This window comes from Allobosea sp. 47.2.35, from assembly GCF_024655635.1.
Lineage (GTDB): Bacteria > Pseudomonadota > Alphaproteobacteria > Rhizobiales > Beijerinckiaceae > Allobosea.
The window spans coordinates 166,246-279,659 of record NZ_JANLGI010000002.1 but is presented as its reverse complement, the minus strand read 5'-3'; the positions used below and the strand labels follow the sequence as shown (position 1 = coordinate 279,659).

100 protein-coding genes and 1 pseudogene (2 of these 101 only partly in view) are annotated in these 113,414 nt (G+C 66.4%); 48 read left to right on the top strand and 53 right to left on the bottom strand.

The features are described 5' to 3' along the window. A protein-coding gene (locus NUV79_RS03960) for a multicopper oxidase family protein (protein WP_257731780.1) crosses the window boundary here: on the top strand, nucleotides 1-652 show its final stretch. It extends 785 nt beyond the left edge of the window; 652 of the gene's 1,437 nt are visible here — the last part of the coding sequence; its start codon lies beyond the left edge, outside the window; it ends in the stop codon at nucleotides 650-652. Nucleotides 653-661: 9 nt separating this feature from the next. Here NUV79_RS03960 and NUV79_RS03955 read toward each other — a convergent pair whose 3' ends face one another. The 3 genes from NUV79_RS03955 to NUV79_RS03945 form a co-directional block, all read right to left on the bottom strand. Further along, nucleotides 662-1,186 (bottom strand): gluconokinase, encoded by a 525-nt coding sequence (locus NUV79_RS03955; protein WP_257731779.1) that lies wholly within the window; start codon nucleotides 1,184-1,186, stop codon nucleotides 662-664. A gap of 4 nt (nucleotides 1,187-1,190) precedes the next feature. Beyond that, entirely contained in the window at nucleotides 1,191-2,177 is a 987-nt protein-coding gene (gene gnd, locus NUV79_RS03950) for a phosphogluconate dehydrogenase (NAD(+)-dependent, decarboxylating) (protein ID WP_257731778.1), read from the bottom strand. Between the two features lie 79 nt (nucleotides 2,178-2,256). Further along, complete coding sequence (locus NUV79_RS03945; protein ID WP_257731777.1) at nucleotides 2,257-3,126, bottom strand: helix-turn-helix domain-containing protein; 870 nt, start codon at nucleotides 3,124-3,126, stop codon at nucleotides 2,257-2,259. On the opposite strand from NUV79_RS03945, the gene NUV79_RS03940 reads away from it, so the two are divergent. From NUV79_RS03940 to rpmG, 5 genes are all read left to right on the top strand, one after another. Next, a complete protein-coding gene (locus tag NUV79_RS03940) occupies nucleotides 3,125-3,535 on the top strand; it encodes a DUF2000 family protein (protein WP_257731776.1) in 411 nt (136 codons plus the stop codon). The two genes, NUV79_RS03945 and NUV79_RS03940, sit on opposite strands and share 2 nt — an antisense overlap. A gap of 372 nt (nucleotides 3,536-3,907) precedes the next feature. Further along, the gene (gene rnr / locus NUV79_RS03935; protein WP_257731775.1) at nucleotides 3,908-6,325 is read left to right on the top strand and encodes a ribonuclease R; all 2,418 of its coding nucleotides are present in this window, start codon (nucleotides 3,908-3,910) and stop codon (nucleotides 6,323-6,325) included. After that, nucleotides 6,325-6,771: a DUF983 domain-containing protein gene (locus tag NUV79_RS03930; RefSeq protein WP_257731774.1), complete on the top strand. Its 447-nt coding sequence runs from the start codon at nucleotides 6,325-6,327 to the stop codon at nucleotides 6,769-6,771. The genes rnr and NUV79_RS03930 overlap by 1 nt, the downstream gene beginning before the upstream one ends. Next, nucleotides 6,768-7,502 (top strand): NUDIX hydrolase, encoded by a 735-nt coding sequence (locus NUV79_RS03925; protein WP_257731773.1) that lies wholly within the window; start codon nucleotides 6,768-6,770, stop codon nucleotides 7,500-7,502. Before NUV79_RS03930 ends, NUV79_RS03925 begins: the two co-directional genes overlap by 4 nt. A gap of 140 nt (nucleotides 7,503-7,642) precedes the next feature. Beyond that, entirely contained in the window at nucleotides 7,643-7,810 is a 168-nt protein-coding gene (gene rpmG / locus NUV79_RS03920; protein ID WP_038367996.1) for a 50S ribosomal protein L33, read from the top strand. A gap of 129 nt (nucleotides 7,811-7,939) precedes the next feature. Here rpmG and NUV79_RS03915 read toward each other — a convergent pair whose 3' ends face one another. The 4 genes from NUV79_RS03915 to NUV79_RS03900 all read right to left on the bottom strand — a co-directional run bounded on the left by NUV79_RS03915 (nucleotide 7,940) and on the right by NUV79_RS03900 (nucleotide 12,141). Next, the gene (locus tag NUV79_RS03915) at nucleotides 7,940-8,254 is read right to left on the bottom strand and encodes an I78 family peptidase inhibitor (RefSeq protein WP_257731772.1); all 315 of its coding nucleotides are present in this window, start codon (nucleotides 8,252-8,254) and stop codon (nucleotides 7,940-7,942) included. A gap of 85 nt (nucleotides 8,255-8,339) precedes the next feature. Beyond that, nucleotides 8,340-9,026 carry a DUF2161 domain-containing phosphodiesterase gene (locus NUV79_RS03910; RefSeq protein WP_257731771.1) on the bottom strand — a complete coding sequence of 229 codons (687 nt, stop codon included), beginning with the start codon at nucleotides 9,024-9,026 and terminating at the stop codon, nucleotides 8,340-8,342. A gap of 198 nt (nucleotides 9,027-9,224) precedes the next feature. Continuing rightward, a complete protein-coding gene (gene guaA / locus NUV79_RS03905; protein WP_257731770.1) occupies nucleotides 9,225-10,793 on the bottom strand; it encodes a glutamine-hydrolyzing GMP synthase in 1,569 nt (522 codons plus the stop codon). A 49-nt stretch (nucleotides 10,794-10,842) separates the two neighbouring features. Continuing rightward, nucleotides 10,843-12,141 (bottom strand): RsmB/NOP family class I SAM-dependent RNA methyltransferase, encoded by a 1,299-nt coding sequence (locus NUV79_RS03900; RefSeq protein ID WP_257731769.1) that lies wholly within the window; start codon nucleotides 12,139-12,141, stop codon nucleotides 10,843-10,845. A 180-nt stretch (nucleotides 12,142-12,321) separates the two neighbouring features. On the opposite strand from NUV79_RS03900, the gene NUV79_RS03895 reads away from it, so the two are divergent. Next, nucleotides 12,322-12,459, top strand: a complete 138-nt coding sequence (locus NUV79_RS03895) for a lipoprotein (RefSeq protein ID WP_173046700.1) — start codon at nucleotides 12,322-12,324, stop codon at nucleotides 12,457-12,459. A gap of 128 nt (nucleotides 12,460-12,587) precedes the next feature. On the opposite strand, the gene mbfA is transcribed toward NUV79_RS03895, so the two are convergent. Then, nucleotides 12,588-13,577 (bottom strand): iron exporter MbfA, encoded by a 990-nt coding sequence (gene mbfA / locus NUV79_RS03890; RefSeq protein WP_257731768.1) that lies wholly within the window; start codon nucleotides 13,575-13,577, stop codon nucleotides 12,588-12,590. Nucleotides 13,578-13,817: 240 nt separating this feature from the next. Between mbfA and NUV79_RS03885 the strand changes: the two genes are divergently transcribed. Next, a complete protein-coding gene (locus NUV79_RS03885) occupies nucleotides 13,818-14,978 on the top strand; it encodes a glycerophosphodiester phosphodiesterase (protein WP_257731767.1) in 1,161 nt (386 codons plus the stop codon). A gap of 73 nt (nucleotides 14,979-15,051) precedes the next feature. Here NUV79_RS03885 and NUV79_RS03880 read toward each other — a convergent pair whose 3' ends face one another. From NUV79_RS03880 to NUV79_RS03855, 6 genes are all read right to left on the bottom strand, one after another. Next, complete coding sequence (locus tag NUV79_RS03880) at nucleotides 15,052-15,339, bottom strand: hypothetical protein (protein ID WP_257731766.1); 288 nt, start codon at nucleotides 15,337-15,339, stop codon at nucleotides 15,052-15,054. Nucleotides 15,340-15,460: 121 nt separating this feature from the next. Continuing rightward, the gene (locus NUV79_RS03875; protein WP_374678830.1) at nucleotides 15,461-16,255 is read right to left on the bottom strand and encodes an amino acid ABC transporter ATP-binding protein; all 795 of its coding nucleotides are present in this window, start codon (nucleotides 16,253-16,255) and stop codon (nucleotides 15,461-15,463) included. Nucleotides 16,256-16,275: 20 nt separating this feature from the next. Then, on the bottom strand, nucleotides 16,276-17,655 hold the full coding sequence (locus tag NUV79_RS03870) for an amino acid ABC transporter permease (RefSeq protein WP_257731765.1): 1,380 nt from the start codon (nucleotides 17,653-17,655) through the stop codon (nucleotides 16,276-16,278). A gap of 10 nt (nucleotides 17,656-17,665) precedes the next feature. Further along, nucleotides 17,666-18,862 carry an amino acid ABC transporter permease gene (locus NUV79_RS03865; RefSeq protein WP_257731764.1) on the bottom strand — a complete coding sequence of 399 codons (1,197 nt, stop codon included), beginning with the start codon at nucleotides 18,860-18,862 and terminating at the stop codon, nucleotides 17,666-17,668. Nucleotides 18,863-19,232: 370 nt separating this feature from the next. Beyond that, entirely contained in the window at nucleotides 19,233-20,249 is a 1,017-nt protein-coding gene (locus NUV79_RS03860) for an amino acid ABC transporter substrate-binding protein (protein ID WP_374678829.1), read from the bottom strand. 170 nt (nucleotides 20,250-20,419) lie between these two features. Continuing rightward, nucleotides 20,420-21,442: an amino acid ABC transporter substrate-binding protein gene (locus NUV79_RS03855; RefSeq protein ID WP_257731763.1), complete on the bottom strand. Its 1,023-nt coding sequence runs from the start codon at nucleotides 21,440-21,442 to the stop codon at nucleotides 20,420-20,422. Nucleotides 21,443-21,707: 265 nt separating this feature from the next. Between NUV79_RS03855 and metC the strand changes: the two genes are divergently transcribed. Further along, on the top strand, nucleotides 21,708-22,898 hold the full coding sequence (metC, locus tag NUV79_RS03850) for a cystathionine beta-lyase (protein WP_257731762.1): 1,191 nt from the start codon (nucleotides 21,708-21,710) through the stop codon (nucleotides 22,896-22,898). 21 nt (nucleotides 22,899-22,919) lie between these two features. Here metC and ppx read toward each other — a convergent pair whose 3' ends face one another. From ppx to NUV79_RS03820, 6 genes are all read right to left on the bottom strand, one after another. Beyond that, nucleotides 22,920-24,494 carry an exopolyphosphatase gene (ppx, locus tag NUV79_RS03845; RefSeq protein WP_257731761.1) on the bottom strand — a complete coding sequence of 525 codons (1,575 nt, stop codon included), beginning with the start codon at nucleotides 24,492-24,494 and terminating at the stop codon, nucleotides 22,920-22,922. Next, on the bottom strand, nucleotides 24,430-26,625 hold the full coding sequence (locus NUV79_RS03840; protein WP_257731760.1) for an RNA degradosome polyphosphate kinase: 2,196 nt from the start codon (nucleotides 26,623-26,625) through the stop codon (nucleotides 24,430-24,432). The genes ppx and NUV79_RS03840 overlap by 65 nt, the downstream gene beginning before the upstream one ends. A gap of 106 nt (nucleotides 26,626-26,731) precedes the next feature. Then, nucleotides 26,732-27,091: a gamma-glutamylcyclotransferase family protein gene (locus NUV79_RS03835; RefSeq protein ID WP_257731759.1), complete on the bottom strand. Its 360-nt coding sequence runs from the start codon at nucleotides 27,089-27,091 to the stop codon at nucleotides 26,732-26,734. Between the two features lie 34 nt (nucleotides 27,092-27,125). After that, nucleotides 27,126-27,824, bottom strand: a complete 699-nt coding sequence (locus NUV79_RS03830) for a P-loop NTPase family protein (RefSeq protein ID WP_257731758.1) — start codon at nucleotides 27,822-27,824, stop codon at nucleotides 27,126-27,128. A 7-nt stretch (nucleotides 27,825-27,831) separates the two neighbouring features. Then, nucleotides 27,832-28,941, bottom strand: coding sequence for an AI-2E family transporter (locus NUV79_RS03825; protein WP_257731757.1), 1,110 nt, complete (start codon nucleotides 28,939-28,941; stop codon nucleotides 27,832-27,834). Between the two features lie 92 nt (nucleotides 28,942-29,033). Next, complete coding sequence (locus NUV79_RS03820; protein ID WP_257731756.1) at nucleotides 29,034-29,564, bottom strand: CDP-alcohol phosphatidyltransferase family protein; 531 nt, start codon at nucleotides 29,562-29,564, stop codon at nucleotides 29,034-29,036. 175 nt (nucleotides 29,565-29,739) lie between these two features. Between NUV79_RS03820 and purM the strand changes: the two genes are divergently transcribed. Together purM and purN are read left to right on the top strand one after the other, a co-directional pair. After that, nucleotides 29,740-30,813, top strand: coding sequence for a phosphoribosylformylglycinamidine cyclo-ligase (purM, locus tag NUV79_RS03815; protein WP_257731755.1), 1,074 nt, complete (start codon nucleotides 29,740-29,742; stop codon nucleotides 30,811-30,813). Next, nucleotides 30,810-31,433, top strand: coding sequence for a phosphoribosylglycinamide formyltransferase (gene purN, locus NUV79_RS03810; protein ID WP_257731754.1), 624 nt, complete (start codon nucleotides 30,810-30,812; stop codon nucleotides 31,431-31,433). Before purM ends, purN begins: the two co-directional genes overlap by 4 nt. A 98-nt stretch (nucleotides 31,434-31,531) precedes the next feature. Here the strand turns inward: purN and NUV79_RS03805 are convergent, their stop codons facing one another. Next, on the bottom strand, nucleotides 31,532-32,290 hold the full coding sequence (locus NUV79_RS03805) for a helix-turn-helix transcriptional regulator (protein ID WP_257731753.1): 759 nt from the start codon (nucleotides 32,288-32,290) through the stop codon (nucleotides 31,532-31,534). Nucleotides 32,291-32,478: 188 nt separating this feature from the next. Next, the gene (locus NUV79_RS03800) at nucleotides 32,479-32,841 is read right to left on the bottom strand and encodes a hypothetical protein (RefSeq protein WP_257731752.1); all 363 of its coding nucleotides are present in this window, start codon (nucleotides 32,839-32,841) and stop codon (nucleotides 32,479-32,481) included. A 372-nt stretch (nucleotides 32,842-33,213) separates the two neighbouring features. Between NUV79_RS03800 and NUV79_RS03795 the strand changes: the two genes are divergently transcribed. Next, nucleotides 33,214-33,351 (top strand): hypothetical protein, encoded by a 138-nt coding sequence (locus NUV79_RS03795; RefSeq protein ID WP_257731751.1) that lies wholly within the window; start codon nucleotides 33,214-33,216, stop codon nucleotides 33,349-33,351. A 155-nt stretch (nucleotides 33,352-33,506) separates the two neighbouring features. Further along, nucleotides 33,507-34,349: a MipA/OmpV family protein gene (locus tag NUV79_RS03790; RefSeq protein WP_257731750.1), complete on the top strand. Its 843-nt coding sequence runs from the start codon at nucleotides 33,507-33,509 to the stop codon at nucleotides 34,347-34,349. Between the two features lie 110 nt (nucleotides 34,350-34,459). On the opposite strand, the gene ndk is transcribed toward NUV79_RS03790, so the two are convergent. Both ndk and NUV79_RS03780 read right to left on the bottom strand, forming a co-directional pair. Beyond that, entirely contained in the window at nucleotides 34,460-34,882 is a 423-nt protein-coding gene (gene ndk, locus NUV79_RS03785) for a nucleoside-diphosphate kinase (protein ID WP_257731749.1), read from the bottom strand. 342 nt (nucleotides 34,883-35,224) lie between these two features. Beyond that, on the bottom strand, nucleotides 35,225-35,494 hold the full coding sequence (locus NUV79_RS03780) for a hypothetical protein (protein WP_248311519.1): 270 nt from the start codon (nucleotides 35,492-35,494) through the stop codon (nucleotides 35,225-35,227). 353 nt (nucleotides 35,495-35,847) lie between these two features. Here NUV79_RS03780 and NUV79_RS03775 point away from each other — a divergent pair, with 353 nt between their 5' ends. Next, nucleotides 35,848-36,234, top strand: a complete 387-nt coding sequence (locus tag NUV79_RS03775) for a DUF2147 domain-containing protein (RefSeq protein ID WP_257731748.1) — start codon at nucleotides 35,848-35,850, stop codon at nucleotides 36,232-36,234. 111 nt (nucleotides 36,235-36,345) lie between these two features. Here the strand turns inward: NUV79_RS03775 and NUV79_RS03770 are convergent, their stop codons facing one another. From NUV79_RS03770 to gatB, 4 genes are all read right to left on the bottom strand, one after another. Continuing rightward, the gene (locus NUV79_RS03770) at nucleotides 36,346-37,053 is read right to left on the bottom strand and encodes a glutathione S-transferase N-terminal domain-containing protein (RefSeq protein WP_257731747.1); all 708 of its coding nucleotides are present in this window, start codon (nucleotides 37,051-37,053) and stop codon (nucleotides 36,346-36,348) included. Nucleotides 37,054-37,172: 119 nt separating this feature from the next. After that, nucleotides 37,173-37,661, bottom strand: a complete 489-nt coding sequence (locus tag NUV79_RS03765) for a GNAT family N-acetyltransferase (protein WP_257731746.1) — start codon at nucleotides 37,659-37,661, stop codon at nucleotides 37,173-37,175. Between the two features lie 28 nt (nucleotides 37,662-37,689). Beyond that, nucleotides 37,690-38,196 (bottom strand): GNAT family N-acetyltransferase, encoded by a 507-nt coding sequence (locus tag NUV79_RS03760; protein ID WP_257731745.1) that lies wholly within the window; start codon nucleotides 38,194-38,196, stop codon nucleotides 37,690-37,692. Nucleotides 38,197-38,200: 4 nt separating this feature from the next. Continuing rightward, a complete protein-coding gene (gatB, locus tag NUV79_RS03755; RefSeq protein WP_257731744.1) occupies nucleotides 38,201-39,682 on the bottom strand; it encodes an Asp-tRNA(Asn)/Glu-tRNA(Gln) amidotransferase subunit GatB in 1,482 nt (493 codons plus the stop codon). A gap of 381 nt (nucleotides 39,683-40,063) precedes the next feature. Between gatB and NUV79_RS03750 the strand changes: the two genes are divergently transcribed. The 3 genes from NUV79_RS03750 (at nucleotide 40,064) to NUV79_RS03740 (ending at nucleotide 45,315) form a co-directional block, all read left to right on the top strand. Continuing rightward, nucleotides 40,064-41,218, top strand: a complete 1,155-nt coding sequence (locus NUV79_RS03750; protein WP_257731743.1) for an efflux RND transporter periplasmic adaptor subunit — start codon at nucleotides 40,064-40,066, stop codon at nucleotides 41,216-41,218. Nucleotides 41,219-41,339: 121 nt separating this feature from the next. Beyond that, nucleotides 41,340-44,528 (top strand): efflux RND transporter permease subunit, encoded by a 3,189-nt coding sequence (locus NUV79_RS03745; protein ID WP_257731742.1) that lies wholly within the window; start codon nucleotides 41,340-41,342, stop codon nucleotides 44,526-44,528. A gap of 166 nt (nucleotides 44,529-44,694) precedes the next feature. Next, nucleotides 44,695-45,315 (top strand): glycine-rich domain-containing protein, encoded by a 621-nt coding sequence (locus NUV79_RS03740; RefSeq protein WP_257731741.1) that lies wholly within the window; start codon nucleotides 44,695-44,697, stop codon nucleotides 45,313-45,315. A gap of 99 nt (nucleotides 45,316-45,414) precedes the next feature. On the opposite strand, the gene gatA is transcribed toward NUV79_RS03740, so the two are convergent. The 3 genes from gatA to NUV79_RS03725 form a co-directional block, all read right to left on the bottom strand. After that, the gene (gene gatA / locus NUV79_RS03735) at nucleotides 45,415-46,929 is read right to left on the bottom strand and encodes an Asp-tRNA(Asn)/Glu-tRNA(Gln) amidotransferase subunit GatA (protein WP_257731982.1); all 1,515 of its coding nucleotides are present in this window, start codon (nucleotides 46,927-46,929) and stop codon (nucleotides 45,415-45,417) included. A gap of 84 nt (nucleotides 46,930-47,013) precedes the next feature. Further along, the gene (gene gatC / locus NUV79_RS03730) at nucleotides 47,014-47,301 is read right to left on the bottom strand and encodes an Asp-tRNA(Asn)/Glu-tRNA(Gln) amidotransferase subunit GatC (RefSeq protein ID WP_257731740.1); all 288 of its coding nucleotides are present in this window, start codon (nucleotides 47,299-47,301) and stop codon (nucleotides 47,014-47,016) included. Between the two features lie 114 nt (nucleotides 47,302-47,415). After that, a complete protein-coding gene (locus NUV79_RS03725; protein ID WP_257731739.1) occupies nucleotides 47,416-48,114 on the bottom strand; it encodes a metal-dependent hydrolase in 699 nt (232 codons plus the stop codon). 122 nt (nucleotides 48,115-48,236) lie between these two features. Between NUV79_RS03725 and ade the strand changes: the two genes are divergently transcribed. Further along, entirely contained in the window at nucleotides 48,237-49,943 is a 1,707-nt protein-coding gene (gene ade, locus NUV79_RS03720) for an adenine deaminase (RefSeq protein ID WP_257731738.1), read from the top strand. A gap of 139 nt (nucleotides 49,944-50,082) precedes the next feature. Beyond that, nucleotides 50,083-50,397 carry a hypothetical protein gene (locus tag NUV79_RS03715; RefSeq protein WP_257731737.1) on the top strand — a complete coding sequence of 105 codons (315 nt, stop codon included), beginning with the start codon at nucleotides 50,083-50,085 and terminating at the stop codon, nucleotides 50,395-50,397. A 50-nt stretch (nucleotides 50,398-50,447) separates the two neighbouring features. On the opposite strand, the gene NUV79_RS03710 is transcribed toward NUV79_RS03715, so the two are convergent. From NUV79_RS03710 to NUV79_RS03700, 3 genes are read right to left on the bottom strand one after another with little or no spacing between them, the layout of a single operon-like run. Next, nucleotides 50,448-51,380, bottom strand: coding sequence for a hydroxyacid dehydrogenase (locus NUV79_RS03710; protein WP_257731736.1), 933 nt, complete (start codon nucleotides 51,378-51,380; stop codon nucleotides 50,448-50,450). Between the two features lie 29 nt (nucleotides 51,381-51,409). After that, nucleotides 51,410-52,462 (bottom strand): YeiH family protein, encoded by a 1,053-nt coding sequence (locus NUV79_RS03705; RefSeq protein WP_257731735.1) that lies wholly within the window; start codon nucleotides 52,460-52,462, stop codon nucleotides 51,410-51,412. Next, on the bottom strand, nucleotides 52,459-53,040 hold the full coding sequence (locus NUV79_RS03700) for a GNAT family N-acetyltransferase (RefSeq protein ID WP_257731734.1): 582 nt from the start codon (nucleotides 53,038-53,040) through the stop codon (nucleotides 52,459-52,461). Before NUV79_RS03700 ends, NUV79_RS03705 begins: the two co-directional genes overlap by 4 nt. A 171-nt stretch (nucleotides 53,041-53,211) precedes the next feature. Between NUV79_RS03700 and ruvX the strand changes: the two genes are divergently transcribed. Next, on the top strand, nucleotides 53,212-53,709 hold the full coding sequence (ruvX, locus tag NUV79_RS03695; protein ID WP_257731733.1) for a Holliday junction resolvase RuvX: 498 nt from the start codon (nucleotides 53,212-53,214) through the stop codon (nucleotides 53,707-53,709). A 61-nt stretch (nucleotides 53,710-53,770) separates the two neighbouring features. Here ruvX and NUV79_RS03690 read toward each other — a convergent pair whose 3' ends face one another. Next, the gene (locus tag NUV79_RS03690) at nucleotides 53,771-54,145 is read right to left on the bottom strand and encodes a synembryn (protein WP_257731732.1); all 375 of its coding nucleotides are present in this window, start codon (nucleotides 54,143-54,145) and stop codon (nucleotides 53,771-53,773) included. A 121-nt stretch (nucleotides 54,146-54,266) separates the two neighbouring features. Beyond that, nucleotides 54,267-54,656 carry a hypothetical protein gene (locus NUV79_RS03685; RefSeq protein WP_257731731.1) on the bottom strand — a complete coding sequence of 130 codons (390 nt, stop codon included), beginning with the start codon at nucleotides 54,654-54,656 and terminating at the stop codon, nucleotides 54,267-54,269. Between the two features lie 237 nt (nucleotides 54,657-54,893). On the opposite strand from NUV79_RS03685, the gene NUV79_RS03680 reads away from it, so the two are divergent. Both NUV79_RS03680 and NUV79_RS03675 read left to right on the top strand, forming a co-directional pair. Further along, nucleotides 54,894-55,808: an AEC family transporter gene (locus tag NUV79_RS03680; RefSeq protein ID WP_257731730.1), complete on the top strand. Its 915-nt coding sequence runs from the start codon at nucleotides 54,894-54,896 to the stop codon at nucleotides 55,806-55,808. Nucleotides 55,809-55,920: 112 nt separating this feature from the next. Further along, nucleotides 55,921-56,169, top strand: a complete 249-nt coding sequence (locus NUV79_RS03675) for a hypothetical protein (RefSeq protein ID WP_257731729.1) — start codon at nucleotides 55,921-55,923, stop codon at nucleotides 56,167-56,169. A 15-nt stretch (nucleotides 56,170-56,184) separates the two neighbouring features. Here the strand turns inward: NUV79_RS03675 and dprA are convergent, their stop codons facing one another. From dprA to NUV79_RS03655, 4 genes are read right to left on the bottom strand one after another with little or no spacing between them, the layout of a single operon-like run. Continuing rightward, nucleotides 56,185-57,396: a DNA-processing protein DprA gene (dprA, locus tag NUV79_RS03670; RefSeq protein ID WP_257731981.1), complete on the bottom strand. Its 1,212-nt coding sequence runs from the start codon at nucleotides 57,394-57,396 to the stop codon at nucleotides 56,185-56,187. A gap of 16 nt (nucleotides 57,397-57,412) precedes the next feature. After that, the gene (gene plsY, locus NUV79_RS03665; RefSeq protein ID WP_257731728.1) at nucleotides 57,413-58,036 is read right to left on the bottom strand and encodes a glycerol-3-phosphate 1-O-acyltransferase PlsY; all 624 of its coding nucleotides are present in this window, start codon (nucleotides 58,034-58,036) and stop codon (nucleotides 57,413-57,415) included. Between the two features lie 33 nt (nucleotides 58,037-58,069). Then, nucleotides 58,070-59,371 carry a dihydroorotase gene (pyrC, locus tag NUV79_RS03660; protein ID WP_257731727.1) on the bottom strand — a complete coding sequence of 434 codons (1,302 nt, stop codon included), beginning with the start codon at nucleotides 59,369-59,371 and terminating at the stop codon, nucleotides 58,070-58,072. A 17-nt stretch (nucleotides 59,372-59,388) separates the two neighbouring features. Further along, the gene (locus NUV79_RS03655) at nucleotides 59,389-60,333 is read right to left on the bottom strand and encodes an aspartate carbamoyltransferase catalytic subunit (protein WP_257731726.1); all 945 of its coding nucleotides are present in this window, start codon (nucleotides 60,331-60,333) and stop codon (nucleotides 59,389-59,391) included. A gap of 138 nt (nucleotides 60,334-60,471) precedes the next feature. Here NUV79_RS03655 and NUV79_RS03650 point away from each other — a divergent pair, with 138 nt between their 5' ends. Further along, on the top strand, nucleotides 60,472-61,599 hold the full coding sequence (locus NUV79_RS03650) for a serine hydrolase domain-containing protein (RefSeq protein ID WP_257731725.1): 1,128 nt from the start codon (nucleotides 60,472-60,474) through the stop codon (nucleotides 61,597-61,599). A gap of 4 nt (nucleotides 61,600-61,603) precedes the next feature. Here NUV79_RS03650 and panB read toward each other — a convergent pair whose 3' ends face one another. Beyond that, nucleotides 61,604-62,422 carry a 3-methyl-2-oxobutanoate hydroxymethyltransferase gene (gene panB, locus NUV79_RS03645; protein ID WP_257731724.1) on the bottom strand — a complete coding sequence of 273 codons (819 nt, stop codon included), beginning with the start codon at nucleotides 62,420-62,422 and terminating at the stop codon, nucleotides 61,604-61,606. Nucleotides 62,423-62,631: 209 nt separating this feature from the next. Here panB and topA point away from each other — a divergent pair, with 209 nt between their 5' ends. After that, the gene (gene topA, locus NUV79_RS03640) at nucleotides 62,632-65,298 is read left to right on the top strand and encodes a type I DNA topoisomerase (RefSeq protein WP_257731723.1); all 2,667 of its coding nucleotides are present in this window, start codon (nucleotides 62,632-62,634) and stop codon (nucleotides 65,296-65,298) included. A gap of 28 nt (nucleotides 65,299-65,326) precedes the next feature. Next, the gene (locus NUV79_RS03635) at nucleotides 65,327-65,575 is read left to right on the top strand and encodes a hypothetical protein (protein WP_257731722.1); all 249 of its coding nucleotides are present in this window, start codon (nucleotides 65,327-65,329) and stop codon (nucleotides 65,573-65,575) included. Between the two features lie 6 nt (nucleotides 65,576-65,581). Here NUV79_RS03635 and NUV79_RS03630 read toward each other — a convergent pair whose 3' ends face one another. Next, nucleotides 65,582-66,652: a DUF2778 domain-containing protein gene (locus tag NUV79_RS03630; RefSeq protein WP_257731721.1), complete on the bottom strand. Its 1,071-nt coding sequence runs from the start codon at nucleotides 66,650-66,652 to the stop codon at nucleotides 65,582-65,584. 461 nt (nucleotides 66,653-67,113) lie between these two features. Between NUV79_RS03630 and NUV79_RS03625 the strand changes: the two genes are divergently transcribed. Continuing rightward, complete coding sequence (locus NUV79_RS03625; RefSeq protein WP_257731720.1) at nucleotides 67,114-68,376, top strand: MFS transporter; 1,263 nt, start codon at nucleotides 67,114-67,116, stop codon at nucleotides 68,374-68,376. A gap of 8 nt (nucleotides 68,377-68,384) precedes the next feature. Here NUV79_RS03625 and NUV79_RS03620 read toward each other — a convergent pair whose 3' ends face one another. Next, nucleotides 68,385-70,709, bottom strand: coding sequence for a bifunctional salicylyl-CoA 5-hydroxylase/oxidoreductase (locus tag NUV79_RS03620; RefSeq protein WP_257731719.1), 2,325 nt, complete (start codon nucleotides 70,707-70,709; stop codon nucleotides 68,385-68,387). Between the two features lie 238 nt (nucleotides 70,710-70,947). Here NUV79_RS03620 and NUV79_RS03615 point away from each other — a divergent pair, with 238 nt between their 5' ends. From NUV79_RS03615 to NUV79_RS03585, 7 genes are all read left to right on the top strand, one after another. After that, on the top strand, nucleotides 70,948-71,703 hold the full coding sequence (locus NUV79_RS03615; protein WP_257731718.1) for an SDR family NAD(P)-dependent oxidoreductase: 756 nt from the start codon (nucleotides 70,948-70,950) through the stop codon (nucleotides 71,701-71,703). A gap of 1 nt (nucleotide 71,704) precedes the next feature. Beyond that, the gene (locus NUV79_RS03610; RefSeq protein ID WP_257731717.1) at nucleotides 71,705-72,241 is read left to right on the top strand and encodes a MarR family winged helix-turn-helix transcriptional regulator; all 537 of its coding nucleotides are present in this window, start codon (nucleotides 71,705-71,707) and stop codon (nucleotides 72,239-72,241) included. After that, complete coding sequence (locus NUV79_RS03605; protein ID WP_257731716.1) at nucleotides 72,241-73,077, top strand: enoyl-CoA hydratase family protein; 837 nt, start codon at nucleotides 72,241-72,243, stop codon at nucleotides 73,075-73,077. Before NUV79_RS03610 ends, NUV79_RS03605 begins: the two co-directional genes overlap by 1 nt. 1 nt (nucleotide 73,078) lies before the next feature. Next, the gene (locus NUV79_RS03600; RefSeq protein WP_257731715.1) at nucleotides 73,079-74,287 is read left to right on the top strand and encodes an acyl-CoA dehydrogenase family protein; all 1,209 of its coding nucleotides are present in this window, start codon (nucleotides 73,079-73,081) and stop codon (nucleotides 74,285-74,287) included. Between the two features lie 62 nt (nucleotides 74,288-74,349). Then, nucleotides 74,350-75,990, top strand: a complete 1,641-nt coding sequence (locus NUV79_RS03595; protein WP_257731714.1) for a benzoate-CoA ligase family protein — start codon at nucleotides 74,350-74,352, stop codon at nucleotides 75,988-75,990. A 47-nt stretch (nucleotides 75,991-76,037) separates the two neighbouring features. Then, complete coding sequence (locus NUV79_RS03590; RefSeq protein WP_257731713.1) at nucleotides 76,038-76,445, top strand: RidA family protein; 408 nt, start codon at nucleotides 76,038-76,040, stop codon at nucleotides 76,443-76,445. Nucleotides 76,446-76,580: 135 nt separating this feature from the next. Then, the gene (locus tag NUV79_RS03585) at nucleotides 76,581-77,222 is read left to right on the top strand and encodes an EF-hand domain-containing protein (RefSeq protein WP_257731712.1); all 642 of its coding nucleotides are present in this window, start codon (nucleotides 76,581-76,583) and stop codon (nucleotides 77,220-77,222) included. 82 nt (nucleotides 77,223-77,304) lie between these two features. Here the strand turns inward: NUV79_RS03585 and NUV79_RS03580 are convergent, their stop codons facing one another. From NUV79_RS03580 to NUV79_RS03550, 7 genes are all read right to left on the bottom strand, one after another. After that, a complete protein-coding gene (locus tag NUV79_RS03580) occupies nucleotides 77,305-78,939 on the bottom strand; it encodes a sulfate adenylyltransferase subunit 1 (protein ID WP_257731711.1) in 1,635 nt (544 codons plus the stop codon). Then, nucleotides 78,939-79,841, bottom strand: coding sequence for a sulfate adenylyltransferase subunit CysD (cysD, locus tag NUV79_RS03575; RefSeq protein ID WP_257731710.1), 903 nt, complete (start codon nucleotides 79,839-79,841; stop codon nucleotides 78,939-78,941). The genes NUV79_RS03580 and cysD overlap by 1 nt, the downstream gene beginning before the upstream one ends. Then, nucleotides 79,838-80,647, bottom strand: a complete 810-nt coding sequence (locus tag NUV79_RS03570; protein ID WP_257731709.1) for a phosphoadenylyl-sulfate reductase — start codon at nucleotides 80,645-80,647, stop codon at nucleotides 79,838-79,840. Before NUV79_RS03570 ends, cysD begins: the two co-directional genes overlap by 4 nt. A 155-nt stretch (nucleotides 80,648-80,802) precedes the next feature. Beyond that, complete coding sequence (locus NUV79_RS03565) at nucleotides 80,803-84,216, bottom strand: error-prone DNA polymerase (RefSeq protein ID WP_257731708.1); 3,414 nt, start codon at nucleotides 84,214-84,216, stop codon at nucleotides 80,803-80,805. Further along, complete coding sequence (locus NUV79_RS03560) at nucleotides 84,213-85,757, bottom strand: Y-family DNA polymerase (protein ID WP_257731707.1); 1,545 nt, start codon at nucleotides 85,755-85,757, stop codon at nucleotides 84,213-84,215. Before NUV79_RS03560 ends, NUV79_RS03565 begins: the two co-directional genes overlap by 4 nt. Further along, nucleotides 85,663-86,511, bottom strand: a complete 849-nt coding sequence (locus NUV79_RS03555) for an ImuA family protein (protein ID WP_257731706.1) — start codon at nucleotides 86,509-86,511, stop codon at nucleotides 85,663-85,665. Before NUV79_RS03555 ends, NUV79_RS03560 begins: the two co-directional genes overlap by 95 nt. 108 nt (nucleotides 86,512-86,619) lie before the next feature. Next, nucleotides 86,620-87,645 carry a helix-turn-helix domain-containing protein gene (locus NUV79_RS03550; protein ID WP_257731705.1) on the bottom strand — a complete coding sequence of 342 codons (1,026 nt, stop codon included), beginning with the start codon at nucleotides 87,643-87,645 and terminating at the stop codon, nucleotides 86,620-86,622. Nucleotides 87,646-87,892: 247 nt separating this feature from the next. On the opposite strand from NUV79_RS03550, the gene NUV79_RS03545 reads away from it, so the two are divergent. The 10 genes and pseudogenes from NUV79_RS03545 to NUV79_RS03500 all read left to right on the top strand — a co-directional run bounded on the left by NUV79_RS03545 (nucleotide 87,893) and on the right by NUV79_RS03500 (nucleotide 102,404). After that, entirely contained in the window at nucleotides 87,893-90,160 is a 2,268-nt protein-coding gene (locus NUV79_RS03545) for a TonB-dependent receptor (protein WP_257731704.1), read from the top strand. 15 nt (nucleotides 90,161-90,175) lie between these two features. Next, nucleotides 90,176-90,553 (top strand): hypothetical protein, encoded by a 378-nt coding sequence (locus tag NUV79_RS03540; protein ID WP_257731703.1) that lies wholly within the window; start codon nucleotides 90,176-90,178, stop codon nucleotides 90,551-90,553. Further along, a complete protein-coding gene (locus NUV79_RS03535) occupies nucleotides 90,550-91,821 on the top strand; it encodes an MFS transporter (protein WP_257731702.1) in 1,272 nt (423 codons plus the stop codon). Before NUV79_RS03540 ends, NUV79_RS03535 begins: the two co-directional genes overlap by 4 nt. 39 nt (nucleotides 91,822-91,860) lie before the next feature. Beyond that, a complete protein-coding gene (locus NUV79_RS03530) occupies nucleotides 91,861-93,306 on the top strand; it encodes a phospholipase D-like domain-containing protein (protein WP_257731701.1) in 1,446 nt (481 codons plus the stop codon). A gap of 88 nt (nucleotides 93,307-93,394) precedes the next feature. Continuing rightward, nucleotides 93,395-94,192, top strand: a pseudogene (locus NUV79_RS03525) (endonuclease/exonuclease/phosphatase family protein); the annotation flags it as partial. Nucleotides 94,193-94,787: 595 nt separating this feature from the next. After that, the gene (locus NUV79_RS03520; RefSeq protein ID WP_257731700.1) at nucleotides 94,788-97,046 is read left to right on the top strand and encodes a TonB-dependent hemoglobin/transferrin/lactoferrin family receptor; all 2,259 of its coding nucleotides are present in this window, start codon (nucleotides 94,788-94,790) and stop codon (nucleotides 97,044-97,046) included. Nucleotides 97,047-97,137: 91 nt separating this feature from the next. After that, complete coding sequence (locus NUV79_RS03515) at nucleotides 97,138-97,890, top strand: ChuX/HutX family heme-like substrate-binding protein (protein WP_257731699.1); 753 nt, start codon at nucleotides 97,138-97,140, stop codon at nucleotides 97,888-97,890. Then, entirely contained in the window at nucleotides 97,874-98,767 is an 894-nt protein-coding gene (locus NUV79_RS03510) for a ChaN family lipoprotein (RefSeq protein WP_257731698.1), read from the top strand. The genes NUV79_RS03515 and NUV79_RS03510 overlap by 17 nt, the downstream gene beginning before the upstream one ends. A gap of 5 nt (nucleotides 98,768-98,772) precedes the next feature. Beyond that, nucleotides 98,773-100,506 (top strand): ABC transporter ATP-binding protein/permease, encoded by a 1,734-nt coding sequence (locus tag NUV79_RS03505; RefSeq protein WP_257731697.1) that lies wholly within the window; start codon nucleotides 98,773-98,775, stop codon nucleotides 100,504-100,506. Between the two features lie 38 nt (nucleotides 100,507-100,544). Next, a complete protein-coding gene (locus tag NUV79_RS03500; protein ID WP_257731696.1) occupies nucleotides 100,545-102,404 on the top strand; it encodes an ABC transporter ATP-binding protein in 1,860 nt (619 codons plus the stop codon). A 24-nt stretch (nucleotides 102,405-102,428) separates the two neighbouring features. Here NUV79_RS03500 and NUV79_RS03495 read toward each other — a convergent pair whose 3' ends face one another. The 3 genes from NUV79_RS03495 to NUV79_RS03485 all read right to left on the bottom strand — a co-directional run bounded on the left by NUV79_RS03495 (nucleotide 102,429) and on the right by NUV79_RS03485 (nucleotide 107,343). Continuing rightward, nucleotides 102,429-103,706 carry an NAD(P)/FAD-dependent oxidoreductase gene (locus NUV79_RS03495; protein WP_257731695.1) on the bottom strand — a complete coding sequence of 426 codons (1,278 nt, stop codon included), beginning with the start codon at nucleotides 103,704-103,706 and terminating at the stop codon, nucleotides 102,429-102,431. 93 nt (nucleotides 103,707-103,799) lie between these two features. Next, complete coding sequence (locus NUV79_RS03490) at nucleotides 103,800-106,148, bottom strand: molybdopterin guanine dinucleotide-containing S/N-oxide reductase (protein WP_257731694.1); 2,349 nt, start codon at nucleotides 106,146-106,148, stop codon at nucleotides 103,800-103,802. A 181-nt stretch (nucleotides 106,149-106,329) separates the two neighbouring features. After that, nucleotides 106,330-107,343 carry an amino acid ABC transporter substrate-binding protein gene (locus NUV79_RS03485; RefSeq protein ID WP_257731693.1) on the bottom strand — a complete coding sequence of 338 codons (1,014 nt, stop codon included), beginning with the start codon at nucleotides 107,341-107,343 and terminating at the stop codon, nucleotides 106,330-106,332. A gap of 565 nt (nucleotides 107,344-107,908) precedes the next feature. Between NUV79_RS03485 and NUV79_RS03480 the strand changes: the two genes are divergently transcribed. From NUV79_RS03480 to NUV79_RS03460, 5 genes are all read left to right on the top strand, one after another. Then, the gene (locus NUV79_RS03480; protein WP_257731692.1) at nucleotides 107,909-109,762 is read left to right on the top strand and encodes an ABC transporter permease; all 1,854 of its coding nucleotides are present in this window, start codon (nucleotides 107,909-107,911) and stop codon (nucleotides 109,760-109,762) included. A 3-nt stretch (nucleotides 109,763-109,765) separates the two neighbouring features. Next, nucleotides 109,766-110,890 carry an ABC transporter ATP-binding protein gene (locus NUV79_RS03475; protein WP_257731691.1) on the top strand — a complete coding sequence of 375 codons (1,125 nt, stop codon included), beginning with the start codon at nucleotides 109,766-109,768 and terminating at the stop codon, nucleotides 110,888-110,890. A gap of 21 nt (nucleotides 110,891-110,911) precedes the next feature. Beyond that, entirely contained in the window at nucleotides 110,912-112,045 is a 1,134-nt protein-coding gene (locus NUV79_RS03470; RefSeq protein ID WP_374678753.1) for an ABC transporter substrate-binding protein, read from the top strand. Nucleotides 112,046-112,092: 47 nt separating this feature from the next. After that, complete coding sequence (locus NUV79_RS03465) at nucleotides 112,093-113,235, top strand: ABC transporter substrate-binding protein (protein ID WP_257731690.1); 1,143 nt, start codon at nucleotides 112,093-112,095, stop codon at nucleotides 113,233-113,235. Between the two features lie 65 nt (nucleotides 113,236-113,300). Further along, nucleotides 113,301-113,414, top strand: the start of a protein-coding gene (locus tag NUV79_RS03460) for an HAD family hydrolase (protein ID WP_257731689.1). Its footprint extends 693 nt past the window's final position; only the first 114 of its 807 coding nucleotides appear in the window; its start codon is at nucleotides 113,301-113,303; the stop codon falls past the right edge of the window.

Genomic DNA, 113,414 nt, shown 5'->3' with positions numbered 1-113,414 from the left:
CGACAGCCAGCCGACCGAGAGCTTCGAGCCCGTACGCTCGCAACTGCCCTTCGCGCCGGGCACGCGCTACGACGTGATCCTCGACCTGCCGATCGAGGTCGGGGCCGCCGTCAATGTCAGCGCCCTGATCGGCGGCGGGCTGCCTTTGGTGCGGATTGTGACGGCGGGACAGCCACAGGTGCCGCCGGCCGCCGCGCCCGCCCTGAAACTCAACCCGGCCCTGCCGCTCGGCGTGCGGATGCAGGACGCGCTTCGCCCCGAACTTGTCATCGAGGGCGGCGCCAAGCTGACCGAAGACCAGAAGCTCGACTTCACCGGGCTCGACCTCGCCAGTCCCTGGCGGATCAATGGCGGGACGGGCTCCTTCGAGGGCAAGCCGCTGTTCAGCGTCAAGCGCGGCACGCCGATCGTGATGGCGATCGACAACCGGACCGCCTTCATCCAGCCGTTCCATGTCCACGGCCATAGCTTCCGGCTGCTGCACCCGCTCGACGACGGCTGGGAGAACTATTTCCTCGATACCGTGCAGATTCCCGAGCGCAAGAAGCTGCACATCGCCTTCATCGCCGACAATCCCGGCCGCTGGCTGATCTCGTCAACGGTGCTGGAGCGCTTCGATCTCGGGCTGTGGAGCTGGTTCGAGGTGACGTGAGGCAGATGGTCAGAGGCCGAGCCGCTCGACCACGTCCTGCACGATCGCGTCCTTGCTGTCCTCGACCGAGACGACCAGCGGCTTCTCGTCGTCGCCCGGCTCCTCCAGCGCGGCGAACTGGCTGTCGAGCAGGGCCGGCGGCATGAAATGGTGCTGGCGGGCGGCCATCCGCCGGCCGATCAATTCGCGCGAGCCCTTGAGATAGACCAGAGCGACATCCGGCCGGTCGCCGACGATCACCTGCCGATAGGCGCGCTTCAGCGCCGAGCAGGTGACGATGCCGTGTTCGCCCTTGGCCCGGAGATCGTCGATCCAGGCGGCGATGGCCGCAAGCCAGGGCTTGCGGTCGTCATCGTTGAGCGGCGTGCCGCCGGCCATCTTGGCGACGTTCTCGGTCGGGTGGAAGGAATCGGCGTCGCGGAACGGCCAGCCGAGGCGCTCCGCCAGCCGCTCGCCGAGCGAGGTCTTGCCCGAGCTCGCGACGCCCATGACGACGATGACGGCCGGGCGCTCGCCGCTTGCTGCCTCTGCCACCGCTTCAGCCCTGCTTCTTGGCTTCGACATGGCCGCCGAAGCCGGCACGCATGGCGGAGAGGATCTTCTCGCCGAAGGTGTGGTCGACGCGCGAGCGGAAGCGGGCGAACAGGGCCGAGGTCAGCACCTCTGCCGGGGTCGCGGTCTCGACGGCGGCATCGACCGTCCAGCGGCCCTCGCCGGAATCCGAGACATTGCCGGTATAGGAGGAGAGCTCCTCGTCGGCGGCCAGCGCCTCGGCCGTCAAGTCGAGCAGCCAGGAGGTGACGACCGAACCGCGGCGCCAGACCTCGGCGATCTCGGCCACGTCGAAATCGAAGCCGTACTCGGCCGGCAGGCCTTCCTTGGCCGAGGCATTGCGCAGCAGGTCGAAGCCTTCCGCGAAAGCCTGCATCATGCCGTATTCGATGCCATTATGGATCATCTTGACGAAATGGCCGGAGCCGGTTGGGCCGCAATGAAGATAGCCCTGCTCGCTCGTCGGGTTGCGGCCCTCGCGATGCTTGGTCGGCTCGATCTCGCCCTTGCCGGGCGCCAGCGTCGCGAAGATCGGCTCAAGCCGGTCGAAGGCTGCCTTGTCGCCGCCGATCATCAGGCAATAGCCACGATCGAGCCCGTGGACGCCGCCGGAGGTGCCGATATCCATATAGTGGATACCCTTGGCCCCAAGCTCCTTGCCGCGGCGGACATCGTCCTTCCAGAAGGCATTGCCGCCGTCGATCAGCGTGTCGCCAGCGTCGACGAGACCGGCGAGTTCGGCCAGCGTCGCCTCGGTGATCTTGCCGGCCGGGAGCATCACCCAGATGGCGCGGGGCGCCTTGAGCTTGGCGACCATGTCCTTAAGGTCGGCGGCAACAACCGCCCCGTCGGCGGCGAGCGCCTCGCCCGGCTTCGGATCGCGATCATAGACCACGCATTCATGGCCGGCGCGCATCAGCCGGCGCACGATGTTGCCTCCCATACGGCCGAGGCCGATCACTCCAAGCTGCATCTCAGACACTCCGCAAAGCCGGCTTTCGCTGCTTCAAGCATGGAGGCGGCGGGCGGGGCAAGCGGGCTGGGCGCAGGTCTCAGGCCCGGATTTGCCGTTGCAGAGCCCGCCAGCGCCCCGGCGTAACGCCATAGGCGCGACGGAACTGGCGGGTGAGATGGCTTTGATCGGCGAAGCCACAGGCGAAGGCCGCATCGGCCAGAGAGATGTGTTGCGTCAGCATCCGGCGGGCGCGATCGAGGCGGCGCATCACGAGGTAGTTATAAGGGCTGGTACCGAAAGCGGCGCGGAACTGGCGCGCCAGGGCGAAGCGGTCGAGCCCGGTCATGGCTTCCAGCCGGCTGGAATCGACGGCCTCCGTCGCGTGGGCATCGAGATAATCGCGCGCCTGCTCCAGTGCGAAGACGTCGAGCCGGGAGGGGCGAGCGTTTCCGGCGGAAGGATCGAGCGCGAACAAGGCCTGCGCCAGCCTTTCGACCAGATCGTCTGCCGCCAATGGATCGAGCGGCTGGTCGAGATCGCGCAGCGCATGGGCGATCGCGGAGACGAGCCGAGGCTCCTGCGAAACGGCTGTGGATACGAACGGCAAAGCCCGGCCGCACTCGCCCATCGCCCGCCGGATCAGGTGCGGCTCGACATAGAGCATGCGGTAGCGGAAGCCGCCCTCGATGCCGGAGCGGCCGTTATGGACCTCGTCGGGATGCAGGACGATGGCGTGGCCACCGAGGCTGTCGCGCCGCGCGCCGCGATAGTCGAAGGACTGCACGCCGGACAGCGTCAGCCCGAAGGCATAGGTGTCGTGGCGGTGTGGATCATAGGCATAGCCTCGGAAGAACGCCTCCATGCGCTCGATGCCGTCCGCGCCGGTGCCGAGCCGGACCCAATCCGGCTCAGGCCCGCACGATCGTTCAAGACTGGCCTTGCCGGCCTCGGTTAGCGATGCATCCATGCGTTACGATACCAAGATCGCCATCGTGGTTCGCGATGATCTCGCAACCTGGCAAAAACTCAATGTCGCAAGCTTCCTCGCCGGCGGGCTCGTCGGAACCGCCCCCGAACTCGCAGGCGAACCTTATCAGGATGCGTCCGGCCGCTTCTACGGGCCCCTGATCCGCCAGCCTGTCCTGATCTTCGCCGCGAGCGGTGCCGAGCTTACGAACGTGCTGCAACGGGCACAGGAGCGCGGTGTCCGGCCGCATCTCTATACCAAAGAACTGTTCGCAACCGGCAATGATAGCGACAACCGCGCCGCCGTCGCGGCGGTGGCGACGGATGCGCTCGATCTCGTCGGCCTTGGGCTCCATGCCGAGCGCAAGGAGATCGACAAGATCATCAAGGGGCTGAAGTTGCACGGCTAACGCCTCGCGACTCCTGCCTTTACGGTAGACTTCCCTGCCTCATTGCTGTGCAACGCAAGAGCCGGCTCATATTTTTACGGCCCAGAACGCGACTTGCGCTGTGCTCATCCAGCGCATTTTTTGGCATTTACGACGACTGCAGAATCGCCTTAGCCTCCTTCTTGTCGGTAACAACTGAAAGGAGGTGATCCAGTGTCTCATTGTCATCAACCGCTGGTGCAAGGCGGGCGGACCTGGACCTCTTCTTGCTGGGGTTTCTATTCCGCGTGAGTTTTCGCACCTTCAGATCCGGTTCGCCGGATCGCGGTTCGGCAATGGAAGGGCAGCTCGCAAGGGCTGCCCTTCTTGCTTTCAAGCGGCTAATGCTGGCGCATGGCCGCAAGCCGTGGCAGACAGGCGGCGTGTCACGCTTTTCCCTGCCCAACGCCCCGAGTACCGGCCGTGTCCGTTCCTGATCCGAGCCGCGAGGCCATTCTCGACTTCATCGAGGAGGAGCGCGCTGCCGGCCGCGAGGTCGGCCGGCGCGAGATCGCCAAGGCCTTCGGGCTCGATGGCGGCGGCAAGATCTGGCTGAAGCGCCTGCTCAAGGAGCTGGCGGAGGAAGGCGAGATCGGCGGCGACGGCAAGGAACGCCCGGTCCATCCGCGCGGCGCGCTGCCGCCCGTGCTGCTCTCCGAGATCAAGCGCCGCGACCGCGAGGGAGACCTCGTCGCCCAGCCACTGGAATGGGACGCGGACGAGAACGGCCCGCCGCCGCAGATCCTGATCGAGCGCACCCGCGAAGGGCGGCGCAAGGACAAGTCGGCAGCGCCGGCGCCCGGCGTCGGCGACCATGTCATTCTCAAGCTGACGCGGCTGCGCGGCGTCGAGGGCTTCGGGTATTCCGGCCGCGTGCTGAAGGTGATGGGCAAGGCCCGGGCCGCCGTGCTCGGCATCTTCCGCGCCCTGCCCGACGGCTCCGGCCGGTTGGTCCCGATCGACAAGAAGGCGCTGGGCCGCGAGGCCATCATTCCGAAGGGCCGCACGGCCGAGGCGCAGGACGGCGATCTCGTCTCGGTCAATCTGCGCCGCGAGAGCCGCTTCGGCCCGCCCGAGGCGCATGTGCGCGAGCGGCTGGGCTCGATCAAGTCGGAGCGTGCGGTCAGCCTGATCGCGATCCATGCCCATGGCATCCCGCATGAATTCCCGCCGGCAGCGCTTCAGGAAGCGGCGAATGCGCCGCTTGCCAGCCTGAAGGGCCGCGAGGACTGGCGCGCGCTGCCGCTCGTCACCATCGACCCGGCTGACGCCAAGGACCATGACGACGCGGTCCATGCCGTGCCGGACGAGGACCCAGCCAATCCCGGCGGCTTCATCGTCACCGTCGCCATCGCCGATGTCGCGGCCTATGTGACGCCCCATTCGGCACTCGACCGCGAGGCGCTTGAGCGCGGCAACTCGGTCTATTTCCCCGACCGCGTCGTGCCGATGCTGCCGGAGCGGATCTCGAACGATCTCTGTTCGCTGCGCGAGCACGAGGACCGCCCGGCACTTGCCGTCAGGCTCGTGCTCAAGGCCGACGGTTCGAAGAAGAGCCATTCCTTCCACCGCGTGCTGATGCGCTCGGCGGCGAAGCTCTCCTACCAGCAGGCCCAGGCCGCGATCGACGGCAGCCCCGACGAGAAGACCGCGCCGATCCGCGAGAGCGTGCTGATGCCGCTCTGGGCGGCCTATGGCGTGGCGGCGCGCGCCCGCGACCAGCGCCAGCCGCTCGAACTCGACCTGCCCGAGCGGAAGCTGATCCTGAAGCCCGACGGCGCGGTCGACCGCGTCATCGTGCCGGACCGGCTCGCGGCGCACCGGCTGATCGAGGAATTCATGATCCTCGCCAATGTCGCGGCGGCCGAGACGCTGGAGAAGGCCGGCAGCCTGCTGATCTATCGCTGCCATGACGAGCCCTCGCTGGAGAAGATGCGAGCACTCGGCGAAGTCCTCGCCTCGATCGGCATCAAGCTGCCGCAGGACGGGGCGCTGAGGCCCGTGCTGTTCAACCGTATCCTCGGCATGATCAAAGGCTCGGAGAACGAGACCCTGATCAACGAGGTCGTGCTGCGCACGCAGGCCCAGGCCGAGTACGTCGCCGAGAATTACGGGCATTTCGGCCTCAACCTGCGCCGCTACGCGCATTTCACCTCGCCGATCCGGCGCTATGCCGACCTGATCGTGCATCGCGCCCTGATCACGGCGCTGAAGCTCGGCGATGACGGCCTGCCGAAGAGCACCGCGCTCGCGGAGCTGCGCGAGGTCGCGACCCGCATCTCGGCGGCTGAGCGGCGCGCCATGGCGGCCGAGCGCGAGACCACCGACCGCCTGATCGCGCATTTCCTCGCCGACCAGATCGGCGCGAGCTTCGACGGGCGCATCGGTGGCGTCACCCGGGCCGGGCTCTTCGTGAAGCTCGACGGCACAGGCGCCGACGGCTTCGTCCCGGCCTCGACGCTCGGTGGCGACTACTATCGCTACGACGAGGCGGCCCATGCCCTGATCGGCGAGCGCACCGGCGAGAGCTGGCGCCTCGGCGACCGGGTCCATGTCAAGCTGGTCGAGGCCGCCCCTGTCGCGGGCGCCCTGCGCTTCGAAATCCTCTCGCCTGGGCGGAAAGTGCCCACGGGCGGCGGCAGGCGGCGCGGCGGTGCGGTCCCGTTCGGAACGAGCCGGCCGGCGGCGAGCTTCGGCAAGAAGGGCAAGCCCGGCGGGAACGGCTTCGGCAAAGGCAAGTCGGGCAAGAGCAAGCCCGGCAAGAGGCGGTGATGGGCGTCCAGATCCACAGCGCGGACGGGCATCTCGACGCGCGCGACTGGCGCCAGGCGGTTGCGCGCGGCCTGAGGGGGCGTTGCCCGCATTGCGGCAAAGGCCGGTTGTTCCGCGCCTTCCTGAAGCCTGTCGATCGATGCGAGGCCTGCGGCGAGGACCTGCATCACCAGCGCGCCGACGACCTGCCGCCCTATATCGTCATCACCATCGTCGGCCATATCATCGTCGGTGGCCTGCTGCTGGCCGAGAAATTCGCGGACTGGCCGATGTGGTTGCACATGACCGTCTGGCCGCTTCTCACCATCATCCTGTCCTTCGCGCTGATGCAGCCCGTGAAGGGCGGCGTCGTCGGCCTGCAATGGGCCGTGCGCATGCATGGCTTCGGCGGCGTGCCTGACCGGCCCGAGCGCCAGCCCCTGCCCCCTTCGGATTCACGTTCATGACCGACCACACCGTCACCCTGACCCAGGCCGAGCGGGCGCGCACCACAGCCAATCAGCGTCCCAAGGACGCCGCGACGATGATGATCCTGGATCGCAGTCTCGCGCGCCCCAAGGTCTTGATGGGCAAGCGCCACGCGAGCCACAAGTTCATGCCGGGCAAATATGTCTTCCCCGGCGGGCGCGTCGATGCCGGCGACCGGCAGATGGTCGCGACCGGTGCCGTGCCGCAGATCTGCGAGGACCGGCTCGGCAAGCGCTGCCTGCGCCCCAGCGCCGGCAAGGCGCGTGCGCTGGCGATGGCCGCGATCCGCGAGACCTTCGAGGAGACCGGCCTGCTCTTCGGCTCCGACGAGTTCGGCGCGCCGGATGCCCCGCCGCCCGGAAGCTGGACCGACTTCGCCGCGCAGGGCATCTATCCCGATCTCTCGGCGGTGACCTTCGTCGCGCGCGCGATCACGCCGCCGCGCCGGCCGAAGCGATTCGACACCCGCTTCTTCGCGATCGACGCCTCCGCCGTCGCCAAGCGGATCGACGGCATCATCGGCCCCGATTCGGAGCTGGTGGATCTGGTCTGGGTCGATTTCGACGAGGCCAAGGAGCTGGACCTGCCGACCATCACCAAGGTGATCATCCAGGAGGTCGAGGCCCGGATCGAGGGCGGTTTCGCGCCCTGGCTGTCCGTCCCGTTCTATTGGGAGAAGCGTGGCAGCTTCGTGCGCGAGGAGCTTTGAGGTGTCCTTCGCGCCGCGAAGCTATTCTTCCTTGACTTCGCCGGCCCTTTGCGGCATTCCCCGCGCTGACGGTTTGCCGGGCTCGCCCGGCCATTTTCTTTTCCGAGGGCCATCGGCCCGCATGGTTCGAGGATAGACCCATGGCCAAGGCCGTGACGATCAAGATCAAGCTGCTTTCGACCGCCGACACCGGCTTCTTCTACGTGACGAAGAAGAACTCGCGCACGATGACCGAGAAGATGTCGAAGAAGAAGTACGACCCCGTCGCGCGCAAGCACGTCGAGTTCAAGGAAACCAAGATCAAGTGAGGCCCTGCCTCTCGATCTGATTTCGCTTTGAAGAACCGCCCTTTCGGGCGGTTTTTTCGTTTGGAGCATTAGCCCCGCGATGACGGCATCAGCGGTCGCCGAAGGCTCGGAAACGCCCCCACATCGCGCCTAGCCGCAATAGGCCCGGATAACCCTGCCGGACTTCGGATCGGTCTCGATGGTCACCCGCTCCTTGCGGTAATCCATCGTCACGCCCTGCCCAGGACGAATCTGCCGCACGATCGTCGCACCGGTGATCTGCTGGGCTTCGGCATCACTGACACGGGCCTTACCCGCCAACGTCTCAGCCGCATCCTCGCTGCACGCGCCGGGCAAACCTGGCGCGGTTCCCATCGGCGCCTGCTGCGCATCGCTCTGGCAAGCGGCCAGCGTCAAGGCGGCCAACGACAAGACCCCAGCGGCCAGAAGTTTCTGCGCCATCATCACAACCCCTTTCAGGCCATCCGAACAATCGCCGGAGGCTCTACGATCGCGTTGAGGCGCAGCCGTGGCAAGGGGATGGCCGTGCTCAGGCCGCGAGTTCCGCCGCTTCCGGGCTCGCCGGAACCTGAGCGTGCCACGCAGCCAAGGCGCCGCGACCGGCCTCGGTCAGTGCGTAGACACCGCGCCCGGAGCGCTCGAACCAGCCATAGACGTTGCGGTGGAGGATCTTCTGGGCATCGGGACAGGAGGGCTTGAGATCGCGCGGCCGTTTCGGCTCTGCCGCCATTGCTGCCGCGCAAGCCAGCGCCTGCTGGCGATAGGCCGTCATGATGGGCTTGCGCGTGCCGCCGCCCATGGCCGGGTCGCCCTGGCGGCGCTTGTGCTCGTCCACCAGCCGCGAGCGGCGCCGCGGATCCTTACGCGGCGTGGGCGCTGCCGGCGATACGAGGACCGCCACGTCACCGCTCTTGGAAACGCCGAGCAAGCCGAAGCCAAGGCGCCGGCAGAGATTGCGGTAGCGCGGATCGCTTTCACGCCCCTTGCCCCGGGCGGACAGCTGGGCCGCGAGCCAGATCTCATCGCCGAGACTGAGCCTGTCTACGCCCTGCAAGATGAGTTCCAGATTGAAGCTCATCTTCAGCTCACCGATCACCACGACGGAAGGGTCGCTCTCGCGAAGCCCGACGAGGTCGCAAGGCCCGATCTCTCCCTTCACGGTGTAGCCGAGCCCTTCGAGGAAACGCTTGACGGGCAGATAGAGCGACGTTTCCACAGCCACCTCCGGAGAACAGGCCGCCATCTTGCCCGCCAGTCGTTTCGGAGAGGCAAACGCCGGCAGGCGTCATGATGGCTCAAATGACAAATCCACCCGCCATGGGCCGAGATCATCGGCCGAAGCGGGTGGATTTGATATCAGCGCTCCGTGCGTCAGCTTAGAGTGCGATCCGAGTCGATCGCGCTGCCGCGCCAATCACTCCCACTCGATCGTGCCGGGGGGCTTCGAAGTCACGTCGTAGACGACGCGGTTGATGCCCTTGACCTCGTTGATGATGCGGGTCGCGGCGCGGCCGAGGAAATTCATGTCGAAGGGATAGAAATCCGCCGTCATGCCGTCGACCGAGGTCACCGCGCGCAGGGCACAGACATGGTCGTACGTCCGATAGTCACCCATCACGCCGACGGTGCGCACCGGCAGCAGCACGGCGAAGGCCTGCCAGATCACGTCGTAGAGGCCGGCCTTGCGGATCTCGTCGAGATAGATCGCATCCGCCTTGCGCAGGATGTCGAGCTTCTCCTTGGTGATCTCGCCGGGGCAGCGGATCGCGAGACCCGGCCCCGGGAAGGGGTGACGGCCGACGAAGGCCTCGGGCAGGCCGAGTTCGCGGCCGAGCACGCGAACCTCGTCCTTGAACAATTCGCGCAGCGGCTCGACGAGCTTCATCTTCATGCGCTCGGGCAGGCCGCCGACATTGTGGTGGCTCTTGATCGTCACCGAAGGGCCGCCGGAGAAGGAGACGCTCTCGATCACGTCGGGATAGAGCGTGCCCTGCGCCAGGAAATCGGCGCCGCCGAGCTTGGCCGCCTCTGCATCGAAGACATCGATGAAGAGCCGGCCGATGGTCTTGCGCTTGGCTTCGGGATCGGCGCCACACTTTGCGAGCTCGGTAAGGAAAAGTTCTTCGGCCTCAACATGGACCAGCGGGATGTTGTAGTGATCCCTGAACAGGCGGACGACCTCCTCGGCCTCGTTCATCCGCATCAGGCCATGATCGACGAAGACGCAGGTGAGCTGGTCGCCGATCGCCTCGTGGATCAGGACCGCCGCCACCGCCGAGTCGACGCCGCCGGAGAGCCCGCAGATGACGCGGCCGGTGCCGACCTGCTCGCGGATCTTCTTCTGCATCTCGGAGCGATAGGCCGACATGCTCCAGTCCGGCTTGCAACCGCAGATCTCGACGACGAAATTGCGCAGCAGCTTGCCGCCATCCGGGGTGTGGACCACCTCGGGGTGGAACATGGTGGTGTAGAAGCGGCGATCTTCGTCGCTCGCCACCGCGAAAGGGGCGTTCTCCGAGGTCGCCTTGACCGAGAAGCCCGCGGGCAGCTCCGTGACGCGGTCGCCATGGCTCATCCAGACGGGATAGCGCGCGCCCTTCTCCCAGACGCCCTCGAACAGCTTCGAGGACGCCAGGATCTCGACATCGGCGCGGCCGAACTCGGCGGCGTGGCCGCCCTCGACCTTCCCGCCAAGCTGATGTGCCATGGTCTGCTGGCCGTAGCAGATGCCCATCAGCGGGATGTTGGCGCTGAAGACCGCTTCGGGAGCGCGCGGACTGCCCTCGTCCGGCACCGAGGCCGGGCCGCCGGAGAAGATCACGCCCTTCGGCTTCATGCGCGCGAAGGCATCGGCCGCCGACTGGAACGGGGCAATCTCGCAATAGACGCCGATCTCGCGGATGCGCCGCGCGATGAGCTGGGTCACCTGCGAGCCGAAATCGATGATAAGGATGGAGTCGTGATGGGGCTGAGCGCTCGTCATCGCGTTCCGTTAATGGATCGCGCGGGCGCGTGCAACGCCCGCGACAGCCTCAGTCCCCGCGCTGGAGGCAAGCCAGATAGAACCCGTCCGTGCCGGTGCGGCGCGGCGAGAGCTGCAGGCCATAGGCCGTGCCAAAGCGGGCGAGCAGCGAGAAGTCGCTCTCGGCCCCCTTGAGCACGTCGATCGGCGCGATGGCGGAGAAGCCCGGATGCTTACCGAGGAAGGCGCGGATCGCCTCGTCATTCTCCTCCGGCAGCACCGAGCAGGTGATGTAGGCGATGCGGCCGCCGGGCTTCACCAGCCTCGCGGCGCGCGCCAGAACCTCAGCCTGGTCCTTGATGCGTTCGGCCAATGCGCCGGGGCGCACGCGCCATTTCGCATCGGGGTTGCGCCGCCAGGTGCCGGAGCCGGTGCAGGGCGCATCGACCAGAACGAGATCGACCTGGCCAGCGATATCGGCGAAGGGCTCGTGGCCGCGCGAGCGGGGAATGCGGACTTCGACGATACTCGCCCCCGAGCGGGCCAGCCGGTCATGCAGCGGCGCGAGGCGACGGCTGTCGAGATCGGTGGCGTAAAGGCTACCGCGATTGGCCATCAGCGCGGCCAATGCCAGCGTCTTGCCCCCTGCCCCGGCGCAGAGATCGATCACGGTCTGGCCGGGCTGGGCGCCGGCCAGCAGCGTCACCAGTTGCGAGCCCTCGTCCTGGATCTCGAAGGCGCCGGCGAAGAAGCCGGGCTCGGTCTGCAACGACGGGCCGCGGCCATCATGGCCGGGCTGGAAGCGCAGGGCGTCGGGAGACCAGGGGCCCTGCTCCGGCTGGAGATGGGCGAGGTCGTTCAGCACGGCATCCCTGCCGGCCCTGAGGCGGTTGACGCGCAGGTCGATCGGCGCGCGGGCGGCGAGCGCTTCGCCCTCGGCGATGGCAGCTTCACCCAAGCCCTTATGGAACGACGGCCAGAGCCATTCCGGGACGTCCGCCTGCACCCATTCGGGCGCCCCCTCGACCGAGAAGGCGGTAAGCAGCGCGGTCTCGTCGTCGCTCAGCGGCTGGGGCGCGTGATTCTCGCCTGAGCAGAGCGCCGCGATCTCGGCGACGCCGAGGCCGCGCAGGCCGGCGAGCATTCCGAGGACGAGCGCACGCGGCGTCTCCGAGGCCATCGCATAGCCGGAGGAAGACTTGCGCCGGAGCGCGTCATAGACCAGCGAGGCGACCGCGGCGCGATCCTTCGAGCCGGCGAAGCGGCGGGACAGGCCCCAGTCCTTGAGCGAATCGGCGGCAGGCCGGCGGCGCTCGACGATATCCTGGAGCACCTCGATGGCGGCGCTGATCCGGGCGGCTGGGGTCATGACGCTTCAATCCTGGCGCCGGACGGGCTCCGAAACGCCGCAAAGACGGGGTGAACAAGTTTCGACCGATTCAAGCATGACGCAGGGACATAAAGCTCCCATCGTCACACTCTTGACGCGGTCGTTTCACAAGCGGAAAGACGATGCAACCGCATGTCGCGGTCAACGGGATCTCCACACATGAAAAGCGCCAGCCGCATCCTCATCCTGAGCCTCGTCGCGCTCGGCCTCGCCGCCTGCGCCACCCAGCAGCCGGACTACACCCCGCCGGCCTCCAAGCGCCTCGACGCCAAGACGACCCTCGAGAACCGCCGCTGAGATTGTGCGGGAGGGCTGGCTGCGCAAAGCGGCCTCCCGCTCGTATCTGCCAGCGACAGTACAACCCGCGCCGGCCTCCGCCGGGGCGGGTTTTCTGTAGGCAAGGAAGCAACAGGTGGCTTGGGCGCTCAAGCACCGCCAATCAGAATGCCCGTCGCCAACACGAGCAGTCCGCCGAGGATAATCTGGAACATGGCTCGCCCTATCGGGGTCTCCATGTAGCGGTTCTGTATCCACACGATGGCCCATAGCTCGACGAAGACGACGCAGAGCGCGATGACCGTTGCGGTCCAGAAATGGGGGATAAGGTAGGGCAGAGCATGGCCGAGCCCGCCGAGCGTGGTCATGATGCCAGACGCCAGCCCCCGCTTCCACGGCGCACCGCGGCCGGAAAGCTTGCCGTCGTCGTGCGCCGCTTCGGTAAAACCCATGGAAATGCCGGCACCGACTGAAGCCGACAGACCAATCAGGAAGGTCGTCCACGGATTCTGCGTGGCAAATGCGGTTGCGAAGATCGGGGCCAGTGTCGAAACGGAGCCGTCCATCAGGCCCGCAAGTCCCGGCTGAACCCAAGTCAGAACGAACTGGCGCTTGGCGTGGTCAGCTTCCGCGTGACCTTCGTCGCTGGTCGTTAGGCCCTCCTCCAATGTCATGGCCTTGCGCTCATGCGTAGCTTCCGCGGCGGCAAGGTCTCCAAGGAGCTTTCGCGTCTCGGCGTCGGTGCTGCGCGCGGCGGCCAGCCGATAGAAGGCTTCGGCCTGCCGCTCCATGTCGGCGGCCTCGGCTCGTGCGCGCTCCAATGGGAGGGACTTCACCAGCCACAGAGGACGCCGTGCGTAGAAGCCTTCGACATGTTCGCGGCGGATGGGGATGATCGTGGAGCCGAATTTGCGAACATAGAGGTCGAGCAAGACGCGCCGATGCTCGTTCTCATCCGCTGCCATGGCATCGAACATCGCTGCCGAGGCAGGAAACTGCTCGATCAGATTGGCGGCGTAGGCGGCATAGATGCGCCCGTCCTCCTCTTCGGCGAGGATTGCGAGGGACAGAACCTCCTGTGCGCTAAGGTCGTCGAACCTGCGGCGGGCCGGATGGAAGATGGAAAAGAGGGCGGGCATCGGGATACCTGCGGACGACGAGCAGAAGTCTTCTTTAGAAATATTCTAATCCAATGTCCAACGTAAGGGGTCGTCGTCGACATCCGTAACGGGTCGCCAGCCGACCCAGGCCCGTCCTCCAAAGCTGCCGCCACATTCGGCAGCCAACGGTACTCCCTCAAATCCGAGCACTGACCTTCATGGCCGTGTCATATCGGCCGCCTTAAGGTCCCACGCATTTTCGCGAGGCTGAGCCAGACCATGACAAAGCATTTCCTTCTCTCGACGACGCTCCTCGCCGCGCTGGCCTTCCAGGCCCCGGCTGCTTTTGCGCAAGCCGCTCCGACGCTCTCTGGTCAGAAGCCGATCGTCGTCGCCCATCGCGGTGCCAGCGGCTACCTGCCGGAGCATACGATCGAGGGCTACAAGCTCGCGATCCAGCAGGGCGCCGACTTCATCGAGCCCGACCTCGTCTCGACCAAGGATGGCGTGCTCATCGTCCGTCACGAGCCGATGCTATCAGGCACGACCGATGTCGCCACCCGCCCGGAATTCGCCAATCGCAAGACCACCCGCAAGGTCGACGGCGTCGACACCACCGACTGGTTCGCCAACGATTTCACGGCGGCCGAGATCAAGACGCTGAAGGCCAAGCAGGCCTTCGCCGATCGCGACCAGTCGCATAACGGCAAGTACCTGATCCCGACCTTCCAGGAGGTAATCGACCTCGCCAAGGCCGAGAGCGCCCGCACTGGTCGCACGATCGGTATCTATCCGGAAACCAAGCACCCGACCTATCATGCCGCGCTCGGCCTCGCCTTCGAGGACAAGCTCCTCGACATGCTCAAGGCCGCCGGCTGGACCGACAAGACCGCGCCGGTCTTCATCCAGAGCTTCGAGACTGCAAACCTGAAATACCTGCGCCCGAAGACCCAGCTGCGCCTCGTCCAACTCGTCGATGGCGACGGCGTCGACAAGGACGGCAAGGTCACGCTGGTGGCGCCCTTCGACCGGCCCTACGATTTCGCCGTGCTCGGCGACAAGCGGACCTTCCAGGACATGCTCTCGGCGGAAGGCCTCAAGGAGATAGCGACCTATGCCGATGGCGTCGGGCCGTGGAAGCCCTATCTGATCGGCGCCAAGCAGACGATCGGCGCTGATGGCAAGCCGCAGGACCTCAATGGCGACGGCGCGATCGACGAACGCGACCGCACGCTGATCGCCCCGACCAACGTCGTGAAGGATGCCCATGCGGCCGGCCTGCTGGTCCATAGCTGGACCTTCCGCAGCGAGCCGAAGCGGCTGGCTTCCGATTTCAAGGGCGACGCCGGCGCCGAGTACAAGGCCTTCTTCGCGCTGGGGCTCGATGGTCTGTTCTCGGACTTCCCCGACCAGGCCGTGAAGGCGCGCGACGGCAAGTAAGCGCCCTCGCCTCGCAAAGCGAAGCCCGCGACGATGTCGCGGGCTTCGAGTTCATAATGTGGTTGCGAAGCGATCAGTCGCAGACGCGGGTCGTCCGGCTGACCGTGCCGCGCGGCGTCTCGCGCTCGGTGGTCACGGTGCGGCAGCCTTCGCCGCGATAATTGGCGCGGCGCCATTCGCGCTCGCGCGCCCGTTCGTAACGGTCCTGACGCTCCTCGCGTCGAATCTCGCGGTCCACGGCGCGTTCGCGCGGTGAACGGGTATCGACGCTGACTCCGCCCGGCCCGATATTGATCGACTGGGCATAGGCCCCGCCGCTCGCGAGAAGGGCGACGACAAGGGCAGGAACAAGTCGTTTCATGGCTTTTCCTCCGTTTGCCTAATAACGGATCAGCCAGGCATTCGTTCCCCGATGCATCGGGAACGCAAAAGGGCGCGCCGGTACTCCGGCGCGCCCTTATCGGTAAAAAGGTCTTCCAGACTCAGTGCAGAATCTGGCTGAGGAAGAGCTTGGTGCGCTCGTGCTGCGGGTTCTTGAAGAACTCGTTCGGCGTGTTCATCTCGACGATCTGGCCGGCATCCATGAAGATGACGCGGTCGGCGACCTGGCGGGCGAAGCCCATCTCGTGGGTGACGCAGAGCATGGTCATGCCCTCCTCGGCCAGCGAGACCATGGTGTCGAGCACTTCCTTGACCATTTCCGGATCGAGCGCCGAGGTCGGCTCGTCGAACAGCATGATCTTCGGGCTCATGCAGAGCGAACGGGCGATCGCGACGCGCTGCTGCTGGCCGCCCGAGAGCTGACCCGGATATTTGTGAGCCTGCTCGGGAATCTTGACGCGCTTGAGATAGTGCATGCCGATCTCCTCGGCATCCTTCTTCGGCATCTTGCGCACCCAGATCGGCGCCAGCGTCAGGTTCTCGAGGATCGTCAGATGCGGGAACAGGTTGAAGTGCTGGAAGACCATGCCGACATCGCGGCGGATCTCGTCGATCTTCTTGAGATCGTTGGTCAGCTCCGTGCCGTCGACGATGATCTGGCCCTTCTGGTGCTCCTCCAGGCGGTTGATGCAGCGGATCATTGTGGACTTGCCCGAGCCGGAAGGTCCGCAGATGACCAGCTTCTCGCCGCGGCCGACCTTCAGGTTGATGTCGCGCAGCACGTGGAACTCGCCGTACCACTTGTTCACGCCGATCATCTCGACGGCGGTCGCGGTGTTCAGCGAGGTCTGCTTCAGCGCCGCGGGGCGGGAGCCGGTCGTCTTGGTTTCTGCCATTGCCATGGTTGTCGTCCCTCTCAACGTTTTTGGCCGGCGGCGAGGCGCTTTTCGACCGCGATCGAATAGCGCGACATTCCCCAGCAGCACAGGAAATAGAAGATGGCGGCGAAAGCGTAGCCTGTCGACCGTGTCGTGGGCGTCGCCCAGGTCGGATCGATCAGCGTCGCCTCGATGGTGCGCAGGAAGTCGAAGATGCCAACGATGGTGACCAGCGTCGTATCCTTGAACAGCCCGATGAAGGTGTTGACGATGCCCGGGATCACGATCCGCAGCGCCTGCGGCAGGATGATCAAGCGCATCATCTGCCAATAGCCGAGGCCGAGCGACATCGCGCCCTCGTACTGGCCCTTCGGCATCGCCTGCAGGCCGCCGCGCACCACCTCCGCCATATAGGCGGCAGCGAAGAGCGCGACACCGATCAGCGGCCGCAGCAGGCGGTCAGGCGACCATTCCTGCGGCACGAAGAGCGGCAGCATGGTGTTGGCCATGAACAGCACGGTGATCAACGGCACGCCGCGCACGAACTCGATGAAGATCACCGAGAGCAGCTGGATCGCCGGCAGCCGCGAGCGGCGACCGAGCGCGAGCAGCACGCCGAGCGGCAGCGAGAAGACGATACCGACCGCCGAGATCAGGAAGGTCACGGTCATGCCGCCCCAGAGGCCGGTATCGACGCGCGGCAGACCGATCTTGTCGGCGAGGATCGCCAGCAAGCCGAAGACGACGAGCGAGATCAGGATCAGGCGCTTGGGCCGGTAGAAGCGCTGCCAGGCCGGCATCGCCTCCTCGACCGCGAGCTGCCCTTCGCCGATCCAGAATTTCATCAGCCCCGGCACGAAGGAGAGCACCGTGTAGAGCACCGCCAGCGCGAAGGTGGCAATGATCAGGAAGCGCAGGAAGCTCTCGGCGCGCGGGCCGCCGAGCAGCAGGATGAAGGCGCTCGCCGGCATGATGACGAAGAAGAAGAACACACCGACCTTCTTCAGCGGCATCCTGTTCCAGAGCAGCCAGACCACGCCGAGCGCAAACATCACGAAGACGATGTTGACGCGCCAGCGCTCCGCCACCGGATAGGAGCCGTAGATGAAGTACTGGAGCCTGTCGGCGACATAGGCCCAACAGGCGCCGACCGGGCGGCCGACCTTGTCGGCAAGGCAGGCATCACGATTGGTGCCGGTCCAGACCGCATCCAGGAAATAGAAGCGGATCATTCCGGGAACCGTGTCGATCACGAGCCAGACGCAAAGCAACGTCAGGATCGCGTTGAGCGGGCTGGAGAACAGGTTCCCCCGAATCCAGGCCAGCGGGCCGGCGACGGAGAGCGGCGCCGGCTCCTGCGGAAGCGTCTCCTTGCGGACGAAGGCGTAGGGCGCGTTTTCGGTTGTTGCGTCGGTCATCGCGCAGCCCTCACCGTTCCACCAGCGCCATGCGCTTGTTGTAGATGTTCATGAAGAGCGATGTCACCAGCGAGATCGTCAGATAGACCGCCATCGTGATCGCCACGACCTCGACCGCCTGGCCGGTCTGGTTCAGCACCGTGCCGGTGAAGACCTGGACGAGATCGGGATAGCCGATCGCCACCGCCAGCGACGAGTTCTTGGTCAGGTTAAGGTAGTTGGAGGTCAGCGGCGGGATGATCACGCGCATCGCCTGCGGGATGACGACGAGCTTCAGCGTCGGCCCGCTACGCAGGCCAAGCGCATGCGCAGCCTCGGTCTGCCCCTTCGACACGGCAAGAATGCCGGCGCGCACGACCTCGGCGATGAAGCCGGCCGTATAGGTCGTCAGGCCGATCAGCAGCGCGACGAACTCGGGGAAGATCTGGATGCCGCCGCGCAGGTTGAAACCGGCGAGCTCGGGATAGATGAAGGAGACCGGGCGCCCGGTGACGAAATAGACCAGCAGCGGCAGGACCACGATCAAGCCGAGAGCAACCCAGCCGATCGGGTATTGCCGGCCGGTCGCTGCCTGCTGCTTGCGGGCCCAGTGGCGGAAGACGAAGGTCGCGACGAGGCCGAGCAGGAACGCCCAGACGATCAGGCTGCCGCCGGGACCAAGCTGAGGATCGGGAAGGTAGAGGCCGCGATTGTTGAGCAGCGCCCCGGCCGGCAGCTCGATCGACTGGCGCGGATTCGGCAGCGGCTTCAGCACCGCGTTGTACCAGAAGAAGAGCTGGAGCAGCAGCGGAACGTTACGGATGACCTCGACATAGATCATCGCGAGCTTCGAGATGACCCAGTTGTTCGAGAGACGGGCGACGCCGACGAAGAAGCCGAGGAAAGTCGCCAGGACGATGCCGAGGCCGGCGACGAGCAGCGTGTTCAGCAGGCCGACGATGAAGGCGTCGCCATAGGTCGAGCCACCCGAGGCGGAGAACGGGATCAGCTTCTGGTTGATGTCGAAGCCGGCGGCGTTGTGCCAGAAGCCGAAACCGGAGGCGATCTTCTGCGCGCGCAGGTTCTCGATCGCGTTCGATGCCGCCGACCAGATCAGGAAGACGACGACCGCTACCAGAACAATCTGATAGACATAACCCCGGATCTTCGGGTCGTAGAATAACGACGCCTTGCCGGGTGACACCTGTTCGCTGGGAATGCTCGACACCTGTCACGCCCTTTTTTGTTTCGCTTGTCGTGGCCGGCGATCCTGCGGCGGTGCGGTTGCGCCGCGGTCGTCTTGTTGCCCGTGCCACTGTTCTGGTCTTGCGAGCGGCGCCCGGCCAGAAAGCCGCGCACCCCTCATTCAGCCCCCGGCCCCGATCCGCGCCATGCGCTGCGGCAGGTATCCGGTGCCGGCAGCCGCCGACGTAAAGATGATCTTCATGCGGTTCCCCTGTTCGGAGCGGGTTTGTCCCGCTCTCGGCTTGCGAGCAAGTCCCGGGCCAAGCAGCCCGAACCTTGCCTCGTTTCCTTCGTCTCGCGCAGGGCGTTGCGGCCCTGGTTCATTCTTCGCACCGGGTTTGCCCCGGTTTCCGTCAGCGGATCGGGGGAGCGTATTGCAGGCCGCCCCGAGTCCACAGCGCATTCTGGCCACGTTCGATCCTCAGAGGCGAGTCCCGACCGAGGTTTCTCTCGAAAGATTCACCATAATTGCCGACATGATGCAGAATGCGATAGGCCCAATCGCGATTCAGGCCCAGCGCCTCGCCGAAATCACCCTCGACTCCGAGCAGGCGCCGGACATCCGGCCGCTCCGAAGCTCGCATCGCGGCGGCATTCCCCTGGCCGACCCCGAGCTCCTCGGCATTCACCATGGCGAACAGCGTCCATTTGACCAGGTCGAACCATTGGTCGTCGCCATGGCGCACGGCGGGGCCGAGCGGCTCCTTTGAGATCGTCTCGGGCAAGATGACGTGCTCCTGCGGCGCCACCAGCTTCATCCGCTGGATGGCAAGGCCGGCCCGGTCATAGGCATAGGCGTCGCAGCGGCCACCGGCATAGGCGTCGACGGTCTCATCGCTGCCCTTGAAGGTGACGATCTCGTATTTCAGGCCGTGGCCACGGAAGAAATCGGCGACGTTGAGCTCTGTCGTGGTGCCCTGCTCGACACAGACGGAGGCGCCGGCAAGCTGCAGGGCCGATTTCAGGCCGAGCCTGGCGCGGACCATGAAGCCCTCGCCGCCGTAGAAATTGATGCCGGTGAAGTTGAGGCCAAGCGTGGTGTCGCGCGCCATCGACCAGGTCGAGGTCCGCGAGAGAAGATCGACCTCGCCGGTCTGAAGCGCCGTGAAACGGTCCTTCGACAGCAGCGGAACGAACTTCACCTTCTCGGGATCGTCGAAGATGGCGGCCGCGACCGCCCGGCAGAGATCGACGTCGAAGCCGGTCCAGCGCCCCTGCCTGTCAGGAATGGAGAAGCCGGCCAAGGACGGCGCAACGCCACAGACAACCGCGCCGCGGTGCCTCACCTGCTCCAGCAAGCCACTTTCCGGGGCAGCCGACCCGCTAGCCGGCGCGAGAACCGCCATCGCGGCGAGAGCCATCGCGAAGATGGGCGGCATCCTTGCTTTTCCCATGGCGAGCAAGGCCCTGGACGACAGCAGCGACGGCACCATGCGGCAATCGAACACTCATATTCCGCGCCGCGGCGGCGAAGGCCCTCGCAGTGCGCGCACGCAAAACAGAAACGGGGCGCCAGTCAGACTGGCGCCCCGCAAACGTCTCAGCGAACCGGCGGGGCGTATTGCAGGCCGCCCTTGGTCCAAAGCGCGTTCTGGCCGCGCGCGATCTTCAGCAGCGAGCCCTGGCCGACGTTACGCTCGAAGGATTCGCCGTAGTTGCCGACATGCTTGACGATGCGGACGACCCAGTCCGCGGTCAGGCCGACCTGCTCGCCGAACTTGCCTTCGGTGCCGAGCAGACGCTTGATCTCCGGGTTTTCGGACTTCAGCTGCTGCTCGACATTCGCCTGGGTGACACCGAGTTCCTCGGCGTTCAGCATGGCGAAATGGGTCCACTTGATCAGGTTGAACCACTGCGGGTCGTTGTTGCGGACGGAGGGGCCGAGCGGCTCCTTCGAGATGATCTCGGGCAGGACGAGATGCTCGTCGGGGTTGGCCAGCTTCAGGCGCTCGGCGTAGAGGCCCGAGGCGTCGGTGGTGAAGGCGTCGCAACGACCGGCGTCATAGGCCTTGACCGTCTCGTCCGAGGTCGCGAAGGCGACGACTTCGTACTTGAGGTTGTTGGCGCGGAAGTAGTCGGCGAGGTTGAGCTCGGTCGTGGTGCCCTGCTGGGTGCAGACCGAGGCGCCGTTGAGCTGCAGCGCCGAGTTCACGCCGAGCTTCTTGCGGACCAGGAAGCCCTGGCCGTCATAGTAGTTCACGCCGGTGAAGAGCAGGCCGAGCGAGGCGTCGCGCGTCATCGTCCAGGTCGAGTTGCGGACGAGCACGTCGACTTCGCCCGACTGGAGCGCCGTGAAGCGGTCCTTGGCCGAGAGCGGAATGAACTTCACCTTGTTGGGGTCATTGAAGATCGTCGCCGAAATAGCGCGGCAGAGATCGACGTCCAGACCCTTCCAGTTGCCCTGCGCATCCGGCACGCCGAAGCCGGCGAGGCCGGTATTCGAGCCGCAATTCAGGATGCCGCGCTGCTTGACCTGCGCGAGCGTGGCCTGGGCCGAGGCCCCGGTCGCCGACAGCGCCATGCCGATCCCTGCCGCAAGGGCGGCTGCAACAAACTTTTTCATCGGTACTCTCCCGTTGGACCCCGTTATCCGGCTGATGCCGGCAGATATTCCTGGTCCCGCCGCCGGCGGCATTTTCGCCGCTCGGTTGATCCCGCTTTCGCGCGGCGTCCCCATATCCTCGCGTCGATTGCCAGAGCGATTCATGAGCGTCAAGCAACCGCCATACGCATGAGCCGCCCCTTGTTCACTGCATACATCACATGCGAGTTTGTGGGGAGTGGTCAAGCCTGACCATGATTTTCCCATTTTCTGGCCGTGCCGTCCCATGAAAAAGCTGACTTCGCCTGAATTTGCGCGCCTCGGCGAGCGCACGCGCCTGGCGCTCGCGGGCCGCGACCCCGCCGACAGCTACGGCTTTGTCAATCCGCCTATCGTACGAGGCTCGACGGTCGTCTATCCGAACACCGAAGACTTTCTCGTGCGCAAGGCGCGCTACACCTACGGTACGGACGGCAACCCGACGATCGATGCGCTGATCGCCGCCTGCAACACGATCGAGGGTGGCGCCGGCGTCGTCGTGACGCCTTCGGGGCTGATGGCCTGCACGCTCGCCTTCCTGACCCTGCTGTCGTCCGGCGATCACGTTCTGGTGACGGACAGCGTCTACCGGCCGACGCGAATCTTCTGCGACACCTTCCTCAAGCGGATGGGCGTCGAGGTGACCTATTACGATCCGCTGGTCGGCGGCGACATCGCCAAGCTGTTCAAGCCGCATACCAGGGCCGTCTGGACCGAGGCGCCGGGCTCGCAGACCTTTGAGATGCAGGACATCCCGGCGATCGTTGCGGCGGCGCGCGAGCGCGACATTCTGGTCGCGATGGACAACACCTGGGCGACGCCGATGTTCTTCGACGCCCATGGCTTCGGCGTCGATCTCTCCGTGCAGGCCGGCACCAAGTACTATGCCGCCCACTCGGACGTGCTCATCGGCACCGTCTCGGCCCGCACGCCTGAGCTGTTCAAGAAGCTGCGCGCGGCCTGGAACCAGCTCGGCCTCATCATCGCGCCGGAAGACGCCTTCCTGACGCTGCGCGGCATGCGCACGATGGCGATCCGCCTGAAGGAGCAGATGCCGGCCGGCCTCGCCATGGCCGAGTGGCTGCAGGGCCGCCCCGAGGTCGCCCGCGTCCTGCACCCTGCCTTGCCCGGCGCGCAGGGGCACGAGATCTGGAAGCGCGACTTCACCGGCGCCTCCTCGCTCTTCACCTTCGAACTGAAGCCGGTCTCGATGAAGGCCGTCGGCGCGATGCTGGACGGGCTCGCCCTGTTCGGCATCGGCGCCTCCTGGGGCGGCTATGAGAGCCTCGTCCTGCCCTTCGACTGCAAGGACTACCGCACGGCGACGAAGCCGGACTTCAAGGGGCCGACGATCCGCATCCATATCGGGCTCGAGGACCTCGATGACCTCAAGGCCGACCTCGACGCCGGTTTCGGCCGGCTGCGCGCGGTGGGGTGAGCCAACGGCTCACAGCAAGTCTCAGAGCTTGCCGATCTCGAAATCGCGGCCGAGCAGCTTCGCGAGCTGCTTGAGCCGCCCTTCGACACGCTCGCTCGCGAGCGCCGCCAGGTCGCCGGGGAAGCGCAGCAGCAGGCGGTTGTCGACGCAGGCCGCCGGGATGCGCGGCAGGATGCCGGACATCCCGGCCGAGAGCAGATAGGCGACGCGGAAGATCGCCGCGATCAGCATGGCCCGCGCCAGCACCGTGGGCGACAGCAGGGTCTTGAGCCCTGCTGCGGCCGGCGAACTCGCCTTCATGCCGGCATAGCGATGGAAAATCGCCAAAGCTAGGAAGGCCCGGCCGACATGATCAAGGCCGGTAAAGTAGGCATGGGCGATGACGTTCATGCTCTGCTCGCCGCGATAATCGGGATGGGCGCGCCAGCCGATATCGGAGAGCAGACAGACCGTCTCGATCATCCGGCCGGAGGGTTCGTCCTGTGGCAAGCCGGCCGTTTCCAGAATGCCGCGGGTCCAATTGATCAGCTCGGCCGCATGGCGTGGATCACGGGCGCGCAGCAGGTTGTAGTCGCGCGCGGCCTGCATCAGCGGGTCTGCGCTCTGCTCCTCCGGCGAGAGCTGTTCGTGCAGCAGGCCTTCGCGCACGCCCTGCGCCGAGATGATGATCTCGCGCGGCCGGCCGCGCTTGATCAATTCGTCGAGCACCAGCGCGCCATAGGCCAGGAGCGGACGGCGGGCCGAGGACACCGAATCGATCGCGTCGAGCACCGATACATCGGCCCGCTCGACCAGCTTGACGAAATCGGCGACGTCGCGCGTCGGCACGGAGTAGCCGTGCATCACGTTCAGCGGATAGGCCGCACGATGCTGGTGGAGCGTGGCGAGCGCGCGCCACGTGCCGCCGACCGCGTAGAAATCGCGGCCCTTCATGGCGGCAAGCTGCGGCAGCTTGTCGAGCTCGTCCCTGACGATCTTCTCAGCCGCCTTGAGCGAGCCCTTCGAGCGATCGAGCAAGGCGAGGCCGCCGAGCGGGACGCTGGCGCCCTGCCCCACCACCCCGTCCTTGACCGAGATCAGCTCCAGGCTGCCGCCACCGAGGTCGCCGACGACGCCGTCCGGGTTGTCGAAGCCCGAGATCACGCCGAGGCCGGAGAGCACGGCCTCGCGCCCGCCCGAGATCAGCTCGATCGGCTGGCCGATCGCCTCCTCGGCACGCGCGATAAACTCTGGTCCGTTGCTGGCATAGCGTGCTGCGGCAGTGGCGATGACGCGGATTTCGCCGACATGCATCGCCTCGCAGAGGATGCGGAAGCGCACCAGCGCATTGATCGCCTTGGCGATGGCATCGTCCGCGAGCCGGCCGGTCGAGGCGACCTGCCGGCCGAGGCCCGCCATCTCCTTCTCGTTGAAGACCTGCGACGGCGCGCGCGCCAGCATCTCGTAGACGACGAGACGGACCGAGTTCGAGCCGATATCGACGATGGCGATGGTGTGGGACAGCGCCAGCCGCCCCGGCGCATGCCGGAGCTCAGGCTTTACGTCCGCCTCGACGCGAGAGGGAACGGGGACTTGAATTGGAGAGCGATTTTCCACGTCCGGACAGACTCGGGTTCGTCATGAAGTACTTATGCGCGTTGAACGGCTCTTCGTTCGGCGCGGGGACAATGCGGCGCGAGCCGCCATCGGGCAATATCGTCCAGCTCTGCTCGTTGTCGAGCAGGTTGGCCAACATGATCTGATCCAGCAACTGCTGATGCACCGTCGGGTTCAGGATCGGCGTCAGCGCTTCGACACGGCGGTCGAGATTGCGCGGCATCAGGTCGGCCGAGGAGATGTAGATCTTGGCCTTGGGCGACGGCATGCCGTGGCCGGCCCCGAAGGCATAGATTCTGGTGTGCTCGAGGAAGCGGCCGATGATCGACTTGACCCGGATGTTCTCCGAGAGGCCAGGCACGCCGGGCCTCAGGCAGCAGATGCCGCGCACCACGAAATCGATTTCGACGCCGGCCTGGCTGGCGTCATAGAGCGCGTCGATGATCTCGGGATCGACGAGCGAGTTGCACTTGCCCCAGATCGCGCCCTTGCGGCCGGCCTTCACATGCGCGACCTCCTCGGCGATATCGGCGAGCAGGCGCTGCTTCAGGCTGGTCGGCGAGACCGCCATGCGCTCCAGCCCGGCCGGCTCGGCATAGCCGGTGATGAAGTTGAAGACGCGGGCGACGTCCTGCGCAAGCACCGGGTCGGCGGTGAAGAACGAGACGTCGGTATAGATGCGCGCCGTGATCGGGTGATAGTTGCCGGTCGCGATATGGCAGTAGCTGACGAGCTGGCCGGCCTCGCGGCGCACGACGAGCGAGAGCTTGGCGTGGGTCTTGAGTTCGATAAAGCCATAGACGACCTGGACGCCAGCGCGCTCCATCTCCTTGGCCCAGCGGATATTCGCCTCTTCGTCGAAGCGGGCCTTGAGCTCGACCAGCGCGGTGACCGACTTGCCGGCCTCGGCCGCTTCGGTCAGCGCCTTGACGATCGGCGAGTTGGCCGAGGTGCGGTAGAGCGTCTGCTTGATCGCGACGACATTGGGGTCGCGCGCCGCCTGCTGCAGGAACTGCACGACGACGTCGAAGCTCTCATAGGGGTGGTGGACAAGCAGGTCCTTCTGGCGGATCGCGGCGAAGCAATCGCCGCCATGCTCGCGGATGCGCTCGGGGAAGCGGGCATTATAGGGCTTGAACTTCAGGTCCGGACGGTCGACGCCGACGAGCTGCGAGAGCTCGTTCAGGCCGATCATGCCGTTGACCTCGACGACCTCGTCGCTGTCGACCTTGAGCTCGCGGATGATCATCCGGCGCAGATGATCGGGCATGCCGGTCGAGAGTTCGAGCCGGATGACGACGCCGAGGCGCCGCTGCTTCAACATGGTCTCGAAGACGCGGACGAGGTCCTCAGCCTCCTCCTCGATGTCGAGATCGGAGTCGCGGATGATGCGGAAGGAGCCGGCGCCCTTCACCTCATAGCCGGGGAAGAGCTTGCTGATGAACAGCGAGACCGCGTCGTCGAGCGCGATGAAGCGGTGCAGCCCCTCGCGCGCCAGATCCGGCAACTCGATGAAGCGGTCGATCTTCGTGGGCACGCGGATAAGGGCATCGAGCTGGCGCCCGTCATGCTTGCGCTCCAGCGCGAGCGCGATGGTGAAGCCGAGATTGGGGATGAAGGGGAAGGGATGCGCCGGATCGATCGCCAGCGGCGTCAGCACCGGGAAGATGTAGTTGAGGAAGTAATCCTCCAGCCAGATGCGATCCTGCGAGCCGATATCGCCGGGCTGGAGCAGGTGGATGCGGTTCTCGTGCAGGTCGTGGCGGAGTTCCGCCCAGCGGGCCTGCTGGTCGGCGGTCAGCGCCGCGACCGCCTCGCCGATGGCGACGAGCTGGCCGGCCGGCGTCAGGCCGTCCTGGCTGCGGGTGACGACGCCGGCCTTGAGCTGCTCGCGCAGGCCGGAGACGCGGACCATGAAGAATTCGTCGAGGTTGTTGGCGGAGATCGAGAGGAAGCGCAGCTGCTCCAGCAGCGGGTGGCTGCGATTCGAGGCCTCCTCCATGACGCGGCGGTTGAACTGGAGCCAGGAGAGCTCGCGGTTCATGAAGCGCTCCGGCTGATGGCGCAGAGGCGCCGCATCAGCCTCGCTGGAGAGCTTCTCCGGCTCGTCGATCACGGTGTCGAGGGTCATGCGCTTCACTCGCGTCCTGGTCGTCTTTCCGCTCATGCTGCCGTTGAAGCCATTCTAGTGCGACGGTTCGATGACAAGCGACATGATTCAGCCTGCGCCAAGGCGATCACGCGTCTGCAGCCCGGACATAGACGAAGGCCTCGCTGCCGGATTTCAGCCTGACCGCGATGCGCCTGTAGTCCGAAACCTCATAGGAATCGGCAGCAGCCAGCTCCGCCGCGGTGATCCGGAAAACGGTGCCGTCGACCTCGTCGGCCGGGTTATCGGTACGAGCGACGATGGGGTGATGCGTCTCGCCGCTCGTCGCGACCACTTCGGGATCGGTGATCGCGATCATGCTGCGGGCGAATCCGACCAGCGCATCCTGCCGGCCTTCGAGCTCGCGCCCGAAGGTGGCGAGCTGGACATTCTTCTGGCGCAGCGTGCCATAGGAGAACAGCCAGATATCCGCAGCGTCTTCGCCCATTCCGCCCTGCCCTCCCACCATGGTCAGACGCCGGTCAACCCGGCTCCTCCGGAAACAGTTCCGCCAGCGCCTCCTGCACCAGCGGCCGCGTCACGCGCCGGCCGCGTTCGAGCGCCAGCCGGTCCAGCCGGTCGACCACCTGCCGCGCGGCGGCGAAGGAGCGCTCCATCCGCATGGCGAGGGCGTCGATCACGGCAATGTCGACCACGAGCTGGCGGTCGATGAAGAGCTTGACCAGCAGCGCCCGCAGCAGCCCGTCATCCGGCGGCTCGATCGTCGCGGCCGGCGCCAACCGGAGGCGCGAGAGCAGGTCCGGCACGCTCAGGCCCCACAGATCGGGCGCGCTTCGCGCCGTCAGCAGCAGGAAGCCGCCGCGCGCCTTGATCGCGTTCATCAGGTGGAACAGCGCGTGTTCGTCGAGGGCGCCCGTATCGCAATCCTCGATCACCAATGCGCCGCCGGAGACGAGATGCGGCACCTGCGCCTCGCTCAGTTCCTTGGCGGGAATCGTCCAGGCATGGGCGGCACGCGCCCAGATCGCGGCAAGATGGGTCTTGCCGGCGCCTTCCGGCCCGGTCAGGCGCAGCCAGGCTTCGGGCCAGGCCGGCCAGCGCTCGATCAGGCCGTAAGCCGCTTCATTGGAGGCGCCGACGAGGAAATCCTCGACGCCGTGGCGACTATCGACCGGCAGGTCGAAGGCGAGTTGGCGCGGACGCGGAGGGAACTCGGACATGGCAGGCTCAGGCGTCAGTGCCGATGCGCGCCTTCGCCGCCGCCGCGCGAGTGGCGTCGCCACCGTGATAGAGGTTGCTGGCGAGGTATTGCCGCAAGGCGAAGCGGCAGAGCACGCCGATGACGGCCGCGAGCGGCACCGCCAGCAGCAGGCCGACGAAGCCGAACAGCGAGCCGAAGGCGAGCAGCGCGAACATCAGCCAGACCGGGTGCACGCCGATGGAGTCACCGACAAACTTGGGCTGGAAGATGTTCCCTTCGAGGAACTGCCCGGCGAAGAAGACGCCGAGCGTCGCCAGCGGCCAGGTCCAGTCCGGCCAGAACTGCACCGTCGCGACGCCGACCGAGAGCACGAGCCCCGTCAGCGAGCCGACATAGGGAATGAAGGAGAGGAAGCCCGAGATGATGCCGATCAGCGCGCCGAAATTGACGCCGATGATGCTGAGGCCGATGGCGTAGAAGCCGCCGAGCAGCACGCAGACCAGAGCCTGCCCGCGCAGGAAGCCCGCGATCGCCATGTCCATCTCGTGCAGCAGGCCGCGGATGGTGTCGCGATGGTCGAGCGGCAGCCAGCTGTCGACGGTCGCGACCATGCGATCCCAGTCGACCAGCAGGTAGAAGGCGATGACCGGCGTCAGCACCAGAAGCGAGAACACGCCGACAATGGCCGTGCCGCCGCTCCAGAGCGATTGCAGCAGGCCGCCGACCCATTTCATGCCGTCGCCGACGAGATTGCCGAGCGAGCTTTGCGCGTCCTTGGTGAGTTCGGAGGCGCCAAAGCGTTCGAGCCAGGGCGTGCCCTTCTCCAGCACCAGCGCCTGAAGCTTGGCGGCATCGCCCGGCAATCGCGCGACGAGCCCGGCGAGTTGCTGGCCGAGCAGCGGCGCCAGCAACACTAGCGCCAGCACGAAGATGAGCAGGAAGACGACGAGGATGACGATCGTCGCCACCATCCGGCTCATGCCCATGCGCTCCAGCCGGTCGGCGAGCGGATCGAGCAGATAGGCCAGCGCCAGCGCCGCGATGAAGGGCAGCAGCACGTCGCGCAGCACCACCAGGAACAGGACGAAGACGAGAAGAGAGCCGACCCAGAAGCCGATCTGGCGTTGCAACGTCATCGATCAGCCTCTCTTGCGTCTTGCGGCCGGCAGGACCTGTCAGATGTGCATCGGGACCTGCCGTTCCAAGCCGCTACAGCGGACAAGGCCCGTCAACCTGCCATGTGGCGCAGCCAGAAGGCGAGATAGGCCGCCATCGAGGCGACCGTCAACAGAGCGACGAGGAGTTCACAGGCCAGCGCGAATGCGCCGAGCTCGATGCCGAAGGCGCGTGAGCCCAGTGCCAGCGCCGCGAAGCCAATTTGCGCCGCCGTATTGAGCTTGCTGACGACGATGGGCGCGATCGTCAGCGGCTTTTCGAGCAGCCAGGACAGGATCACCGCCGCCACGATCATCAGGTCGCGCGCGACCACGAGCACGACGAGCCAGACCGGGATCGCGCCGACGACGGCGAGCGTGATGTAGATCGAGACGATCAGCGCCTTGTCGGCGACGGGATCGAGCCATGCTCCCAGCTCGCTCGCCATGCCGCAGCGCTTGGCGAGAAACCCATCGACCGCGTCCGAGATACCGGCGACGACGAAGAGGATGAAGGCCGCATCCCAGTTCGCGCCGATGATCATGACGATAACCAGCGGCACCAGGAACAGGCGGCCGATGGTGATCAGGTTGGGGATCGTCATGGCGGCAGTGTCGCGCGAACGGCGAGAAAGACCAATGCCCTCTCGTCAGAGAGCCTGCGTCCGGCCGGAATGGCGCCTTCTCGCCTGTGAGAAATCGACAAAGCCGGCGCGAATGCCTTGCCACGGCGGGCGTGCTTGCCTATCGCTCGCGCGAGCAGAAGGAAGGCGAAACGCGATGAGCAAGCCCGGCGCAAACGGACTGACCTATGCGCAGGCAGGCGTCGATATCGACGCCGGCAATGCCATGGTCGATGAGATCAAGCCATTGGTGCGCGCAACGCGCCGGCCGGGCGCGGACGCCGAGATCGGCGGGTTCGGCGGATTGTTCGACCTTAAGGCCGCCGGGTTCAACGACCCGATCCTGGTCGCGGCCAATGACGGCGTCGGCACCAAGGTGAAGATCGCAATCGAGAGCGGGCTGCATTCGACGATCGGCATCGATCTCGTCGCGATGTGCGTCAACGACCTGATCGTGCAAGGCGCCGAGCCCCTGCTCTTCCTCGACTATTACGCCACCGGCAAGCTCGACCCGAAGGTCGGCGTCGAGATCGTGCGCGGCATCGCCGATGGATGCCGCCAGTCCGGCTGCGCCCTGATCGGCGGCGAGACGGCCGAGATGCCCGGCATGTATGCCGAGAAGGACTACGACCTCGCCGGCTTCGCCGTCGGCGCCGCCGAGCGCGGCACGCTGCTGCCGCGCGAGGACCTGAAGCCCGGTGACGTCGTGTTCGGCCTGCCCTCCTCCGGCGTGCATTCCAACGGCTATTCGCTGGTGCGTCGCATCGTCGAGGTCAGCGGCCTCGGCTGGGAAGCGCCCGCTCCCTTCGCACCGAGCAAGAGCCTCGCCGCAGCACTGCTGGAGCCGACCCGCATCTATGTGAAGCCGCTCCTGCAGGCATTGAAGGCGACCGACGGCATCAAGGCGCTGGCGCATATCACCGGCGGTGGCTTCCCCGACAATATCCCGCGCGTGCTGCCCGACGGGCTCGGCGTCGCGCTCGACCTGCCCGCGATCCCGGTTCCAGCCGTGTTCGGCTGGCTCGCCAAGGTCGGCGGCGTCGCCGAGCGCGAGATGCTGCGTACTTTCAACTGCGGCATCGGCATGATCGTCGCGGCTGAGGCCAGCAAGGCGGATGAGGTTCTCGCTGCCCTGAAGGCGGCCGGCGAGGCGCCGGTGAAGCTCGGCGAGATCGTGCCGGTCGCGGCCGGCGAGGAGCAGGTCAGCTATCGCGGCAAGCTCTCGCTGTGAGCGCTTCCCGTCCCCGCAAGCGCGTCGGGGTGCTGATCTCCGGGCGCGGCTCCAACATGGTCTCGCTGGCGGAAGCCGCGCAAGCGCCGGGCTACCCGGCCGAAATCGCGCTGGTCATCTCCAACATTCCCGATGTCGCCGGGCTAGACCGGGCACGCGATTTCGGCATCGCCACGGCGACTGTCGATCACCGCACGTTCAACAAGGATCGCGAGGCTTTCGAGCGGGCGATGGACGAGGTCCTGCGGGTCAACCAGATCGAGCTCATCGTGCTCGCCGGCTTCATGCGCATCCTGACGCCCTGGTTCGTGGCGCGCTGGGAAGGGCGGATGATCAACATCCACCCGTCGCTGCTGCCCTTGTTCAAGGGCACGCATACGCACCGACAGGCGCTGGAAGCGGGTGTTACCGAGCATGGCTGCTCGGCGCATTTCGTCGTGCCGGAGCTCGATGCCGGGCCGGTGATCCTGCAGGCGAAGGTACCGGTCCTGCCCGGCGACGACGAGGAGACGCTGGCGAAGCGCGTCCTCGTCGAGGAACACAAGCTCTATCCGGCGGCACTGGCGGAGGTCGCTTCCGGCCGCGCGAGGCTCGAAGGCGGCACGGTTATCCGCGCCTAGAGGATCGAACGGAGGATCGGATTCAACCCGATCCTCCAACTCTTTGATCTTGCATCGGCTTTGCCCGAAAACCGCGTGCCACTTTTCGGGCCGGTGCTCTAGGCCGCGACGCTGCCCTCGGCGCTCGCCGGCATGCCGCCGCCCTCGCGCTTGCAGCGTTCCCATTCCTCCTTCGCCTTCTCCTCTTCCTTCTGCCAGCGGCGGAAGAGATCAGCGCGGCGAGCGGGATAGCGCTCCTCCAGCGCAACGAGGCCGGTCAGGCGGTCGGTGCGGAAATGGCGGAAGGCCTGCCGCAGCTCGCACCAGGCGATGACGATGCGGACGCGCTCGTAGAAGGTCATGCCGATCGGCCAGATCATGCGCTGCGTCGCATGACCGCTCTCGTCGCTGTACTGGATCGAGAGCTTGCGGCCGTTACGGATGGCCGCACGCACCGCCGCGACATCGACCTGATCGGCCGGAACGTCGCCGGGATGGGAGGCCGCGAACAGCGCACCGTCGAGCAGGATCGGCCGCAGATGCGGCGGCAGCACTGCTGCGACCTTGCTGACGACATCCTCGGCGGCGCGCGCCAGCACCGGGTCAGCCCGCTCGCTCAGCCAGCGCATGCCGACCAGAACAGCCTCGATCTCGTCGGGCGAGAGCATCAGCGGCGGCAGGTCGAAACCGGCATCGAGGACGTAGCCGATGCCGGCCTCGCCGCGCACCGGCACGCCCTGGCGGACCAGCGCACCGATATCGCGATAGACCGTACGCACGGAGACATCGAGCTCCGAGGCCAGCGTCTCGGCGGTCACGGGGCGCCTGCGGCGACGCAGGCTCTGAATCATGTCGAGCAATCGTTCAGCGCGCTGCACGGCGGCGTCTCCCCACTCGTCTCCCGGTCCAACAGCCACGCCGCTCGATCGTTGGGATCGAGCGGATCACGATGTGGACCTGCGGCAGAATGGCTCAGCCGCGCTGACAGTTTCTGTCAGCAGTCTGTCAGCAGCAAGACTTCCCTGTCGAGTGGCGCGCGCCGCCGCCCCTCGACTCGCCTGTCAGCTCAGAACGGGCGCTTCAGCTTGCACTGGTCGATGAACTGCAGGCCCTTCTGGCGGGCCGTGTCATTGAAATAGCCGGTGTCGCGGAAGGCCTGGATCTCGTCCTTGGTCATCGCGGCGACCGTGCCCTTGGCATAGCAGCTGCAAGGGCTGTGGACAGCCTCACGCGTCGTGCCCATGAGCTGCGACTGCGTGACCAGGCAGGCGTCGAAGGCGCGCAGCTGGATCATGTAGGGAGTGAGGTTCTTCGCTGTCGGGTCCGGCGGCGGCAGCGTCGTCGAGCTGCTTGCGGCATAGGCCGAAACACTCGCCAGAAGCGACAATCCACCGGCCAGAACGACCGCACCCATCCGCCGCATCTTCATGATTCCGCCTGCCCTTCGAGAACGGAGCGCAGCGAAGACCACGATGCCGAGCCCGTGCTTCGGCATGGCCATAGAGCGGGCTGCAGGTCAAGAGGCCGGCAACGTCCAGCCAGCCGATTTCATGGGCACTGCTTCCGCGGAAGCACGCTAACCGGACAAGCCGCCAGACGCCAGCGGCCACGCAGATGCGCTCCTCTCCCGCACAAGTCGCACAGCAGCACCCATTTGGGGGTTGCCGCACCGGCAGGCGCACCCGTCAATGCTGGAAGCCAGAAGCGCGGGCGGCGCGGCCGCGCCGAACCCGGCTCACTCCGACGATCCGCCGCAGCGTCCAGCATCGCTCCGGCTGCCAGACGGTCATGGTACGAAGTTATGGACGATCTCGAACGGCAGCCACCAGTTTCCGAACCACTGAGCGCCAAGGAGAAAGGCGGCGACAAGGCTCTCGGCCTGCTGCTGATGGGCGGCATCACCGTGACGATGGCGGCCTGGATCGTTTTCCTGGGTTGAGCGGCCTGGTCGATCCTGGGCGTCGACTAGAGGCCGCCGAGATGCGCAAGATCCCTTAAAATAACGAAATGGGAACCTTAACCGCGCATTAAATCTCGTTCGCCAGATTGCAGGCATCGCCTATCGGAGACGCCATAGCGTCGGAGTTCTGGATTATGCGTTGCGTTGCGTATCTGGCCGGTCTTTCGACCTGCCTTGCCCTGTCGCTGCCTGGCCATGCCCAGGCACAGTCGCGGGACTACTCGACCCTGACCTCGCCCCAGTCGGCGCAGAACTGGTACATCACGCTGGGTGCCGGCGTACGCTATCAGCCCGACTATACCGGCTCGGACGACTACGTCTTCCGGGCACGCCCGATCATCTCGCTCGGCCGCGGCCTGAAGAGCACCTGGTGGAGCGCCGAGGACGACGCGATGCTCAGCATCGGCGTCTTCTCCGGCCAGGGCTGGCGCATCGGCTTCTCGGGCGACCTGCTCTGGAAGCGCTCGGCCAAGGTCAATCCGGCCCTCGTCGCAGTGCCGGCCACCAAGTTCGGCGCCGAGCTCGGCGGCTTCGCCGAGTTCTACCCGACATCCTGGCTGCGCGGCCGCGTCGACCTGCGCCGCGGCATCGCCGCGCATGACGGCGTCGTCGCCGACTTCAAGCTCGATGCCTTCTCGACGATCGGCCAGTGGACGCTCGGCGTCGGCCCGCGCATGCGGATCACCTCCGCCGACTATGTCCGCACCTATTTCGGCACGAACGGCGCCATGCCGGGCACGGGCGGCCTGCTGCAGCGCTTCAATACCGGCATCCATACCTATGGCGCGCTGGCACAGGTCACCTATCACTGGTCGGAGCAGCTCAAGACCACGGCCTATGTCGAGTACAAGCGCCTCGTCGGCGATGCCACGCGCTCCCCGATCGTCAGGCCGTTCGGCTCACGCGATTCGTTCACCTTCGGCCTGTCGGCGAGCTATTCGTTCGACACCGGGATGAACTACTCCTTCGGGCTCTGAGAAGCCGCAACGCCGGAGCGGGGCCACGCCCCGCCACGGTGCGCGATACGCAAAAGAAAAGGCGGGCCGGTTTCCGGCCCGCCTTCTTGCTTTTCAGCAGGTGGCTGAAATCAGCCGACGATCTCGTTGCCCGAGAAGAACTGCGCGATCTCGATCGCGGCGGTCTCAGGCGCGTCCGAGCCGTGCACGGTGTTCTCGCCGACCGAGAGGGCGAAGAGCTTGCGGACAGTGCCCTCGGCGGCGTTGGCCGGGTTGGTGGCGCCCATCACTTCGCGGTACTTGGCGATGGCGTCCTCGCCCTCCAGAACCTGCACGACGACCGGGCCGGAGGTCATGAACTCGACGAGCTCGCCGAAGAACGGACGGGCCGAGTGCACGGCATAGAAAGTCTCGGCCTGGGCCTTGGTCATCTGGATGCGCTTCTGCGCGACGATGCGCAGGCCAGCCTTCTCGATGACCGCGTTGACCGCGCCGGTGAGATTGCGCTTCGTCGCGTCGGGCTTGAGAATGGAGAAGGTACGCTGGACAGCCATCGATCGATCCTTGGAACGGGTACGGAAAAGGAAATGCGGCGCGCTTATAGCTGCCGCCTTCGCACCCCACAAGGCTCGTGCGCAGGGCTGTCATGCCCGGAATCGATGAGCCGGCGGATCAATTCGATGCTAGATTGAGGCGTTGACGACGAGGAGCCTGCCTATGCTGCTCATTGGTCTCGCCTTCGCCAGTTGCCTGGCGCTGCTTTGTCAAATCCTGTCCGTGACGCCGGATTCCATCACTGGGGATCGCAGGGGCAACCAACCCCCGCCCTCAGGTGGCATCGCGGCGTTCTGAACGGCGCGACGGCTGCGCGCCATTCCTGGGTTGCTCAACGTGGCTCAGTGCCGCGTCAGGAAGGCGCGGGCCTCACGCAGCGCCGAAGCGATCTGGTCGCGATCCATTTCGAGCGCCAGCTCCTGGCGATGCGCCGCGGCACGGGCACAGCCACGGGCGAAGGCGACGTTGAACCACATCTGCGCCTTGACCAGATCGACGGCCCCGGCGCGCCCGGAAGCATGCATCAGGCCCAGCTCGTAATAGGCTTCCGCCGACACCTCCGCCGGGATCACCAGCGAAGCGGGAACAGCGCTCATCTCCATGCGTGCCATGACAACCACCCTCTTGTCGTTGTGCCGGCCACCCGTCCAAAGGCCCCGGCTGATGAGTGCGAGAGTGGGCCGGACCCATAAAATGCGTCCTAAATTTCGCGATGAATCGAGTCTCAACGAGACGTAATCAGCCGGTTAAATCAACGAAGGATTCATCTCGGAATCTCGAAAAGACGCGTTGTTTCAATACCCTGATCTAACGTCATGTCTGTGCACATTGAGAATGGATTCACCTTGCGCAGCGGAAGCAGCGGAAACCTCTTCCGCTACGGCAGCTTGGAGGTCAGCAAAATCCGCGATATGGTTCATATCTGAACCATGCAGGATAGCTGGTCGAACACGGGGAGGATCGAATGCATCACGGAACGGGATCGAAGCTCGCGGCCTTCGCTGCGCTTGGCCTGCTGGCGAGCGTCTCGACTGCTGCGGCGCAGGAAGTCGTCGGCACCTGGGAGCGCGACACCGGCGCCTCGCGCGTGCGCTTCACCAAATGCGGCGACGCGCTCTGCGGTTCGCTCTCCTGGCTCAAGGACGAGCAGGGGCCGGCCAAGGTCGGCCAGCGCATCTTCTACGACATGAAGCCGAACGGCGCGAACAAGTGGAGCGGCAGCGCCTTCAACCCGGAGGACGGCAAGACCTATTCGGGAACGATGACGCTCTCGGGCAGCACGCTGACCACGGCCGGCTGCGTGATGGGCGGGTTGATCTGCCGCTCAGTGAAGTGGAACCGGTCGAACTGACGTTTTCACGCCATAGGCGGGGAAACGTCATCCTCGGGCGAAGCGAAGCGCAGAACCGAGGATCTCTCGCCCAGAGATGCCCGGGTCAAGCCCGGGCATGACGGCCCGCGCTCAGCGCGCCTTCTGGCCGAAGAGAATCGCCTTTTCCTCGGGCGTGCTGATGCCGGCCGGGTTGCGCAGCTCCTCGCCGACCTTGATGCCGCGCTGCACGGCGGGCCGCGCCAGCATCGTCTCCAGCCAGCGCGCGACGTTCGGAAACTGCCTGATATCCTGGCCTTGCTTTTCCCAGCCGCGGGCCCAGCCGATGCAGGCCATGTCGGCGATCGAGTACTCACCGCAGATATAGTCGCGGCCTTCGAGACGCTTGTTCAGCACGCCATAGAGGCGATTGGCCTCGTTGGTGTAGCGGTCGATCGCGTAGGGCACGGGCTCGGGCGCATAGAGGCGGAAATGATGGGTCTGGCCAAGCATCGGCCCGAAGCCGCCCATCTGCCAGAACAGCCATTCGTCGACCTCGACACGGCCGCGCTCGTCCTTCGGGTAGAACTGGCCGGTCTTGCGGCCGAGATATTGCAGGATCGCGCCTGACTCGAAGACCGAGATCGGTTTGCCGTCCGGTCCGTCGGGATCGACGATGGCCGGCATGCGATTGTTCGGGGAGATCGCCAGGAAGTCCGGCTTGAACTGGTCGCCCTTGCCGATATTCACAGGGACGACGGTGTAGGGCAGCCCGAGCTCTTCGAGCATGATGGTGATCTTGAAGCCGTTCGGCGTCGGCCAGTAGTAGAGGTCGATCGGCTTGGCGGGGGCTTCGGACATCGGTCGCTTCCTTTCAGGCGGGAGGCCTCACTCCGAAACCTAGGAAGCTTGCGAAGGCCCCGGAAGGGGCTACGGCCCGCTTCCGGCGCGGTCGCGCCATGCCGTGAGGGCGGGCTCGCTCAGGGCGAGAGCGCCATCTTGAAACCCTCATGGCTCTGCACGAAGCCGAGGCTGTTATAGAAGCGATGCGCTTCGGGCCTGGCCTTGTGCGAGGTCAGCTCGACGAGGCCGACGCCCCTCTCCGTTGCGAAGGCGATCGCGTGGCGCATCATGATCGCGCCAATGCCACGACCGCGGCATTCCGGTGCGACATGGACGCTCTCGATCTTGGCACGGATGCGGCCGCGCTCGGCCATGCCCGGCAGGACGGTGATCTGGTAGGTGCCGATGACCCTGCCCTCCAGTTCAGCGACGAAGAGCGTGTTGTAGGGATTGGCTGCAATGACGTCGAAGGCCTTGAGATAGATCGGGTCCTGCGCCTCGGCCGCGATCTCGTCCGGCGTGCGCTTCTGCGCCGAGGCGCCATGCATGATCAGCTCTGCGACGCGCGGCACATCAGCCTTCACCGCCTCGCGCATGCGAATGTCGGAAGTGTCGGTTTTCGTCATAGGCCTGTCTCGTCCGTTGGCAGCCCGCTCAGGCGACGAAGAGCCGCTTCGCCATCAGGAGCGTGTTGGGCGTGTCGTCGCGCCCGTCGAAGCGCGCCTGCCTTTGCAGGAAGAAGCCCATGCGCTCGTAGAAGGTGATAGCCGGCTCGTTCTGGCTCTCGACCTCGAGCCGCGCCACCGGCGCCTCGGGAAAGCAGGCCAGCGCGACCTGCAGCAAGGTGCGGCCGATGCCGACGCCCTGCCGGTTAGGCAGGACATAGAGCCTTGTCAGCAGGGCCGCGCCGTCGCGCTCCTGCCGGGCGGAGGCCGTCGCGACGATCTCCTCGCCGACCAGCGCGACGAGGAAGACGCCCTCGTCACGGCCGAGCTGGGCCTTCAGATTCTCAAGGGAGTGCCAGGCGTTGGTGATCTCGGCGACGCGCTGCCAGCCATAGATGCCGTCATAGGTGGCGTGCCAGGTCTCGACCAAAAGCGCCCTGACCGCCGGGAGATCGGCGGCTTCGGCGTCGCGGATGACGAGATCGGCGGGTGTCACATGATCACTCGATGCCGAGCTTTGCTTTAAGAATCTCGTTCAGCGCCTGCGGGTTGGCCTTGCCGCCCGAGGCCTTCATGACCTGACCGACGAACCAGCCCAGCATCGTCGGCTTTGCCTTGACCTGCTCGACCTTGTCGGGGTTCGCCGCGATGATCTCGTCGACTGCCTTCTCGATGGCGCCGGTATCGGTGACCTGCTTCATGCCGCGGGCCTCGACGATCTCGCGGGGGTCGCCACCCTCGGTCCAAACGATCTCGAACAGGTCCTTGGCGATCTTGCCGGAGATGACGCCCTCGCCGATCAGGTCGACGAGGCCGCCGAGCTGCGCGGCCGAGACCGGCGAGGTCGTGACATCCTTGCCTTCCTTGTTGAGGCGGCCGAAGAGCTCGTTGATGACCCAGTTCGCGGCGGCCTTGCCGTCACGGCCCTTGGCGACCTCCTCGAAATAATCGGCCTGGTCGCGCTCGGCGACCAGCACCGAGGCATCATAGGGCGAGAGCCCGTAGGTCGCGATGAAGCGGGCCTTCTTGGCGTCCGGCAGCTCCGGCAAAGCGCCCTTCAAGCTCTCGACGAAGGCATCGTCGAACTCGAGCGGCAGCAGGTCCGGATCGGGGAAATAGCGATAGTCATGCGCTTCTTCCTTCGAGCGCATCGAGCGGGTCTCGCCCTTGCCGGGATCGTAGAGGCGGGTCTCCTGATCGATCGTGCCGCCATCCTCGATGATGCCGATCTGGCGGCGCGCCTCGGTCTCGACCGCCTGGCCGATGAAGCGGATCGAGTTGACGTTCTTGATCTCGCAGCGGGTGCCGAGCGCGTCGCCCGGCTTGCGCACGGAGACGTTCACGTCGGCGCGGAGATTGCCCTTCTCCATGTCGCCGTCGCAGGTGCCGAGATAGCGCAGGATCGTGCGCAGCTTCGAGACATAGGCCTTGGCCTCGTCCGCCGAGCGCAGGTCCGGCTTGGAGACGATCTCCATCAGCGCGACGCCCGAGCGGTTGAGGTCGACGAAGCTCATCGTCGGGTGCTGGTCATGGATCGACTTGCCGGCATCCTGCTCCAGATGCAGCCGCTCGATGCCGACGGTGATCTGCTCGGTCGGCGAGAGATCGACGACGATCTCGCCCTCGCCCACGATCGGGCTCTTGTACTGGCTGATCTGGTAGCCCTGCGGCAGATCCGGATAGAAGTAGTTCTTGCGGTCGAAGACCGAGCGGTTGTTGATCTGCGCGTTGAGGCCGAGGCCGGTACGCACGGCCTGCTTCACGCATTCGGCGTTGATCACCGGCAGCATGCCCGGCATGGCGGCATCGACGAGGCTGACATGCTCGTTCGGCTCGGCGCCGAAGCCGGTCGAGGCTCCCGAGAACAGCTTGGCATTGGAGGTGACCTGGGCATGGATCTCCATGCCGATCACGATCTCCCAATCGCCGGTCGCGCCCTTGATCAGCTTCTTCGGGTCGGCGGGGCGGGCATGCGCGTTCATCTGGACTCTTCCATCGGCTAGAGCCGGATCCGATCAGGTGGAAACCTGATCGGTGAATCCGTCTCTGAGTTATAGTAGAGGACGCGTGACCCGATCGGATTGCAACGCAATCTGATCCGCGCGTGCTCTAGTCGCCTACGCGTTACGATGTCGGCGGGCGGGCGGCAAGCTTCCGTTGCGCCGCAGCTGCCCTCACGAGCCCCCGAGACATCCCGTCGCGTTGCGCTCCTGCAACCAGATGGCGGGAATATGGCTTATGTGGCGCAATATCGCGCAATTTGACGGGTGATGGTTCTTGACATTCGTCACTCCCCGACCCTTCTTGCGCAAAATGCCGGAAACCCCCATTGGTTGTGCCGGCTCGTTACCCGGAGTTCCGTCATGTCACGCAGCCGTTTCATCGGTCTGGTGCTCACCGCCGCCCTCTCGTCGACAGCCCTGACGGCGTTCGACGCAGCCGCGCAGGGAGCCCCGCCGGCTCCTCCGGTGCAGGTCGCCACCCCGCTCGCCAAGCGCATCACCAACTGGGACGAGTTCACCGGCCGCTTCGAGGCCAGCGAACAGGTCGACGTGCGCGCCCGCGTCTCCGGCTTCATCGAGAGCGTGCATTTCCGCGACGGCTCGCTCGTCCAGAAGGGCGACCTGCTCTTTACCATCGATCAGCGGCCTTACAAACTGGCCGTGGACGTGGCCCGCGCCGAGGTTGCCCGCGCCAAGGCCCAGGTCGACCTCGCCCAGAACGAGGTCGAGCGCGCCGAGGGCCTGACGCAGAACCGCACGATCACCGCCCGCGACGTCGACCAGCGCCGCGCCAACCTGAACAGCGCGGTCGGCTCGCTCCAGGGCGCCGAGGCGAACCTGAAGAATGCCGAGCTCAACCTCGAATGGACCGAGGTCCGCGCGCCGCTCGCCGGCCGCATCTCGAACCGCCGCGTCGATCCGGGCAACCTGATCGCCGGCGGCCAGTCGGGCGCCTCGCTGCTGACCACGATCGTCGCAGTGGCGCCGATCTACTTCACCTTCGACATCTCGGAGGCTGACTTCCTGCGCTATACCCGGATGAGTAACCCGCGCGAACAAGCCGCCAAGGACAGCGGCGCGGTGGTCGAGGTGCGTCTCTCCGACGAGCCTAAATGGGGCCGCAGCGGCAAGGTCAACTTCTTCGACAACGCGCTGAACGCCCGCTCGGCGACGATCCGGGGCCGGGCCGTGTTCGAGAACAAGGACCAGTTCCTGACGCCGGGCGTGTTCGGCCGCCTGCGCTTCTTCGCCGGTGAATCCGATGCGCTGCTCGTACCGGATACGGTCATCGCCTCGGACCAGGCCAACAAGATCGTGCTCACGGTCGGCCCGGAGAACAAGGTCGTGCCGAAGCCGGTCGTGCTCGGGCCGCTCAGCGATGGCCTGCGGGTTATCCGCTCCGGCCTCACCGCTCAGGACAAGGTGATCATCGGCGGCAATGCCAATCCGATGGTCCGTCCGGGCGTGCCGGTGACGCCGCAACCGGGCGAGATCAAGGTCGCAGCGACGAACTGAGCGCCTGACGCACCGGCTTTCCGCGAAAGCCGGTGCCCGCTTCTCGGGCCATGCCTGGCCCGGCACTGAAACACGGGCGCCAACGGGCGCCCGCCCGCCTTATTCCGGCCAGGACATACCCATGTTCCGCTTCGCCCATTTCTTCATCGACCGGCCGATCTTCGCCACCGTGCTCTCGGTGCTGCTGACGATCGCCGGCGCCATCGCGCAGCGCTCGCTGCCGATCTCCGAGTATCCCGAGATCGCCCCGCCGACGGTGTCGATCACCGCCACCTATCCCGGCGCCTCGGCCGAGGTCGTCGCCGCCACCGTGGCGACGCCGATCGAGCAGGAGGTGAACGGCGTCGACGACATGCTCTACATCACCTCGCAGTCGACCGGTGACGGACGGGTGACGATCAACGTGGTGTTCAAGGCCGGCGTCGATGTCGACCAGGCGCAGGTGCTGGTGCAGAACCGCGTCTCGCAGGCCGAAGCGCGCCTGCCGCAGGACGTGCGCGCGCTCGGCATTCAGGTCCGCAAGGCCTCGCCGGACTTCCTGATGGTCATCAACATGATCTCGCCGGACGGGTCGCGCGACGCACAGTACATCTCGAACTACGCCTCGCTCTACGTGAAGGACGTGCTGACCCGCGTCGACGGCGTCGGCGACGTGCAGGTCTTCGGCGCGCGCGACTTCTCGATGCGCATCTGGCTGGACCCCGCCAAGGTCTCGGCGCGCAACCTGACGGCGGGCGACGTCGTCCTCGCGCTCAGGGCCGCGAACGTGCAGGTGGCGGCCGGCGCGCTGAATCAGCCGCCGGCAAAGTCCGACGAGGCCTTCCAGTTCTCGGTCAATACGCTCGGCCGCCTGACCGACGTCTCCGAGTTCGAGAACATCGTCGTGCGCGCCGATGCCGATGGCGGCACGATCCGCGTGCGCGACATCGCCCGCGTCGAGCTCGGCTCGCAGGACTACACCACCAACGCCTATCTCGATAACAAGAACACCGTCGCCATCGGCGTCTTCCAGCGCCCGGGCTCGAATGCGCTCGCGACCTCCGACAAGCTGGTCGCGACCATGGCCGAGATGGCCAGGCAGTTCCCGGTCGGCCTCGAGCACCGCATCATCTACAACCCGACCGAGTTCATCGGCGAGTCCGTCGATGCGGTCGTGCGGACGCTGCTTGAAGCGGTCCTGCTCGTCGTGATCGTGGTGATCCTGTTCCTGCAGACCTGGCGCGCCGCGATCATCCCGATCGTCGCGATCCCGGTCTCGCTGGTCGGCACCTTCCTGGTGATGAGCGCGGTCGGCATCTCCTTCAACACGATCTCGCTGCTGGCGCTGGTTCTCGCCATCGGCATCGTCGTCGACGACGCGATCGTCGTGGTGGAGAATGTCGAGCGCTATCTCGCCGAGGGCCTCTCGCCCAAGGAAGCGGCGCACAAGACCATGGACGAGGTCGGCGGCGCGCTGCTCGCGATCGCGCTCGTGCTCTGCGCGGTGTTCATCCCGACCGCCTTCATCAGCGGCCTGCAGGGCACCTTCTACCAGCAGTTCGCGGTCACGATCGCGGCCTCGACGGCAATCTCCTGCTTCGTCTCGCTCACGCTCTCGCCGGCGATGTCGGCCGTTCTGCTCAAGCCGCACAAGAAGCATGACGAGCACGAGCAGCACGGCTTCCTCTACAAGCTGGGCGCGCCGATCCGCTGGTTCTTCCACTATTTCAACGCCGGCTTCGACTGGCTGTCGCGCACCTATGGCCGTGTCACCTCGCGGCTCATCCGCATCGCGGTGATCCTGCTGATCGTCTATTCCGGCCTGATCGCGGCGACCGTCTGGGACATCCGCCGGACGCCGACCGGCCTCGTGCCGCAGCTCGACCGTGGCTACTTCATCGTCGCGATGCAGCTGCCGCCGGGCGCCTCGCTGCAGCGCACCGATGCCGTTCTTCGCAAGGCCAACGAGCTGCTGCAGTCGCGGCCGGGCGTCGCCCATACCGTCGCCTTCGCCGGCCTTGACGGCGCGACCTTCACGATCGCGCCGAATGCCGGCGTCGCCTTCGTGACGCTCTCGCCGTTCAAGGACCGTGAGAAGGAAGGCCTGACCACGGCCGGCATCCTGAACGACCTGCGCCAGCAGATGTTCACGATTCCCGAGGCCTTCACGCTCGTCATCGAGCCGCCGGCGATTCCCGGCATCGGCACCGGCGGCGGCCTGAAGGGCTATGTGCAGGATCGTGGCGGACGCGGGCTCGCGGCTCTCGAAGGCGCGGCCTGGGTCGTCGCCGGCTCGGCCGGACAGGTTCAGGGCATCCAGCAGCCCTTCACACTGTTCTCGACCAAGACGCCGCAGATCTATGCCGATGTCGACCGCACCAAGGCGGAGATGCTCGGTGTGCCGATCACGCGCATCTTCGAAACGCTGTCGGTCTATATGGGCTCGGCCTATATCAACGACTTCAACCTGCTTGGCCGGACCTATCGCGTCACCGCGCAGGCGGACAACCCGTTCCGCCTGACCACCCGCGACGTCGCCAATCTCAAGACCCGCAACGCGGATGGCGAGATGGTGCCGATCGGCTCGATCGCATCGTTCCATGACACGACCGGCGCCTATCGCGTGCCGCGCTACAACCTCTATCCGGCGGCCGAAGTGCAGCTCTCGATGGCGCATGGCTACTCGACTGGACAGGGCATCGCGGCGGTCGAGAAGATCGCGGCCGAGCGGCTGCCGGCCGGGTTCGGTTTCGAATGGACCGAGATCGCGCTGCAGGAGAAGCTCGCGGGTAACACTGCGGTCGTCGCCTTCGGCCTCGCGGTGGTGTTCGTCTTCCTGCTGCTGGCGGCGCTCTACGAGAGCTGGCTCCTGCCGCTCTCGGTCATCCTGATCGTGCCGATGTGTATCCTGGCGGCGATGTTCGGGGTGAACTATGCCGGGCTCGACCGCAACATCCTGGTCGATATCGGCCTGGTGGTGCTCGTCGGCCTCGCCGCGAAGAACGCGATCCTGATCGTCGAGTTCGCCAAGCAGGCCGAGGACGAGGGCATGAACCGCCGCGACGCGGCGATCGCCGCCGCCCGCACCCGCCTGCGGCCGATCCTGATGACCTCGATGGCCTTCATCCTGGGCGTGCTGCCGCTGACGGTCTCGGTCGGCGCCGGTGCTGAGATGCGCCAGGCGATGGGCATCGCGGTGTTCTCCGGCATGCTCGGCGTGACGATCTTCGGCCTGATCTTCACCCCGGTGTTCTATGTGATGGTGCGCTGGCTCGCGGACCTGCGCGGGAACAAGCGCAAGGCCGCCGCGCAGGCGACGGCAGCGCACTGACCGATCAATGGTCCCTCCTCCTTCGTGGAGGAGGGACATGCTTCTCTCCCTCAGGGCCGCCCTTCCGGCGGCCCTCTGGATTCCGGGGCGTTTCGATAGCAAGAAGGTGACGATATCCGTCGGCAGGATCGCTGCGTGACGGACTGACGGAGCCTTCGAGCCAGCGATGATGACCCCCGCCATCCTCATCACGCTGATCGCGGCCGGGATGGCGGCGGCCGGCTTCGTCTACGTCACCGTCGAGCGCAAGCGGCAGGCCGGGACGCAAGCCATCGACAGCTATGCCTGGCCACCTGGCCTGATCGAGCGACTGGCCGAACATCACCCCACCCTGACTTCCGATGAGATCGAGCTGGTCTCCCGAGGCCTGCGCCAGTTCTTTCGCGCTTATCTGCACTCAAGCGGGCGCGCTATCGCCATGCCGTCACGCGTGGTGGACGATCTCTGGCACGAGTTCATCCTTTTCACCCGCGACTACCAGCTCTTCTGCCAGCGAGCCTTCGGCCGCTTCCTGCATCATGTGCCGGCAGTGGTCCACGGCACGCCACGCAAGCCCGGCGAGCATGGCCTTTACCGCGTCTGGAAGCTGTGCTGCCGGGAAGAGGGTATCGATCCGGAGATGGCGAACCGCCTCCCCCTCCTCTTCGCGATCGACGAACGGCTGAAGATCGAAGGAGGGTTCATGTACCACCTGGATTGGGTCAGGCGGCACCGCAGCAAGGGAGGCGGCTGCGGCGGAAGCGGCACCAGCTGCAGCGGTGACGGCAGCAGCTGCGGCGGCGACTAGTAGCACGCTGGCACGCCGCCAGGCATGGCTATGAACGTCAAAAGGGCCGCTCGCGCGGCCCTTTTCTTGAAGTATCGTCCCTCGGGGTGAGCGCAGCGCTCAGCCCCACCAGCGCTCGGAGACCGCGAAGCGACCGGCCGCCTGCTCGATCACCTCACCGAGCGAGAACAGCGTCTCCTCGTCGAAGGGGCGGCCGATAAGCTGGAGACCCAGCGGCAGGCCCTGCGCGTCGAGACCGGCAGGAACCGCGATGCCCGGCAGACCGGCCATGTTCACCGTCACCGTGAAGACGTCGTTCAGGTACATCTCGACCGGATCGGCTGAGCCCTTCTCGCCGATGCCGAAGGCGGCCGACGGCGTGGCGGGCGTCAGCACCGCGTCGATACCCTGCGCGTAGACCGTCTCGAAATCGCGCTTGATCAGCGTGCGGATCTTCTGGGCCTTGACGTAATAGGCGTCGTAATAGCCGGCCGAAAGCACATAGGTGCCGATCATGATGCGACGCTTGACCTCGGCGCCGAAGCCGGCGGCGCGGGTCTTCTCGTACATCTCGACGATGTCCCTGCCCTGCTCGCGCAGGCCGTAGCGGACGCCGTCATAGCGGGCGAGGTTGGAGGAGGCCTCGGCCGGCGCGACGATGTAATAGGCCGGCAGGGCGTATTTGGTGTGCGGCAGCGAGATCTCGACGATCTCGGCGCCGGCCGCCTTCAGCCAGGCGATGCCCTGCTGCCAGAGCGCATCGATCTCGGCGTTGAGCCCGTCGAGCCGGTATTCGCGGGGAATACCGATCTTCATGCCCTTCACGGAGCGGCCGACGGCCGCCTCGTAATCCGGCACAGCCATGTCAACGGAGGTCGTGTCCTTCGGATCATGGCCGGACATCGAGCGCAACATCACCGCCGCGTCGCGCACGGTCTTGGCGATCGGCCCGGCCTGGTCGAGCGAGGAGGCGAAGGCCACCGTGCCCCAGCGCGAGCAACGGCCATAGGTCGGCTTGATGCCGACCGTGCCGGTGAAGGCGGCGGGCTGGCGGATCGAACCGCCGGTATCGGTCGCGGTCGCGGCCAGGCAGAGATCGGCAGCGACGGCCGAAGCCGAACCGCCGGACGAGCCACCCGGCACGAGATGGTTGCCTTCGACGGAACCGCCCTGCCCGGCACCCACATTCGAACCCTTGCGGCGCCAGGGATTGACGACATTGCCGAAAGCCGAGGTCTCGTTCGACGAACCCATGGCGAATTCGTCATTGTTGAGCTTGCCGAGCATCACGGCGCCATCGCGCCAAAGCTGGCTCGTCACGGTCGATTCATAGGCCGGCACGAAATTGCCGAGGATGTTCGAGCAGGCGGTGGTGCGCACGCCATTGGTCGCGAACAGGTCCTTGATGCCGAGCGGCAGGCCTTCGAGCGGGCCGGCCGCGCCCTTGGCGAGCTTCTCGTCGGAAGCCGCCGCCTGCTTCAGGGCGTGCTCGGGGGTCTCCAGCACATAGGCGTTGAGCGCGCGCGCCTTCTCGACGGCGTCGATATGCGCCTTGGTCAGTTCGGTCGCGGAGAAGGTCTTGGCTTTCAGGCCGTCGCGGGCTTCGGTCAGCGTCAGGCGGGTGAGATCGGTCACGGTTTCAATTCCGTTCTGCATGCGGATGGCGATCCCGGATGGCGCCTCGCGCTTCCGGGATGATCGAAGAAGCGCGCGGCGCGCTTACTCGATCACCTTCGGCACCATGAAGTAATCGTCTTCGGAAGCCGGGGCGTTGGCGACGATCGCGTCGGCGATCTCGCCGTCGGTCACGACGTCCTCGCGCTGCTTCATCGCCATCGGTGTCACCGAGGTCATCGGCTCGACGCCGTCGACATCGACCTCGTTGAGCTGCTCGACGAAGCCGAGAATGGCGTTGAGCTCACCTTGCAGCTTGGGCAGATCAGCCTCCGGCACGGCGATGCGCGCGAGATGCGCGACGCGTTTGACGGTGGCGAGATCGACCGACATGGCGGACTCCTGGATAGGGCGCGGATCACGCGCCGGAAAACGGTTCGCCGCGCTATAGCGCGGCGAACGGGCAAACGTAAATCAGCATTGAGCGATCAAGCTGGTTTCTTCGGTTCAGACCGCGAAAGCCTCGCCCTTCTTCGGCAGCACCACCTTGACGCCGCTGCCCTGCATGCCGGCGACGAAGGCGTCGGCATTCTGGTCGATGATCGGGAAAGTGCCGTAATGAGCGGGGATCGCCACCTTCGGCTTGACGAAGCGCGTCATGGCGAGCGCGGCGACCTTGCCGCCCATGGTGAAGCGGTCGCCGATCGGGCAGATGCAGACCTCGACGCCATGGATCTCGCTGAGCAGCGCCATGTCGGAGAAGATGTCGGTATCGCCCATGTGCCAGAGCGTCTTTTCGCCCTTGGCCTTGATGATCGCGCCATTGGCATTGCCGACGGGGACGTTGACGCCGCCCTCGCCCATGCCGGCCGAATGGTCGGCGCGGACGAGCGTGACACTGAACGGGCCGAGATCGACGGTGCCGCCGGTGTTCATCGGGCTGAAGTTCTTCAGGCCCTGCGAGGCCAGATGCATCGCGAGGTCGTAGTTCGTGATCACCGTCGCGCCAGTCTTCCCGGCGATGTCGAGCGTGTCGCCGACATGGTCGCCATGGCCATGGGTGACGACGATATGGCTGATGCCCTTGGAGATCGCGGCGACATCACCCTCGAAAGCCGGGTTCCCGGTAAAAAACGGATCGATCAGGATAGCGGCACCGTCGAGATCGACGCGGAAAGCGGAATGGCCGTACCAGGTGAGTTTCATGCGAAGGCTCCGGGCTTTCGAAATGCCGGCCCCTATCTAGGCCGATCCGTGCCACCGACCAAGTCGACATTGCACGCAGAGAGAGGCAGGTTGCCGCCATGACGAACCCACGGAATCGCCCCATGACCGACGCAGCAACGCTCGCCCGCCGGATTGCCCAGGGCCATGGCGACGAGCCGGCCGATCTCGTCATCAAGGGCGCGAAGCTGCTCGATCTCGTCACCGGCGCGCTGGTCGAGAGCGATATCGCGATCTGTGGCGATACCATCGTCGGGACCTATGGCAGCTACGAAGGCAAGCGCGTCATCGACGCCAAGGGCCTGATCGCCGTGCCCGGCTTCATCGACACGCATCTGCACATCGAGTCCTCGCTGGTGACGCCGCTCGAATTCGAGCGCTGCGTGCTGCCGCATGGCGTCACCACCGCGATCTGCGATCCGCACGAGATTTCGAACGTGCTGGGTGTCGAGGGCATCCGCTATTTCCTCGCCTGCGCCGAGGCGATGCGGATGGACCTGCGCGTCAATCTCTCAAGCTGTGTGCCGGCGACGCACCTGGAGACGGCGGGCGCGCAACTTGAGGCCGGCGACCTGACGCCGATGATGGATCATCCGAAGGTGATCGGCCTGGCCGAGTTCATGAATTTTCCGGGCGTGATCCATCGCGATCCCGGCTGCCTCGCCAAGCTCGAAGCCTTCTCGCATCGCCATATCGACGGCCATGCGCCGCTGGTGCGCGGCATGGATCTCAACGCCTATCTCGCCGCCGGCATCCGCACCGACCACGAGACGACCACCGCCGACGAAGCCCGCGAAAAGCTTGCCAAGGGCATGGCGATCCTGATCCGCGAGGGCTCGGTTTCGAAGGACCTGCATCAGCTCATCCCGCTGATCTCGCGCGACGCCTCGCCCTTCCTCGCCTTCTGCACCGATGACCGCAACCCGCTCGATATCGGCGAGGAAGGCCATCTCGACTACATGATCCGCACCGCCATCGCCGAGGGCGCGGATGTGCTCGCGACCTATCGCATCGCCTCCTTGTCGGCCGCGCGGAATTTCGGGCTGTTCGATCGCGGCTTCATCGGGCCGGGCAAGCGCGCCGATATCGTGCTGGTCGAGGACCTCGCCGCCTGCTCGGTGAAGCAGGTCTTGACCGGCGGCCGGCTGGTCGAGGAGGCGCTGTTCGCGGATCGGGCGAACATCGCGCCGGTCGGGCTCGGCAGCGTGAAGAGCCGCAAGCTCGCTCCGGTCGATTTTTCCGCGAAGGCCCGCGACGGCGAGACGCCGGTGATCGGTGTGGTGCCGGGGCGGATCATCACCGAGCGGCTGGCGATGGCCCTGCCCTCACGCGACGGCGAGGCCCTGCCCGATCTCGCGCAGGATGCGATCAAGGTCACGGTGATCGAGCGGCACGGCAAGAACGGCGGCATCGCCACCGGCTTCGTCCATGGCTTCGGCATGAAGCACGGCGCCATCGCCTCCTCGGTCGGCCATGACAGCCATAATCTCTGCGTCGTCGGCGTCGACGAGGCCTCGATGGCAGCGGCGGCCAACCGCCTGATCGAGATCGGCGGCGGCTTCGCCGTGGCCGATGGCGGCAAGGTCACGGCGGAGCTGGCGCTGCCCGTCGCCGGGCTGATGAGCGAGCAGCCCTTCGAGGCGGTACGGCACGATCTTGAGAAGCTACGCGCGGCGGCGAAGGCGCTCGGCGTCTTACTGGCCGAGCCTTTCCTGCAGGTCGCCTTCCTGACCCTGCCGGTGATCCCGCATCTCAAGATCACCGACAAGGGACTGGTTGATGTGGATCGGTTCGATTTCGTGTTAGGCTGAGGCGGCAAGTTTCAAGGTGCACTGATCAAGCAGCGTTTGCTTTGGGTCGATTTCAGACCTTGAAGCTAGCTTGCCTTCTGGCAGGCGTTTAGCGACTTTTGGCTTGCCGTTTCGTATGGTGCAGCAGGAGCTAACGAAGGTGCCGCAATCCGATCTGAGGCTCTTGCCGCCTTGGCGTTCTGTCGATCACGATGAGCAGCAAAAATTTATCGAAGTGATCAATAACGTCCGCCCTGATAACGTTCTTTCCCTACAGAAGTACGCAATTGTCGCACGAACTGGTTTTCGCGATGAGTTCATTATTCGTTTCGAAGACGGACGCTTCGCACGCGTGTTGATGCCAGACTGCTATTTCCCAGCGCATCCAAGCGATCCGCTTGAGGTCATTTACTACGACGATGTCGGCAGGCTAAACGATCTTGTCGCCGAGGATGCGACTGACTGGGGGGAGTAGATATCCGCAACGGGTTGAACGCGGTCACCGCCGGCCGCCCCGTCTCTGCCCTAAATCCGCTCCTCCAGCGCCGCCATGACCTTCTCCGCGACGAGCCCGGAGACCCGCCCGTTCGACTCCACCGTATTACCGGCGATATGCGGCGTCAGGATCAGGTTGGGCGCGCCGGCGAAAACCTTGGCGGCGTCCTTGCCAAGCGGCTCCTGCTCGTAGACGTCGATCGCGGCGCCGCCGAGCTTGCCGGCCTTGAGCGCCTTGACCAGAGCCGCCTCGTCCATGATGCCGCCGCGCGCGGTGTTGATCAGGATCGCGTCCGGCTTCATCCGGGCGAAGGCTTTGGCGTCGATCATGCCGCGGGTTTCCGAGGTCAGCGGGACATGCAGGCTGACCACGTCGGCCTCGGCCAGCAACTCGTCGAGCTCCAGCCGGCGCACGCCGCTCCAGGCGGGGTCGTCGGCCGGCAGGCGCGGATGGCAGGCAGCGACCTCCATGCCGATGGCGCGGGCATGGCGGGCGACGTCGCGGGCGATGGCGCCGAAGCCGACGAGGCCCATCAGCTTGCCGGCGATCTCGCGGCCGATCAGCTTGGTCTTCGGGAATTCGCCGGCGACCATCGCGGCATTGGCGAAATAGGCGCCGCGCAGCAGGGTCATCGTCGTGCCGATGACATATTCGACGACGGAAAGGCTGTTGGCCCCCGTCGCGGGGAAGACGCGGATGCCGCGCGCGGCGCAGACTTCCATGTCGAGATTGTCGAGGCCGACGCCGAGGCGGCCGATCACCTTGAGCCGCTTCGCCGCCTCCAGGACCTTGCCGCGGACCTGCGTCTGGTTGCGCACGATCACGGCCGGGACATCGGCGAAGAGCCGCGCCATCTCGTCGAGGTTGGCATAGAGTTCGGGATCGTAATGGACCGAAAAGCGCGCCTTCAGGTTGGCGACGGCGGTGTCGTCCATGAATTCGGTGATGACGATATCGGTCATGATCTCCCCCGCAGCCTTCTGTCGGGCTTTCAGCCGAGCAGCACAAGGCCGCCGGTGACGACCACGAGGATCGTCAGGGTCGTGCCGGTGACGAGCGCGAGATGGCGCCAGCCGAGCCGGGCCATCGCCGCCATGGAAGTACCGAGCCCCAGCGCCGCGATGGCGATGAGCAGGCCCCAGCGCGAGGCCTCGAGCAAAGCGTCGCGGATCGGCTGGTAGGTCGGGCTGAGTGCGGGCACGAGCGCGAGCAGGCTGTTCAGCACGCAGAGCGCCAGGAAGACGATGGCGAAGACCGGCACCGGCACCTTGGCCTTGGAGAGCTCGCTGTTGTCGCGCACCAGCCACCAGCCGACGATCAGCACCGCGGGCAGCAGCAGGAAGACGCGGAAGAGCTTCACGATCACCGCCGCGTTGGCGACCTCATCCGAGACCGACTGGCCGGCGCCGACCACCTGCGCCACGTCATGGATCGTGCCGCCGAGCATGATCCCGGTCTGCTGCGGCGAGAAACCGAGCCAGGTGCAGATCAGCGGATAGGCCAGCATCGCGATGGTGGCGAAGACATTCATCGCGATGACGGTGAAGGCGACGTCGGCCGCCTTGTTGCGATAGTCCGGCACGACCGTCGCCGTGGCGAGCGCGGCGGAGGCGCCGCAGACGGCGGTGGCAACGCCTGCGAGCGCCCCCATGCCCGCCTCGCGGCCGAGCATCCGCGCCAGCGCGAAGCCGACGACGACGGTGATCACCATCGAACCGACGACCAAAAGCGCGGTCGAGATGCCGAGGGCGGCGATGTCACCCAGCGCGATGCGCAGGCCGAGGAGCGCGATCGCCCAGCGCAGGAGCTTCTTGACGCAGAAGGTCATGCCCGGCGCGAAGCGCTTCGTGTTCGCGACCGGATGCAGCAGCATGCCGATGACCAGCGCGATGACGATGGCGGGGATGCCGATGCGCCCGCCAGCCGCCGTCTTGAGGACCGGCTCCAGCAGGGCCGAGACGATGGCGACCACGGCCGAGAGCAGGATGCCCGGCAGGAGCGGGCCGAGGGAACCCGCTTTGCGGGACGCAGCGATGTCGGTCATGGGGCGGTGCTGACGATGAAACGAAGGCGTTGATCGGGGCTGTAGAGCGGCGCGACGAAAGTCTCGATCAATCGCCCGCCATTTTTCTCGATGATGCGGCGCGAGGCGTGGTTGGTCGCGTCGCAGGTGATGGTGATTTCGGGCAGGCCGGCCTCGCGCGCCACCCCCAGCATCGCTGCGAGCGCGGCGGTGGCGTAGCCGTGGCCGGCGAAGGCCGGCAGGATGGTGTAGCCGACATGGCCGAGCACATGTTCAGGCAGGGCCAGGATCGGGCGGCCGTCCTTCTCCTGCCAGCGCAGGTTGATCGAGCCGATGAAGGGGCGCTCCGGGCGGTCCTCGGCGAATATCCAGCGCGTCGGCCCGGGGATGCGATCGACCTCGCGGCCATCGGGCAGGCGGATACGCCCCGGACCGCCGCGAATCTCGGCGAGGAAGGCATCGGGGTCGGCGGCGATGGCGGCGAGCTGCTCGGGCGCGACATTGCGCGTCGTGTTCGGCGACCAGCCACCACGCAAGGCCGCCTCATAGGCGCCGAGCAGGGCCTTGTCGGGAACTTGCAGCGAGATCCGCGCCGGCACGGGAAATATCCTTCTACGCGGCGGCGCCGCTACCCAAGGGCGCGGATATAGCCTGATAGCCGGCGTTGCGCGATGACTTCCGCGCTACAGCTATGGAGAAGCAGCTATTCGCCGGGCGCATCGGAAAAGGTATTGCTCGCGAGGCCCGCCGGCGCGTGATACCGCCGTCTCATGACCAGCGCCGTCGTTCCGCTCGAAGCCTTTGTCGACCTGCCGCCGCATGCGCGGCTGCTTGGGCTCGACCTCGGCACGAAGACGATCGGGCTCGCGCTATCCGACATCGAGCGACAGATCGCGTCGCCCCTGGAGACGATCCAGCGGGTGAAGTTCGGGCTCGACGCGGCAGCGCTGCTGAAAATCGCCGAAAAGCATCAGGTCGCCGGGCTGGTGATCGGCCTGCCGCTCAACATGGACGGCACGGAGGGCCCGCGCGTGCAGTCGACCCGCGCCTTCGTGCGCAATCTCGCGCCGCTGACGGAGCTGCCGATCGTGTTCTGGGACGAGCGCATGTCGACGCTCGCGGTGACGCGCACGCTGCTCGATGCCGATGCCTCGCGCGCCAAGCGCGCCGCCGTCGTCGACAAGATGGCGGCCGCCTACATCCTGCAGGGCGCGCTCGACCGGCTGGGCCGGCTCGGCCCGCAGGATGACGAAGGCCAATACGACTGAGGGCCGCCCGCCGGATGGCGGGCAGCCCACATGAAAGCTTTCGCTGCCAGCCGCAGGCCGGCTAGTTGAAGATCTGGCCGCGCTTGATTGCCCGCTTCTGCGCCTCGCGCTCGTTCTTCACGGCGCGCTTCTGCTCTTCGATGCTCATGCCGGCCATCGGATTCCGGGAGCGCTGGCCATATACGGGGCCACGGCCATCATCGCGACCGAAGCTATCGCGGGAGCCGTAACGGGAGCCGCGGTCATCGCCACGCCAGGAATCGCGGCGCCCGTCATCCCGGCGATCGTAGCCACGGCGCTCATAGCCATCGCGCGGCCGACGCTCGTAACCATAGCCCTGCCCGCCGTAATACTGCGCGACTGCCTGCTGGGCAGAAGCCCAGGCAAGCGCCATCAGGCCAAGGCCTATGATCCCTGCTCGTCGAAGCGACTTCATGGTGATGATCCCCCCGTCAACAAACCCAGGACGCCACATGGCGCCGAAATCTAAAAGATGAGCTTACGAGCAAAGGCCCGCGCGGATTGCGCGGACCTTGCAAGCCAGAGCTTCAGCACCCTCAACGATATTCGCGATAGTGGCGGAAATCGTAGGGAGCGTAGCCGTAAGGCGCATAGTAACGTCGCGGGGCGACATAGACCGGCGCCGGCTCGTAATAATCGTCGTAATAGTAGCTCGGCGCCGCATAGGCACGGCTGCTGGCCGCGACGGCGGCTGCGCCCAGGATTCCGAGGCCAATCGCTCCAGCGACAGCCGCTCCGCGGGACGAGCCGCGCCAGTGGCCACGATAGCCGTGACGGTAGCGATACTGCGTGTATTCGACCTGGGCCTTGTCGAGACGCGTCGCGTCGAAGCCACGCGTCTGCGCCATGGCGGGAACCGCGAAGCTACCGGCGGCGACACTGGCCACGGTCAGCGCAACAGCGGCCTTTTTCTTCAGAGACATCATGGCGGCATCTCCTTTCGCGAGATCACCCAACGTTGAAGCCAGCATGGGGTGAACCGGTTGAATGGGACCTGAACCAATCGCGGCAGCATTGCGGCAGGGACAGGGCTGTCCTTCTTCCGCGCCCTTGCCGGCCACGGGAGGGCATGACAGGGACAGGTCTGTTCGCCCGATGAAACGGCCGGCCGCCTTCATTGTTCCGCCTGGGCTCCCGGCCCTCCCCTCCCTTCCGGCCCTTCCATGCTCGACAGCCTCATCGCCGTCTTCCTCATCATCGCGACGGGCTGGTTCCTGAAGGAGCGCGGCATCGTCTCGCCGGCACATTGGGTCGGCGTCGAGCGCCTGACCTATCAGGTGCTCTTCCCGGCGGTGGTGATCCATACGCTCGCCATGGCCGACCTGCGCAGCATGCCAGTCCTCGGCATGGGCTCCAGCCTCGTGCTTGCCATCCTCAGCGTCGCCGCCCTGCTCCTGCTCGCCCGCCCGCTCATGGCCCGCGCCGGCATCGACGGGCCGGCCTTCACCTCGATCTTCCAGGGCTCGGTGCGCTGGAACACCTTCGTCGGCCTTGCGCTCGCCGCCGGCCTGCAGGGCCGCACAGGCACGACCCTGATGGCGATCGCCGTCGCCTCGATGATTCCGCTGCTGAACATCATGTGCGTCTTCGTGCTCGCCCGCTTCGCCAGCGGCAAACCGATGAGCCTCGGCGCGACGATCCGCTCGATCCTCTACAACCCCTTCATCTGGTCTTCGGCCGCTGGCCTCGCGCTGAACCAGCTCCAGTGGATGCTGCCCAGCGCCTTCACCAGCTATCTCGACGTGCTCGGCCGTGCCTCGCTCGGCATCGGCCTGCTCGTGGTCGGCTCGGCGCTCGATCTGAACCGGCTGGCGCGGCCACGGCTGGCCCATGCCGTAGCGGTCTGCCTGAAGCTCGCGGTGATGCCGGTTCTCGCCTGGCTCTATGCCGGCTGGTTCGGCGTCACCGGTCCGGCCCTTGCCATGACGGTGGTCGCCGCAGCGGTCCCGACCGCGACAGCCGCCTATTTCCTGGCGCGCGACCTGGGCGGCGACGCGCCCCTGATGGCCGAAATCACGACGCTGCAGACCCTGCTCGCCCTGGCGACGATTCCCGTCGCCGTGATATTCTTGAAGTAAGATACTTACGCTTGAAATTCATTCATATTTGCAATCTATAATTGCATATCCGTAGGGAATCGCAGCCCTGCGGACGAGTTGGTCCCCCATTATGGGAGGGAATCCATCCGCCATGAAGCAAAAAGCATCCAAGCTGGTCTCGCTTGAATCCATCACGAGCGGGGGCGACGAAGACGACGTTCCCAATCGGCCGATGTCACCGCTAGAAGCGGCGTCCTTCATCGAAGGAATGGCAGCCGAATTGCGCGCCATGGCCCGCAACACCAAGCTCAGCGCGCTCAGCTACTTTCTGGAGATGGCCCGGATCGAAGCCTCCGCCGAAGTCGAGCGACTGGCATCCCCGAGCAGCGAACGCCACTGAGCCCATACGGTTTTCTCACGGAGTGGCGCGCGACAGCGTTCCGCCGGGATGACGCCTTATTGCGCCCGTGAGTTCCAACTCGACCAGGACGTGGCCGACCTCGCCGGCAGCAAGCCCGCTGGCACGGACAAGATCATCCAGCGCGATCGGTGTCAGCCCGAGGAGATCGAGCACGCGGCGGCCGGGATCGGCGGCAGCCGTCGTCGGCAAGGACGAGGGAGGCTCCAGCGCGAAACCACCTTCGTGCCGGGCGTAGCCGGGGGCCGGCTCGATTTCAGGCAGGTCGAGTTCGTCCCACATCGCCTCGGCTGGCGGCTCGCCGGCGCCTTCGCGGATCAGACGGGGCGGCAGCGACAGGTCGAGTTCGCGCTGGCGCAAGGGCTGCAGCGCCTCGATGACATGAGCCGCCTCGGCGCAGAGCGTGGCGCCCTCGCGAATGAGATGATTGCCACCCTCGGCACGCGGATCGAGCGGCGAGCCGGGGACTGCGAAGACCAGCCTGCCCTGCTCGTTGGCAAAGCGCGCGGTGATCAGCGAGCCCGAGCGACGCGCCGCCTCGACCACGACCGTCCCCAGCGAGAGCCCCGAGACCAGGCGGTTGCGACGAGGGAAGTCGCGGGCCCGCGCCACCCAACCAAGCGGCATCTCGCTGACGATCGCACCACGCTCCGTGATGCGGCGGGCGAGCGGGATGTTCTGCGGCGGGTAGATCTCGTCGAGCCCGCCGGCGAGGACGGCGACGGTGCCGGTCTCAAGGCTCGCCTCATGGGCGGCGGTGTCAATGCCGCGCGCGAGGCCGGAAACCACCGTAAAATCGGCCTCGCCGAGCTCGCGAGCGAGGCGCGCGGTGAACTTCATCCCGGCGGCCGAGGCATTGCGCGAACCGACCAGCGCCACGCCCGGTCGTTGCAGCACCTCCGCATGTCCGAGCACGGCCAACAGGGGCGGAGCCGAATCGATCGCCTGCAGCGGCACGGGATACTCAGCCTCGCCGAGCGCGATGAAACGGCCGCCGAGGCGCGACAGGCCGTCGAGTTCACGCTCCGCTTCGCCGGGAGAGCAGATGCGGATATCGCGGCCGGCCTGCCGGGCGAGGTCCGGCAGAGCATCCAGCGCCGCGGCCGCGCCGCCGAAGCGGTTCATCAGGGAGCGGAAGCTGCGCGGGCCGATGCTTTCGCTGCGGATCAACCGCAACCAATCGAGACGCTGGCGATCGGAGAGGACGATCCCAGCCATGCCCCTGTCAGCCCTTCTGGCCGATCTTGCCTTCGCGCCCGGCCAGCAGCCGGGCGATGTTCTCCCGGTGCATGATCCAGAGCAGGACGGTGAGCCCGGCCATGACGAGCGCAGCCTTCGGCATCCCGGCCCAGAACCAGAGCAGGAGCGGCGTCAGGGCGCTGGCGACCAGTGCGGAGAGCGAGGAATAGCGGAAGAGATAGGCCAGGCTCAGCCAGATCGCGGCGAAGACCAATGCGATCGAGGCCTTCACGCCGATCAGCACGCCGAGATAGGTCGCGACGCCCTTGCCGCCCTTGAAGCGCAGCCAGACCGGGAAGAGATGGCCGAGGAAGGCGCCGACACCGGCCGCCAGCGCCGCCTCGGGGCCACCGAGGAAGCGCGCACCGACGAGAACCGCGACCGTTCCCTTCAGCATGTCACCGACGAGGGTCGCGGCCGCGAGCTTCTTGTTGCCGGTGCGCAGGACGTTGGTCGCGCCGATATTGCCCGAGCCGATGCTGCGCAGGTCCGGGCCACCCGCAAGCTTGGTCAGGATGATGCCGAAAGGGATCGAGCCGAAGAGATAGCCGACGACGAGGGCGATCAGCGTGGCGGGGCCGGAGAGGCCCCAGTTCAGAACATCCGTCATGCCGCCCCTTTTCCCCCGCGGTTCGCGGACAGCCTAGCCCGGCTCGGCCTCGTAGGCCACCCGGCCGCCGACGAAGGTCGCGGCAACGATGCCTTCGAGCCGCGCCTCGTCGAAGGGCGAGTTCTTGGCGCGCGACTTGAGCTTGCGCTTGTCGACGACGAAGGGCGCTTCGGGATCGAAGAGCACGAGGTCGGCAGGCGCACCGACGGCGAGCCTGCCGGCGGCAAGCCCGATCAGCGCGGCCGGCCGCGCCGAGAGTGCGGCGAGCAATTGCGGCAGGCCGATCTGCCCGGCCTGGACCAGGCGCTGGGCAGCGGAGAGCATGGTCTCGATGCCGAGCGCGCCGTCAGCGCATTCTGAGAAGGGCTGGCGCTTGGTCTCGACATCCTGCGGGTCGTGATCGGAGACGACGACGTCGATCACGCCCTCGGCCAAAGCCGCGACCATGGCGAGGCGGTCGTCCTCATGGCGCAACGGCGGCGTGACCTTGCAGAAGGTGCGGTACTCGCCGACATCGTTCTCATTGAGGGTCAGGTTGTTGATCGAGACGCCGCAGGTGATGCGCACGCCGTCCTGCTTGGCGCGGCGCACCAGCTCGACCGATTCCGCGCAGGAGATCATTGCGGCGTGGTAGCGGGCGCCGCTGGCACGGGCGAGGCGGATGTCGCGCTCCAGCATCACCGTCTCAGCCTCGATCGGGATTCCCGGCAGACCCCTGCGGCTGGCGAATTCGCCCTCGTTCATCACGCCGGAGCCGCGCAGGTCGGGGTCCTCGACATGATTCATGATGAGGGCATCGAAATTGCGGGCATAGATCATGGCGCGGCGCATGACCTGCGGATTGCGCAGGCCCTTCGCGCCATCGCAGAAGGAAACCGCCCCTGCCTCGAGCAGCAGGCCGAACTCGGTGATCTCCTTGCCCTCCAGCCCCTTGGTCAGGGCGGCGCAGGAGAGGACGTTGACGACGGCCTTGTCGCGGGCGCGGCGCTTCACGAAATCGATGATCGCGGGGTCGTCGATCACCGGATTGGTATCCGGGCGGCAGACCACGGTGGTCACGCCGCCGGCAGCAGCGGCCTGCGAGCCGGTGCCGAGCGTCTCGCGGAATTCGGCGCCGGGCTCGCCGAGGAAGGCGCGCAGGTCGACGAGGCCGGGCGTCAGCACCTGGCCCTTCGCGTCGATGCGGCGCACGCCCTCGCCCGTGGCGGGCGTGCCCTGCCACTCGACCGCGGCGATGGCGCCGTCGCGGATGAGGACGGAACCTGTACCCTCACGACCCGTGGCGGGGTCGATCAGGCGCGCGTTGACGATTGCGATGTCCTGCGTGTCAGCCATGTTCGGTCTCTTTACGCTCAGACATTCGGCAGGTGCTGGGCCAGCGCATCGAGCACCGCCATGCGGACGGCGACGCCCATCTCGACCTGCTCGCGGATCAGCGACTGGGCACCGTCGGCGACGGCGGACGAAATCTCGACGCCGCGGTTCATCGGGCCGGGATGCATCACCAGCGCGTCCGGCTGCGCTCGCGCGAGCTTCTCCTGATCGAGCCCGTAATAGCGGAAATACTCCTTCGCCGACGGCACGAAGGCGCCGTTCATGCGCTCGAGCTGAAGGCGCAGCATCATGACGATGTCGGCGCCCTCCAGACCCTTGTTCATGTCGGTGAAGATCTCGACGCCCATGCGCTCGATGCCGGGCGGCAGCAGCGTCGTCGGCGCGATCAGGCGGACCTTCGCGCCGAGCGCGTTCAGCAGGATGATGTTCGAGCGGGCGACGCGCGAATGCAGGATGTCGCCGCAGATCGCCACCGTCAGGCCCTGGATGCGGCCCTTGTTGCGGCGGATCGTCAGCGCGTCGAGCAGGGCCTGCGTCGGATGCTCATGGGCGCCGTCGCCGGCATTGATCACCGAGCAGCCGACCTTGCGGGCGAGCAGGTTGACCGCGCCGGCCGCATGATGGCGCACGACGATGATGTCGGGGCGCATCGCGCTCAGCGTCGCGGCGGTGTCGATCAGCGTCTCGCCCTTCTTCACCGAGGAGAAGGCAACGGACATGTTCATCACGTCGGCGCCGAGGCGCTTGCCGGCCAACTCGAAGGACGCTTGCGTCCGGGTCGAAGGCTCGAAGAACAGGTTGATCTGGGTGCGTCCGCGCAGGGCCGTGGTCTTCTTCTCGACCTGCCGGGAGAGGGAGACGTAGTCTTCCGCCCGGTCCAATAGCGCTTCGATGTCCAGATGGGACAACCCCTCGATCCCGAGGAGATGGCGGTGCGGATAGAGCGGTGCTGGCGATGTCATTTGAAGCAGGCTGTTTAGGCGCGAGTCGCTGATGGCGCAAGCGGCCCCGAACCGGGAGGGCACATGTCCTGTGGGTCGTGGAGCTTTCAGCAAAACGGCGCTACCAATCGGGTTTCCGCCGTGCGTGAGGATGCCGCCTTGTCCAGCCCGACCGATGCCTTCGTTCCCGCCGCCGACGGCGCCCTCTGGCAGACGATCGCGCCCGCCAAGGCCGGCTTCGACCCGGACAGGCTGAAGGCTGCCGTCGATTTCGCCCGCGAGCAGGAAAGCCCCTGGCCGCGCAGCCTGTACTATCCGGATGGCAGCTATGTCGGGAATGTCGAATGGAACGAGCGCGGCCCCTGGACCGAGATCGTCGGCCCGGTGCGCGAGCGCGGCGGTCCGGCCGGACTAGTCCTGAAAGGTGGGCGCATCGTCGCCGAATGGGGCGACACGGCCCGCACCGACATGACCTTCTCGATCGCCAAGAGCTATCTCGCGGTGCTCGCCGGCATCGCCTTCGACGACGGTCTGATCAAGGATGTGGACGAAGCCGTCGGCAAGACGGTTGCCGACCCGGTCTTCGCCGGCGCGCATAACGGCCAGATCACCTGGCGCCATCTGCTGCAGCAATCGAGCGAATGGCAGGGCGAAATCTTCGGCAAGTCCGATCAGGTCGACCATAACCGCCAGATCGGCCCCGGCGCCGATAACAGCCGCAAGGGCCAGCGCCGCGAACTCAGGACGCCCGGCTCCTTCTACGAATATAACGACGTGCGGGTGAACGTTCTCTCCTACGCGCTGCTCGAACGCTTCCGCCGGCCGCTGCCGGAGGTGCTGCGCGAGCGGGTGATGGACCCGATCGGCGCCTCGCCGGACTGGCGCTGGGAGGGCTACAGCACCTCCTTCACGGATATCGACGGGCGCTCGATCCAGTCGGTGCCCGGCGGCGGCCACTGGGGCGGCGGGCTCTTCATCGGCGCGCGCGACCATGCCCGCTTCGGCCTGCTGATCGGCCGGCAGGGCGACTGGGGCGGCCGGCAGATCCTGTCGCGCGACTGGGTCAAGCGGATGCTGACGCCCTCCCCCACCTTGACGAATTACGGCTATCTCTGGTGGCTGGCGGCGCGTCCGGGCGTGCCGGCCTCGTCGTTCTCGGCGCTTGGCGCCGGCAGCAACGTGATCTGGGTCGATCCCGAGCAGGACGTCGTCGCCGTGCTGCGCTGGATCAACGGCGCCCAGACCGACGCCTTCATCGACCGGCTGGTGGCGGCGCGGGCTCAATGACCTTTCAATCCCTCACTGCATAAACCTGCTCGGGTCCGGGAAAGCGCCGGGCCCGAACATCCGCCGCATATTCCGCCACTGCCCTATCGACTTCCTCGGCAAGATTGCCGAAGAGCTTGACGAATTTCGGCACGCGGCCGGTCAGGCCCAACATGTCGTCGAGTACGAGCACCTGGCCGTCGCAGGCCGCCGAGGCGCCGATTCCGATGGCCGGAATCGCGACCTTGGCGGTAATCTCGGCGGCAAGCGGCTCGGCCACCGCCTCCAGAACCACGGCGAAGGCCCCGGCTTCCGTCACAGCCTCCGCATCGGCGATGATCGCCGGCCATTCAGCCCGACTGCGCCCTTGCGCCTTGAAGCCCCCCAGCACGTTCACCGCCTGGGGCGTCAGCCCGACATGAGCCATCACCGGAATGCCGCGGTCGACCATGAAGCGAATGGTGGAGGCCATGCGCTGGCCGCCCTCGAGCTTCAACGCCCCGCAACCGGTCTCCTGCATGATGCGGGCCCCGTTACGGAAGGCTTGCTCCGGGCTTTCCTCATAGCTGCCGAAAGGCATGTCGATGACGACGAGCGCCCGCCGAGAACCGCGCATCACGGCCTGGCCATGCAGGATCATCATCTCCAACGTGACCGGCACGGTGCTGTCGAGGCCATGGACGACCATGCCGAGCGAATCCCCGACGAGCAGAACATCGCAATGGCGCTCGGCCAGAGCTGCCATGGGAGCAGTGTAAGCGGTAAGCGAGACAATCGGCTCGGCGCCCTTACGGCTGCGGATGTCACGCGCCGTCAGGCGCTTGATCTGTGCTTGCGACGACACGCTCTTCTCCCCAAGTGACGGTGGGCGCCCGGCGGAAGCCCCTAAACGCTCTTCCCCCTCGCGGGAAGCGCAATCGGGGTTTGACAGAGCCGGCGCGCTGAACCACTTTCGCGCGCAAATCCGAACCGCAGCGGTCTTGCGGGTCGCGGGACCGTCCGTCAGGGCTGGCTCCGCGCTCTGATCGAGGCTGTCATCGAGACACGAAAATCATGAAGCTCCTCGTCGTCGAGTCGCCGGCCAAGGCCAAGACGATCAACAAATACCTGGGCTCCGACTACGAGGTGATCGCCTCGTTCGGGCATATCCGCGACCTGCCGGCCAAGGACGGCTCGGTGGAGCCCGACAACGACTTCTCCATGAAATGGGAGATCGAGGGCCGCGGCGCCAAGCAGGTCGCCGAGATCGCGCGTGCCGTGAAAGGCGCCGAGAAGCTGATCCTCGCAACCGACCCGGATCGCGAGGGCGAGGCGATCTCCTGGCATGTGCTGGAGGCGCTGAACCAGAAGCGCGTGCTCAAGGGCATTCCCGTCGAGCGCGTCACCTTCAATGCCGTCACCAAGGACGCCGTGCAGAAGGCTCTGGCCAATCCGCGCGCGATCGACCAGGCGCTGGTCGATGCCTATCTGGCGCGCCGGGCGCTCGACTATCTCGTTGGCTTCACGCTCTCGCCGGTGTTGTGGCGGAAGCTCCCGGGCGCCCGCTCGGCCGGCCGCGTGCAGTCGGTGGCGCTGCGCCTCGTCTGCGACCGTGAGCGCGAGATCGAGGCCTTCCGGGCCCGCGAATACTGGTCTCTGGTCGCGACGCTCGCGACCGCGTCAGGCCAGACCTTCGAGGCCCGCCTCGTCGGGGCCGACGGCAAGAAGATCGCCCGGCTCGATATCGGCAACGAAGAGGAGGCGAAGGCCTTCAAGGCGGCGCTGGAAAGCGCGCTCTTCACCGTCAGCGAAGTCGAGGCCAAGCCGGTCAAGCGCCATCCTCAGCCTCCTTTCCAGACCTCGACGCTGCAGCAGGAGGCCTCGCGCAAGCTCGGCCTCGCCCCGGCGCGGACGATGCAGCTCGCCCAGCGGCTCTATGAAGGCGTCGATATCGGCGGCGAGACCGTCGGCCTCATCACCTATATGCGTACCGACGGCGTCGACATGGACGGCTCGGCGATCGCCGCGGCGCGCCGCGTCATCGGCAAGGAGTTCGGCGAGAAATACGTGCCGAACGCGCCGCGCAAATACACGGTCAAGGCCAAGAACGCGCAGGAGGCCCACGAGGCCATCCGCCCGACCGATCTCGGCCGCCTGCCGGCCATGGTCGCGCGCCATCTCGAACCGGAGCAGGCCAAGCTCTACGAACTCATCTGGAAGCGCACCATCGCGAGCCAGATGGAATCGGCCGAGATGGAGCGCACCACGGTCGATATCGCGGCCAAGGTCGGCGCCCGCAATCTGGAACTGCGCGCTTCTGGACAGGTCGTGCTCTTTGACGGCTTCCTGACGCTCTATCAGGAGAGCCGCGACGACGAGGAGGACGAGGATTCCAAGAAGCTGCCGGCGATGAAGGCAGGCGACAAGCTGGAGAAGCGGGATATCGCCGCCGATCAGCATTTCACCGAACCGCCGCCGCGCTTCTCGGAAGCGAGCCTGGTCAAGCGCATGGAAGAGCTCGGCATCGGCCGGCCCTCGACCTATGCCGCGACGCTCTCGACCCTGCGCGACCGCGAATATGTCCGCATCGAGAAGAAGCGCCTCGTGCCCGAGGACAAGGGTATGCTGGTGACGTCGTTCCTGGAGAGCTTCTTCAAGCGCTATGTCGAGTTCGACTTCACGGCGAATCTCGAGGAGAAGCTCGACCGCGTCTCCAATGCCGAGATCGACTGGAAGGCGCTGCTGCGCGAGTTCTGGGACGAGTTCCAGGCCTCGATCGGCGAGACCAAGGATCTGCGCGTCGGCGACGTGCTCGAGGCGCTGAACGGCATCCTCGGCGAGTATATTTTCCCGCAGAAGGCCGATGGCTCCGATCCCCGCGTCTGCCCGACCTGCGGCACCGGCCAGCTCTCGCTGAAGCTCGGCAAGTTCGGCGCCTTCGTCGGCTGCTCGAACTACCCTGAATGCCGCTATACGCGCCCCCTCTCCGTCCCCGCTGCGGATGGCGAAGCTTCGGCCGAGGGCGGCCAGGGCGCGCCGGGCGTGCGCATCCTCGGCACCGACCCGGTGACGAATCTCGAAGTCACGCTGCGCGACGGCCGCTTCGGCCCCTATATCCAGCTCGGCGAGGGCGAGAAGCCGAAGCGCTCCAGCCTGCCCAAGGGCATGAGCCCGGCGAGCGTGACACTTGAGAAGGCGCTCGCCCTGCTCTCGCTGCCGCGCGAGGTCGCAAGGCATCCCGAGAGCGGCGAGCCGATCCTCGTCGGCATCGGGCGCTTCGGGCCTTACGTCCAGCACGGCAAGGTCTACGCCAATATCGACAAGGACGACGACGTGCTCGAACTCGGCGCCAACCGCGCCATCGATCTGATCGTCGCCAAGGAAAGCGGCGGCGGACGCGGTCGTGCCGCGGCGACGCCGGGCCGTGCGCTGGGCGACCATCCCGCAGGCGGCGCGCTGGAGGTCAAGGCGGGCAAATACGGCCCCTATGTCGCCTGGGGCAAGATCTTCGCGACCCTGCCCAAGACGATGACGGCCGAGAGCATCACGCTGGAGCAGGCGATCGAGCTGGCGAACGCCAAGGCCGAGGCAAAGGGCGGCAAGGGCAAGCCGAAGGCTGCTGCCGGCGCAGCCAAGGCCAAGGCGCCGGCCAAGAAGCCTGCTGCGAAGAAGGCCCCGGCCAAGAAGGCCGCCGAGGCAGAACCGGCCGCGAAGAAGGCGCCGAAGGCCGCACGCGGCTGACGGCGCCAGGCGTCACGGAACGATCTGAATGCGGCTCGCGAGCTTGCTCCTGATCGGAGGCGGGGCAATTCTCTGCCTCATCACCTTCGCGGGCTGGGTCGGGCTCAACCTCTTCGCCTGCGGCTTGGCTTCGGGCGGCTGCAGCTTCTCCCGGTTCCGCTTTCGCTGGGAGGACACCGAAGCCCTCATGGTCTTCGTCCCGCCCTTCGTGCTGGGCTGTGTCTTGACCGCGACTGGCATTATCCTGCGGATCAGCAGCCGTTCGCATCAGCCCTAGCCGCCTTCAGAGGCTCGCGACCACCCTGATCCGCTTGACCTCGCCACGCAGGAAGGCCTGCAGGAAGCGGTCATAGTCCTTGAACGAGATGCAGCCGTTCGAGTCGCCGCGCGGCCCGAGCAGGTAGGTATGCGCCAGCAGCCCCGCGCGGCCATAGATCGCGCTGCTGCCGCCGACGGGGTTGAGCCGGATGGCGCGCACGCCATGGAACAGCGCCTCGCGCTCGGTTAGGGTGTACATATGCGGCGGGGTGACGCCCTTCATCCGGACATGGGCGTAGCGGACATCGTCCATCATCTCGCCGAAGCCGGAATGAGCCTCCAGACGCTCACCATTCGGCATATAGACCATCTTGGCGGCGATATCGTAGATCGCCGTGCCCGCCTCGGCGGTGCGCGGCGGGGTGCCGATCGAGGGGCTGAGGCGCGTGATGCGGCCGCGGTCGATGATGTCATCCTGCGGCGCGGCATAGGCAAGCGCGGTCCCGGCCGGCTCCGCCTGCTTCTGCACGCCGAAGAGCTTCTCGAAGAAGTTGCGGTTGTCCTCGGGGGTCGGCGTAGCGGCCGCCGTGCGGTTGCGGCGCGGCGTCGTCGGCTGCGCGACGCGCGGCTGGAGCTGCTGGGGATCGGCCTTCGGCAGCAGGTCGAGCGGACGCGGCACCGGCATGGGGGCAGCCTTCTCCGCGAGCGTGACCGGCGGCTGCGGCGGCAGCGGCAAGGCAGGCTCGGCGGCAGCGAGAGAGGACGGCGACGGTGCGGCCGGTTGGAATGCTGAGCGGGCGGGAGCACCCTGCACGAAGCTCGAGCCCCTGCCATCCGACAGGCCGGGATTCAGCAAGCCGCTATAGCCCGGCGCCTGCTGCTGCGCGACGCGGCTGGTCGATGCCTTGCGGGCATTCGCGGACGACGGGTTGTTGGCATCCGGGCCCGGGGCGCCCTGCCCCAGCATCCAGAAGCCGGACATCGCACCACCGCTGAGCGCAAGCGCGAGCAGGAAACCCTTCAGGAAAGGCCGCCGACGGCGACGGGGCCGCACATAAGGCGCGCCACCTTCCCGGACATAGGTCGCATAGGTCATCCGCCGCACTCTCGATACGCTTACGCCACGCCCGGCGGCCGGAGACACAGCTTCGCCGCGCGCGCTCCAATCGAGGGGAGCACGATGCACGTCGCGAGGTGACCGAGCATGCCGGGAGAACCCAAATTCGTTCCGCTTCGATAAGGCGCTGTCTTGGTTAATCGGCGGTGAACCGCATCGATAAATTTTCGGGGTTCGCTCGCGGCGGAACGTGGCTTTGGCGCAGGCCTCCCAGACCAGCAAAAGGCGGCGCGATCGAGTCCGGAGCGTGGAGGAAGAAAGACGAAGTTTTTTCGCCCTCTGCCCCGATTGGCCCATCTTTTCCGGCAAGGCTGCAATCCCAGCCCATTTTTCCCAAACCGGCCGTCGAATCGGATATGTCGCAAGCATCGCAACCGCAGGAGTTGCAGCCGCCGGAATCGCGGGATTCCGACGCGCCTGCGCCGGAGGCCGGGATCGCCGTGAGCCAGCCAGCCGAGCCGAGGACCGGGTCCGTCGCAGCGCTCGGCGCGATCGTCAGCGGCGCGCTGATCCTGCAGATCGCCTCGACCATCGTGAACACGGTCGTGCCATTGAAGATGGCGCTGGAACAGAAGGCGCCACTGCTGATCGGCCTCGTCGGCTCGGCCTATTCCGTCGGCTTCCTCGCCGGCTGCTTCGTGATCCCCGCCTTTATCCGCCGCGTTGGGCATATCCGTGCCTTCGGCGTCTTCGCTGCGATGCAGGCCGTGTTCACCATCAGCTTCGCGCTCACATCGCTGGATTTCTGGGGCATCTCGCGGCTCGGCATGGGCTTTGCCGGCGCCGGCCACGCCATCTGCATCGAGAGCTGGATCAGCGGCCAGGCCAAGGCCGGCCAGCGCGGGCGCCTGTTCGGCTTCTACCAGATCCTCAACCGCCTCGCGCTGATCGGCTCGCAGATCGGCGTCGGCTATGTCTCGCTGCAGTCGCACGACATCTTCCTGCTGGCGAGCGCGACCTTCTCGATCGCGCTGATCCCGGTCGGCATGACCCGTGCCAAGGGCCCTGAATCGGGCGAGGTCGTCTCGGTCCGGCTCAACACGATGTGGCAATACGCGCCGGCTTCCGTGATCGGCTGCCTCTATGTCGGCCTGATGGGCGGCGCGCTGACCAATGTCGCCCCCGCTTACGGCATCCTGATCGGGCTCGACCAGGCCTGGGCGATCCTGCTCACCGCCGGCATCCAGATCGGCGCGCTGGTGCTGCAATGGCCGCTCGGCCTGCTGGCGGACCGGGTCGAGAGCCGCAAGATCATGCTGAGCGCCACGGTCTCGGTCGTGCTCTGCACGCTGGCGCTCGGGGCCGTGTTCTGGTTCGCCCTGCCCCATGCCCGCTTCTGGATGTTCGGGCTTTTCGCGCTGATCGGCGCCGGCTCGATGCCGATCTACACGGTCGCGGTCGCGCATGCCTATTTCCGGCTCGGCCGGGAACGGGCGCTCGGGCTCTCCGCGCGACTGCTCTTCCTCTGGGCGGTGGGCTCGGCGATCGGGCCACTCGTCTCCGCCGCCTTCATGCAGGCGGTCGGGCCGAACGGGCTTCTGGCCTATCTCGGCGGGCTCTCGGCGGCGGCGGCGGGCTATCTCGCCTTCCGGCTACGGCGCAACCCGCCCTCGGCCAATCCATTCGGCGAACGCAAGCCGGCGCCGCCGACCATTCCCGACGTCTCGCCTTCGGGACGCCGGAGCGAGGGCGAAGGCAAGTAGGCGCTCGGCTACTTCGCGAGCGCGTGGCGGCTCGGCTTGGCCTTGAGCTTCAGCTCTTCCAGATCCTGGCGCTCGCGCGGCGTGTTGCGCATAAGCTGGTCCTTGCCGGGCCCGTACTGAACCGGCTGGTCGGCATCGACGCCGTACCAGGCGGCCGCTCGCAGCACGAAGGACGGGTCGGCCAGATGCGGGCGCCCGAGCGCGACCAGATCGGCGCGGCCGGCAGCGATGATCGTATTGACCTGATCGGCCGTCGTGATGTTGCCGACGCACATGGTCGCGACCTCGGCCTCGTTGCGGATGCGGTCCGAGAACGGCGTCTGGAACATGCGGCCATAGACCGGGCGCGATTCCCGAGCAGTCTGGCCGGTCGAGACATCGACGAGGTCGCAGCCCTCAGTGGCGAAGGCCTCGGCGATGGCGACGGAATCGGCCGCCGAAAGGCCGCCCTCGACCCAGTCGGTCGCGGAGATGCGAACCGACATCGGCTTCACGCGCGGCCAGGCCTCGCGCAGCGCCCGGAAGATCTCCAGCGGATAGCGCAGGCGGTTCTCGACCGAGCCGCCGTATTCGTCCGTGCGCTTGTTGGTCAGCGGCGAGAGGAAGCTTGCCAGCAGATAGCCATGGGCGCAGTGCAGCTCCAGCATGTCGAAACCGGCGCGCTCGCCGCGCTCGGCGGCGGCGACGAACTCCGCCTTGACCCGGTCCATGTCGGCGCGGGTCATCGCACGCGGCACCTGGCTTTCCGGGTAATAGGGCAAGGGCGAGGCCGAGATGATCGGCCAGGCGCCTTCCGGCAGCGGCCGGTCCATCCCCTCCCACATCAGCTTCGTCGCTCCCTTGCGCCCGGCATGACCGAGCTGGAGGCAGATCTTCGCGGCGGAATTCGCATGGACGAAAGTGGTGATCCGCTTCCAGGCGGCTTCCTGCTCGTCGTTCCACAGGCCGGTGCAGCCGGGGGTGATGCGGGCGTCCGGGGCGACGCAGGTCATCTCGGTGAAGATCAGGCCGGGGCCGCCGATGGCGCGCGAGCCGTAATGCATCAGGTGCCAGTCGCCCGGCAGGCCGTCTTCGGCTGAGTACTGGCACATCGGCGAGAGCGTCATGCGGTTTTCGACCCGCATCTCGCGCAGTTTGAAGGGCTGGAAGGCCGGCGGCACGGGCGAGCCATCCTTGCGCCGCTTCGCCAGGTCGCCGAGGCCATCGGCGACGAGCCTGTCGACGGCCTCGACCATCTCCGGCGCGCGTAGCGCCAGATTGTCGTAGGTGATCGCCTTGGAGCGGGTCATCAGGCCGAAGGCGAAGCGCAAGGGCTCGAAATCCCAGAAGCGCTTCAACTCCTCGAACCAGACCAGCGAGACATCCGCCGCGTGCTGGGTCTTCTCGACCTCCTCGCGGCGCTGCGTCTCGAACAGTTTCAGGCCGGCCGCGACATCGAGCTTCGCCTGCCCCATCGCCTTGTGCAGGGCGATGGCGTCCTCCATCGCGAGCTTGGTGCCGGAGCCGATCGAGAAATGCGCCGTCGCCTTGGCGTCGCCGATCAGCACGACGTTCTCGATCACCCAATGGCGGCAGCGGATCATCGGGAAATTGCGCCAGAGCGAGCGGTTGGTGATGAGCTTGTGACCTTCCAGCTCCTCGGCGAAGACCCTTTCGAGGAAGGCTGCCGACTGCGCCTCATCCATCGCGCCGAGGCCGGCCTTCGCGAAGGTCTCGGGATCGGTCTCCAGCACCCAGGTCGAGCGGCCGGCCTCGTATTGATAGCAATGGGCGATGAAGACGCCGTGCTCCGTCTCCTTGAAGAAGAAGGTGAAGGCATCGAAGGGGCGGGTCGAACCCATCCAGGTGAAATGGTTCGGGCGCAGGTCGGTCTGCGGCTGGAAGCGCTCGCGCCAGTTCTCGCGGATGCGGCTGTTGATGCCGTCCGCGCCAACGACGAGGTCGTAATCGCACTTCAACGTCTCGGCATCGGCGACCTCGCTGCCGAAATGCAGGTTGACGCCGAGTTCGCGCGCCCTCGCCTGCACCAGCATCAGCAGCGAACGGCGCGAGCAGCCGCAGAAGCCGTTGCCGGGCACGCGGAACGTGTCGCCTTTGAAGTGGATCTCGATATCGTCCCAATAGGCGAAATTGTCGCGGATCGCGGCGTAGCTCTGCGCATCCGCCGCCTTGAAGGTGTCGAGCGTCTGGTCGGAGAAGACGACGCCGAATCCGAATGTGTCGTCGGGCTGGTTGCGCTCGAAGACATCGACCGTCAGCTCCGGCCAATCCCGCTTCATCAACAGCGCGAAATAGAGCCCCGCCGGCCCTCCGCCCACGACCGCGATACGCATCGACGCCTCCATCAGGAAGCCGGCCGACCCGGCTTGCGGAATTATTTTAAGCCTAAAATGTTCTTGAGCTCAAGAGACTTCTGAAGCGTTTCGAACTGGAGAGCAGGCGTGGAGTATCGTGAGTTGGCGCGTAGGTGGGCATTTTGCGATGCGAGATACCCTGCTTCGCCATCGTCATCAGGCCGCTTGCAAATTCCTTCAGACTTAAAATATATTCGTATTCGGAGGTCGAACGGCCATGACACTGCAGGGACAGCGTGCACTGGTAACGGGTGGCGGACGCGGCCTTGGCCGAGCCATCGCCTCGGCGCTGACAGCGGCCGGAGCCCGGGTCAGCATCCTCGGGCGCGACGAAGCGACCTTGAAGGAGGCCGTCGTGGCCGGCGTCGCAGCCGATTGCGCGGCCTGCGACGTGCGCGACGAGGCCTCGGTTTTCGCGGCTCTGGACCAGCTTTCCTGCGAGCCCGCCTTCGACATCGCGATCGCCAATGCCGGCGCTGTCGAAACCGGCCCATTCATGCGCAGCGACAACGAGCGCTTCCGCCGCATGCTCGACATCAACCTGATCGGCACGGTGAACCTGTTCCACGCTGCACTGCCGGCCATGCTGGAGCGCCGCCGCGGCCGCCTGATCGCCATCGCCTCGACCGCCGGGCACCGCGGCTACCCCTATGTCAGCACCTATGTGGCGGCGAAGCATGCCGTGGTCGGGCTGGTGAAGTCGTTGGCGCTGGAGACGGCGCGCTCCGGCGTCACTGTCAACGCCGTCTGCCCCGGCTATGCCGACACCGACATGGCGACGGCCAGCATCGACAATGTCGCGGCCAAGACCGGCAAGAGCCGCGAGGACGCGCTGGCCGCGATGATCAAGGACAACCCGCAGGGCCGGCTGATCGCGCCGGAAGAGGTCGCGGCGGCCGTGCTCTATCTCTGCGGGCCGGGCAGCGATGCCGTCACCGGCCAGTCGCTGCTCGTCAATGGCGGAGAGTTCTGAGATGGAGACACCCTCCTCCTCACTGATCCTCGACCGCGAGACCAAGGCCAGCGAGCGCCCCGGCGACCACAAGGACGAGCTTCGCCTCTGGTTGCGGATGCTGACCTGCTCGACCCTGATCGAGACCGAGATTCGCAACCGCCTGCGCGAGGAATTCAAGACCACCCTGCCGCGCTTCGACCTGATGGCGCAGCTCGACAAGAGCGTGGTCGGCATGACCGTCGGCGAGGTCTCGCAGCGCCTCATGGTCTCGAACGGCAATGTCACCGCGGTCGTGGCCGGGCTCGTGACGGACGGGCTCGTCGACAAGCGCTCGGCCCCGCAGGACCGGCGCGTACAGATCCTCACCCTGACCGCGCAGGGCCGCAAGGCGTTCAAGATCATGGCCGAGCGCCATGAGGACTGGATCGCCGAACTGTTCGCCGGGCTCGACCAGCTCGCCATCGCGCAGCTTTTCCGGCTGCTCGGAGAGACCAAAACCTCGCTGCATCGCGCCATCGCGGGGCGGGCCGACGAGGCTGCCAAGGGAGACGCCTGATGGCCCAGATCGCCAATGCTACGACCCTGCCGCTCGTGGGTTTCACGCCGGAGCATTTCAGCCTTTCGGTCTCCGGCAAGGTCGCGACGGTGACGCTGAACCGGCCTGAGAAAAAGAATCCGCTGACCTTCGCAAGCTACCGCGAACTCACGGATTTCTTCCTCGCCGCGCAGAAGGAGGAAGAGGTCAAGGCGATCGTCGTCACCGGCGCCGGCGGCAATTTCTCCTCGGGTGGCGATGTCCTCGAGATCATCGGGCCGCTGGTCGCGATGGAGACTAAGGACCTCCTGAAATTCACCCGGATGACCGGGGAGCTGGTCAAGGCGATGCGCGCCTGCCCCCAGCCGATCGTCGCGGCCATCGACGGCGTCTGCGCCGGCGCCGGTGCGATCGTCGCCATGGCGTCCGACCTCAGGCTCGGCACCGCCGGAGCCAAGATCGCGTTCCTGTTCAACCGCGTCGGGCTTGCCGGCTGCGACATGGGCGCCTGCGCGATGCTGCCGCGCATCATCGGCCAGGGCCGCGCCGCGGAGCTGCTCTATACGGGCCGCGTGCTCAGGGGCGAGGAAGCCGAGCGCTGGGGCTTCCTCAACCGCATCAGCACGCCGGACGCCGTGCTGACCGAAGCGCAGACGCTCGCTGCCGAATTGGCCGACGGGCCGACCTTCGCCAATGCCATGACCAAGCGCATGCTCGAAATGGAATGGGCGATGTCGGTCGAGAGCGCGATCGAGGCCGAGGCCGTGGCGCAGGCACTCTGCATGCAGACCGAGGACTTTTCCCGCGCCTATCACGCCTTCGCGAACAAGCAGAAGCCGGTCTTCGAGGGCAACTGAGATGGGCAGCACTTCTCCTCTCGGCCTCGATATCCTCGGCGACACGCTGGACTGGCCGTTCTTCGAGGAGAGCCATCGCGCCTTCGCCGCCGAACTATCCGGCTGGGCCGATTCCTATCTCGCCGATCTGCCCCACGACGATGTCGACGAGGCCTGCCGGGCGCGTGTCGCGGCCCTCGGTGCAGCGGGCTTCCTGAAGGCTGCCGTGCCGGCGGCCTATGGCGGGCTCTCCGAAAAACTCGATGTGCGCACGCTCTGTCTCGCCCGCGAGATTTTGGCCGCGCATGACGGCCTCGCCGATTTCGCCTTCGCGATGCAGGGGCTCGGCACCGGCTCGATCTCGATCGCCGGCTCCGAGGCGATGAAGCGGCGCATCCTGCCGGATGTCGCAGCCGGCAAGCGCATCGCCGCCTTCGCTCTTTCCGAGAAGGAGGCCGGTTCCGACGTCGCCGCGATGGCGACGACCGCGACGCCGGACGGCGCATCCCATGTCCGCATCGACGGCGAGAAAAGCTGGATTTCGAATGGCGGCATCGCCGACCATTACGTCGTCTTCGCCCGCACCGGCGAGGCGCCGGGCGCGCGCGGACTTTCCGCCTTGCTGGTCGAGGCCGACACGCCCGGCCTCACCATCCCAGAACGGATCGAGGTGATCGCGCCGCATCCGCTGGCGACGCTGCGCTTCGAAGGCTGCCGCGTGCCGCTCGAGAACCGCATCGGCGGCCCGGGCGACGGCTTCAAGGTCGCGATGGCGACGCTCGACATCTTCCGTTCGACGGTCGGCGCCGCCGCGCTCGGCTTCGCCAGGCGGGCGCTGCACGAGACGCTTGAGCACGCCAATGGCCGCAAGCTCTTCGGCGGCACGCTCGGCGATCTCCAGCTCTCGCAGGCGGCGATCGCCGACAGCGCTGCCGAGGTCGATGCCGCCGCCCTCCTCGTCTATCGCGCTGCCTGGACCAAGGATCGCGGTGCGGCCCGCGTCACCCGCGAGGCGGCGCTGGCGAAGCTCGTCGCGACGGAGAACGCCCAGACCGTGATCGACCGGGCCGTCCAGATCCATGGCGGGCTCGGCGTCACCAAGGGCGTCAAGGTCGAGGAATTGTATCGGGAAATCCGGGCGCTGCGCATCTACGAGGGCGCCTCGGAAGTCCAGAAGGTCGTGATCGCGCGCGACCTGCTCAAGACACATGCCGGAAGAGCAGATCGTTAGAGGCGGATTCACCGATCAGGCCGAGGGGACCTGATCGGATCCGGCTCTTGCAGGGGAACGCAATGACAGCAACCGGATTCGCGAGATCGGGGCATCAAGACAGCTTCGCGCGGGACAACCTGCCGCCGCGCGCAAGCTGGCCCGATCTGAGAGTGGAAGAAGCAGGGCTGGCCTATGCCGAGCGGCTGAACTGCGTCGCGGAATTGCTCGACCGGCACATCGCCGAGCGGCGCGGCAATCGTACCGCCGTGATCGCGAGCGACCTGCATTGGAGCTATGCGGACCTCGCGGACAAGGTGAACCGCATCGCCAATGTGCTGACCCGCGATCTCGGCATGGTCAGCGGCAATCGCGTGCTGCTGCGCGCTGGCAATACGCCGATGATGGTCGCGGCCTATCTCGCCGTGATCAAGGCCGGCGGCGTCGCGGTCGCAACCATGCCGATGCTGCGCGCCGGAGAACTCGCCTATCCCCTGCGCAAAGCCAGGATCGCGCTGGCGCTCTGCGACCACCGCCTCACCGCCGAGTTGGAAACCGCCAAGGCGCAGGTGCCGGAGCTTGCCCGCATCGTCGCCTTCGGCAACGCCGACAGCGCGCTGGAAGCGCTGATGGCGCAATCGGGTTACGAGCACTTTGAGGCCGCCGATACCGCGCGCGACGATGTCTGCCTGATCGCCTTCACCTCCGGCACGACGGGCGAGCCCAAGGGCACGATGCATTTCCATCAGGACATGCTGGCCATCTGCGATTGCTACGGCGCCCGTGTGCTGAAGGCGTCGCCGGACGATCGCTTCACCGGCTCGCCGCCACTGGCCTTCACCTTCGGGCTCGGCGGGCTCGTGCTCTTCCCGATGCGGATCGGCGCAGCGATGGTGCTGCCCGAAAAGGCCGGCCCGGCCGACCTCCTCGACGCGGTCGAGCGCTACAAGGTCAGCGTCGTCTTCACCGCGCCGACCGCCTATCGCGCCATTCTGGACAAGCTCGACGGGCGCGACATCTCCTCGCTGCGAACTTGCGTCTCGGCCGGCGAGGCCCTGCCCAAGGCGACCTTCGACGCCTGGCAGGCACGGACCGGCATGCCGCTGCTCGACGGCATCGGCGCGACCGAGATGCTGCACATCTTCATCGGCGCGCCACGCGAGGCGATCCGGCCGGGCGCGACCGGGATTCCGGTGCCGGGCTACGAGGCGAAGATCGTCGACGAGAACGGCAAGGAGGTGCCGGACGGCACGCCAGGGCGACTTGCCGTGCGCGGACCAACCGGCTGTCGCTATCTCGCGGACGAGCGGCAGGCGAAATATGTCCTCGGCGGCTGGAACATCACCGGCGACACCTATCTGCGCGATGCGGACGGCTATTTCTGGTACCAAGCTCGCTCCGACGACATGATCATCTCGGCCGGCTACAACATCGCCGGCCCGGAGGTGGAGGCCTGCTTGCTGACGCATGAGGCCGTCGCGGAATGCGGCGTCGTCGGCGCGCCCTGCCCCGAACGCGGGCAGATCGTGAAGGCCTTTATCGTGCTGCGCGAAGGTGTCTCAGGCGATGCGGCGCTGGTCAAAGCCTTGCAGGAGCATGTGAAGGCCAGTATCGCGCCCTATAAATATCCGCGCGCCATCGAATTCGTCGAAGCCCTGCCGAAGACGGCGACCGGCAAACTGCAACGTTTCGCGCTGCGCCAGATCGCGCAAGGCGAGACCTGATCTTCCTTCCAACAGAGCCTGAACGGCCGAAACCGAGGCGACATGCCATGTCCGAACTCCCGCAATCCCGCGCCATCCTGCCCGAGGGCTGGCCCCAACCGCGCGGCTATGCCAACGGCATGGTGGCGGAAGGCCGCGTGCTGGTGACGGGCGGGCTCGTCGGCTGGGATGCCGAGGGTGTCTTCGCCAAAGGCTTCATTGGCCAGCTGCGCCAGACCTTCCTCAACATCAGGGCGGTGGTCGAGGCCGGCGGCGGGCGCGTCGAGGATATCGTGCGCCTGACCTGGTATGTTACGGATATCGCGGCCTATCGCGCCAGCCTCAAGGAGATGGGGCCGGTCTATCGCGAGGTCTTCGGCCGGCATTTCCCCGCGATGGCGGTCGTCGCCGTCACCGCGCTGGTCGAGCCGGAGGCGTTGCTGGAGATCGAGGCGACGGCCGTCGTCGCGGGTTGAGCGAAACCTGCGTCAAACCGTCGCAGATCGACTCGTGGGAAAAAAGCACACACGGCGACGTTTATTAGGCATTCACCAAGATTCAGGGCCGAAGCTTCCGGAGCGCCGCAGCATCGCGGCGTTCCGGAGTAATCCATGTCGAGTATCAACAGTATCGGGGGCGGCTTCCGGCCGCACCACAAGCCACCCAGCTTCGACCAGATCGACGGCAACAGCGACGGCGCACTCAGCCTCGAAGAGTTCAAGAGCGCAGGTCCCAAGGGCGCCGACAGCAGCAAGAGCGAAGAGCTCTTCAAGAAGATCGACTCAGACGGCGACGGCTCGATCAGCAAGGCCGAGTCCGATGCGTTCAAGGACAAGGCCAGGAAGGCCGACGACCTCCTGCAATCATTCCTGTTCTCGCTCCAGACGAACGGAGCGCAGACAACCGAGGCGGCCGCGGATAGCGACGCGGACGAGCTGTCGGCCTTTGAGGCGATCGACAGCGATGCCAATGGCGGGATCAGCCAGGACGAATTCAGCACTGCCTTCAAGGACAGCCGCCTGAACAGCAACCGGCTGAACGCGCTCTTCAGCGCTCTGGACGGCGATGGCGACGGCTCGGTCACGCAGGACGAGGTGAAGGCCTTCCAGTCGGCGATGGAGCAGGCCGGATCACGGCAGCGCCGCCCGCCGCCACCGCCGGAGGCTTTCCAGAACGCCTCGCAGGCCTATGGCAGCGCGTCGCAGCTCTCGGCGTCGAACACCACGGCGAAGACCTACACCCAGGCGGCCTGAGCTCCGCTATCCGGTCGCCGCGCAGACCCGTGGCAGCCGCAACATCCCCGACGCCGACGGCAGAAGCCGCTGGCGCCGCTTCTCAGATCCCCGCTCCGTCCTGCAAGGTTCCGGCCGGCGCCGCCCGCCAGAGACGCATATGCAGCGCCCGCAAGCCCGGCCGCAGCAGGATATCGCCGAAGGCGAGCGCCAGAGACGCAGCCGCATTGGCCGTCAGGGCAAAAGCCGCCGCGAACAGCCCCGCCGTGCTCAGCACCCGCCAGCTCACGCCGGCCAGCCAGGCCCTGCGATCCGGCGTACCCGGCCGGCCGACGATGCGGATGACGCCGCGTTGTGCTCGCGCCAGCGCCCCGCCCTCGCCAACGGCCCGCTGGGCATCGCCCTCGCCCGGCTCAACGAAGCCGAAGGCGACTGTCTCGTTGCTGATCCGGTCGATCAGGATGAAGCCGCCAAGCTCGTGGCTACGCGCATATGGCAGCGAGACCAGCGGCCGGTCCAGCCGCAATGTCACCAGGCCGATACCGTTCATGCCCAGGCTTTGCGCCGGCAGCGGCTGGAAGCCCTCGATATCGATGCTGTGATGCAGCGCCTCGACAGTGGCATTGGCACTCTGCGTCGCAAGCTTCACCAGGAACTGGCCGCCTTCGAGCATGGCACGCTCTCCGGTCCAGAGCAGGCGCGCCCTGAGGCCGCGGCTCACCGGAAGCGCCGAACCCGCCGCAGTGATGACGTCGCCGCGCGAGATGTCGATATCGTCCTCCAGCGTCACCGTCGCGGCCTGGCCAGCGCCGATCTGGCTCGCCTCACCTGCGGCGCCGATCAAGCGCGCGATGCGGCTGGTGCGGCCGGACGGCAGCGCCACGACGGGATCGCCGACACGGGCGCGGCCGGCTACGGCTGCGCCGGCATAGCCGCGAAAGTCGAGGTCAGGACGGTTGACCCATTGCACCGGCAGGACGAAACCCTCATCGGCCGGCGCGGCACGCGTGATCGCGACGCCTTCGAGATAGGGCAGCAGCGCCGGTCCGTCATACCAGGGCATCAGCGCTGACGGGCGCATGACGTTCTCGCCGTCGCGGGCCGAAACCGGGATGAAGCGGATCGAGGCGAAGCCGAGGCTCCGCACCGCGGCGCGATAGTCATTCGCGATCCGCTCGAAGACGGCCGCGTCATAGCCGACGAGGTCCATCTTGTTGATGGCGACCACGACATGGCGCACGCCGACCAACGAGACGATGAAGGAATGGCGGCGCGTCTGCGGCAGCAGGCCCTTGCGCGCATCGACCAGGATGATAGCGAGATCGGCGGTGGAGGCGCCGGTCGCCATGTTGCGGGTGTATTGCTCGTGGCCGGGCGTGTCGGCGACGATGAAGCTGCGCGTCTGCGTCGCGAAATAGCGATAGGCGACGTCGATGGTGATGCCCTGCTCGCGCTCGGCCGAGAGACCGTCGACCAGCAGCGCGAAATCGGGCGCCTCGCCCTGCGTGCCGAACTTCTTGGAGTCATCATCGAGCGCGCTGAGCTGGTCGTCGAAGACCGCGCCGGCCTCGTAGAGCATGCGGCCGATCAGCGTGGACTTGCCGTCATCGACCGAGCCGCAGGTAATGAAACGCAAAAGGGAATGCTGGCCGGATTCGGAGGCAACCGGCGTGTCGTTGGCCGGAAGCGGTGTCTGTGCCGGCTTCGGCATCTTCTTTTTGGCGAGCGCGAAGCCCATCAGAAATAGCCTTCCTGCTTCTTCTGCTCCATCGAGCCGGAGCCGTCATGGTCGATGACCCGGCCCTGCCGCTCGGAGGATCGTGACGAACGCATCTCGGCGATGATGTCGGTGAGGTTCGTCGCCTCGCTCTCGACGGCGCCGGTCAGCGGGTAGCAACCGAGCGTCCGGAAGCGGACCATGCGGGTTTCGACCGTCTCGCCGGGTTGCAGCTCCATGCGCTCGTCGTCGCGCATGATCCAGGCGCCGTCGCGCCTGACCACCGGGCGCGGCGCTGCGAAATAGAGCGGCACGACGGGAATGTTCTCCAGCGCGATGTAGTCCCACACGTCGCGCTCGGTCCAGTTCGAGAGCGGAAACACGCGAAAACTCTCGCCGCGATGCTTGCGGGTGTTGAAGAGCTGCCAGGGCTCGGGGCGCTGGTTCTTCGGGTCCCAGCGATGCTCAGGGCTTCGCAGCGAGAAGACGCGCTCCTTGGCCCGGCTTTTCTCCTCGTCGCGGCGTGCGCCACCAAAGGCGGCATCGAACCTGTGGAGGTCGAGCGCCTGCTTCAGCCCCTGCGTCTTCATCACGTCGGTATGGACGCGCGAGCCGGAGGCGAAGGGACTGATCCCGGCCTCGACACCCTCCCGATTGATATGGACGATCAGATCGAGCCCGAGCCGCTTCGCCGTTTCGTCGCGGAAGGCGATCATCTCGCGGAACTTCCAGGTCGTATCGACATGGAGCAGCGGGAAAGGCGGCTTGGCCGGGTAGAACGCCTTCATCACGAGATGCAGCAGGACGGCGGAATCCTTGCCGATCGAATAGAGCAGCACCGGCTTGTCGCAGGTCGCCACGACCTCGCGGATGATGAAGATCGCCTCCGCCTCGAGCTTCTGGAGATGACTGAGCTGAATCATTGGCGCACCTCCACCGTCGTGGCCTGCGCGCGCGCCGGTTTCCCGTTCTGCCCGACATGCAGGCCGCATTCCTTGGCCGCGTCGTCCTCCCACCACCAGCGCCCGGCCCGCTCGGGCTCGCCGGGACGGATGGCACGGGTGCAGGGCTGGCAGCCGATCGAGACGAAACCCTGCGCGTGCAGCGGGTTGATCGGCACGCCGTTTTCCTGCGCGAAGGCGAGCGCCTGTTCACGCGACCAATCGATCAGCGGGCTCGCCTTGACGAGGCCACGGGCCGCATCGGCCTCCGCCAGTTTCACGCCACCCCGCGTGGCCGACTGGTCGGCGCGGAGGCCGGTCAGCCAGATGGAGGCACCGGCGAGCGCCCGGCCGAGCGGCTCGACCTTGCGGATATCGCAGCATGACTTGCGGGCGTCGCGCGAGACATAGAAGCCGTTGATGCCGTTCTGGCGCACATGAAGCTCGAGCGTGTCATGGCGCGGATAGTACGGGCGGATCAGGATGCCGTAGCGCTCCTCGGTCTCCTGCCAGAGCGAATAGACCTCGGGAAAAAGCCGGCCGGTATCGAGCGTGGCGAAGGTGACGGGCAGCTTCGCGGTCACGATGAAATGGGTGAGGACCTGGTCTTCGAGGCCGAAGGAGGTGGTGAAGACCACACGCCCGTCCGCTTCCGCGACGATGCCGGCAAGGCGCCCGGCGACGTCCGCCTTGCCGAACGCCGTGTCCAGCGCAGCCGCGCGATGCGCCAGCAGCGCCTCTGCCGGCGTTGTCGTCGAGGGGTCGTCCGAGCCGAAGCCATTCGCCATGGTCGTGGCCGCCTGTTCGGTAAATCGAACGAACCACTTATACCCATGGCGGCAAAGGTTCAATTTACAACAGATAGCGTGTTTTTTCTTATTTTACTTCCATTGGAGAAGTTTGTTTTGGCGGGTGCTCCGGGACGCCCCTCAGCGGCACAAACTCAATGGAAATCCCGCGATTTCGGGAGAATGCGGACATTGCGCGGGTGGCGATGGCGCGGCAGCGGCGGGTTCTTCAGCTCGTCGATGGGCATCGGCACCTCGGCGCGATGCGTATCCGAGAGCGAGAGCAGGTCAATCGAGCGGTCGGCGATGCGCTGGGCCATGAGATGGGTGACGCCCTCGACGCTCTTCTGCACCCGGCCCTCGACCAGCATCAAACGCGCGCCCATGACCTCGCGGCGGAAACGTTCGAACAGGCGCGCCCAGATCACGACATTGGTGATGCCGGTCTCGTCCTCCAGCGTGACGAAGATCGCGTTGCCCTTGCCGGGCCGCTGGCGCACCAACACGATGCCCGCCGTGCGGACGAAGGCGGCATCGGGCTTCGCCTCGGTTTCCGCGCAGCTCAGCACCCCCTCGCGGTGGAAGCGCGGCCGCAGGAGCTGCATCGGGTGCCCCTTCAGCGAGAGCCGGACAGTCTGGTAATCGGCGACGATATGCTCGGCCAGCGGCATGAGCGGCAGCGCCATGCTGCGTTCCGAGCCCAATTCACGTGCTTGCGCGGCCTGGAAGAGTGGCAGAGCAGAATCGTCCGGCAGGCGGCGCACGGCCCAGAGCGCCTCGCGCCGATCCAGCCCGAGCGAGCGGAAAGCATCGGCATCGGCCAGCAGACGCATGGCACGGGCCGGGAGGCTGGCCCGACGCATCAGCTCCTCGACGTCGCGATAGAGGCCGAGTTCTCGTTCCTCCGTAATGGCCTTGCCCCACTCATCCTTGAAGCCGTCGATCTGGCGGAAGCCCAGGCGCAGGGCGAAGGGATCTCTTCCGCCTTTCCGGCTCGGCCGATCGCGGTAAGAACTTGATTCCGAAACAGCCTCCAAGCTGTTGTCCAGAAAGCTTGAATTGACATCGACCGGCCTCGCCTCGACGCCGCCGTTCTCCTCCGCCTCCCGCACGATCTGGGCCGGGGCATAGAAGCCCATCGGCTGGGAATTCAGCAGTGCGGCGGCGAAAGCGGCCGGATAGTGCTTTTTCAGGAAAGAGGAGATGTAGACCAGCTTGGCGAAGGAAGCTGCGTGGCTTTCCGGGAAGCCATAGCTGCCGAAGCCCTTGATCTGTTCGAAACAGCGCTGGGCGAAATCGCGCCCATAGCCGCGCTCCACCATGCGCTCGACCATCATCGTCTCGTAATTGCCGATCGTTCCGGCATTACGGAAGGTCGCCATCGCCTTGCGCAGACCGTTGGCTTCGATGTCGGAGAACTTGGCGGCGACCATGGCGAGCCGCATCGCCTGCTCCTGAAAGAGCGGAACGCCTTCGGTTTTGTTCAGGACTTCGAACAGCTCGTCCTTTTTACCATGCCCCGGCGCAGGAGCCGGATAGGTCACGTCTTCGATCCCCGCCCGCCGCTTCAGATAGGGGTGGACCATGTTGCCCTGGATCGGGCCGGGCCGGACGATCGCGACCTGGATGACGAGGTCGTAGAATTTCCGCGGCTTGAGCCGCGGCAGCATGTTCATCTGGGCGCGGCTCTCGACCTGGAAGACACCCAGCGACTTGCCCTCGCAGAGCATGTCGTAGGTCGCCTCGTCGCCATCCTTGAGGTCGGCGAGCGCGTAGTCCCTTCCCCCGTTCTCCTTGATGAGGTCGAACGCCTTTCGGATGCAGGTCAGCATGCCCAGCGCGAGCACATCGACCTTCATCAGTCCGAGTTCATCGATGTCGTCGCGGTCCCATTCGATGAAGGTGCGGTCGTCCATCGCAGCGTTGCCGATCGGCACGGTCTCGTCGAGGCGCCCGCGCGACAGGACGAAACCGCCGACATGCTGCGAGAGATGGCGGGGATAGCCCAAGAGCCGGGTGGCGAAGTCGACGGCGCGGCGGATGGTCGGATTCGTGGGATCGAGCCCGGCCTGACGGACGCGGGCGTCGCCGATCTCGCTGCCCCAGCTTCCCCAATTCGTATCGGCGATGCGGGCGGTGACATCCTCGGTCAGCCCCAGCACCTTGCCGGCCTCGCGGATGGCGCTGCGCGGCCGGTAGTGGATCACCGTCGCGGCGATGCCGGCGCGATGACGACCGTATTTCTCATAAATCCACTGGATCACTTCCTCGCGCCGCTCATGCTCGAAATCGACATCGATATCGGGCGGCTCCTTGCGTTCGGTCGAGATGAAGCGCTCGAACAACACGTCGTTCTCGTCCGGATCGACGGCGGTGATGCCGAGCACGTAGCAAACGGCGGAATTGGCGGCCGAGCCGCGGCCCTGGCAGAGAATTCCCTTGCTGTCGGCAAACTCGACGATCTGGCGGATGGTCAGGAAGTAGCGGGCGTATTCGAGCTTCTCGATGAGGGCGAGTTCCTTCGCCAGCAAGCCCTGAACCTTGTCCGAAATGCCGCCGGGATAGCGGATCAGGCAGCAGCGGCGGACCAGTTCCACCAGCCAGTCCTGGTCCTTCCAACCGGGCGGAATCGGCTCATCGGGGTATTCGTATTTGAGTTGGCCGAGATCGAACTCGATGCGGGAAAACAGGGCTTGCGTCTCGGCGATGGCCTCGGGCGCATCCCTGAAGAGACGGGCCATCTCCTGCGGCAGCTTGAGATGACGCTCGGCATTGGACTCCAGCAGGCGCCCGGCCCGCTCGATGGTGGTGCCCTCGCGGATGCAGGTGAGCACGTCCTGCAGGTCGCGCTGCCCGATGGAATCGTAGAGCGCGTCATTGGTCGCAATCAGCGGCGTGCGGGTCGCGGCCGCGATCGCCTTCAGGCGCGCGAGGCGGCGGCGGTCGTCGCCGCGCCGGTGCATGCTGGCGGCGAGCCAGACAGCGCCGGGCGCAGCATCGTCCAGCTTGGCGAGCAGAGCAGGCAGGCCATCGAGGCTGCGCTCGGGCATCAGGATCAGCAGCAGGTCGCGGGCATCGTTCAGGAGATCATCGAGGACGAGATGGCATTCGCCCTTCTTCACGCCGTCCTTCAGGTTGCCATGGCTGAGCAGGCGGCAAAGGCGGCCCCAGCCGGCGCGATTGGCCGGGTAGACGACGATGTCGGGCGTGCCATCGGCGAAGACGAGGCGGGTGCCGGTCGCGAGCTTGAAGTGCTCCGCCTTCGCCTTCATCTCAGCCGGCGTGAAAGGCAGGGCAGCGAATTCAGGGTTCTCGGCCCAATAATATTCGCCGGGGCTACCGCCCTCCCGGATCTTGTCGGGCGCCGGCAGGCCGTCCTCGCGCAATGGCTTCAGCGCTGCCCAGGCTCGGACGACACCCGCCACCGTATTGCGATCGGCGATGCCGATGCCGGAATAGCCGAGCAGCAGCGCCGTCAGCACCATATGTGGCCCCGGCGAAGCGCCACGCAGGAAAGAAAAATGCGAGGCGGCAACGGGTTCGGCAAAGGCATTCGCAATCTGATTCATGCGAAGAGCCCATGGAGGAACCAGCGCGGCGGTTCGTTTCCGGCCTCGTAAAAGCCGATGCGGTAGAGCCAGAAGCGGCGGCCTTCAGCATCCTCGACACGATAATAGTCGCGCATCGGCTCGTCCGAACCGTCGCGCCACCATTCGGGGGCGATGCGCTCGGGGCCTTCGGCGCGGGCGACGTCATGGATGAGGCGGCGCCAGCGAAAGCGGATCGGCGGACCGTCCGGCACCTCGGCGATCGCATCGACCGGCTGGGGCGGCTCGAAGAGCTGGAGCGGGCGGGCTGGCGGCTCCTGCGGCTCGGGCGTCGACCAGGGCGTTTCCGGCAAGGGCGCGGCGGCCGAAAGCGCCTTGGCGGCGCGGACGGGATGATGCGTGTCCTGTGCCCCGAAGCGCAGCACCCGGTCGCGGCCGAAGCGGGTGACGAGCCGGTCGACCAGATCGGCCACGGCCTCCTCCTCGACCGCGCGGCCGTCGAGGCTGTGCTGGGGCGTGTCGAGCGGTTCGCAGAGCGGCACGGCGAGCTTGATCGCATCGAAGCCGAAGCCGGGATCGAGCGGATCGGACAACGTCTCGACGCGCTCGCGATAGAGCCGGAGCAGCGCCTTGGCATCGCGTGACGGGCGGCCGGTCTCGATGGCGAGGCGACGCACAGTGCCGTCGCTACGGAAGAAGCCGAGTTCGAAGGCGCGCCCGCCCTCGCCCCGCGCTTCCAGCACCCGCGCCGCCTCCCCGATCAGCCGGACGACCACGGCCTCGAGGCTCGCGGTATCGGTGAAGGGCTCGGCGAAGTGGCGCTCGACCACGCAATCCGGCGGCGGGCGCAGGGGTGTGATGCGGCGGTCCTCATGGCCGAGGATGCGCCGAAGCTTGACTGCCAGCGCCTCGCCAAAGCGGGCTGAGAGCGTTTCGGAGGGGCGTTCCGCGAGATGGTCGAGCGTCTTGAGGCCCGCACGGGAGAGCGCGATCACGGTCTCGGCGTCGGTGTCGAGCGCAGCTGTCGGCAGCGGGCGGAGCCACGCCTCCTCCTGCCCCACTGGGACGATGCCGCCACGGCCATGACGGGCACAGGCGCGAGCGGCGTCGGGCGTTCCGGCGATGGCGGCCTTCAACTGGAGGCCGCCGCGCTGCATGGCGCGCGCGGCAAGATTGCCGAGCCCGGCCTCGCCGCCGAAGAGATGGGCGCAGCCGGTGATATCGAGCATCAGGCCATGGCGCTCGTCGAGCGCGACCAGCGGGGTGAATCGGTCACAGAAACCGGCGAGTGCTTCGAGGAATTCGTGGTCGGCTTGGGCTTGCGTCTCCAGCGCGACGAGATCGGGGATGCGGGCGCGGGCATCGGCCAGCGTCATATCCCGCGTCAGGCCGAGTTCGACGGCGCGGCTGTCGCAATCGACGAGGCGCAAGGCATTGCCCAGCACCTCGGTCAGGACATGCGGCTTCTCAGCCGACGCGCCGGAGGCCGGAATCACACCCGTCCGCCGCAACCTGTCCGTCGCCAGATAGGGGAACCAGAGGGCGAAATAGCGGCGCGGCATGGTCTGTCCGGGAGGCTCGATCGAAAAGGCTGCGTTCCGCAAAGCAATGTCGGTCACGGTCCCACTCCACACGCCACTCACGCTCGGCCGCGCCGCCGCGCTGGCGCAGCAATCTCAAGGCAAAGGCCGGGGCGCCCGGCGCATTCGCCTCCAGCGCCCGCGAGGCAAGCGCCCTCACCTGCCAGCGCGTGCGCGCCGCGCTCGGCGCCTCGGCCGCCGCGACACGCAGCAGCAGCACCGGCACGCCCGAGGCTTCCGCCGCGAGAGCGAGACGCCGGCTCGCCGTCAGGTCGAAAGGGCGCGGCTCGCCCCAGGGCTCGATCAGCACGGCGCCCAATGCCGGGCAGCGCGCCGCCTCGGCGCCGGCCCGCAGCACGCCCTCGCCGTCGCGCGCCCGCACCAGCAGCAGGCGCGCCGGATCGAGCCCGAGCTCGTTCAGCCCCGGCGCATGGAGCCGCCCGGACTCCGCATCGACGAAATCCTGCCGCGCCCAGAAAATGGTACGACCTGCCTCTCCCTCCGTTTCCCCCGCCCGCAAGGCGAGGCCGAGCGCGAAACCGGTCGCGGCGGCGAGATCGGCGACCTCGGCGGCGTAGACCTCATGCAGCGCCGCCCGCGCTAGCCCGCCATTCAGGACCTCGTCCAGACCGGGCACGCCCAGGCCGATCCGTCCGGCCGCAGCCGGGCCGCTCCGTAGGGCGGCCTCAGTAAGGCTGCGGCGCAGGTCGGACAGGGTCGGTGCGGTTTCCGGCATGGGGGTACGATAATTGTTCTCTCTTTGTTCTTTTATAGAGTGCTCCCCGCCGGAAGGCGAGTCGAGTCTTCCGGCCATCCCCATGCCCCTGCCAGAGGGTGACGCGGATCAGGTCTCGCCGCTGACCGCCTGTGCCTTGATCTGCGAAGGCGGGCGGCCGAAACGCTTGCGGAAACAGCGGTTGAAATAGGAGAGATCGCCGAAGCCGACCTCATAGGCCACAGCGCTGATGGTGAGCGCCGCGCCTTCGGCCGTGACCAGCCGATGCCAGGCACGGTCGAGCCGGCGCTCCAGCACATAGTCGGAAAAGGTCCGCCCCTCGGCCTCGAAGAGCTTCTGCACGACGCGGGCGCTGATGCCATGCAGGGTCGCGATCATCTCGACGCCGAGCTCCCGCCGTTCCAGCCGCGCCTCGATATCGGCCTTGATCGCGGCGAGGCGTCCGGCCCGCCGATCCGCCATCGCGGCCGGTGCCGCGGGCTCGCGATCCGCGAGGGCAGCGCCGATGAGATCATGGACATGACCCTTGGCGAGAGCCTGAAGCTCGGGCGAGTTCAAGGGCAGCAGGCCGCGCAGCAGGAGCGCGCCGTAATGCGCCAGCGCCTGCAAGCCCGGATTCGAGCGCGGGATGACCTGCATCAGCCCGACATCGTCTGCGAGCGAAGGTAGCAGGGCTGAATCCAGCTCGATCACGTCGATGCGGCCGGGCTGAGCCAGGACAAACTCCGTCGGCTGGTCGAGGGCGAGCGCCGCAGCTTCGCGGGCCCGCAGCGCGATGCGCTTGTCGCCTTGTCTGATCACGACCCGCGCCTCGGCCGGGCGGACGAGAATGTAGCGTACGCCCTCCCCGTTCCGCTCCGGCTGCCAGATCCAGTGCGACGCCGGGGCAAAGCAGGAGCGCAGGCCGATATCGGGACGCGTGGTCAGGATGCAGCGGGCATCGAAAGGCAGAGGCAGGTCTGGCGCCGCCGCTTCGCGGGCGACGGTGCGGCCGAGGATGCGCCGCGACAGCGTGCTCGCCTCGTCGCGGCCGACACCAGCCGAGACCAGCCAGAACGGGACGAAATTCCGCGCTTCCGGTGCCGCCTCCCGGCCAAGGCGTGTCGCGACAGCCACATCTCCCGTTTTCGACACCGGATTCGCCTCAGTCCTATAGCGCGTTCGCGGAAGTCCAAGCTTAGACCCGAGAAACATCATTACAGCAACAACTGAGATCGATCGCAGCACCTACGAAACATCGAATCCGCGATGAAATCAAGCTACTTTACTATAATTTTAAAGAGCGAATTCTAGAACAACCCAAGTAATCCGCCATCAGAACGGCATCGGCTCCCTGCCCAAGACATGGACAGAACCGCAGCCGGCGCCGCCAGGTAGAACCATGACCAGACCGATCAGCCTCGCCACCAGCCTCGTGGCCCTCCTCGCCTCCTCGATGGCGGTCGCGCAGGTTTCGCCGGAGTCCGCAACGAGAGCGGCGGCCGGCCGTGCCGCAACCGCGCCGACCACGATCGATCTCGACACGATCACGGTGACCGCCGCCCGCGCCGAGCGCAACACTGCCGAGACGCCGCAATCGGTCCAGGTCATCGACCGGACGGAGATCGAGCAGCAGATGAAGTTCAGCCCCAACGCTGCTGCCGCGCTCGGCAAGCTGGTGCCGGGCTATTCGATGTCGACGCAGACGGTCTCCAGCGCCTCCGAGAACTATCGCGGTCGCGACCTGCTGGTGATGATCGACGGCGTGCCGATGAACACGCCGCTGCGCGATGTCTCGCGCATCCTCTCGCTGATCGATCTCAACACGGTGGAGCGGATCGAGCTCGTCGCCGGCGCGTCCAGCCTCTATGGCGCGGGCGCCACCGGCGGCACGGTCAATTTCATCACGAAAAAGGCGGCCGAGGGCAAGCCGCGCGTCACGGTCAACACGGCGATCCGCGGCTTCACCCAGAATATCGGCCGCTCGCTGGCGCCGGAAGCCTCGGTCACCGTCTCCGGCAAGGTGCCGGATGGTATCGACTACCTGTTCTCGGGCCAGATCCGCGGCGCGGGCCGCACCTATGATGGCGCCGGGCGCGAACTGCCCTCGGACGGCCTGCTCGGCCAGGGCGGCGGCGACCGCTACAAGGCCGGCAATCTGCTCGCCAAGCTCGGCTACGACTTTGCCGGCGGCAAGCGCATCGAGTTCAACGCCTCCTGGATCGGCTTCGACCAGGACCCGAAATACCTGACCAACTACGCAGCGCCCTTCGCGCGGCCGGACCGGACGCAGCTCTATAACGGCCAGAGCGTACTGGAAGACACCAAGTCCGTGTCGCTGCGCTATAGCGACGCCGATTTCGCGCTCGGCAAGCTCAGCCTGCTCGGCTACTACAACGACATCAAGAAGCGCTTCAATTACTCGACCTTCTCGTATCCCTACAATTCGCAGGTCTACTATTCCTTCAACCCGCTCTCGCCGACGAGCCGGGACAACCAGACGACGCTCTATTCGCAGCGCGGCGGCGTCAACGTCACGATCGACACCCCGCTCGACGTGATCCTGCCCGGCGCGAAGCTGACCTGGGGCGGCGACCTGATCCAGGAGAAGACCTGGCAGACTCTGACCAGCGGACAGGACGTCTTCACGCCGCTCAAGCAGACGACGGCCGCCGGCTTCGGTCAGCTCCAGATTCCGATCGGCGAGCGCGTCGTGCTGCGCGGTGGCCTTCGCTACGAGCATTTCTCGCTCTCGGTGAACGATTATACCCGCCCGGCCGCCTATGCGGCGGTGGCCGCCAACAACGCGCAGGGCTACCAGGCCTTCGTGCTGCCGGCGCTGCGGGTGCTCGGCGGCGATTTCGACTATTCGGCGCTGACCGCCAATCTCGGCGCGACGATCAAGCTCTCCGAGATCAGCGAGATCTTCGGCGGCTTCTCGCAGGGCTTCGCCCTGCCGGATGTCGGCGCCTTCACCCGCCGTGCCGGCATCTCGACGCAATATGCCTGCCCGGTCCAGCTCCCGAACTGCCTGCCGGCCAACCGCCAGACCATCAGCTATTCGGCGATCGCCCCGAAGGCGCAGATCGTGAACAATTACGAGCTCGGCATCCGCGGCAGCTATGACCGCTTCAAGGGCTCGCTGACCGGCTTTGTCAGCACCTCCGACGACGGCGTCACCTTCGATTCCGTGACCAACACCATGTCGCAGCAGAAGGAGCGGATCTGGGGCGTCGAGGCGACCGGCGACGTCACCATCACCGACGCCTTCACCATGGGCACGGTGCTGTCCTGGCGCGAGGGCCGCTACGACACCAATGGCGACGGCCGGCTCGACAGCAACCTGCCGAACAACCGCATCGGCTCGCCCTGGCGCGGCATGCTCTACGGCAGCTACCGTTTCGTGAACAGCATGCAGCTGCGCGTCGAAGGCGAGGCCTTCTCGGACCGCGACGTCGCGATCGACCTGCGCGGCACGCGCTACAAGCTGAAGGGCGCCGCCACGATGAACGTCGCGCTCACCGCTCCTGTCTGGGAGGGCGAGGCCTATGTCGCGGTCAACAACCTGTTCGACCGGGCCTACCAGAACCCGACCGCGACCTCGGTGCGCAACCTGCCGAACTATGGCTGGGGCCGCACTGTTACCGTCGGCTTCCGCAAGACCTTCTGAGGCGCATTTCCGGTCATGGTCAACCTCGAGATCGACGCGGACGCGGTCGTGACGCTGCGCTTCATGCCGCCCTATGAACCTGAGGACGAGCGCGCCTATCTCGACGCGCTCCATGAGATCGGCCGGCGCGAGGAGCCCTATACGCTGCTGACGATCTTCGGCGGCGGCCGAGCTCTGTCGCAGGCGGGCGAGCGCGAGCAGGCACTCTGGTTCAAGGCGACGCGTACCCGTGTCTCGCGGGCCTGCCGCGCCTGCGCGATCGTGCGGCCCGATGCCAGCGAGAAGACCGCCGAAATCTTCCGCCGGCTCTGGCCCTTCCCGATCGTCGCCGAACGGGAGGAAACGGTTGGACGCGCCTTCCTGCTGAGCCAATACAGCGGAGCGAACCGATGAGCAGCGCGACGGAACCCGCCCGCATGCCCGCCACGCTCGCGCCAAGCCAGCGCTACCGACTCTTCGCTGTGTTGGGCGGGCTATACCTGGCGCAGGCGATCCCATCCTATCTCTTCGTCGCGGCGCTGCCGCCAATCATGCGCGAGCTCGGCGTCTCCCGCACCGCGATCGGCGCGATGAGCATCCTGTTGCTGCCGCTCGTCCTGAAATTCATCTGGGCGCCCTGGGTCGACCGAATCCGCCCCTTCGCGCGGGCGCATCGCGCCGGCTGGGTCTTCATCACCCAGAGCCTGACGATCCTCGCGATCCTCGCCCTGATCATGGTCGGGCCGACCGAGGTCAACGCGATCATCGCGATCGGCTTCGTCGCCTCGCTGCTGATCTCGACGCAGGACATCGCCACCGACGGCTATGCCGCGAAATATCTGCCGGAAGAAGACCGCGCCATCGGCAACGCCATCCAGGGCGGCTCGGTCGCCTTCGGCGTCGTCATCGGCGGCACGCTCGGGCTCGTGCTCTACCACCATATCGGCTGGACCGGGATGCTGGTGACCATCGCCGCGATCTCGCTTCTGCCCCTGATCGCGGCCGCGATGATGCGCGAGGACGATCCCGTGCTGGGCATCGCTCCCGCGCCGCGCCCGTCGATCCGCGCCTTCCTGAAGCGCCCCGAGGCCCGCCAGATCCTCTGGATCGCCCTGACCTACCGGGCGAGCGAGGGCCTCGTGAAGGCGATGGAGGGCTCCTACCTGGTCGATGCCGGCATCCCGCTCGACCAGATCGGCTATCTCTCAGGCCTGTCGGCAACGACCGCCGGGCTTGCGGGCTCCGCCATCGCCGCCTGGATGGTGAAGCGGCAGGGATTGCCCTTCGTGCTCGCCCTGCTCGGCGGGATGCGGACGATCTGCTTCGCGCTCTTCGCGGCGCATGCGCTCGGCGCCGTGGTCGGCGTCTGGCCTCTGTTCGGCGCCGCCGGCTTCCAGACCCTGATCCGCTACATGGAGATCGTCGCGCTCTATTCGCTGTTCATGGCGGTGACGACCTCGGACCAGCCAGGCACCGACTTCACCATCCTCGCCTGCGCGCAATTGCTGGTCTATCTCGCAGGCTCGATGCTGGCCGGCAAGCTCGCGGACGCCATGGGCTACGGCTTCCTGTTCTCGCTGGCGACCGCGATCTCCGCCATCGCCGTGATCGCGACGGTCCGGATGCTCGCACAGGCGAAGATCATGCAGCCGCCGGGCGCCGGGGCGATCAAAATCGGCTGAACATGGCGGAGCGCCCGTCTCCACGCTAGCCTTGGCCGCATGTGGGAGATTCTCTCAGCCTATTGGCCGCATATCCTTGCGGTCATCACCGTCGTGACGTCGACCGTCGCCGGCGCGCATGCGGTGATGACAAAGGACGAGGTCCGCGCCGCCATCGGCTGGGTCGGCGTCATCATCCTCTCGCCGATCGTCGGGCCGCTGCTCTACGCCATCGCCGGGGTCAACCGCATCCGGCGTGCCTCGATCCTGGCCCAGCGGCAAGGCCACGGCATGGCGGCGGCCGATTTCCATGTTGAGGACGAAGTCGTCGAAACGCATTTCGGCCGGCGCTTCCTCGCCCTCAAGACGCTCGGCGACCGCGTCGCCCGCCATCCGCTGACCACCGGCAACCGTATCGAGACGCTGGAGACCGGCGACAAGGCCTATGCCGCGATGCTTGCCGCGATCGCTGCGGCCGAGCACAGCATCATCCTGGAAAGCTATATCTTCGACCGCGATCCGCTCGGCCTGCGTATCGCCGACGCACTGATCGACGCGCACAAGCGCGGCATCGCGGTCCGGGTGCTGATCGACGCGGTCGGGGCGCGCTATTCCGTGCCGAGCATCGCCGGGCATTTGCGCGAGGGCGGGGTCGCGGTCGACGTCTTCAACGGCAACATCATCGTGGGCCTGCGGCTGCCTTATGCCAATCTCAGGACGCACCGGAAGATCATCGTCGTCGACGGCACGGTCGGCTTCATGGGTGGCATGAATATCCGCGAGGGCTTCACGCGTGAGTTCGCAGGCGAGGCTTTCGCTCATGATACACATTTCCGCGTCGAAGGACCGGTGGTGGCGGATCTCTTCGCGGTCGCAGCCGAGGACTGGTGCTTCGCGACCGGCGAATCGCTCTCAGGTCCTGCCTGGGAAATTCCGGTCATGGCACGCGGCAACATGCCGGTGCTGGCGCGCGCGGTGCCCACGGGGCCGGATTCCTACCTGGAAACCAATCACAAGCTCTTGATCGGAGCACTGTCGGTGGCACGCGATTCCGTGCGGATCATGTCGCCCTATTTCCTGCCGGACCAGGAACTGATCAGCGCCATCGTCACCGCGGCACGGCGCGGCGTTACCATCGACATCGTCGTGCCCTCGGTCAACAATCTCGTGCTGGTCGACCGCGCCATGACCGCGCAATTCGACCAGATGCTGAAGGATTATTGCCGGATCTGGCGCTCCACCGGCGCCTTCGATCATTCCAAGCTCCTCGCCATCGACGGCAGCTGGGCTTATGTCGGCTCGTCCAATCTCGACCCGCGCTCGCTGCGCCTGAATTTCGAGATCGACCTCGAAGTCCTCGACCATGGTTTCGCCCGCGCGATCGAGCGCCGGATCGAGAGAGTGATGGTGAGCGCTACCCCGGTCACGCTTGCCGGCCTGCGCGCCCGGCCCTATGTCATGCGTCTGATCGACAGGCTGATCTGGCTCGGCTCGCCCTATCTGTGAACCGATGCGGTCATATCCCTGACGCCATGGATGCCTAAGCCGTCATCCGCCCCAGCACGGCGGGTCCGGAGCACGAGCCGGCGGAGCGATGCAGAAGAAGAACCAGAGCCTGCCCGCCAGCATCATCGCCTCGCTGCGCCAGCGCAAGAACCGCCCCGGCAACGGGGCCGCTGGCGAAAGCGAGCGTCCCAATGGCACGTTGGTCGCATCTTACAACGTCCATAAATGCGTCGGCATCGATGGCCGCTTCGATCCCGGCCGGATCACGCAAGTGATCCGCGAGATCGCGCCCGACGTCATCGCCCTGCAGGAGGCCGACAAGCGCTTCGGCGCCCGCCATGGCCTGCTCGATCTCGTGCGGCTGAAGGACGAGACCGGCCTCGTGCCGGTACCCGTAGAGAGCGCCAATGCCGCGGCCCATGGCTGGCACGGCAATGTGGTGCTGTTCCGGCAGGGCCTGGTGCGCGACGTCCATCAGGTCTCGCTGCCGGGACTGGAACCGCGCGGCGCGCTCGTCGTCGATATCGACCTGGAAAGCGGCGCGGCACTCAGGATCGTCGCGGCGCATCTCGGCCTGCTCAGGCGCTCGCGCTCGCAGCAGGCCCGCATGATCATCGACCTGATGCGCAGCCGGGACGAGCGCCCCACCCTCCTGCTCGGGGACCTCAACGAATGGCGCCTCGGTGGTCGCTCAGCGCTGAACGCGCTCGATGCCGCGTTCGGGACGATGCCGGTGCCGGTGCCGAGCTTCCCGGCAGGACTGCCCTTGCTGGCACTCGACCGGATCATCGCCAACCGGCCGGAAATCCTGTCGGACGTCGCGGTCCACGACACACCGCTGGCGCGCGTCGCTTCAGACCATCTGCCGATCAAGGCCTTCGTCGATCCGGCGATGGCGGCGCTGCCGGTGCGCGCGCCCGATCTCATGCTCGTGCCGACGGAAGCGACACCTTCCGGGGCGGCGGAGCCGCGAGACAAGGAAGCCGCTTTACCGCTCGCCGCCCTGGCATCCGGCAAAGGGTGCCGCGGCAGCAATCGCGAGCTCGTGCGCAAGGCCGGCGACCAGCTGAAACGCGCCGTCAGGCGCACTTTGCGGCGGCCGGACGCTCCGACGCGCTGAATATATTCCCTGCGCGAGACCTACCGGTGCGCGGCATCACGCGCCCGGCGCATTCCGACTGCGGTCAATCCTCTGAAGCTGATCGCAGGCATGCCGGCTGTTGCGTCAGGCTGTCTTTGCCTGGCCGGCTTTCCGGGACCGCGATAATGACAACGCCGCGCGCGTCGCAATATATCGAACAACACCGTCTCAACATTGTCCATAATGCCCTTTACAAAACGAAATAATATAATAATTATATTCTGATCAGCGCCTAGTTTTGAATTATATCAATTATTATATTATCGATTCATAAAGAATCAACTTGCGAATCTTTTCTCAAGACTATTAGACGCCCCAGATATGGGACTGGGGTTACGTGATGAATAATAATTCTAAGCTGGCTTTCCTGGCAGCGCTGCTGTCGACGACCGCCTTCTCGGTGGCTCAGGCGCAGACGCAGACACCGCAAGCCAATCGAAACACCGGCGAACAGACGATCTCGCTCGACCAGATCACGGTCACTGCGACGCGCGGCGAGAAGCAGGTGCTCGATGTTCCCGGCACCGTCAGCGTAATCACGCGACAGGACATGGAGCAGCGGATCACTCGCGACACGCAGGACCTCGTGCGCTACGAGCCCGGCGTCATCGTCAACCGTCAAACGACTGGCACCGACCCGTTCGGCAATTATGGCGGCTTCACCATCCGTGGCGTCGGCGGCAACCGCGTGCAGATGCAGGTCGATGGCTCGCGCGTGATCGAGCGCATTACCGACGGCAACCGCGACTTCGTCGACCTGCCCTTCCTCAAGAATGTCGAGATCGTGAGGGGGCCGGGTTCGGTGCTCTGGGGCGCGGATGCGCTCGGCGGCATCGTCGCCTATCGCACGCTGGACCCGCAGGACCTGCTGAAGGGCCGCAAGGACAAGCCCTGGGCCGTCAAGCTCGACACGAGCTATGACAGCTTCGACCGCTCGCTGGTGAAGACCGGCGTCGCGGCCTACAGCTTCTCGCCGGCCTTCGAGGCGATCGTGGGCGTGAGCCATCGTTCGGCGCAGGAGGGCAAGCTCAGCAAGGCCCGCGCCGATGGCGGGCGCTGGGGCTGCCCGGTGCCGACGCTCCGCTTCCTCGGCTGCAACCAGCTCAATCCGCTCGACACCGAGGTCTGGAACGCGTTCGGCAAGCTCGTCTTCAAGCCGTCGGTCGATCATACGATCAAGCTGACCGGCGAGTATTTCGACAACGATACGCGGGTGAACCAGCTCTGGGACTACAATGTCGTCAGCCTCGGCACCCGCAACGGCGCCTATATCCGCGACCAGACCAAGAGCCGCCAGCGCATCGCGATCGAGCATGAGTGGCAGGCGGGACTGAGCTTCCTCGACTCCGTCCGCTGGCAGGCCTCGTTCTCGCCGCAGGAGCGCGAGATCATCAACAACCGCCTGCAGACGCTCTCGAACGGCCAGCAGCGCTTCACGCGCGGCCTGCTCGACTACAAGGAGCGGTTCTCGCAGCTCGACATCCAGGCGAAGTCGAGCTTCGCGCTGGGGCCGACCTTCCACCGCCTGACCTATGGCTTCCAGGGCGACGTCACGCGCACCGACTACAAGCGCCGCGACGACGTCCGGAACCTGACGACGGGCGTGACCACCACGACGATCGCGGGTGGCTTCAATTTCGCCAATGCCACGACGACGCGCTACGACTTCTACCTGCAGGACGAGATCGAGCTGCTGAACGGGCGCTGGACCATCACGCCCGGCCTTCGCTACGCGAACTACAACATCGATCCGCGCCTTGGGCAGAACTACGTCATCGTGCCGGGCAAGGAGCCACGCGAGCTGGATTCGCACCGCGTGATCCCGCAGGTCGGCACGCTCTTCAAGCTCGACGAGACCTATTCGCTCTATGCCCGCTACGCCGAGGGCTTCAAGATGCCAACGGCGCAGCAGCTGTACACCTCTCTGCCCTTCGGCACCCAGAACCTGATCCCCAATCCGGACCTGCGCCCGGAGAAGGTGAAGTCCTACGAGGCCGGCGTACGCGGCCGCTTCGCCGATGGCTGGTTCTCGCTCGGCGCCTTCCATGCCGACTACAAGGACTTCATCCAGGAACTCTACGAGGTGCCCGGCACGACCGACATCACCTCGCGCAACCTCGCCCGCGTGAAGATCTCCGGTATCGAGGCCTCGGCCGAATGGCGCTTCCATGAGCGCTGGGTCGGTCACCTCGCCGTCAGCTACCAATATGGCAAGCAGCGCAAGGTGCAGGGCTCGCCCATCGTCCCGTACAATGTCAGCCCGCTCAAGGCCGTCACCGGTCTTAAGTACCTGATGCCGGAATACGGGCTCGAGGCAGAGGTGATCGGCACCTTCGCGGCCGGCGCGACCCGCGCGGACGCTCCAACCACGTTCAAGCCCGGCGGCTACTCGGTGTTCGATGCCTATCTGAACTGGAAGCCGACCAGCTACATCACGGTGCGCGGCGGCGTGCAGAACATCTTCGACCGGCGCTATTTCGCGGATGTGCTGAACTACGACAAGGTTGCCTCATCGGCATCGGTCGCCGCCACGAACCCGCTGGAGCTGCAGACGGCCCCAGGGCGCACCTTCAAGCTCGCCGCTTCCGTCGAATTCTGACCCTGTTCGAGACGCCGGACGCCAAAAGCCCGGCGGATCAGCGGCGCCCCGGTCGAGACCCCGGGGCGTCGCAACCCTTTTGGAGACCATCATGAGCAACGAGACCAATCCGCGCGAAAAGCTTGCGCAAGCGCCCGCCGAAATCCTGCAAAGCCTGCCCGGCATGGGCCGCGTGATGCTGAGCACCCGCTCCGGCGGCGCGACCCATGAAAGGATGGGCGCTGTCGAGATGGTGACCATCTCCGGCAAAGAGGCCCGTTTGTCCGGCGCCTTCCATGACAGCCGCATCGACCTGACCACGGTCGTCAGCATCGTCGCCGACCGGACCAGCAAGATGCGCGAGCGCGTGCTGCCGCGCCTCGAATGCCAGGACGCGTCCGGCGAGACCCTGTTCAGCCTGATCGGGCTCGATGGGCTGGAACCGTTCGACAAGGCGCTGAAACCGTACGGTGCCGGCGAGAAGCTGGAGCCGGTGCAGCGCGAGGCGCCGGGTGGCGGCGGCTCGGCCGATGTGCCGGAGGACGATCTCGGCGCCCGCAGCTTCGCGGCGATCCTGGCCAGCGGCGAGCCGATCGCCATCGATGTCGAGCGCGCCGGCCTGTTCCAGCACTGGCAGGGCGCCCTGCCCGAGCCGAAGCCGGCCATGGGCTTCGTCAACATCATGCAGGGCGATTTCCATCTGCATCTCAAGGCCGGCGCGGTCTCCGGCTGGGCCCGGACGGAAAGCGCGGGGACCGTGGCGCTCGAAGCCCGCGACAGCGACGGCAAGGGTTTCGGCCTCGTCCTGCGCGGCCCGGCTGCCGCCTTCGCAGAGGTCCCGGACGTCGATGTCATCAGCGGCTGAACCGGCACCGGCGGGGGCGACCTTCGCCCATCCGCGCGCGACATGGCTCTGCCCGGATACGGGCCGGCTGCTGGCGCAGGGCGAGCTGATGCAGGCGATGGCGCGCAAGCGCGTCGTCCTACTCGGCGAGACGCATGACGTTGCCGAGATTCATCGCTGGCAACTGCAGGTCACGGCCTGTCTGCACCTGCTGCGGCCGCAGATGGCGGTGGGCTTCGAGATGTTCCCACTGCGCATCCAGCCGGTGCTCGATGCCTGGGTCGCTGGCGAGATGGACACCGCGACCTTCATCGAGCGCAGCGAATGGGCACAGGTCTGGGGCTTCGATCCCGAGCTCTACCTGCCCCTGTTCCATTTCTGCCGCCAGCAGTGGGTGAAGATGCTGGCGCTGAACTGCCACCGTCCGCTGGTCACGCGGGTCGGTCAGGTCGGCTGGGAGGCGACCCCGGTCGAGGAGCGCGATAGGGTCACGCCGTCTGCACCCGCGACCGACGGCTATCGCGACTACCTGGCCGCGATCACCGGCCGGTTCAGCGGATCGGCCAAGCCGGAGGCGATGGCGCCGGAGCGCTTCGACCGCTTCGTGAGGGCGCAGCAATGCTGGGACCGCTCGTTCGCCTGCCGCATCGCGGATCATCTCGCTGAGGCGACCGACGATCCGCTGGTCGTGGGCATCATCGGGCGCGGCCATCTCGAATACGGCCATGGCACGCCGTTCCAGCTTCGCGATCTCGGGGTCGAGAATGTCGCGGTCCTGCTGCCGGCGACCGACGCCACGCCCGAAGCGAAGCCGCTCGCCGGCATCGCCGACGCGCTGTTCCGGCTCGATACGCCCGAGCCGCCGCAATCGCGACGGACGCCGCGGGCTACGTCATGAGAGCCGTGCTCTCCCAGATCATCGGATTGACCCGGCTCTGCATCGCCGGGCCGGGCGGCAAGGTCGGCGCGCTCTATTTCCTGATGATCTTCGGGCTCGGTCTCGCCGGGGTGCAGGTCGGCGTGCGCCTGATCGCCTGGACCGCCGATTTCTACAACGCGCTGCAGAAGCTCGATGTCGACGGCGCCCTCAGGCAGATCGCGATCTTCTTCGGCCTGATCGCGATCAGCGTCTGCATCCATCTGGCCAGTGCCTATCTGCGCAAGATGCTGCAGATCCGCTGGCGGCGTGCCCTGACCGAGGCTGCGCTCGACCGCTGGCTGGCGGGCAAGGCCTATTGGCACCTGCGTGAACGCACCGATCACGGGCTCGACAACCCCGACCAGCGCATCGCCGAGGATTGCCGCATCTTCGTCGAGAAGCTCACGATCGAAGGGCTCGAACTCGCCACGAACATCGTCGCGCTCGTGACCTATGTCTCGATCCTGTGGTCGCTCTCGACCTTCGCGCTGTCGTTCAGCCTGTTCGGCCACGCGATCGAAATCCCGCGCTACATGGTCTGGGCCGCGCCGCTCTACGTGGCGATCGCCACCTTCATCACGCACGGCCTCGGCCGCCCGCTGAAGGCGCTGACGGTCGAGCAGCAGAAGCGTGAGGCCGATTTCCGGTTTTCGCTGGTGCGCCTGCGCGAGCATGTCGAGGGCGTGGCTCTGGCCGATGGCGAGCCGGCGGAGCGTCGATTGTTCCGCGAGCGCTTCGCCGCCATCGCCGGGAATTGGCAGAAGCTCGCCAACCGCGAATTGATCCTCGGCTTCTTCACGCGGCCCTATTTCCAGACTGTGCTGCGCATTCCGCTCTTCCTGGCACTGCCGGCCTTTCTCGCCGGGCGCGTCACCTTCGGCGGGCTGATGCAGATCGGTTCGGCCTTCCAGAACGTGGTGACGACGCTGTCTTGGTTCGTGTTCTCCTATCGCGACCTCACCGATCTCGCCGCGGCCGCGAGCCGCCTCTCGCATTTCATGAGAGCCGCCGAGGGCGCGGCAATGCCGTCAAGCGGCCCAGTTCTGCACAAGGCGGGCAATGCGGAGCTGCGGCTGCGCGACCTCGTCCTCGCAACGCCTGCGGGACGCCGCCTCCCACACGTCCCGGACCTGAAGCTGAAAGCCGGCGGCAGCTATTGGCTCGCCGCGCCCTCCGGCCATGGCAAGAGCACGCTGGCGAAGGCGATCGCCGGGCTCTGGACGCATGGCGAGGGCCGGATCGAGCAGCCGGACGGGCGCATCCTTGTCCTGCCGCAACAGCCTTATCTGCCGCTTGGCAGCTTGCGTTCCGCGTTGACCTATCCGCAATCACCAGAGGTCTTCGACGACGCGACCTTGCGCCAGACACTTGCCATGGTGGGGCTGGAGGACCTCTGGTCGCTCGACGATGACAGCTGGACGGACAAGCGGCGCGGGCTGTCCGGTGGCGAGCAGCAACGCTTCGCGCTGGCGCGCGCTCTATTGCAGGCACCCGACTGGCTGGTGCTCGACGAAGCGACGAGCGCGCTCGATGTGGAGTCGGAGGCGCAGTTGCTCGCTGCATTGCGCCATTCCCTGCCTGACAGCACGCTGGTCCTGATCGCGCATCGCGCCCCTCAAGGCCTCGGTTCGCTCCAGATGATCGAGTTGAGGCAGCAGCCGCCACGGCCTGATCCAACACCGACCACTGCCCTCGCGCAGCCCGAGCCGGTAAGCTGAGCGGAGATGAGTCGACTCCCCGTTTCGCCGCCCCCCTGATGGCCATTCCCTCGCGCTCCGAGGCCGCCGCCGCGCTCCGGCGGCGGTTGTCGCTGTGGCAGGACGTGCCGCGGCTGTTGCGCTCGCTGTGGCAGACCAGTCCACGGCTCTTCGCGGCGATCGCCGCCTTGCGCCTGCTGCGCGCGCTCCAGCCGCCGGCCATGCTCTTCGTCGGCAAGCTGATCATCGACGAGATCGTGCTCCAGACGCGGACGCCGGCTCCCGGCCCAGCCCTGTCGGACTGGCTGGAGAGCGGCCGGGCCTCGACGCTCGCCGGCTGGATCCTGCTGGAATTCCTGCTGGTCGCCGGCGGCAACGCCCTCAACCGACTGGGAACGCTGGTCGAAGGGCTTTTGTCCGAACGCCACGGCTTTGCGATGGGCGCCCTGCTCGTCGAGCGCGCCGCCGAACTCGATCTCCGAGATATCGAGGGCCACGCCGCTCAGGACAAGCTGCAACGCGCCAATGCCGCGACGATGCTCGGCTACCAGCTCGTGACCAATCTCCTCACACAGCTCCAGAATGCGGTGACGCTGCTTGCGCTGGTCGCGGGACTCGTCTTCTTCGTGCCCTGGCTGATCGTGCTGCTGCTCGCCGCCCTGCTGCCGACCTTGCTGGTCGAGGCGCATTTCAATGCCCGGCAATACGAAGCGGCCACGGCACTGATCCCGGAACGGCGGCGCCTCAACTACCTCCAGCATGTCGGCTCCTCCACGCATGCGGCGAAGGAGGTGAAGCTGTTCGGCCTCGGCAGCTATATCGCCGGCCTGTTGCGGGAAGTCGCGGAGCGCATCATCGCCACCAACCGCCGGCTGGCGGTGCGGCGCGCCGCCTGGAGCAGCCTGTCCGGCGCGATCGGCTCGCTCGCCTATTACGCGGCCTATGCGGTCGTCGCGTGGCGGGCGCTGACGGGCGAACTCAGCATCGGCGACCTCACCTTCCTGGCGGGCTCGCTGATGCGGCTCAACGGGCTGTTCGAAGGACTGATCGTCGGCCTCTCGCAGATCACCTCGCAGGCCCAATATCTCGGCGATCTCTACGCCTTCCTCGACATGCGCTCGACCGTGGTGCATCCGGTGCATCCGCGCGCCTTTCCCGCCCCCCTCCGGCAGGGCGTGACCTTCGAGGATGTCGGCTTCCGCTATCCTGGCAAGCCGGACTGGGCCTTGCGCCATCTCAGCTTCACCCTGCTGGCCGGCGAGACGCTCGCGCTCGTCGGCGAGAACGGCGCCGGCAAGACCACCATCGTCAAGCTGCTGACCCGGCTCTACGAGCCGGACGAAGGTCGCATCCTGATCGACGGCGTCGATATCCGTGACATCCCGCTGCCGGACCTGCGAGAACATGTCGGCGCGATCTTCCAGGATTTCATGCGCTACAATCTGACGGCTTCGGAGAATATCGGCGTCGGCCGGGTGTCGTGCATCGGCGAGCGACCGGCAATCGTCGAGGCGGCGCGCAAGAGCCTTGCCGATCCCGTTATCGCCGGTCTGCCAGAGGCTTACGACCAGATGCTCGGACTTGGATTCCAGAGCGGACTCGACCTCTCGGGAGGACAATGGCAGAAGATTGCCATCGCGCGGGCCTATTTCCGCGACGCGGCGATCCTGATCCTCGACGAGCCGACCGCCGCGCTCGACGCCCGCGCCGAGGCCGAGATTTTCGAGCGCTTCCGCCATCTCAGCGCCGGCAAGACCGTGCTGCTGATCTCGCACCGCTTCTCGACCGTGCGCATGGCCGACCGCATCCTCGTGCTGGAGAATGGCGCCATCCTCGAGCAAGGCAGCCATGCCGAGCTGATGGCGCAGGACGGCCGCTATGCGGAGCTGTTCAAGCTGCAGGCTGCCGGATTCCAGTAGGCTCGGCAGCCGCTTTCGAGACGCCTATCGCCCGCGGATCAGGTCGGCCGCCTGATAGCTCCAATAGGTCAACTGGACCGCCGCCGTGCCGAACGGGCCGCCGTTCCAGACCAGGCCGAAAGGCGCGAACAGCTTGTAGCGGTCGCTGGCGCCGCGGATCGCCTCGGCGATGACCGTGCCGCCGATCGCGGTGGTGTTCATGCCGTGGCCGCCGAAGGCCGTGCAGTACCAGACGCCCGGTCGGAACTGGCCGATCTGCGGCATGAGATGGCGGGCATAGGACATCAGGCCCGACCAGGCGGCCTCGACCTTGAGCTCGGCGAGCTGCGGATAGGTCGTGACCATCTCGTGGCGCAGGATCGCGGCGACGTCTCTGGGCTCGGTCGTACGCGTGGTGATGCGCCCACCCCAGAGAATGCGCGAGCCGCCCTCGACCGTGCGGTAATAATCGCCGGCGCGCCGGTCGTCGCCGACGCCGGTGCCGATGCGGATGGCCTGGCGGATCAGGTCCGGCGCGGCCTCGGTCAGCAGGACATAGGTCGCGATCGGGATATAGGCGCGGCGCAGGGCCGGCAGCACATCGCCGGTATAGCCGCCAGTGGTGAACAGCACCTGATCGGCCTCGATGGTCGCCTTGGCCGTCTTCAGCTGCTTCACGGCTCCGTCGAGTTCGCAGGAGATGACCGGCGAGCCCTCGTGGATCCTGCCGCCGAGCCGGACGATCTCGCGGGCGAGCGCGCGAGCATAGTTCAGCGGGTGGAAATGGAAGGAATCATCGGCCGTCAGGGAGGCGTGGTACTTCGGCGAGTTCAGGAGCGCGCGGGTCTCGTCGCGGCCGAGATAGCGGAGCTTGCGGCCGAAGCGCTTCTCTTGCGTGTCGCGCACCGCCTGCAGCCCGGCGCCGCCGTCATAGCGCACGACTTTCATGATGCCGGGCGACGGCGCAGCTTCCGTGATCGCGAGGCTATCGATGTTGCCGCGGACGATCTCCACACCTTCCATCGTCAGGCGATAGAGCTCATCGGCCTGCTCGCGGCCGGTCTGGCGCTCGATCGCGGCGAGCGAGGTCGCGTAGCCCGGGCTGACGAAACCGCCATTGCGGCCCGATGCGCCCCAGGCGACACGCTGCGCCTCCAGCAGCAGGACCGAGCGGCCGGCACGGGCAAGATCGAGCGCGGCGGTCAGGCCAGCGAGGCCACCGCCGACGATGCAGATATCCGTCTTCAGCGTGCCTTCGGCCGGCGCGTAGCTCTCCTCGGTCGCAAGCGTGCGTCGGTAATAGGTGTCTATATAGGAGGACATGCGGTCTCTCGGAGGCAGGCGGCGGGTTGTTTCGTTGTCGGCTTGCGCGATCCGCCACGGATTTTCCCGGCGGCGGATCACGAATGTCGAGGCTTACTCGGCGGCTTGCGCCGTACGCGAGCCCGGCGGGTCAAAGGCCTGGATCGGCGGCAAGTTTCCGTCGAAGCGCGCGACCTGCACCGTCGTCAGCTGGCCGGTGCAGCCCTGCGCCAGCGCCGATGTGCCGATGTCGCGGGTCAGCACGTTCGGATTGCCGTGGACGCAGAGCGGCTTGTCGTCGTTCGGATCGGCGGGATCGTACCAGGCGCCGGTCGGGAGCTGGATCACGCCCTTGCGGATGCCATCGGTGACATGGACGGCCGCGAGGCAGGCGCCGCGCTCGTTCGAGAGCCGGATGATGTCGCCATCGGCAATTCCGCGCAGCGCCGCATCGTCCGGATGCATATGCGCGACCTCACGGCCGCGATGCTTGGCATCGCTGCTATGGCCGCCGAAATCGAACTGGCTGTGCAGGCGGGTCCGTGGCTGGTTGGCGACGAGCACGTAGGGGTTGGTCTCATCGGGCACGTTGCTGGCGCCGAGCCAGGTCGGATGGCCGGGGCAATCGGCCTCGCCGAAGCCGGCGATCGTCTCCGAGAAGATTTCGAGCTTGCCCGATGGCGTCGGCAAAGGCGCGGCTGCCGGGTCGGCCCGGAAGGCGCGCAGCTTGCCGCCATCATCCGGCTGCTGCGGCAGGTCGAAGCCCTCGCCCGCCCAGAACTCGGCGAAGCTCGGTGCCGGCAGGCCCTTCGCCGCCAAAGCCGTGCGGGTCGGCTCGTAGAGGTGCTCCAGCCACTGCCGGGCGGTGCGGCCCTCGGTGAAGGCCTCGCCGGTGCCGAGGCGCTCGGCGAGATCGGCGAAGATCGAATAGTCGTCGCGCGCCTCGCCATAAGGCGCAACCACCGGATGCATCGGCACCAGCAGCGGATCGTTCGGGTTGCCGCCGATATCCTCGCGCTCCAGCGTCATCGTGCAGGGCAGCACGATATCGGCGTGGCGGGCCGTCGCGGTCCAGGCGAGCTCATGCACGACCAGCGTGTCGATGCGGGCGAAGGCCTCGCGCAGGCGGTTCAGATCCTGATGATGGTGGAACGGATTTCCGCCGGCCCAATAGACCAGCTTGATCTCGGGATAGGTCCGGGTCTGGCCATTATAGCGATAGGTCGTGCCCGGGTTGAGCAGCATATCGGAGATGCGCGCGACCGGGATATAGTCGCTGATCGGGTTGCGCCCTTGCGAGAAGGTCGGCATCGGCACGGCGTTGTAGCGCCGGCCGTAATAGGCGATGGCGCCAAGCCCATAGCCATAGCCGCCGCCCGGCAGGCCGATCTGGCCGAGCGCCGCCGCAAGCACCATGCCCATCCAGACCGGCTGCTCGCCATGGGTGGCGCGCTGCAGGGCATGAGCCACGACGATGAGCGCGCGCTTGCCGTGAAGACGCTTCGCCAGCGCGACGATCTCCTCGGCCGGCAGGCCGGCGATCGGGGCGGCCCAGGCCGCGTCCTTGGGCTGACCGTCGGTCTCACCCAGCAGGTAGCGCTCGAAGACCGGCCAGCCGACCGTGTAGCGGTGGAGGAAGGCGCGGTCGTGCAGGCCGTTGACGACGAGGGTATGGACAAGGGCCAGCATCAGCGCGGTGTCGCTGCCGGGCTTGTTGGCGACCCAGTCGGCGCCGGCGCCCGGAGGAAGGTCGCTGCGCAGCGGGCTCACCAGCACGAACTCGCAGCCGCGCTCCTGCGCCCGCTCCATCGCGCCGCGCTCGACATGGCGGCTGGTGCCACCGCCGGCGACCATGCTGTTCTTCAGCGCCATGCCGCCGAAGGCGAGCACGATCTCGCTATGGTCGGCGATCTGCTCCCAGGAGACGTTGCGCTTCACCAGGTCCTCGTAGTCGCCGATGATATGCGGCACGAGGACGGAGGACGCGCCCGAGGAATAGCTGTTGACCGACTTCACATAGCCGCCGGTCGAGGTGTTCAGGAAGCGGTGGATCTGGCTCTGGGCGTGGTGGAAGCGCCCGGCACTGGCCCAACCATAAGAGCCGCCGAAGATCGCGCCGGGGCCGTGGTCGTCGCGCACGCGGCGCAGTTCGCCGGCGAGCTTGTCGAGCACGGCCGACCAGGACATCGAGACGTATTCGTCGCGGCCACGGCGATGATCGGGACCGGGGCCGTTCTCCAGCCAGCCGCGCCGGACCATGGGCTGGGCGATGCGGGCGCGATGACGCAGGGCCGCTGGGAAGTTCTGGATGATCTCATTGGGGTCGGGGTCGCCCTCATGCGGACGGACCTCGAGCTGGCCTTCCTTCATGCGGGCCGAGAACACGCCCCAGTGCGAGGTATGCGGGCGAAACGCCTCGCTTTCGGTCACAGCTTCGCTTGCCGGAACGATCGGAGCCGTCATCGCCTTCACCCTCACCTTTTCGGACTGAAACAGCCCTTCCTCATTCCCCTTGTCCGATGCAGACAGCAAGGGGTTTTCGCGGATTACAGCCAAGCGCCGCACGCTTGGCTGCAATGCAGAAAGGCCCGGCTGAGGAACCAGCCGGGCCTTTCCTTATGTTAGCTGACGAGTTGCCCGATGCTCAGCGGATCGGCGCCGCGTATTGCAGGCCGCCATTGGTCCACAGCGCGTTCTGGCCGCGCTCAATCTTGAGGAGCGAGCCCTTGCCGAGGTTGCGCTCGAACATCTCGCCGTAATTGCCGACAGCCTTAATCGCGTTGTAGGCCCAGTCATTCTTGAGGCCAAGCGCCTCGCCAAAGGTGCCTTCCTTGCCGAGCAGGCGCTTGATCTCGGGATTGTCGGACTTCTCGCGCAGTTCGTCGACATTCGCCTGGGTCACGCCGAGCTCCTCGGCCGTGATCTGGGCGAAATGAACCCAGGTGACGATGTCGAACCACTGGTCGTCGCCGTGGCGGGTGACGTAGCCGAGCGGCTCCTTCGAGATCGTCTCCGGCAGGACGATGTGGTCGCCCGGGGCCTTGAAGCGCATGCGCTCGGAATAGAGGCCGGACGCGTCCGTGGTGAAAGCGTCGCAACGGCCGCTCTCATAGGCCTCGGTCGCCTCGTTGTTGGTGGCGAAGGTCACCGGCTCGAACTTCATGTTGTTCTTGCGGAAATAGTCCGCGGTGTTGAGCTCGGTCGTGGTACCCTGCTGGATGCAGATCGAGGCGCCGCTGAGCTCCTTCGCCGACTTGATGTTCAGCGACTTCTTCACCATGAAGCCCTGGCCATCATAGTAATAGGTCGCGCGGAAGTTCTGGCCGAGCGTGGTGTCGCGGCTCATGGTCCAGGTCGTGGTGGCGGCGATGAGATCGGTCTCGCCCGACTGAAGCGCCGTGATCCGGTCCTTCGAGGGAAGCTGGATGAACTTCACCTTGGACTTGTCGCCGAAGATGGCCGCGGTCAGCGCCCGGCAGTAATCGGCGTTGATGCCGGTCAGGACACCGTTCGCATCGGGAACGGCGAAGCCGGCGAGATTCGCCCCGGTCCCGCAGTTCAGGACACCGCGCGACTGAATGGTCTTCAGGGTCTGAGCTTCCGCCGACACCGACACGGTGCAGACGACAGCAGCGGCAAGCGCCAGTGAAAACTTCATAGTTCCATCCCTAGGTGACAATAGAGCCGACGATGTTCCACGCGGCCCGGCTCCCGTCAATCGCCAGCACGCGTGGGCACCGCTTCTTCAGTGGCGCAGCGACCGCCGACCAGTCAAAGGGCCGCGGAACGGACTCGCCCCCCCGGCCGCCCCGATACACGCAGCGTGTCCGTTCAGTCTTCCGCACAGCTGATCGAACAGGCACCCCAGCAATGTGACAATTGTGCACTGCCCGGCAGTTTCCAGCGTAATCCGACTGGCTTGCTTCGCGCTCATTACGATTGCACAGCTGTGCGAAAATTCACCAAAACCCGTTGACAAGCGCAGCCCGGCCGTGGACCAATGGGAAGCCGGCTTATCAGAGCATGGCACGAAACCGCCGAGAAACGGTGGAAGCGGGCGGCAAGGGCCACTTCCCTTGACCCGCCCCGACAAGACGAAGCCTGTCGGTCTGCCGGTAGGCAAGGAGGGAACGGAATGGTCGAAGGGCTTAGTGTCCGGCACGGCGCACACGCGTGCATTGCTATTGCCCAGTTACGCCCTGCCAGCAGGGCGGCGTGAGGCGATGAGCAGTTCCCCGATCGCCCGCAGCGCCGGCCCGGTTCCCGCATCGATCCCGAGCAGCGGCAGCCGGCTGAATGCCCTGCGCTATCGTGCGAAGGTTGCTCTGAACGGGCCGACCACCTTCATCGGCCTGCTGCTTGCCGGCCTCTTCACCTATCTGATCGTCATGCCGGTGCTGTCGATCCTGTTCGACGCCGTGCGGGTGCAGTTCGGCGACGAGCGCCGCCTGAAGGCAAGCGCCGGCGATTTCACCACCTATTATCTCGAGCGCGCCTTCACCTCGCGCGTCGCCCGCGACCTGTTCTGGGGGCCATTGGCCAACACGCTGACGGTGGCGGCCAGCGCCATTGCGCTCGCGATGATCATCGGCGGGTTGCTTGCCTGGCTGCTCAGCCGCACCGACATGTTCGGCCGGCGCTGGTTCGCGACCGCGCTGATCGTGCCCTACATGCTGCCGGCCTGGACCTTCGCGCTCGCCTGGACGACGCTGTTCAAGAACCGCACCGTCGGCGGCCAGCCAGGCTGGCTGGAGGCGATGGGCCTTACGCCGCCGGACTGGCTCGCCTATGGCCGGCTGCCGATCACCATCATCCTGGCGCTGCATTATTCGCCCTTCGTGATCCTGCTGTTCGGCAATGCGCTGCGCCGCTTCGACAGCCAATTGGAGGATTCCGCCCGCATCCTCGGCGCGAACCGGCTCACCGTCGCGCGCCAGATCATCCTGCCGCTGATGCAGCCGGCGCTGCTCTCGGCAATGGTGCTGATCTTCGCGAAATGCCTCGGCGAGTTCGGCGTCGCCTATGTGCTCGGCCTGCCGGTCGATTTCGACGTGCTCGCCACCTCGCTCTATCGCAGCATCTCGTCGCGCCAGTCCGGTGTCGCGGCCGTGCTCGCCGGCTCGATCATGCTGATCGGCGTCATCACGCTGATGATCGACGCAAGGCTGCTCAAGGAAGCGCGCCGCTTCGTCACCATCGGCTCCAAGGGTTCGATGAGCCGGCTGAGCCCGCTCGGCATCCTGCGCTGGCCGGCGACCGTCTTCGCGGCCCTGATGTTCGCCTTCAGCGTCGGGCTGCCGCTGCTGACGCTCGCGCTCTCGACCGTGATGCGCCAGCCCGGCAACTTCGCGCCGGCCAACTTCACCCTCGACTACTGGATCGGCCGCGATCTCAACACCGTCGCGATGAAGAGCGGCGTGCTGTTCACCCCCGATCTCTGGCAGGCGGCCTGGAACAGCCTGTCGATCGTCGGCGTCGCCTCGGTGACCTCGGGCGTGCTCGGCCTGCTCGTCGGCTATGTCGTGGCGCGCACGCCGGTCCGGCCGCTCGCCGCCTTCCTGCGCCAGGTCACCTTCATGCCCTATCTTGTGCCGGGCATCGCCTTCGCCGCGGCCTATCTCTCGCTCTTCGCGGTGCCGCGCGGACCGATCCCGGCGCTCTACGGGACGGCGGCGATCCTGATGCTCGCCCTCATCGCCGACCAGATGCCCTATGCCTCGCGGGCCGGCGTCGCGGCGATGATGCAGCTCGGCAAGGACCCGGAGGAAGCGGCGCAGATCGCCGGCGCCGGCTGGTTCCGCCGCCTCATCGCGATCGTCATCCCGATCCAGAAGGGCGCGCTGACCACCGGAATCCTGCTGCCGTTCATTTCCGGCATCAAGGGCCTGAGCCTCTTCGTCGTGCTCGCAGTGCCCGGCACCGACGTGCTCACCACCTATTCGCTGCGCCTGATCGACTACCACTACACCCAGGCGGCCAATGCCGTGGTGCTGATCATCGCCGCGATCTCCTATTTCGGCACGCTCGCCGGCCAGAAGCTGACCAAATCCAATCTCGCGCAAGGACTAGGGAACTGAACCATGCCCAGGATCAACCTGCGCGGCGTCGCGAAGAACTACGGGGTTGCGGGGGCGAATGCCGTCTCCGGCCTCGATCTCGAAATCGGCGACGGCGAATTCATGTGCCTGCTCGGCCCCTCCGGCTGCGGCAAGACCACGACGCTCCGCATGATCGCGGGGCTTGAGAACCTCAGTGCCGGCGAGATCCAGGTCGGCGCCCGGATGGTCGACAGCGTCGGCGCCGGCATCTTCGTGCCGCCGGAGAAGCGCGAGATGGGCTTGGTCTTCCAGAGCTACGCGCTCTGGCCGCATCTGACGATCGAGCGCAACACCGATTTCGGCCTGCGGCTGCGCAAGGTGCCCAAGGCCGAGCGCGAGGAGCGGGTGCAGCGCGTGATGAGCACGCTCGGCATCGAGAAATACCGCGACCGCTACCCGTCGCAGCTCTCGGGCGGGCAGCAGCAGCGCGTCGCGCTGGCCCGCATGCTTGCGGTCAATCCCGAGGTGCTGCTGCTCGACGAGCCGCTCTCCAATCTCGACGCGGCGCTGCGCCTTGAAATGCGCGCCGAGCTCAAGCGTCTGCATCGCGAGTTCAAGACCACGATCGTCTTCGTCACCCATGACCAGTGGGAGGCGATGACGCTGGCGACCACCATCGCCGTGATGAGCGAGGGACATCTTCAGCAGGTCGGTACACCCAACGACATCTATGACCGGCCGGCCAACCGCTTCGTCGCCCAGTTCGTCGGCAACCCGCCGATCAACATCCTGGAGCTAGGCGATACGCCGACGCCGGTCGCGGCCAGCGCCGGCCAGTGGCTGACCGCCTTCTCCGGCGGGCTCGCGGAAGCAGGCTCGGTCGGTATCCGGCCGGAGGCGCTGAAGGTCACGACCGGCACGGCACCTGAAGGTGCCTTTTCCGGCAAGGCCGAGGTCACCGGCATCCTGCCGACAGGCGGGAGCTGGATCGTCGAACTGACCGTGCCGGGCGGCAAGCTGTTCCAGACCACGCATGAGATGCCCGCGATCGAACAGGGCGAGACGGTGTCGTTCTGGGTCGAGCCGCGCGCGCTGCATGTCTTCAACAAGGCCGGCAACCGCTCCGCAACCGCCGATCAGGCGTTGCGCCCTGCCCGCCGCCACTGACGCGAACCGAAGGAGATGCCCATGACGTCAAGCATTCCCGCCCGGCTCCGCCTCGCGGCATCGACTGTTGCCCTCGCGGTGATGGCCGGCCTGTCGCCGGCTGCCGCGCAGCAAGCCGAACGCTTCGACCTGAACGCGCTGATCGCGGCGGCCAAGACGGAGAAGCCGATCACGGTCTATGCGGTCACCGGCAAGATCGTCGAGACCGCCAAGGCCTTCTCCGAAAAATACGGCCTCAAGGCCACGGGCAAGAAGGTCAACGAAGCGACGCAAGCCGACCTGCTCGTGCGCGAGGCCCGCGCCAGCAACGTGATCGGCGATGTCAGCGTCGCCATCGACGTCTCGACCGCGATGACCGAACTCCTGCCGCAGGGCATCGTCGAAAGCTGGGTGCCGCCCGATATCGCGCCTGATGTGCCGGAGGCGATGCGCAAGCCGCTCGTCATCGTCACGGACCCGCATGTCTGGACCTATAACACGGCCGCCTACAAGACCTGCCCGGTCACCAATATCTGGCAATTGACCGAGCCCGAATGGAAGGGCCGGGTCGCGATGCTCGATATCTACGACAAGCCGCTCTACGCCGACTGGTTCAACCAGATGGCGACGCATCATGACGCCGCCATGGCCAAGGCCTACAAGGACCTCTACGGCAAGGAGCTGAAGACGACGGAGGCCAGCGCCACCGCCGCCTGGGTCAAGGCCTATGCCCGGAACGCGCCGATGATGGGTGATAGCGGCACGGTCGCGGAGGCTGCGGGCGCCGCCAACCAGGCCAAGCCGTTCTTCGCGCTGGTCTCGACCGCGAAATACCGCGACAACCTCACCGCCAACCTGAAGCTCGGCATCTGCCGGGATCTCAAGCCCTTCGCCGGCTTCACCTATCCCGGCCTCGGGCTGATCGCGAAAAACACGAGGAGCCCGGCGACCGCCAAGCTCTTCATCCACTACCTGATGACGGCAGAGGGCATCGCGCCGCAGATCGTCGATGGCAAGATTCCGACCAACGCCAAGATCGCCATGCCGTCCGACGAGCCCTCGGGCGTCGGCGCCGTGCTCGGCCATCTCATGACCTTCAACGCCACTACCGCCGGCGACGATGCCGACAAGCGCCAGGACTGGCAGGATTTCTGGCGGCTCAACTACAAGAAATAAGACGGAAAACGGCCCAACGAGGCCGGGAAACAGCCAGGGAGAGCGACATGACACAGCATCGTCCATCATCGCGTCCACGAGCCTTGGCCGGGCTGATCGCCGGCCTGCTGACTGCAGCGCTGGCCGGCCCCGCCGCAGCGCAGGGCGTCGTGCCCTTCGACGAGGCCGCCGCGCTCGCAGCGGCGCGCAACGAGCCGCCGATCACGATCTATGACAGCACCGGCAAGATCGTGGACATGGCCAAGTCGTTCTCGGCCAAATACGGGCTGAAGGCGACCGGCGTGAAGGTCTCCGCCACCAGCCAGCTCGAGATGATCATCCGCGAGGCCCAGGCCAACAACGTCAAGGGCGACGTGGTACTGCTGACCGACACGCCGGCCGCGCTGGCCCAGCTGCTGCCGGAGAAGTTCGTCTACAGCTTCCTGCCGCAGGACAAGGCGGCCCAGATTCCGGAGCTCTATCGCAATCCCCTGGCGATCAGCATCAACGCCACGGTCTGGGCCTATAACACCGAGGTCTACAAGACCTGCCCGGTCACCAATATGTGGCAACTGACCGAGCCGCAGTGGAAGCGCCGGGTCGCCTATTTCGACCCGCTCTCGCGCAGCAATTTCAACGACTTCATCAACCAGATGGCGACGCATCACGACGCCGCCGTCGCCAAGGCCTACAAGGACCTCTACGGCAAGGAGCTGAAGACCAGCGAGGAGAGCGCCACCGCCGCCTGGGTCAAGGCCTTCGCCGCCAACGCGCCGCTCGTCTCCGAAACGGACGAGCGCATCTCGGAAGCGGTCGGCGCGCCCGGCCAGAAGGAGCCGTTCTTCGGCTTCATGTCCTCGGCCAAGTTCCGCGACAACAAGGACAAGGGCTACAAGCTCGGGCTGTGCGAGAGCTTCTCGCCCTGGCCGGCCTGGTCCTACACCAAGCTCGCGATGATCGCGACGAAGACCAAGAGCCCCAACGCCGCCAAGCTCTTCATCAACTATATCCTGACCCCGGAAGGCATCATGCCGCAGGTCGTCGACGGCAAGGTGCCGACCAATCCGGAGATCAAGCTGCCGGATGACGAGCCGTCGGGCCTCTCCGCCGTGCTCGACCGCCTGCTGCCCTTCAATGCCAAGACCGGTCTCGACGACTGGGACCGGCGGCAGGATTGGCAGGATCTCTGGCGCTCCGCCTACAAGAAGTAAGCCCTCTGGAGAGGGCGCCGAGACGCGCCCTCTCCTTCCCACTGCCCGGACTGACGAAGACCGCCATGACTGCATCTGCCTCCCTGCGGCGCCCGCGCGCGCTCCTGCTCGATTTCGGCGGCGTCATCGTCGAGACCGCCAAGGTACCGGGCTGGGAGACCGCTCTCGCGGCGCGTGTC

What these genes read in the sequence shown, in the direction of transcription:
- plsY (WP_257731728.1), bottom strand. Translation starts at nt 58,036, where the DNA reads ATGACGGATGTTCTGAACTGGGGCCTCTCCGGCCCCGCCACGCTGATC.
- NUV79_RS03740 (WP_257731741.1), top strand. Translation starts at nt 44,695, where the DNA reads ATGATGACCCCCGCCATCCTCATCACGCTGATCGCGGCCGGGATGGCG.
- ndk (WP_257731749.1), bottom strand. Translation starts at nt 34,882, where the DNA reads ATGGCTGTCCAGCGTACCTTCTCCATTCTCAAGCCCGACGCGACGAAG.
- NUV79_RS03485 (WP_257731693.1), bottom strand. Translation starts at nt 107,343, where the DNA reads ATGAAGTTTTCACTGGCGCTTGCCGCTGCTGTCGTCTGCACCGTGTCG.
- NUV79_RS03690 (WP_257731732.1), bottom strand. Translation starts at nt 54,145, where the DNA reads ATGAAGTCGCTTCGACGAGCAGGGATCATAGGCCTTGGCCTGATGGCG.
- NUV79_RS03750 (WP_257731743.1), top strand. Translation starts at nt 40,064, where the DNA reads ATGTCACGCAGCCGTTTCATCGGTCTGGTGCTCACCGCCGCCCTCTCG.
- NUV79_RS03900 (WP_257731769.1), bottom strand. Translation starts at nt 12,141, where the DNA reads ATGACCCCAGCCGCCCGGATCAGCGCCGCCATCGAGGTGCTCCAGGAT.
- NUV79_RS03870 (WP_257731765.1), bottom strand. Translation starts at nt 17,655, where the DNA reads ATGACCGACGCAACAACCGAAAACGCGCCCTACGCCTTCGTCCGCAAG.
- NUV79_RS03565 (WP_257731708.1), bottom strand. Translation starts at nt 84,216, where the DNA reads ATGAATCAGATTGCGAATGCCTTTGCCGAACCCGTTGCCGCCTCGCAT.
- NUV79_RS03675 (WP_257731729.1), top strand. Translation starts at nt 55,921, where the DNA reads ATGAAGCAAAAAGCATCCAAGCTGGTCTCGCTTGAATCCATCACGAGC.
- NUV79_RS03945 (WP_257731777.1), bottom strand. Translation starts at nt 3,126, where the DNA reads ATGGATGCATCGCTAACCGAGGCCGGCAAGGCCAGTCTTGAACGATCG.
- gatB (WP_257731744.1), bottom strand. Translation starts at nt 39,682, where the DNA reads ATGAACGCGCATGCCCGCCCCGCCGACCCGAAGAAGCTGATCAAGGGC.
- purM (WP_257731755.1), top strand. Translation starts at nt 29,740, where the DNA reads ATGAGCAAGCCCGGCGCAAACGGACTGACCTATGCGCAGGCAGGCGTC.
- NUV79_RS03765 (WP_257731746.1), bottom strand. Translation starts at nt 37,661, where the DNA reads ATGACGAAAACCGACACTTCCGACATTCGCATGCGCGAGGCGGTGAAG.
- NUV79_RS03685 (WP_257731731.1), bottom strand. Translation starts at nt 54,656, where the DNA reads ATGATGTCTCTGAAGAAAAAGGCCGCTGTTGCGCTGACCGTGGCCAGT.
- NUV79_RS03775 (WP_257731748.1), top strand. Translation starts at nt 35,848, where the DNA reads ATGCATCACGGAACGGGATCGAAGCTCGCGGCCTTCGCTGCGCTTGGC.
- NUV79_RS03835 (WP_257731759.1), bottom strand. Translation starts at nt 27,091, where the DNA reads ATGGGCGAAGACGCTGCGGATATCTGGCTGTTCTCCTATGGCACGCTG.
- NUV79_RS03895 (WP_173046700.1), top strand. Translation starts at nt 12,322, where the DNA reads ATGAAAAGCGCCAGCCGCATCCTCATCCTGAGCCTCGTCGCGCTCGGC.
- NUV79_RS03615 (WP_257731718.1), top strand. Translation starts at nt 70,948, where the DNA reads ATGACACTGCAGGGACAGCGTGCACTGGTAACGGGTGGCGGACGCGGC.
- NUV79_RS03930 (WP_257731774.1), top strand. Translation starts at nt 6,325, where the DNA reads ATGGGCGTCCAGATCCACAGCGCGGACGGGCATCTCGACGCGCGCGAC.
- NUV79_RS03545 (WP_257731704.1), top strand. Translation starts at nt 87,893, where the DNA reads ATGACCAGACCGATCAGCCTCGCCACCAGCCTCGTGGCCCTCCTCGCC.
- NUV79_RS03795 (WP_257731751.1), top strand. Translation starts at nt 33,214, where the DNA reads ATGGACGATCTCGAACGGCAGCCACCAGTTTCCGAACCACTGAGCGCC.
- ade (WP_257731738.1), top strand. Translation starts at nt 48,237, where the DNA reads ATGACCGACGCAGCAACGCTCGCCCGCCGGATTGCCCAGGGCCATGGC.
- NUV79_RS03590 (WP_257731713.1), top strand. Translation starts at nt 76,038, where the DNA reads ATGTCCGAACTCCCGCAATCCCGCGCCATCCTGCCCGAGGGCTGGCCC.
- NUV79_RS03825 (WP_257731757.1), bottom strand. Translation starts at nt 28,941, where the DNA reads ATGACGTTGCAACGCCAGATCGGCTTCTGGGTCGGCTCTCTTCTCGTC.
- NUV79_RS03540 (WP_257731703.1), top strand. Translation starts at nt 90,176, where the DNA reads ATGGTCAACCTCGAGATCGACGCGGACGCGGTCGTGACGCTGCGCTTC.
- NUV79_RS03600 (WP_257731715.1), top strand. Translation starts at nt 73,079, where the DNA reads ATGGGCAGCACTTCTCCTCTCGGCCTCGATATCCTCGGCGACACGCTG.
- NUV79_RS03875 (WP_374678830.1), bottom strand. Translation starts at nt 16,255, where the DNA reads ATGGCAGAAACCAAGACGACCGGCTCCCGCCCCGCGGCGCTGAAGCAG.
- NUV79_RS03770 (WP_257731747.1), bottom strand. Translation starts at nt 37,053, where the DNA reads ATGTCCGAAGCCCCCGCCAAGCCGATCGACCTCTACTACTGGCCGACG.
- NUV79_RS03470 (WP_374678753.1), top strand. Translation starts at nt 110,912, where the DNA reads ATGACGTCAAGCATTCCCGCCCGGCTCCGCCTCGCGGCATCGACTGTT.
- mbfA (WP_257731768.1), bottom strand. Translation starts at nt 13,577, where the DNA reads ATGCCCGCCCTCTTTTCCATCTTCCATCCGGCCCGCCGCAGGTTCGAC.
- NUV79_RS03790 (WP_257731750.1), top strand. Translation starts at nt 33,507, where the DNA reads ATGCGTTGCGTTGCGTATCTGGCCGGTCTTTCGACCTGCCTTGCCCTG.
- NUV79_RS03710 (WP_257731736.1), bottom strand. Translation starts at nt 51,380, where the DNA reads ATGACCGATATCGTCATCACCGAATTCATGGACGACACCGCCGTCGCC.
- NUV79_RS03830 (WP_257731758.1), bottom strand. Translation starts at nt 27,824, where the DNA reads ATGTCCGAGTTCCCTCCGCGTCCGCGCCAACTCGCCTTCGACCTGCCG.
- guaA (WP_257731770.1), bottom strand. Translation starts at nt 10,793, where the DNA reads ATGACGAGCGCTCAGCCCCATCACGACTCCATCCTTATCATCGATTTC.
- NUV79_RS03480 (WP_257731692.1), top strand. Translation starts at nt 107,909, where the DNA reads ATGAGCAGTTCCCCGATCGCCCGCAGCGCCGGCCCGGTTCCCGCATCG.
- NUV79_RS03840 (WP_257731760.1), bottom strand. Translation starts at nt 26,625, where the DNA reads ATGACCCTCGACACCGTGATCGACGAGCCGGAGAAGCTCTCCAGCGAG.
- NUV79_RS03705 (WP_257731735.1), bottom strand. Translation starts at nt 52,462, where the DNA reads ATGACCGACATCGCTGCGTCCCGCAAAGCGGGTTCCCTCGGCCCGCTC.
- NUV79_RS03500 (WP_257731696.1), top strand. Translation starts at nt 100,545, where the DNA reads ATGGCCATTCCCTCGCGCTCCGAGGCCGCCGCCGCGCTCCGGCGGCGG.
- NUV79_RS03780 (WP_248311519.1), bottom strand. Translation starts at nt 35,494, where the DNA reads ATGGCACGCATGGAGATGAGCGCTGTTCCCGCTTCGCTGGTGATCCCG.
- NUV79_RS03880 (WP_257731766.1), bottom strand. Translation starts at nt 15,339, where the DNA reads ATGAAACGACTTGTTCCTGCCCTTGTCGTCGCCCTTCTCGCGAGCGGC.
- topA (WP_257731723.1), top strand. Translation starts at nt 62,632, where the DNA reads ATGAAGCTCCTCGTCGTCGAGTCGCCGGCCAAGGCCAAGACGATCAAC.
- NUV79_RS03915 (WP_257731772.1), bottom strand. Translation starts at nt 8,254, where the DNA reads ATGATGGCGCAGAAACTTCTGGCCGCTGGGGTCTTGTCGTTGGCCGCC.
- NUV79_RS03605 (WP_257731716.1), top strand. Translation starts at nt 72,241, where the DNA reads ATGGCCCAGATCGCCAATGCTACGACCCTGCCGCTCGTGGGTTTCACG.
- NUV79_RS03820 (WP_257731756.1), bottom strand. Translation starts at nt 29,564, where the DNA reads ATGACGATCCCCAACCTGATCACCATCGGCCGCCTGTTCCTGGTGCCG.
- gatC (WP_257731740.1), bottom strand. Translation starts at nt 47,301, where the DNA reads ATGTCGGTCGATCTCGCCACCGTCAAACGCGTCGCGCATCTCGCGCGC.
- NUV79_RS03465 (WP_257731690.1), top strand. Translation starts at nt 112,093, where the DNA reads ATGACACAGCATCGTCCATCATCGCGTCCACGAGCCTTGGCCGGGCTG.
- NUV79_RS03530 (WP_257731701.1), top strand. Translation starts at nt 91,861, where the DNA reads ATGTGGGAGATTCTCTCAGCCTATTGGCCGCATATCCTTGCGGTCATC.
- metC (WP_257731762.1), top strand. Translation starts at nt 21,708, where the DNA reads ATGAAAAAGCTGACTTCGCCTGAATTTGCGCGCCTCGGCGAGCGCACG.
- rpmG (WP_038367996.1), top strand. Translation starts at nt 7,643, where the DNA reads ATGGCCAAGGCCGTGACGATCAAGATCAAGCTGCTTTCGACCGCCGAC.
- pyrC (WP_257731727.1), bottom strand. Translation starts at nt 59,371, where the DNA reads ATGGCTGACACGCAGGACATCGCAATCGTCAACGCGCGCCTGATCGAC.
- NUV79_RS03560 (WP_257731707.1), bottom strand. Translation starts at nt 85,757, where the DNA reads ATGCCGCGCCGCTATTTCGCCCTCTGGTTCCCCTATCTGGCGACGGAC.
- NUV79_RS03595 (WP_257731714.1), top strand. Translation starts at nt 74,350, where the DNA reads ATGACAGCAACCGGATTCGCGAGATCGGGGCATCAAGACAGCTTCGCG.
- rnr (WP_257731775.1), top strand. Translation starts at nt 3,908, where the DNA reads ATGGCCGCAAGCCGTGGCAGACAGGCGGCGTGTCACGCTTTTCCCTGC.
- NUV79_RS03510 (WP_257731698.1), top strand. Translation starts at nt 97,874, where the DNA reads ATGTCATCAGCGGCTGAACCGGCACCGGCGGGGGCGACCTTCGCCCAT.
- NUV79_RS03515 (WP_257731699.1), top strand. Translation starts at nt 97,138, where the DNA reads ATGAGCAACGAGACCAATCCGCGCGAAAAGCTTGCGCAAGCGCCCGCC.
- NUV79_RS03495 (WP_257731695.1), bottom strand. Translation starts at nt 103,706, where the DNA reads ATGTCCTCCTATATAGACACCTATTACCGACGCACGCTTGCGACCGAG.
- NUV79_RS03800 (WP_257731752.1), bottom strand. Translation starts at nt 32,841, where the DNA reads ATGAAGATGCGGCGGATGGGTGCGGTCGTTCTGGCCGGTGGATTGTCG.
- NUV79_RS03475 (WP_257731691.1), top strand. Translation starts at nt 109,766, where the DNA reads ATGCCCAGGATCAACCTGCGCGGCGTCGCGAAGAACTACGGGGTTGCG.
- NUV79_RS03555 (WP_257731706.1), bottom strand. Translation starts at nt 86,511, where the DNA reads ATGCCGGAAACCGCACCGACCCTGTCCGACCTGCGCCGCAGCCTTACT.
- NUV79_RS03655 (WP_257731726.1), bottom strand. Translation starts at nt 60,333, where the DNA reads ATGACATCGCCAGCACCGCTCTATCCGCACCGCCATCTCCTCGGGATC.
- ruvX (WP_257731733.1), top strand. Translation starts at nt 53,212, where the DNA reads ATGACCAGCGCCGTCGTTCCGCTCGAAGCCTTTGTCGACCTGCCGCCG.
- NUV79_RS03925 (WP_257731773.1), top strand. Translation starts at nt 6,768, where the DNA reads ATGACCGACCACACCGTCACCCTGACCCAGGCCGAGCGGGCGCGCACC.
- NUV79_RS03520 (WP_257731700.1), top strand. Translation starts at nt 94,788, where the DNA reads ATGAATAATAATTCTAAGCTGGCTTTCCTGGCAGCGCTGCTGTCGACG.
- NUV79_RS03610 (WP_257731717.1), top strand. Translation starts at nt 71,705, where the DNA reads ATGGAGACACCCTCCTCCTCACTGATCCTCGACCGCGAGACCAAGGCC.
- NUV79_RS03725 (WP_257731739.1), bottom strand. Translation starts at nt 48,114, where the DNA reads ATGAAACTCACCTGGTACGGCCATTCCGCTTTCCGCGTCGATCTCGAC.
- NUV79_RS03855 (WP_257731763.1), bottom strand. Translation starts at nt 21,442, where the DNA reads ATGAAAAAGTTTGTTGCAGCCGCCCTTGCGGCAGGGATCGGCATGGCG.
- NUV79_RS03580 (WP_257731711.1), bottom strand. Translation starts at nt 78,939, where the DNA reads ATGGGCTTCGCGCTCGCCAAAAAGAAGATGCCGAAGCCGGCACAGACA.
- cysD (WP_257731710.1), bottom strand. Translation starts at nt 79,841, where the DNA reads ATGATTCAGCTCAGTCATCTCCAGAAGCTCGAGGCGGAGGCGATCTTC.
- NUV79_RS03490 (WP_257731694.1), bottom strand. Translation starts at nt 106,148, where the DNA reads ATGACGGCTCCGATCGTTCCGGCAAGCGAAGCTGTGACCGAAAGCGAG.
- NUV79_RS03745 (WP_257731742.1), top strand. Translation starts at nt 41,340, where the DNA reads ATGTTCCGCTTCGCCCATTTCTTCATCGACCGGCCGATCTTCGCCACC.
- NUV79_RS03585 (WP_257731712.1), top strand. Translation starts at nt 76,581, where the DNA reads ATGTCGAGTATCAACAGTATCGGGGGCGGCTTCCGGCCGCACCACAAG.
- NUV79_RS03885 (WP_257731767.1), top strand. Translation starts at nt 13,818, where the DNA reads ATGACAAAGCATTTCCTTCTCTCGACGACGCTCCTCGCCGCGCTGGCC.
- NUV79_RS03635 (WP_257731722.1), top strand. Translation starts at nt 65,327, where the DNA reads ATGCGGCTCGCGAGCTTGCTCCTGATCGGAGGCGGGGCAATTCTCTGC.
- NUV79_RS03940 (WP_257731776.1), top strand. Translation starts at nt 3,125, where the DNA reads ATGCGTTACGATACCAAGATCGCCATCGTGGTTCGCGATGATCTCGCA.
- gnd (WP_257731778.1), bottom strand. Translation starts at nt 2,177, where the DNA reads ATGCAGCTTGGAGTGATCGGCCTCGGCCGTATGGGAGGCAACATCGTG.
- NUV79_RS03630 (WP_257731721.1), bottom strand. Translation starts at nt 66,652, where the DNA reads ATGACCTATGCGACCTATGTCCGGGAAGGTGGCGCGCCTTATGTGCGG.
- NUV79_RS03620 (WP_257731719.1), bottom strand. Translation starts at nt 70,709, where the DNA reads ATGCGTATCGCGGTCGTGGGCGGAGGGCCGGCGGGGCTCTATTTCGCG.
- NUV79_RS03570 (WP_257731709.1), bottom strand. Translation starts at nt 80,647, where the DNA reads ATGGCGAATGGCTTCGGCTCGGACGACCCCTCGACGACAACGCCGGCA.
- NUV79_RS03535 (WP_257731702.1), top strand. Translation starts at nt 90,550, where the DNA reads ATGAGCAGCGCGACGGAACCCGCCCGCATGCCCGCCACGCTCGCGCCA.
- NUV79_RS03680 (WP_257731730.1), top strand. Translation starts at nt 54,894, where the DNA reads ATGCTCGACAGCCTCATCGCCGTCTTCCTCATCATCGCGACGGGCTGG.